Origin of the sequence: Chryseobacterium artocarpi (assembly GCF_001684975.1) — a bacterium.
GTDB lineage: Bacteria > Bacteroidota > Bacteroidia > Flavobacteriales > Weeksellaceae > Chryseobacterium > Chryseobacterium artocarpi.
Genome location: NZ_MAYH01000034.1, coordinates 519,044 through 634,386, shown reverse-complemented (window position 1 = coordinate 634,386; position 115,343 = coordinate 519,044). Strand labels below are relative to the sequence as shown.

At 35.0% G+C, this 115,343-nt stretch carries 97 protein-coding genes, 8 tRNA genes and 1 other RNA gene (2 of these 106 running past the window's edge); 66 read left to right on the top strand and 40 right to left on the bottom strand.

Annotation, left to right across the window (positions count from 1 at the left end):
- From BBI01_RS14425 to pdxA, 12 genes are all read right to left on the bottom strand, one after another.
- A protein-coding gene (locus tag BBI01_RS14425; protein ID WP_065395345.1) for a WaaS/CpsH family glycosyltransferase crosses the window boundary here: on the bottom strand, positions 1-272 show its start. 706 nt of this gene lie to the left of the window's left edge; the window shows 272 of its 978 coding nt (coding positions 1-272); its start codon is at positions 270-272; its stop codon lies off the left edge, out of view.
- Between the two features lie 4 nt (positions 273-276).
- Positions 277-1,314, bottom strand: coding sequence for a glycosyltransferase family 2 protein (locus tag BBI01_RS14420; protein ID WP_065395344.1), 1,038 nt, complete (start codon positions 1,312-1,314; stop codon positions 277-279).
- Between the two features lie 6 nt (positions 1,315-1,320).
- A complete protein-coding gene (locus BBI01_RS14415) occupies positions 1,321-2,508 on the bottom strand; it encodes a glycosyltransferase (RefSeq protein WP_065395343.1) in 1,188 nt (395 codons plus the stop codon).
- Positions 2,509-2,511: 3 nt separating this feature from the next.
- Positions 2,512-3,498, bottom strand: coding sequence for a WaaS/CpsH family glycosyltransferase (locus tag BBI01_RS14410; protein WP_065395342.1), 987 nt, complete (start codon positions 3,496-3,498; stop codon positions 2,512-2,514).
- Positions 3,499-3,502: 4 nt separating this feature from the next.
- Complete coding sequence (locus BBI01_RS14405; protein ID WP_065395428.1) at positions 3,503-4,252, bottom strand: glycosyltransferase family 2 protein; 750 nt, start codon at positions 4,250-4,252, stop codon at positions 3,503-3,505.
- A 314-nt stretch (positions 4,253-4,566) separates the two neighbouring features.
- Positions 4,567-5,814: an ornithine--oxo-acid transaminase gene (gene rocD, locus BBI01_RS14400; protein ID WP_065395341.1), complete on the bottom strand. Its 1,248-nt coding sequence runs from the start codon at positions 5,812-5,814 to the stop codon at positions 4,567-4,569.
- A 239-nt stretch (positions 5,815-6,053) separates the two neighbouring features.
- Positions 6,054-6,485, bottom strand: coding sequence for a hypothetical protein (locus tag BBI01_RS14395; protein WP_065395340.1), 432 nt, complete (start codon positions 6,483-6,485; stop codon positions 6,054-6,056).
- A gap of 85 nt (positions 6,486-6,570) precedes the next feature.
- Complete coding sequence (gene accC / locus BBI01_RS14390) at positions 6,571-7,929, bottom strand: acetyl-CoA carboxylase biotin carboxylase subunit (protein ID WP_065395339.1); 1,359 nt, start codon at positions 7,927-7,929, stop codon at positions 6,571-6,573.
- Between the two features lie 93 nt (positions 7,930-8,022).
- Entirely contained in the window at positions 8,023-8,505 is a 483-nt protein-coding gene (gene accB, locus BBI01_RS14385; protein ID WP_065395338.1) for an acetyl-CoA carboxylase biotin carboxyl carrier protein, read from the bottom strand.
- A 128-nt stretch (positions 8,506-8,633) separates the two neighbouring features.
- A complete protein-coding gene (gene rpmF / locus BBI01_RS14380) occupies positions 8,634-8,837 on the bottom strand; it encodes a 50S ribosomal protein L32 (RefSeq protein ID WP_007843326.1) in 204 nt (67 codons plus the stop codon).
- A 67-nt stretch (positions 8,838-8,904) separates the two neighbouring features.
- Complete coding sequence (locus BBI01_RS14375) at positions 8,905-9,435, bottom strand: YceD family protein (RefSeq protein ID WP_065395337.1); 531 nt, start codon at positions 9,433-9,435, stop codon at positions 8,905-8,907.
- Positions 9,436-9,519: 84 nt separating this feature from the next.
- Positions 9,520-10,611, bottom strand: a complete 1,092-nt coding sequence (gene pdxA / locus BBI01_RS14370) for a 4-hydroxythreonine-4-phosphate dehydrogenase PdxA (protein WP_065395336.1) — start codon at positions 10,609-10,611, stop codon at positions 9,520-9,522.
- Between the two features lie 48 nt (positions 10,612-10,659).
- On the opposite strand from pdxA, the gene BBI01_RS14365 reads away from it, so the two are divergent.
- Genes BBI01_RS14365 through BBI01_RS14355 form a run of 3 tightly spaced genes read left to right on the top strand, consistent with a single transcriptional unit; the run spans position 10,660 to position 13,401 of the window.
- Complete coding sequence (locus BBI01_RS14365) at positions 10,660-11,244, top strand: riboflavin synthase (protein ID WP_065395335.1); 585 nt, start codon at positions 10,660-10,662, stop codon at positions 11,242-11,244.
- Position 11,245: 1 nt separating this feature from the next.
- Complete coding sequence (locus tag BBI01_RS14360) at positions 11,246-12,700, top strand: sensor histidine kinase (protein WP_065395334.1); 1,455 nt, start codon at positions 11,246-11,248, stop codon at positions 12,698-12,700.
- A complete protein-coding gene (locus tag BBI01_RS14355) occupies positions 12,700-13,401 on the top strand; it encodes a tRNA1(Val) (adenine(37)-N6)-methyltransferase (RefSeq protein ID WP_065395333.1) in 702 nt (233 codons plus the stop codon). Before BBI01_RS14360 ends, BBI01_RS14355 begins: the two co-directional genes overlap by 1 nt.
- 20 nt (positions 13,402-13,421) lie before the next feature.
- Here BBI01_RS14355 and BBI01_RS14350 read toward each other — a convergent pair whose 3' ends face one another.
- A complete protein-coding gene (locus tag BBI01_RS14350) occupies positions 13,422-14,132 on the bottom strand; it encodes a cell division ATP-binding protein FtsE (protein ID WP_065395332.1) in 711 nt (236 codons plus the stop codon).
- 154 nt (positions 14,133-14,286) lie between these two features.
- The gene (rpmH, locus tag BBI01_RS14345) at positions 14,287-14,445 is read right to left on the bottom strand and encodes a 50S ribosomal protein L34 (protein WP_039365072.1); all 159 of its coding nucleotides are present in this window, start codon (positions 14,443-14,445) and stop codon (positions 14,287-14,289) included.
- A gap of 234 nt (positions 14,446-14,679) precedes the next feature.
- Here rpmH and BBI01_RS14340 point away from each other — a divergent pair, with 234 nt between their 5' ends.
- Positions 14,680-15,684: a DHH family phosphoesterase gene (locus BBI01_RS14340; protein ID WP_065395331.1), complete on the top strand. Its 1,005-nt coding sequence runs from the start codon at positions 14,680-14,682 to the stop codon at positions 15,682-15,684.
- Between the two features lie 51 nt (positions 15,685-15,735).
- Here the strand turns inward: BBI01_RS14340 and BBI01_RS14335 are convergent, their stop codons facing one another.
- The 5 genes from BBI01_RS14335 to tilS form a co-directional block, all read right to left on the bottom strand.
- A complete protein-coding gene (locus BBI01_RS14335; protein WP_065395330.1) occupies positions 15,736-16,539 on the bottom strand; it encodes a patatin-like phospholipase family protein in 804 nt (267 codons plus the stop codon).
- Between the two features lie 74 nt (positions 16,540-16,613).
- Positions 16,614-17,396 carry an alpha/beta fold hydrolase gene (locus BBI01_RS14330; RefSeq protein WP_065395329.1) on the bottom strand — a complete coding sequence of 261 codons (783 nt, stop codon included), beginning with the start codon at positions 17,394-17,396 and terminating at the stop codon, positions 16,614-16,616.
- A 147-nt stretch (positions 17,397-17,543) separates the two neighbouring features.
- The gene (locus tag BBI01_RS14325) at positions 17,544-18,068 is read right to left on the bottom strand and encodes a biopolymer transporter ExbD (protein WP_065395328.1); all 525 of its coding nucleotides are present in this window, start codon (positions 18,066-18,068) and stop codon (positions 17,544-17,546) included.
- A 216-nt stretch (positions 18,069-18,284) separates the two neighbouring features.
- Positions 18,285-20,354: a protein-disulfide reductase DsbD family protein gene (locus BBI01_RS14320; RefSeq protein WP_065395427.1), complete on the bottom strand. Its 2,070-nt coding sequence runs from the start codon at positions 20,352-20,354 to the stop codon at positions 18,285-18,287.
- Complete coding sequence (gene tilS, locus BBI01_RS14315) at positions 20,344-21,693, bottom strand: tRNA lysidine(34) synthetase TilS (protein ID WP_065395327.1); 1,350 nt, start codon at positions 21,691-21,693, stop codon at positions 20,344-20,346. The genes BBI01_RS14320 and tilS overlap by 11 nt, the downstream gene beginning before the upstream one ends.
- A gap of 87 nt (positions 21,694-21,780) precedes the next feature.
- Here tilS and BBI01_RS14310 point away from each other — a divergent pair, with 87 nt between their 5' ends.
- The 6 genes from BBI01_RS14310 (at position 21,781) to BBI01_RS14285 (ending at position 26,548) form a co-directional block, all read left to right on the top strand.
- Positions 21,781-22,617, top strand: a complete 837-nt coding sequence (locus tag BBI01_RS14310) for an OmpA family protein (protein WP_065395326.1) — start codon at positions 21,781-21,783, stop codon at positions 22,615-22,617.
- A 480-nt stretch (positions 22,618-23,097) separates the two neighbouring features.
- Positions 23,098-23,250, top strand: coding sequence for a CCPGW family putative bacteriocin (locus BBI01_RS22565; RefSeq protein WP_123862153.1), 153 nt, complete (start codon positions 23,098-23,100; stop codon positions 23,248-23,250).
- Between the two features lie 132 nt (positions 23,251-23,382).
- Positions 23,383-24,030, top strand: a complete 648-nt coding sequence (locus BBI01_RS14300) for an O-methyltransferase (protein ID WP_065395324.1) — start codon at positions 23,383-23,385, stop codon at positions 24,028-24,030.
- Positions 24,031-24,109: 79 nt separating this feature from the next.
- A complete protein-coding gene (locus tag BBI01_RS14295) occupies positions 24,110-24,826 on the top strand; it encodes a C40 family peptidase (protein WP_065395323.1) in 717 nt (238 codons plus the stop codon).
- 3 nt (positions 24,827-24,829) lie between these two features.
- Complete coding sequence (locus tag BBI01_RS14290) at positions 24,830-25,297, top strand: DUF1648 domain-containing protein (protein ID WP_065395322.1); 468 nt, start codon at positions 24,830-24,832, stop codon at positions 25,295-25,297.
- A gap of 12 nt (positions 25,298-25,309) precedes the next feature.
- Positions 25,310-26,548, top strand: a complete 1,239-nt coding sequence (locus BBI01_RS14285; RefSeq protein WP_123862152.1) for a 3-deoxy-D-manno-octulosonic acid transferase — start codon at positions 25,310-25,312, stop codon at positions 26,546-26,548.
- Here BBI01_RS14285 and BBI01_RS14280 read toward each other — a convergent pair.
- The 3 genes from BBI01_RS14280 to BBI01_RS14270 are packed head-to-tail and all read right to left on the bottom strand — an operon-like array spanning position 26,540 to position 28,923.
- Positions 26,540-27,166, bottom strand: a complete 627-nt coding sequence (locus BBI01_RS14280; protein ID WP_065395320.1) for a deoxyuridine 5'-triphosphate nucleotidohydrolase — start codon at positions 27,164-27,166, stop codon at positions 26,540-26,542. The genes BBI01_RS14285 and BBI01_RS14280 overlap by 9 nt on opposite strands.
- On the bottom strand, positions 27,166-27,921 hold the full coding sequence (locus BBI01_RS14275) for a glycosyltransferase family 2 protein (RefSeq protein ID WP_065395319.1): 756 nt from the start codon (positions 27,919-27,921) through the stop codon (positions 27,166-27,168). Before BBI01_RS14275 ends, BBI01_RS14280 begins: the two co-directional genes overlap by 1 nt.
- Positions 27,922-27,945: 24 nt before the next feature.
- Positions 27,946-28,923 carry an acyltransferase family protein gene (locus BBI01_RS14270; RefSeq protein WP_065395318.1) on the bottom strand — a complete coding sequence of 326 codons (978 nt, stop codon included), beginning with the start codon at positions 28,921-28,923 and terminating at the stop codon, positions 27,946-27,948.
- 200 nt (positions 28,924-29,123) lie between these two features.
- Here BBI01_RS14270 and BBI01_RS14265 point away from each other — a divergent pair, with 200 nt between their 5' ends.
- The 11 genes from BBI01_RS14265 (at position 29,124) to BBI01_RS14215 (ending at position 39,618) form a co-directional block, all read left to right on the top strand.
- Positions 29,124-29,606 (top strand): lipocalin family protein, encoded by a 483-nt coding sequence (locus BBI01_RS14265; RefSeq protein ID WP_065395317.1) that lies wholly within the window; start codon positions 29,124-29,126, stop codon positions 29,604-29,606.
- A 179-nt stretch (positions 29,607-29,785) separates the two neighbouring features.
- Complete coding sequence (leuS, locus tag BBI01_RS14260; RefSeq protein ID WP_065395316.1) at positions 29,786-32,599, top strand: leucine--tRNA ligase; 2,814 nt, start codon at positions 29,786-29,788, stop codon at positions 32,597-32,599.
- Positions 32,600-32,839: 240 nt separating this feature from the next.
- Complete coding sequence (locus tag BBI01_RS14255; protein ID WP_065395315.1) at positions 32,840-33,703, top strand: MotA/TolQ/ExbB proton channel family protein; 864 nt, start codon at positions 32,840-32,842, stop codon at positions 33,701-33,703.
- A gap of 61 nt (positions 33,704-33,764) precedes the next feature.
- Entirely contained in the window at positions 33,765-34,373 is a 609-nt protein-coding gene (locus BBI01_RS14250; protein ID WP_065395314.1) for an ExbD/TolR family protein, read from the top strand.
- An 11-nt stretch (positions 34,374-34,384) separates the two neighbouring features.
- Complete coding sequence (locus tag BBI01_RS14245; RefSeq protein ID WP_065395313.1) at positions 34,385-34,951, top strand: ExbD/TolR family protein; 567 nt, start codon at positions 34,385-34,387, stop codon at positions 34,949-34,951.
- A 28-nt stretch (positions 34,952-34,979) separates the two neighbouring features.
- Positions 34,980-35,822, top strand: a complete 843-nt coding sequence (locus BBI01_RS14240; RefSeq protein ID WP_065395312.1) for an energy transducer TonB — start codon at positions 34,980-34,982, stop codon at positions 35,820-35,822.
- A gap of 78 nt (positions 35,823-35,900) precedes the next feature.
- On the top strand, positions 35,901-36,098 hold the full coding sequence (locus BBI01_RS14235) for a DUF308 domain-containing protein (protein ID WP_228394012.1): 198 nt from the start codon (positions 35,901-35,903) through the stop codon (positions 36,096-36,098).
- Positions 36,088-36,960, top strand: coding sequence for a PstS family phosphate ABC transporter substrate-binding protein (locus BBI01_RS14230; RefSeq protein ID WP_065395310.1), 873 nt, complete (start codon positions 36,088-36,090; stop codon positions 36,958-36,960). Before BBI01_RS14235 ends, BBI01_RS14230 begins: the two co-directional genes overlap by 11 nt.
- A 92-nt stretch (positions 36,961-37,052) precedes the next feature.
- On the top strand, positions 37,053-38,705 hold the full coding sequence (locus BBI01_RS14225) for a tetratricopeptide repeat protein (protein WP_065395309.1): 1,653 nt from the start codon (positions 37,053-37,055) through the stop codon (positions 38,703-38,705).
- 82 nt (positions 38,706-38,787) lie between these two features.
- Positions 38,788-39,507 carry a bacillithiol biosynthesis deacetylase BshB1 gene (gene bshB1 / locus BBI01_RS14220; RefSeq protein WP_065395308.1) on the top strand — a complete coding sequence of 240 codons (720 nt, stop codon included), beginning with the start codon at positions 38,788-38,790 and terminating at the stop codon, positions 39,505-39,507.
- Positions 39,508-39,542: 35 nt separating this feature from the next.
- A tRNA-His gene (locus BBI01_RS14215) sits at positions 39,543-39,618 on the top strand.
- Between the two features lie 225 nt (positions 39,619-39,843).
- Here the strand turns inward: BBI01_RS14215 and BBI01_RS14210 are convergent.
- Complete coding sequence (locus BBI01_RS14210) at positions 39,844-42,723, bottom strand: Kelch repeat-containing protein (protein ID WP_065395307.1); 2,880 nt, start codon at positions 42,721-42,723, stop codon at positions 39,844-39,846.
- Positions 42,724-42,954: 231 nt separating this feature from the next.
- On the opposite strand from BBI01_RS14210, the gene BBI01_RS14205 reads away from it, so the two are divergent.
- Together BBI01_RS14205 and BBI01_RS14200 are read left to right on the top strand one after the other, a co-directional pair.
- On the top strand, positions 42,955-43,389 hold the full coding sequence (locus BBI01_RS14205; protein WP_065395306.1) for a hypothetical protein: 435 nt from the start codon (positions 42,955-42,957) through the stop codon (positions 43,387-43,389).
- A 26-nt stretch (positions 43,390-43,415) separates the two neighbouring features.
- A complete protein-coding gene (locus BBI01_RS14200) occupies positions 43,416-48,461 on the top strand; it encodes a DUF4132 domain-containing protein (RefSeq protein ID WP_065395305.1) in 5,046 nt (1,681 codons plus the stop codon).
- A gap of 123 nt (positions 48,462-48,584) precedes the next feature.
- Here BBI01_RS14200 and BBI01_RS14195 read toward each other — a convergent pair whose 3' ends face one another.
- Together BBI01_RS14195 and BBI01_RS14190 are read right to left on the bottom strand one after the other, a co-directional pair.
- Positions 48,585-48,920: a DUF3276 family protein gene (locus BBI01_RS14195; protein WP_002976288.1), complete on the bottom strand. Its 336-nt coding sequence runs from the start codon at positions 48,918-48,920 to the stop codon at positions 48,585-48,587.
- A gap of 99 nt (positions 48,921-49,019) precedes the next feature.
- Positions 49,020-50,681, bottom strand: a complete 1,662-nt coding sequence (locus BBI01_RS14190; RefSeq protein ID WP_065395304.1) for an ABC transporter ATP-binding protein — start codon at positions 50,679-50,681, stop codon at positions 49,020-49,022.
- A gap of 91 nt (positions 50,682-50,772) precedes the next feature.
- Here BBI01_RS14190 and BBI01_RS14185 point away from each other — a divergent pair, with 91 nt between their 5' ends.
- The 8 genes from BBI01_RS14185 to BBI01_RS14150 all read left to right on the top strand — a co-directional run bounded on the left by BBI01_RS14185 (position 50,773) and on the right by BBI01_RS14150 (position 58,543).
- Positions 50,773-51,678: a transcription antitermination protein NusB gene (locus BBI01_RS14185; RefSeq protein WP_065395303.1), complete on the top strand. Its 906-nt coding sequence runs from the start codon at positions 50,773-50,775 to the stop codon at positions 51,676-51,678.
- Between the two features lies 1 nt (position 51,679).
- Positions 51,680-52,189 carry a DUF1573 domain-containing protein gene (locus BBI01_RS14180; protein ID WP_065395302.1) on the top strand — a complete coding sequence of 170 codons (510 nt, stop codon included), beginning with the start codon at positions 51,680-51,682 and terminating at the stop codon, positions 52,187-52,189.
- Positions 52,190-52,199: 10 nt separating this feature from the next.
- Positions 52,200-52,562, top strand: coding sequence for a preprotein translocase subunit YajC (gene yajC / locus BBI01_RS14175; protein ID WP_065395301.1), 363 nt, complete (start codon positions 52,200-52,202; stop codon positions 52,560-52,562).
- 151 nt (positions 52,563-52,713) lie between these two features.
- Positions 52,714-53,448 (top strand): SDR family NAD(P)-dependent oxidoreductase, encoded by a 735-nt coding sequence (locus tag BBI01_RS14170; RefSeq protein ID WP_065395300.1) that lies wholly within the window; start codon positions 52,714-52,716, stop codon positions 53,446-53,448.
- Positions 53,449-53,743: 295 nt separating this feature from the next.
- On the top strand, positions 53,744-54,589 hold the full coding sequence (locus tag BBI01_RS14165) for a mechanosensitive ion channel family protein (RefSeq protein WP_065395299.1): 846 nt from the start codon (positions 53,744-53,746) through the stop codon (positions 54,587-54,589).
- A gap of 108 nt (positions 54,590-54,697) precedes the next feature.
- Positions 54,698-56,230: a T9SS type A sorting domain-containing protein gene (locus BBI01_RS14160; RefSeq protein ID WP_165602253.1), complete on the top strand. Its 1,533-nt coding sequence runs from the start codon at positions 54,698-54,700 to the stop codon at positions 56,228-56,230.
- A gap of 229 nt (positions 56,231-56,459) precedes the next feature.
- Complete coding sequence (locus tag BBI01_RS14155) at positions 56,460-57,032, top strand: Crp/Fnr family transcriptional regulator (RefSeq protein ID WP_065395297.1); 573 nt, start codon at positions 56,460-56,462, stop codon at positions 57,030-57,032.
- 242 nt (positions 57,033-57,274) lie between these two features.
- Positions 57,275-58,543, top strand: a complete 1,269-nt coding sequence (locus BBI01_RS14150; RefSeq protein ID WP_065395296.1) for an adenylosuccinate synthase — start codon at positions 57,275-57,277, stop codon at positions 58,541-58,543.
- A gap of 93 nt (positions 58,544-58,636) precedes the next feature.
- On the opposite strand, the gene BBI01_RS14145 is transcribed toward BBI01_RS14150, so the two are convergent.
- The 3 genes from BBI01_RS14145 to BBI01_RS14135 form a co-directional block, all read right to left on the bottom strand.
- Complete coding sequence (locus BBI01_RS14145; protein WP_065395295.1) at positions 58,637-59,179, bottom strand: hypothetical protein; 543 nt, start codon at positions 59,177-59,179, stop codon at positions 58,637-58,639.
- Positions 59,180-59,239: 60 nt separating this feature from the next.
- Positions 59,240-60,994: an aspartate--tRNA ligase gene (gene aspS, locus BBI01_RS14140; RefSeq protein ID WP_065395294.1), complete on the bottom strand. Its 1,755-nt coding sequence runs from the start codon at positions 60,992-60,994 to the stop codon at positions 59,240-59,242.
- Positions 60,995-61,131: 137 nt separating this feature from the next.
- Positions 61,132-61,491, bottom strand: coding sequence for an ankyrin repeat domain-containing protein (locus BBI01_RS14135; protein WP_065395293.1), 360 nt, complete (start codon positions 61,489-61,491; stop codon positions 61,132-61,134).
- A gap of 270 nt (positions 61,492-61,761) precedes the next feature.
- Here BBI01_RS14135 and BBI01_RS14130 point away from each other — a divergent pair, with 270 nt between their 5' ends.
- Entirely contained in the window at positions 61,762-63,156 is a 1,395-nt protein-coding gene (locus BBI01_RS14130) for an MATE family efflux transporter (RefSeq protein ID WP_065395292.1), read from the top strand.
- A 116-nt stretch (positions 63,157-63,272) separates the two neighbouring features.
- On the top strand, positions 63,273-63,392 hold the full coding sequence (locus tag BBI01_RS14125) for a 30S ribosomal protein THX (protein ID WP_065395291.1): 120 nt from the start codon (positions 63,273-63,275) through the stop codon (positions 63,390-63,392).
- Positions 63,393-63,453: 61 nt separating this feature from the next.
- On the opposite strand, the gene BBI01_RS14120 is transcribed toward BBI01_RS14125, so the two are convergent.
- Positions 63,454-64,110: a DUF937 domain-containing protein gene (locus BBI01_RS14120; RefSeq protein ID WP_065395290.1), complete on the bottom strand. Its 657-nt coding sequence runs from the start codon at positions 64,108-64,110 to the stop codon at positions 63,454-63,456.
- 115 nt (positions 64,111-64,225) lie between these two features.
- Positions 64,226-64,735, bottom strand: a complete 510-nt coding sequence (locus BBI01_RS14115) for a DUF2480 family protein (RefSeq protein ID WP_065395289.1) — start codon at positions 64,733-64,735, stop codon at positions 64,226-64,228.
- Positions 64,736-64,874: 139 nt separating this feature from the next.
- On the opposite strand from BBI01_RS14115, the gene lpxB reads away from it, so the two are divergent.
- From lpxB to BBI01_RS14050, 13 genes are all read left to right on the top strand, one after another.
- A complete protein-coding gene (lpxB, locus tag BBI01_RS14110) occupies positions 64,875-65,978 on the top strand; it encodes a lipid-A-disaccharide synthase (RefSeq protein ID WP_065395288.1) in 1,104 nt (367 codons plus the stop codon).
- 35 nt (positions 65,979-66,013) lie between these two features.
- Positions 66,014-67,108, top strand: a complete 1,095-nt coding sequence (locus tag BBI01_RS14105) for a glycoside hydrolase family 99 protein (protein WP_065395287.1) — start codon at positions 66,014-66,016, stop codon at positions 67,106-67,108.
- Positions 67,109-67,253: 145 nt separating this feature from the next.
- Positions 67,254-69,026 (top strand): ComEC/Rec2 family competence protein, encoded by a 1,773-nt coding sequence (locus BBI01_RS14100; protein ID WP_228394011.1) that lies wholly within the window; start codon positions 67,254-67,256, stop codon positions 69,024-69,026.
- A gap of 146 nt (positions 69,027-69,172) precedes the next feature.
- Positions 69,173-69,835: a succinate dehydrogenase cytochrome b subunit gene (locus BBI01_RS14095; protein WP_065395285.1), complete on the top strand. Its 663-nt coding sequence runs from the start codon at positions 69,173-69,175 to the stop codon at positions 69,833-69,835.
- A gap of 15 nt (positions 69,836-69,850) precedes the next feature.
- On the top strand, positions 69,851-71,863 hold the full coding sequence (locus BBI01_RS14090; RefSeq protein ID WP_065395284.1) for a fumarate reductase/succinate dehydrogenase flavoprotein subunit: 2,013 nt from the start codon (positions 69,851-69,853) through the stop codon (positions 71,861-71,863).
- A gap of 24 nt (positions 71,864-71,887) precedes the next feature.
- Entirely contained in the window at positions 71,888-72,655 is a 768-nt protein-coding gene (locus BBI01_RS14085) for a succinate dehydrogenase/fumarate reductase iron-sulfur subunit (RefSeq protein ID WP_065395283.1), read from the top strand.
- A 308-nt stretch (positions 72,656-72,963) separates the two neighbouring features.
- Positions 72,964-74,487, top strand: a complete 1,524-nt coding sequence (locus tag BBI01_RS14080; protein ID WP_065395282.1) for a TlpA family protein disulfide reductase — start codon at positions 72,964-72,966, stop codon at positions 74,485-74,487.
- Between the two features lie 109 nt (positions 74,488-74,596).
- A complete protein-coding gene (gene rlmD / locus BBI01_RS14075; protein ID WP_065395281.1) occupies positions 74,597-76,009 on the top strand; it encodes a 23S rRNA (uracil(1939)-C(5))-methyltransferase RlmD in 1,413 nt (470 codons plus the stop codon).
- A 53-nt stretch (positions 76,010-76,062) separates the two neighbouring features.
- Positions 76,063-76,512 carry a DUF6452 family protein gene (locus tag BBI01_RS14070; RefSeq protein WP_228394010.1) on the top strand — a complete coding sequence of 150 codons (450 nt, stop codon included), beginning with the start codon at positions 76,063-76,065 and terminating at the stop codon, positions 76,510-76,512.
- On the top strand, positions 76,478-77,140 hold the full coding sequence (locus BBI01_RS14065) for a DUF6048 family protein (protein ID WP_065395279.1): 663 nt from the start codon (positions 76,478-76,480) through the stop codon (positions 77,138-77,140). The genes BBI01_RS14070 and BBI01_RS14065 overlap by 35 nt, the downstream gene beginning before the upstream one ends.
- A 668-nt stretch (positions 77,141-77,808) precedes the next feature.
- Positions 77,809-82,878: a fibronectin type III domain-containing protein gene (locus tag BBI01_RS14060; protein WP_165602252.1), complete on the top strand. Its 5,070-nt coding sequence runs from the start codon at positions 77,809-77,811 to the stop codon at positions 82,876-82,878.
- Between the two features lie 239 nt (positions 82,879-83,117).
- The gene (locus BBI01_RS14055; protein ID WP_083190110.1) at positions 83,118-88,151 is read left to right on the top strand and encodes a GEVED domain-containing protein; all 5,034 of its coding nucleotides are present in this window, start codon (positions 83,118-83,120) and stop codon (positions 88,149-88,151) included.
- A gap of 424 nt (positions 88,152-88,575) precedes the next feature.
- A complete protein-coding gene (locus tag BBI01_RS14050; protein WP_065395276.1) occupies positions 88,576-91,011 on the top strand; it encodes a fibronectin type III domain-containing protein in 2,436 nt (811 codons plus the stop codon).
- 65 nt (positions 91,012-91,076) lie between these two features.
- On the opposite strand, the gene coaE is transcribed toward BBI01_RS14050, so the two are convergent.
- The 4 genes from coaE to ruvB are packed head-to-tail and all read right to left on the bottom strand — an operon-like array spanning position 91,077 to position 94,277.
- On the bottom strand, positions 91,077-91,703 hold the full coding sequence (coaE, locus tag BBI01_RS14045; RefSeq protein ID WP_065395275.1) for a dephospho-CoA kinase: 627 nt from the start codon (positions 91,701-91,703) through the stop codon (positions 91,077-91,079).
- A gap of 9 nt (positions 91,704-91,712) precedes the next feature.
- Positions 91,713-92,579, bottom strand: a complete 867-nt coding sequence (locus BBI01_RS14040) for an MBL fold metallo-hydrolase (RefSeq protein ID WP_065395274.1) — start codon at positions 92,577-92,579, stop codon at positions 91,713-91,715.
- 13 nt (positions 92,580-92,592) lie between these two features.
- A complete protein-coding gene (locus BBI01_RS14035; protein WP_065395273.1) occupies positions 92,593-93,204 on the bottom strand; it encodes an FMN-binding negative transcriptional regulator in 612 nt (203 codons plus the stop codon).
- Positions 93,205-93,254: 50 nt separating this feature from the next.
- The gene (ruvB, locus tag BBI01_RS14030; protein WP_065395272.1) at positions 93,255-94,277 is read right to left on the bottom strand and encodes a Holliday junction branch migration DNA helicase RuvB; all 1,023 of its coding nucleotides are present in this window, start codon (positions 94,275-94,277) and stop codon (positions 93,255-93,257) included.
- 275 nt (positions 94,278-94,552) lie between these two features.
- Here ruvB and hutI point away from each other — a divergent pair, with 275 nt between their 5' ends.
- From hutI to BBI01_RS14010, 4 genes are all read left to right on the top strand, one after another.
- Positions 94,553-95,779: an imidazolonepropionase gene (hutI, locus tag BBI01_RS14025; RefSeq protein ID WP_065395271.1), complete on the top strand. Its 1,227-nt coding sequence runs from the start codon at positions 94,553-94,555 to the stop codon at positions 95,777-95,779.
- A 530-nt stretch (positions 95,780-96,309) separates the two neighbouring features.
- Complete coding sequence (locus BBI01_RS14020; protein ID WP_083190109.1) at positions 96,310-98,325, top strand: BCCT family transporter; 2,016 nt, start codon at positions 96,310-96,312, stop codon at positions 98,323-98,325.
- 125 nt (positions 98,326-98,450) lie between these two features.
- Positions 98,451-99,374, top strand: a complete 924-nt coding sequence (gene hutG, locus BBI01_RS14015) for a formimidoylglutamase (RefSeq protein WP_065395270.1) — start codon at positions 98,451-98,453, stop codon at positions 99,372-99,374.
- A gap of 137 nt (positions 99,375-99,511) precedes the next feature.
- A complete protein-coding gene (locus tag BBI01_RS14010) occupies positions 99,512-100,804 on the top strand; it encodes an aldehyde dehydrogenase family protein (RefSeq protein ID WP_065395269.1) in 1,293 nt (430 codons plus the stop codon).
- Positions 100,805-100,885: 81 nt separating this feature from the next.
- On the opposite strand, the gene pyk is transcribed toward BBI01_RS14010, so the two are convergent.
- The 5 genes from pyk to BBI01_RS13985 are packed head-to-tail and all read right to left on the bottom strand — an operon-like array spanning position 100,886 to position 105,067.
- Positions 100,886-102,331, bottom strand: a complete 1,446-nt coding sequence (pyk, locus tag BBI01_RS14005; RefSeq protein ID WP_065395268.1) for a pyruvate kinase — start codon at positions 102,329-102,331, stop codon at positions 100,886-100,888.
- Complete coding sequence (locus tag BBI01_RS14000) at positions 102,324-102,797, bottom strand: IPExxxVDY family protein (RefSeq protein WP_065395267.1); 474 nt, start codon at positions 102,795-102,797, stop codon at positions 102,324-102,326. The genes pyk and BBI01_RS14000 overlap by 8 nt, the downstream gene beginning before the upstream one ends.
- On the bottom strand, positions 102,775-103,539 hold the full coding sequence (gene rnc / locus BBI01_RS13995; RefSeq protein ID WP_065395266.1) for a ribonuclease III: 765 nt from the start codon (positions 103,537-103,539) through the stop codon (positions 102,775-102,777). The genes BBI01_RS14000 and rnc overlap by 23 nt, the downstream gene beginning before the upstream one ends.
- 9 nt (positions 103,540-103,548) lie before the next feature.
- Positions 103,549-104,793, bottom strand: a complete 1,245-nt coding sequence (gene fabF / locus BBI01_RS13990) for a beta-ketoacyl-ACP synthase II (protein ID WP_065395265.1) — start codon at positions 104,791-104,793, stop codon at positions 103,549-103,551.
- A gap of 34 nt (positions 104,794-104,827) precedes the next feature.
- Positions 104,828-105,067: an acyl carrier protein gene (locus tag BBI01_RS13985; protein WP_002976354.1), complete on the bottom strand. Its 240-nt coding sequence runs from the start codon at positions 105,065-105,067 to the stop codon at positions 104,828-104,830.
- A gap of 392 nt (positions 105,068-105,459) precedes the next feature.
- Between BBI01_RS13985 and catB the strand changes: the two genes are divergently transcribed.
- Together catB and fabV are read left to right on the top strand one after the other, a co-directional pair.
- Positions 105,460-106,089: a type B chloramphenicol O-acetyltransferase gene (gene catB, locus BBI01_RS13980; RefSeq protein WP_065395264.1), complete on the top strand. Its 630-nt coding sequence runs from the start codon at positions 105,460-105,462 to the stop codon at positions 106,087-106,089.
- Between the two features lie 267 nt (positions 106,090-106,356).
- Complete coding sequence (fabV, locus tag BBI01_RS13975) at positions 106,357-107,550, top strand: enoyl-ACP reductase FabV (RefSeq protein ID WP_065395263.1); 1,194 nt, start codon at positions 106,357-106,359, stop codon at positions 107,548-107,550.
- Positions 107,551-107,688: 138 nt separating this feature from the next.
- On the opposite strand, the gene ssrA is transcribed toward fabV, so the two are convergent.
- Positions 107,689-108,090: a transfer-messenger RNA gene (gene ssrA, locus BBI01_RS13970) on the bottom strand.
- 268 nt (positions 108,091-108,358) lie between these two features.
- On the opposite strand from ssrA, the gene rpsU reads away from it, so the two are divergent.
- The 14 genes from rpsU to BBI01_RS13900 all read left to right on the top strand — a co-directional run.
- Positions 108,359-108,556: a 30S ribosomal protein S21 gene (gene rpsU, locus BBI01_RS13965; protein ID WP_034687383.1), complete on the top strand. Its 198-nt coding sequence runs from the start codon at positions 108,359-108,361 to the stop codon at positions 108,554-108,556.
- Between the two features lie 79 nt (positions 108,557-108,635).
- Positions 108,636-109,523, top strand: coding sequence for a tyrosine-type recombinase/integrase (locus BBI01_RS13960; RefSeq protein ID WP_065395262.1), 888 nt, complete (start codon positions 108,636-108,638; stop codon positions 109,521-109,523).
- Positions 109,520-109,810, top strand: a complete 291-nt coding sequence (locus BBI01_RS13955) for an HPF/RaiA family ribosome-associated protein (RefSeq protein ID WP_065395261.1) — start codon at positions 109,520-109,522, stop codon at positions 109,808-109,810. The genes BBI01_RS13960 and BBI01_RS13955 overlap by 4 nt, the downstream gene beginning before the upstream one ends.
- A gap of 110 nt (positions 109,811-109,920) precedes the next feature.
- A tRNA-Thr gene (locus BBI01_RS13950) sits at positions 109,921-109,994 on the top strand.
- A gap of 20 nt (positions 109,995-110,014) precedes the next feature.
- Positions 110,015-110,095: transfer RNA gene (locus BBI01_RS13945), tRNA-Tyr, on the top strand.
- 87 nt (positions 110,096-110,182) lie between these two features.
- A tRNA-Gly gene (locus tag BBI01_RS13940) sits at positions 110,183-110,258 on the top strand.
- A gap of 86 nt (positions 110,259-110,344) precedes the next feature.
- Positions 110,345-110,418: transfer RNA gene (locus BBI01_RS13935), tRNA-Thr, on the top strand.
- Between the two features lie 20 nt (positions 110,419-110,438).
- Positions 110,439-110,519 (top strand) — tRNA-Tyr (locus BBI01_RS13930).
- Positions 110,520-110,606: 87 nt separating this feature from the next.
- Positions 110,607-110,682, top strand: a tRNA-Gly gene (locus BBI01_RS13925).
- A 38-nt stretch (positions 110,683-110,720) separates the two neighbouring features.
- Positions 110,721-110,792: transfer RNA gene (locus tag BBI01_RS13920), tRNA-Thr, on the top strand.
- Positions 110,793-110,919: 127 nt separating this feature from the next.
- The gene (locus tag BBI01_RS13915) at positions 110,920-111,600 is read left to right on the top strand and encodes a response regulator transcription factor (protein ID WP_065395260.1); all 681 of its coding nucleotides are present in this window, start codon (positions 110,920-110,922) and stop codon (positions 111,598-111,600) included.
- A 3-nt stretch (positions 111,601-111,603) separates the two neighbouring features.
- A complete protein-coding gene (locus BBI01_RS13910; protein ID WP_065395259.1) occupies positions 111,604-112,968 on the top strand; it encodes an ATP-binding protein in 1,365 nt (454 codons plus the stop codon).
- A 224-nt stretch (positions 112,969-113,192) separates the two neighbouring features.
- Positions 113,193-114,434: a TolC family protein gene (locus BBI01_RS13905; protein WP_083190108.1), complete on the top strand. Its 1,242-nt coding sequence runs from the start codon at positions 113,193-113,195 to the stop codon at positions 114,432-114,434.
- Between the two features lie 3 nt (positions 114,435-114,437).
- Positions 114,438-115,343: the 5' portion of an efflux RND transporter periplasmic adaptor subunit gene (locus BBI01_RS13900; protein WP_065395258.1), read on the top strand. The gene runs 180 nt beyond the window's last position; 906 of the gene's 1,086 nt are visible here — the first part of the coding sequence; the start codon lies at positions 114,438-114,440; its stop codon lies beyond the right edge, outside the window.

Below are 115,343 nucleotides of genomic sequence, written 5' to 3'. Positions count from 1 at the left end.
ATTAATATATAATCCAGCTCTCCTTCAATTTCCGAAAGACTTTTACTAAGATCTTCAAGCGTATGTCTGCTGATTAGATTTTGTTTGTATTGCTTGTTTCTGAGAATGTTTTTAACAAAAAAATTCTGAATGCTTTCCGTTCCTTTATATTTGAATTTTGATACTTTGTCAGTAATCAGATAGGTGTCAAATCCTTCTATTTCCAGATTGCTCAGGAATAGTTTAGGGAAATCCGAGTAATTCGGCATTACTAAAAGAAATCTTTTTTTCACAGTTTTAGTTTGAATTTAAAAGACTGAACATGAGAATTTTATAATGCTTGCGAAGACTGTTGACAGGATAATTGAAATATTCTTTCTTTATTGCCTGAGCGTCTTTTAAGCTAATATTATTAAGGAATCTAAAGTACTTTTTTGCTGTACTATCGAGCTCAATATGATCATTAAACTTAGGATCTACTTCCTTGAAAGTTCTTTCCATCTGTTGAACAGCTTCTGAAGAATAATTACCATGGTGTTTATAATTTCCGATGATGATCTTTTTCAGATAAACGATGTAATAAGCAATAATGCCGCGTTCAGGAAACTTCAGATAATATTTTTCGTAAATAGTTTTGAGTACACTCAGATAACCTAGTAAATTTTTATCACCGTTCTTTTGAGTAATAGATTGGGTATTATCCTTCGTATAATGATAAGTAACTTCAGGGATGAAGGTTACATTTTTAGCAGCAAACATTACTTCGAAGAACCAAAGTTCATCTTCATGATAAATACCACTTAAGAATTTAATATTGTTTTTTCTAAGAAAATCAGTCTTATATAATTTATTCGGAGCAATAGGGCTTAAACCTTCAGTCATGTTTTTAATAAGAACTTCCGAATGATTATTTTCAAAGATTTGTTTGTTCTCAGGATGGGGTAAGTAGGAAAGAATTTTCTTGTCATTCCAGGTTACTAATGCTGTTTTTCCTGCAATAATATCTTCTTTTCCGGTATAAACAGATAATAAAGATTCTATGGCATTTTGTGGAAGGCAGTCATCACTGTCGCAGAAAAAAATAAAATCACCGGTAGCTTTTTCCAATCCTGCATTACGAGTGTCTGATAATCCCTTGTTTTCCTGACTGTAAATAGTAAATCGTGGATCAGAAAATGCTGTAATTATATCTAAAGTATTATCAGTACTACCATCATTGATAACGATACATTCAATATTTTTATATGTCTGATTTTGTATGCTTTCCAATACTTCTTTAACATAATATGAAGCATTGTAGCAAGGAACAATGATGCTTACCAGAAAGTTATCCATGATTGGCTATAGTTTTTTTAATGTGTTACTTACAGCTTCTATTGAAAAAGGTTTTAAGCTATCAACGGAATTTTTGCTCAGTATATTCCAAAGTTCTTCATTGTTATTCAGCTGGATAATGGCTTCTGCAAAACCATTTTCATCATTGGCAATCAGTACGTTTTTCTGATTGATAAGCTGCATTCCTTCGGCTCCTATATCCGTAGTAACAACTGGGAAGAAGTATTCAAAAGCCTGCCCGATTTTTCCTTTCACTCCAGCCCCGAATCTTAATGGTGCTACCATAATTCTGGAATTCATGAAATGTTCTTCAATACTTTCCACAAAGCCTAAAAACTTAAACTTTGGATATTGTTTGATATCAAGTTTATCTGCTACATTTCCAATGACGCTTACTTCCAGTTCTGGATTGGTTTTCCAGACGATAGGCATTATTTTTTCGTATAAAAACTTTACGGCATCAATATTAGGTTCATGAATGGACCCGATGAAAATAATTCCTTTACTTTCATGGAAGTTTTTTCGTTCAGAAATATCAATTTTAGGATAATGAATATTGGAAATGGTAATGATCTTGTTCTTATCAGCATATTGTGCCATGGTTTCTTTTTCCTTATCAGAAATGGCAACAATATAATCCAGCTGAGGAGCAATTACAGTCTCTAAACGGAAGAAATGTTTATAGTTCTTTTTAAGTGAAATACGATTAGGTTCCAGTTCAATTGCTCTTTTGTATCTTAAGAAATGAATATCCACCATGTCATACATAAATTTAGTACGAGGAAGGATGTTCTTCATTTTTTTATAGAACAGATTCAGTGCGAGAGGTCCATTGAACCAAACGTAATCTATATTTTTAAAGGAAGACAGAAACTCATAAATGTTTTTGTATTTGTTGTTTTCCACAAAGACAATCACGCCAAGTTGCTGGTAAAACTGTACATACGTATTATCCTCAAACATATGAGGAGCAAACAAAATGCAATTGTATCCTAATTCCTTATAGATTAAAATAATTTCTTTCAATCTGTTGGATCCTGAATCCTTATCATGAGTAGGGAAATCTCTTGAGGTAAAAAGAATCGTTTTTTTTGATGCATCATACAAATGAATGTTGATGATGTCCTGAGTCTGAAGCTCTTTAAGTCTTTTTTTTCTTCTGAAATGTTTTTTTATGTCCTTTAAGATTCCCATCGGTTAGTTTTTATTATCTAATTCAAAAACCTTGTTTACCCAACTGTCAAGAGTATATCTTTCGTAGATTTCCTCTGGAATCTTTTCATAAGGGCTTTCAAAAAAAGATTGATCAAGATTAGTGATATTTTTATTTAAAATCAAAATATTATTCGGGTTATAAAAATCATAAGTTTTAATAGACTCATTATCTGTTATGATTTTTTTTTCCAGAGACATAGCCTCGAAAACCCTGAAGCTTAATCCATATTGTCCTTCACGCATCAGGTCAAGTAAAACCCTTGAGTTTTTATAGTAGGCAGGAAGATCATTGTGTGGAATCTTCTTAATACTGAAAATAAGAAACAGATTTTTAGGAATCTTAATAAACATATTGGTTAGTTGATGCCTCCATGATTTTTTCCCAATCACCATAATCTGGAATTTTAATCCAAGATCCATTAGTTTTTTTGCCAATAGCTTAACCATTGAAACTCTTCTGCTGTCATAGGAAGTGATATAAAACATATCCATTTGAGGGTTCTGTTTTTCCTGCGAAATATGCGGAAGATAGATATAATTGGTGATTTTTTCAAAACCGTGCTTTCTAACATCTATTCCGTCAAAAGAGAATACTTTATCAAAAAGGTGCAGCTTATCTTCTACGGGAACCCTTTCTAAATTGTCGTAAAGATAAGTGATAAGGCGGTTTGTATATGTTTTGATCTTTTCCAGAGTTGCAAGATCAAAAGTATCAGGATTTAATACCAGAATCTGATCCTGATGTCCCAGTTTTTCAAGGGAATCAAGAACAAATTTCTGTCTTTTTTCTGTCTTAAGATTCTTATTTAAAAAAGTTTTGCTCAAGGCATTTACAGCCCTTTCATTAAAGTTGGAATGGGTGACAGCACTTATTTTTATATGATGGGATTGAATACCTCGTTTGCATAATGCTTCAACAATATACTTATCATAATCCCAGAAGTCATAACTAATGATACAAATCTTCATTCAACTAATTTTGCTCTTTTTTTAATGATTCATAGGTTTCAAACACACTTAAGGATTGCAGATATGAAAGCTGATATCCTTCTTTTCCGTCTAAAATACCAAGTCTCATTATATAGGCTTTAAAGAATTTAAAAGCAGTTTTAAGATATTGAACCCAAACACTGTACTTTTTCCCTTTTGCAGCCAGTTCTTTTCCCTTTAATACCCCGTAATGAATCATTTTCTGTTTATATGATTCATAATCTGAAACGGAATAATGGAGCAATTTATTTTTTAATACCCCGATACTCCCGTTTACATCCAACGTTTCATGTACCTTTTTACCAGCCATATACCTTGCCTTCGACTTTCTGAAAAGTCTGAAATTTTTATCAGATTGCGTTCCAGAAAAATGGATTGGTTTTTTAGCAAAAAAGAATTTTCTGTAAAAGTAGTAAGCATCTTTTTGCTCAGGTTTATTCAGCTCCTCTATAATTTCTGTTCGTAAGGCAGGAGTAATTCTTTCATCTCCATCCAAAAATAATACCCAATCATGAGTAGCGGAATCTAAAGCTAGGTTTCTTTGCTTTGTAAAGTCTTCAAATTTGTTCTGAATCACCTTTACATTGGGGAATTTTTTTGCAATATCTACAGTTTTGTCCGTACTGAATGAATCTATCACGATAATTTCATCACAGAAATCAAAACATTCCAGGACTTCCTGTATATTTTTTTCTTCATTGTATGTTATGATTAAACCACTTATTTGCATCATAACGTATTGTTTAATAAGGAAATAATTGCTATCTCTCTTAATATCATTTTCAACCTGTTTTTTGTCTGTCAAAGATAAGTTTTAATTTGAATTTTATAAACGAATCCTTGCCATTTATAACTATTCTATTTATCCAAATAAACCTACATTATTAAATTGATACTGCAAATTCGATTCCTAAATGTATTTGTCGGTAGAATATCATATCTTAATAACCTTAAGATATATAAATTATGGGTATGATCTTTAGAAAATCATACCCATTTTTTTAAGAAGACAACTGAAATATTGTCAGCTTATATTGTATTTAATTCTTATTTGTATTCAAGAATAGTTTTTTCAATAATTTTCACACAATCTAATAACTGCTCTTCAGTAATTACCAATGGTGGTGCTAATCTGATGATATTTCCGTGTGTAGGTTTTGCCAACAGACCGTTTTCTTTTAATTGTAGACAAAGGTTCCATGCTGTGGAACTTTCCGGTGTATCGTTGATTAGGATTGCATTTAAAAGACCTTTTCCTCTTACCTTATTGATAAGATCAGATTTTTCAATTAATTTTTCAATTTCAGCTCTGAATAACTGTCCAAGCTCTTCTGCTCTTTCAGATAATTTTTCGTCAGCTACCACATCTAATGCTGCCACTGCTACTGCACATGCAATTGGGTTTCCACCGAAAGTAGAACCATGCTGTCCTGGCTTGATAACGTTCATGATCTCATCATTAGCAAGTACTGCCGATACAGGATACATTCCTCCTGAAAGTGCTTTTCCTAGGATTAAGATATCTGGTTGTACATTTTCGTGGTGGCAAGCGATTAATTTTCCGGTTCTTGCAATACCTGTCTGAACTTCATCAGCTATGAATAGAACGTTGTGCTTTTTACACAATTCCGAAGCATTTTTAAGGAAATTCTCATCCGGAACATATACTCCTGCCTCTCCCTGAATAGGTTCTACAAGAAATGCTGCGATGTTTCCTGCATCTCTGCTTAAAACGTCTTCCAGTGCAGCAATATCGTTATAAGGAATCTTAATAAATCCAGGTGTGAATGGACCATAATTTTGGTTAGCATCAGGATCATTAGAGAAGGAAACAATGGTTGTCGTTCTTCCGTGGAAATTATTTTCACAAACGATGATCTTAGCAGCGTTTTCTGAAATTCCTTTTACTTCGTAGCTCCATTTTCTCGCAAGTTTTACTGCGGTTTCTACTGCTTCAGCACCAGAGTTCATTGGTAATACTTTATCAAACCCAAAAAGAGTAGTGATTTTTTGCTCGTATTCTCCCAATTTAGAGTTGTAGAACGCTCTTGAAGTTAAAGCCAGTTTTTGAGCCTGCTCTACTAATGCTCCTACAATTTTAGGGTGAGAGTGTCCCTGATTCACAGCAGAATATGCTGAAAGAAAATCATAATACTTTTTGCCCTCTACATCCCATACGAAAACACCTTCTCCACGATCCAGAACTACTGGAAGGGGGTGATAATTATGTGCTCCATGTTTGTCTTCAAGGTCAATAAAATACTGCGAGTTTTTTGTTTGTTCTGCTGTTGACATATGTTTGGTTTTTCACAAATTTACATAATATTAATGAGATGAATGAACAAAAATGGAGTAGAGTATAATGCTGTAAATGAAGTGTATTTTGAGGGTTAAATGAAGTGTTCTAGAGAATATTTGTTGAACGAATAAACTGTTGCAGGTATTCTATCTTTAGAAATCGAGAAGTTGCTTACGCTTTATTTCCTTCCTAATTTTACTGCTTTCGTCGAAATTATTGGTTAATGATTTATATATTAAGGAATTATATCTTTTCTTAAAAATTCAAAATCAAATCCATTAGGATTGTAAGCTTTACATGAAAATACTAAACGATATTTGTAATATTTAGATTCAAGATGAATATTGTTGATCTCTTTAGCAATTCTTAAAGCATTCTTTTTCAAAGAATCAGGTTCGATATTACAATTGCTTTTGCTGTAAAGATACAGAGTATAGGTTATGGTGTCCTGATTTTTAACCTGTCTTTCAAATTCCGGGCTGCGCTCTATGGTTTCAATATGATATACCTTCTTTATTTTTTCAAATGCTTTTTCTTCGGCGGGAAGGTTTATTCTTTTTGATGAGCTGAAATAAGTAAGCATGAACACCGCAAAAAAACTTGCTGCCAGGTAAAGCAGAATGCCACCTGTACAAATGATCAGTATCCATTTTAAAACTTTGTTCATGGTTGTCTTCAAAGATATCAAGAAAAAAATAATCCGTCACACAAATTTGTATGACGGATCATTGAAGTTTTTATTTTACATCATCTTAGTGATGATTGTCGTATTTTCTATCCATTACAAAATCCTCCATGAATTTTGTAGTGTAGTTTCCTGCAAGATAATCTTCATTATCCATCAGTTGTCTGTGGAAAGGAATAGTAGTTTTTACACCTTCGATATAGAATTCCTCAAGAGCACGTCTCATTTTTGCGATAGCTTCCTCACGGGTTTGAGCCGTTGTGATAAGCTTAGCAATCATAGAGTCATAGTTAGAAGGAATTGTATATCCTGAATAAACGTGAGTGTCTACTCTGATTCCGTGTCCTCCAGGGATGTTTAATCCAGTGATTTTTCCCGGAGATGGTCTGAAGTCTGCGTAAGGGTCTTCAGCGTTGATTCTACATTCGATTGAATGTAATTTAGGGTAATAATTGATTCCTGAAATAGGAGTTCCCGCAGCAAGAAGAATCTGTTCTCTGATAAGGTCATAATCAATTACCTGCTCAGTGATCGGGTGCTCTACCTGGATTCTTGTATTCATTTCCATGAAATAGAAATTTCTGTGCTTGTCTACAAGGAATTCGATAGTTCCTACCCCTTCGTATCCAATAAATTCAGCAGCTTTTACAGCAGCGTCACCCATTTTCTCACGAAGTTCGTCAGTCATGAATGGAGAAGGAGTTTCTTCCGTTAATTTCTGATTTCTTCTCTGTACAGAACAGTCTCTTTCAGAAAGGTGGCAAGCTTTACCGAATTGGTCTCCTGCAACCTGAATTTCAATATGTCTAGGTTCTTCAATCAGTTTTTCCATATACATACCTCCGTTTCCAAAGGCAGCTACAGCTTCCTGAATAGCAGACTCCCAGTGATCTTTAAGATCTTCAGCTTTCCAGACAGCTCTCATCCCTTTACCTCCACCACCGGCAGTAGCTTTGATCATTACAGGATATCCAGTTTCTTCAGCAACTTTTACAGCGTGTTCGTAAGATTCAATTAATCCGTCAGAACCAGGTACACAAGGTACACCAGCAGCTTTCATGGTAGCTTTAGCATTTGCTTTGTCTCCCATTTTTTCAATCTGCTCCGGAGAAGCTCCAATGAACTTGATTCCGTTCTTTTCGCAGATTCTTGAAAAGTTAGCATTTTCAGATAAGAATCCATAACCTGGGTGAATAGCGTCAGCATTTGTAATTTCTGCTGCAGCAATAATGTTAGGGATTTTAAGGTATGAGTCTTTGCTCATCGCAGGACCGATACAAACCGCTTCATCTGCAAATCTTACGTGAAGACTGTCTTTATCTGCAGTAGAGTATACTGCAACGGTTTTGATCCCCATTTCTTTACAAGTACGTAAAATACGCATTGCAATTTCGCCACGATTGGCTATTAATATTTTTTTGAACATCTCTCCGAAATTTTAAATTATAAATTTTGAATTTTAAATTATTTTAAATGAAAAAGTTTCATCTAAAATTTATAATCTTTAATCTAAAATTCCTTAAGATGGATCTACTAAGAATAATGGTTGGTCGTATTCTACCGGAGTAGCATCATCAACTAAGATTTTAACGATTTTTCCGCTAATCTCAGATTCAATCTGGTTGAATAACTTCATTGCTTCAATTACGCAAACTACTTTACCAACAGAAACTTCATCACCTACATTTACGAATACATCTTTATCAGGAGATGGCTTTCTGTAGAAAGTACCGATCATTGGAGACTTGATTGTTACATATTTGCTATCATCAGATGCAGCCTCAGCTTTCTCTGCAGGTGCAGCAGCAGGAGTTGCAACAGGTGCCGGAGCAGCTACAGCCTGAGGAGCAGTGTGGTATACTGCAGGTTGTGCATAAACAGCATCGCTTCCAGCTAATGGAGTTTTAATAGTGATTTCGAAATCCTTAGTTTTATATTTTACTTCTGAAACTTCAGCCTTAGATACAAACTTAATAAGATTCTGTATGTCTTTAATGTCCATAAATTTGATATTTGATTTGGTGTCAAAGATACCAAAAAAACGCAAAAAACAACAAAAAACCGCCAAATTTTATCAAAATTGGGCGGTTTTTGTATTAAAATGAGGCTTTTTCAATGAAAAAGCGACTCTTAGTTTTCTTCAGTAGTAGCTACTTCTTTTTCCAATACTACTTTACCTCTGTAGTAAAGTTTTCCTTCATGCCAGTGAGCTCTGTGGTATAGGTGAAGCTCTCCTGTTGTTGCATCTTTAGCTAATTGAGGAACTACAGCTTTGTAGTGAGTTCTTCTCTTATCTCTTCTTGTAGACGACTGTCTTCTCTTTGGATGTGCCATTTTCTAATAACTTTTTTAATTGATGAGCGATGAGATTCATCATCTCATCATATTTAAATTATTCTATTTAATTATTGTCTCTTAACTTTTTTAAAGCGTCCCATCTCGGATCACTGTCATGTTCTTCCTCTTCGGTTTCCTCAATTTCTTTTGGACTGAACTGATCAAGAATTTGTATATCTTCATCACTTACATTCGGTGAAATCTTTTTCATCGGGATAGAAAGCATTACATTTTCGTAGATCAAATGGGCTACATTGAAAGCATGCTCTCCGGTAGGAATCGTGATGACATCTTCATTGCTGTCGTCATATTCTTCTCCGAAATTCACCAGAATTTTAATTTCATTCTCAATAGGATAGTCGAAATCTTCATTTGTGATATCACAAACCAGCTCAACTAAACCTTTGATCTTAATCTCAAACTCCAGGAAAGTAGTATGTTTATCAAGTAATACATTTACTTCTATCCTTGGGTTTGTAAATTCCTGCTCAGTGTCAAATAATTGAAAGAACGTTTTATCTATCTCAAACTTGAACTCGTGTTTTCCGTTTTTAAGTCCGGAAAAGCTTACGTCATAGTTTCTTAACTTGTCCATAAAATGAGTGTGCAAAAATATGCATTTTTTTTATAATAACAAATAAAATCTAAAACAAATTAATTTAAAATTTGTTTCAATGATTTATGCTTCAGTTTCATCAGGTAGATCTTCATCTATTCCGTTGTCGACAGCCATTTTTCTCGGCTGAAGACGATTATTCATCAGTTCGCCGTATTCACTTCTGTTCTTAAATACCTTAATAGCAGTGAAAATAGCTTCCATAAAACTTTGTTCATCAGCAATATTTTTCCCTGCAATATCATAGGCAACTCCATGATCCGGAGAAGTTCTGATGAAAGGAAGACCTGCAGTATAATTTACGCCTTCTTCGTAAGCCAATGTTTTGAAAGGAGCTAACCCCTGATCATGATACATTGCCAAAACAGCATCAAAGTTTTTGTATTTGTTCGGTTGGAAGAAACTATCTGCAGGGAAAGGTCCGAACGTTAGAATTCCATTGTCCGAAAGTTCCTTTATAGCCGGGCTGATGATTTCGATCTCTTCACTTCCGATTACTCCACCATCACCTGCGTGAGGATTAAGCCCTAAGATGGCGATTTTCGGCTTCTGAATACAGAAATCTTCAATAAGAGTCTGATTTAATACTCTGATCTGCTTTTTAATTTTATCCTTGGAAATATTCTCTGCAACCTGAGCAATAGGAATATGATGAGTAGATACGGCTACTTTAAGATCTTCAGTTACCAGGAACATTAATCCTTTTTTGCTGAATTTTTCCTCAAAATATCCCGTATGTCCTGCATGCTTAAAGCCCATCTTCACCATTTCGTCTTTGTTGATAGGAGCTGTTACCAATACATCAATGTCTCCTTTCATTAAGGCTTCTGTAGCTGCTTCCAGAGAATCAATAGCCATTTTGGTAGATTCTTCTGTAGGTACTCCCAATTCTACATTGACATTTTCCTTGGTAAGATTCACCATATTCAGCTTTCCAGGTTGAGCCTGAGAAGCTTCATTTACATAGTTGAAATTAAGATTCAGCTTGAAAATGTTTTTCTGATAAGTGAATAATTTCCCCGAACCAAAAATTACAGGAGTGAAAAAATCTGTAATAGTTTTGTCTTTCAGAGACTTCATAATGATCTCCGGACCGATGCCGTTGAAATCACCGATTGAAATTCCTACTCGTACTTTATGGTTTTTTGGGCTCATTTTGATTATCTTTGAAGATTATAATTTACAAATTTAGCAAAAAATAATATGTTCACAGGAATTATTGAAGCAGTTGGTGTTATTGAAAAGATTGAAGAAAAAGGAAGCAACATAGATTTCACACTGACATGCCCTTTTACAAACGAACTTAAAATTGATCAGAGTCTGGCTCACAACGGATGTTGTCTTACTGTGGTTGAGATTAAAGATAATCAATATGTAGTAACAGCCATCAACGAAACACTGGAGAAAACTAATCTCGGAAAATGGGAACTGGGAACGGTTGTAAACCTTGAGCGTTGTATGAAAATGGATGGTAGGCTAGATGGTCATATTGTTCAGGGACATGTTGATAAAACCGGGGAGGTTGTTGGAATTGAAAATAAAGACGGAAGTTATTTCATCACTATGAAATATGAATCAGACGGAAGTTTTGTAACAGTTCCTCAAGGATCAATCACTGTAAACGGAATCAGTTTAACCGTAGCAAAAAGTGAGGAAACACAGTTTTCAGTGGCGATTATTCCTTATACTTGGGAATTTACCAATATGCAGCATCTGAAGATTGGTGATAAAGTGAACCTGGAATTTGACATCATTGGTAAGTATATTGCTAGGTTAATTAAAAAGTAGGATGTCAATTAATAAATATAAAGGATATAGCTTAAGGAACCGTGTCTTTTTCGGTTTCTTACTGGTATGCTTTTTAAGTGTTGTAGCTACTTCATTGGTTCCTTACTTTGTTTTGAGAAATAATTCTCTACAGCAAAGTAATATTGATATGCAGGAGAAAACCAATGCTGTAATGAGGTATCTGGACTACGCAGTAAGCCGTACATTGGTAGAAACGAAGGATCTTCCTAAGGTTTTAGGTAATAAAATCTTTGAAATAGCAGATATTAATCAGCATGATATCGTTATTTATGATCTGAAAGGAAACTATCTGCTTTCTAATAAAGATGAGAGTTTGATTGACCAAAAGTCGCTTCCTGTAGAAATCATCAACAAAATCCTTGCTACTGATGCAAGGGTTGATATGACCAGATATGATGCTGCTAAAGATGCCAAGCTTACCTCTTCATATCTTTTATTGAAAAACAATGAACTTGAGCCCATAGGCGTAGTTTATATTCCTTTATATCATAATGAATCTGCTTATCTGGAGGTGCTCCATCAATACGTAAAATATATACTTTTAGTAGATATATTTCTTATTCTGTTCAGTATTTGGATCAGCTGGGTGACTTCAAACAGTCTTGCTAAAACAATTACGAAGTTCTCTGATATGATTACCCGTATTACATTATTTGAAAATGAAATGCGTCCTATCAGATATTATAAAAATGACGAATTGAATGCTTTAGCAAGAGCTTATAACAGAATGATTCTGCAGATTCAGGATCAAAAAGAAAGGCTAAGGTTCAAAGCATCAGAAGAAGCTTGGAGAGAAATGGCGAAACAGGTTGCTCACGAGGTGAAAAACCCGCTTACTCCAATGAAACTTACTATTCAGAACTTTGAAAGAAAATTTGACCCTGAAGATCCGAATATTAAAGAAAGAGTAAAGCAGATGAGTAAAACGATGGTAGATCAGATTGATCTGATTGCTACCGTTGCTTCTGCATTCTCAGAATTTGCCAAACTTCCTGAAAAAAATAACGAGGTGATCAATCTGAACACTGAGGTTGAAGATATTCTTCGTGTATTCAATGATGACAGTATCTTCATGCATGCTAATAAGAGTAATATTATGATCAATATGGATAGAATTTATCTTTCCAGGATTATTACCAATCTTGTTACCAATGCCAAGCAGGCGGAGAGTGATGAGCGAAAGCTGATTATCAATGTAGATGTAGAGCAGCATCAGAGAAGAGTTATTATTTCTGTTCAGGATAACGGTATCGGGATTCCTGAAAATATGTACGAGAGAATTTTTGAACCTAATTTTACCTCTAAAAATAGTGGTATGGGACTTGGTTTATCCATGGTAAGAAAAATGATTGAAGATTACAAAGGTGAGATTTCTGTAAAATCAGAAGTAGGGAAGGGGTCTACATTTATTATTACTTTGCCTACCAATTTATAGTGAAACCTTTTATATTTAAGCAATTTCAAATTCAGCAGTCTAAAAACGTCTTTCGTGTAGGAACAGACGGTGTTTTGCTGGGTGCTCTGGCGAATATTGAAGCGGCTTCTCACGTTCTGGAAGTAGGAACGGGAACAGGGTTAATTTCATTAATGTTAGCACAAAGAAATTCCCATGCATATTTTCTGGGGTTGGATATTAATGAAGAAGCAGTTGCGCTTACAAAACTCAATTTTGAAAACTCGCCTTTTCAGGAAAGACTAAAAAATAATCATCAGGACTTTAAAACATTTGAAACAGAATATCAATTTGATCTCATTGTCTCAAATCCTCCTTACTTTGAAGAATCAGGCTCAGAAAAAGACAAAATTGCCCGCCAGACAGTGGAATTGAACTTTAGGCAGTTGATCGAAAAAACGGCAGCTCTTCTGACTGAAAATGGGTTGTTTTCTGTGATTATTCCTGTGGAAGCAGGAGATGTTTTTGTTCAAATTGCATCAGAAAATAATTTATTTCTGAACCGAAAGGTGGATATTAAAGGAATTGAAAATTCGAATGTAAAAAGACTTGTTTTAGAGTTTTCCCCAATAGAGAAAATCACTGAAGCATCAGAATTTATTATAGAAAAAAGTCCGAGAATATACTCGGACCAATATCTTGAACTCACTAAGGAGTTTCATGTCTTTAAAAAGAATGTTTAAGGTTTAAATAACCTTTGTTTTTACTCAAATAACTCAGCAGTATCCAATACAGAAACTTTTCCTTCCTCACATCTGATTGCTTCGCCAGGGAAGTTCTGGATCATGTGATAATCATGTGTTGCCATTACTACAGCTGCGCCATTTTCAAGGGCAACCTGTTTTAGTAAAGTCATAATTTCGTTGGATGTTTCAGGGTCAAGGTTTCCTGTTGGTTCATCTGCTAGGATAAGATCCGGATGATTTAGAAGAGCTCTTGCAATGGCAATACGCTGTTGTTCACCTCCGGAAAGTTCGTGTGGCATTTTGTGCTTTTTGCTTTTCATGTTCACACTTCCTAGTACTTCATTGATGCGGTCTTCTATTTTTACCTTGTCATTCCATCCTGTAGCTTCCAGAACGAATTTTAAGTTTTTCTCAACAGTTCTGTCAGAAAGTAATTGGAAATCCTGAAATACAATTCCTAGTTTTCTTCTTAAGTTAGGAATATCAGACGGTTTTAGTTTAGCTAAATCAAATCCTACTACAGACCCATGTCCTGAAGCTAATGGAATGTGTCCATAAAGTGTTTTCAGAAGGGAACTCTTTCCGGAACCTGTTTTTCCAATAAGATAGCAGAATCTACCTTTTTTAATGTTAAGATTTACATCAGAAAGAACAGTAAAGTTTTTTTGGGCAATTTTTGCGTGCTGTAAACTTATAATATTGTCTCCGGAGATATTTGTATGTGGCATAATTTAATTTTAAAGGCTATTTCTAACAAAAAATTTTCAATCTTTAAAAATAGAAAAAAGAAGTCTATTTGACTCTAATTTTAATAAATTTTAACAACAAAAAATGCCTGAAAAGAAACTTTTCAAGCATGTTTTGTATATGATAATAAAAAGATTATCTCTTAGCGCGTGCAGCACTTACAGTTAAACTCTTTCTGCCTTTAGCTCTTCTCGCAGCCAAAACTCTTCTTCCATTTGGCGTAGACATTCTTTCTCTGAAACCGTGTTTGTTTCTTCTTTTTCTTTCTGATGGCTGGAATGTTCTTTTACTCATTACTATATGTTTAAATCGTAATTAATCTATTAATTTTCAGGTTGCAAAGATATAGAAATTTTTATAAGATACAAACTTTAATAATCTTTTTTTGAAAATATTTAGAATGTTTTTTAATCAAATACTTACAAAGCCTGATGGAAAACTAAATTCCGGATGCAAAAATAATATTTAAATGATTTATATAAAAGCTCTATCTTTGAAAACTTTAATTTTAACGAAAATAAACACAAGATGTTTACACCAGCAGAACTTTTAGAGATCAATACATTACTAACGCCTGAAAACAAAATAGTTATCCTTACTCACTATAATCCGGATGGTGATGCTATTGGTTCCAGTCTGGGATTAAAACATTATTTAAGAGCAAGAGGAATTCATGCAGAGGTAATCGTTCCAAACGATTTTCCAAAGTTTCTGAAATGGATGCCTGAATCTAAAAAAGTGATTATTGCAGAATATAAAAGAAAACTGGCTTTTGATATGGTTGCAGGCGCAGATGTTATTTTCTGCTTGGATTTTAATTCTCCATCAAGAATAGGATTACTAGGAGATTGGCTGGTAAAAGCTACAGGAAAGAAAATTCTTATTGATCATCACCAACAGCCTGAACAGTTTGATTTTGTATATTCAGATACTGTAATTCCTGCAACTTCACAGATGATTTATCATTTCATTGAAGCAATGGATGATGAAAAACTAGTGAATCTTGATATTGCTGAATGTCTGTATACAGGAATAATGACAGATACCGGAGGTTTCCGTTTTCGTTCCACAAGTGCTACTACGCATAGAATTATTGCAAATCTGATTGAGAAAGGAGCAGATCCGGCAATGATTACTTCCAATACATGGGATACAAATACTGTTTCCAGACTTCACCTGCTTGCTCTGGTATTGGGAAGAATCGAAGTAGTGAATGAAGGTAGAGTAGCTATTCTTAGTCTTACAAGAAATGAACTTAAAGAATTTGGTTTCCAGAAAGGAGATACGGAAGGTTTTGTAAACTATGGTTTAAGTATTGCCGGAGTGAAAATGTCTGCATTCTTTATGGAAGATCTGTATGAAGACTTTGTGAAGATTTCTTTCAGAAGTAAGGATGATGTAGATGTAAATCAATTCTCCAGAAAATATTTCAACGGAGGAGGTCATATCAACGCTGCAGGAGGGAAATCCCTTGATTCTTTATCGGGCACTATTGAAGTATTTAAAACAAGACTGATCGAAGAGAATTTGTAAAAAATGGGAGCGCGCTAAAGAAAAGATTGTAGATTAAATTTTAATATACTCTCAAACCTTTTTGTATCCTTTTTCTTCAAGCTCTGAGCATGTATATTCGTATACCTGTTGAAACATTTCGTCCATATATTTCTTATTGAAAAGACTGTACATAGTCATTTTAGGAGGATCCAAAAATATATTGCAGTGTTTTACCTTGGAGTATACAGATTTTGCAATAGCTAAGTGAAGAATTCTGTCAAATTCTTTCATCAGGCTTAGCTTTTTTAAGTCATCATAGCTTATTGAGTTGACGTGGGAAGCGATCAGAAAATCACATTTATCCATGATAGGTTCAATAGGAAGGTTATCCAGTACACCACCGTCTACATAGATTTTATCACCCATTCTTACGGGCGGTAAAATAAAAGGAACACTTGAAGAGGCAAGGAGAGGAGTAAAAAGTTCTCCTTCGGAAAAGAAATCAACAATGCCGTGAGTCATTTCTGTAGTGGCAACATATACTGGGATTTTTAGAATATTGAAATTATCCTCAGGAAAATGATCTTTAAAAAGTTTTAAGATAAAATTAGAGCTGAAGATTCCGTTTTTTGATAGTTTTAAAGCTGATCTGGAAAAAAAAGAAGTTTGTTTTACAATCTCCATCATTTCGTCAGGTGTTTTCCCAAATGAGTAAAAAGCTCCAATAATAGAACCTGCGCTTGTGCCAGAAATAATATGTGGCTTCAGATTATATTCTTCCAAAGCTTTTAGAACGGCAATGTGAGCAATTCCACGCATTCCTCCGCCTGAAAGTGTAAGACCAATAACCAGTGGTTTCTGTGGTTTCTTTTTTTTGAACGAGAATAAACTCATGGAAAAAATTATTCCTTACTAATATACAGGATTTTTTTATAAACGGTTGTTTAATATCGTTATTATTCAGGAGTTTACAAAACTAGCTTTTTGGGGAGATTATGAAGAAGTTCAGTATTGATAATTTCTGCACAAATGCCTGGTTTTTCCCAATGACCATTATGTCCACAATCTAAGATATAGGATTTTATATTGGTTCTGTCTGGAAGGTTTTTAATCGTGGTATCTGTCTTGACAGCGTTGTCATGTTTTCCTGCCAATACTAAGATCTTAGCTTCCAGATTTTGCATGATGTGCTTTTTGTCGGTTCTTTCTACCATTCCTTTTACACAGGCTAGGGCTCCTAGATTATTAGTTGAAAGGGCTGTTTCTAATGCTGTTTCAATTTTCCCTTCCAGAATATCTCTTTCGTTGGGATTAAACAGGTTCGGAATTCCTGCTCTTACATAATGAGCAAACGCATCTTTGATGATTCTATAGCTTTTAATACGTTGTTGTTTCTTCTCTTCATCATCAGCGAAATAAGTGGAGAAAAATAAGGTCAGACTTTTTAAAGAATCAGGATATTTTTCCGCAAAAGCAAGGGAAGTATATCCCCCCATAGAATGCCCCAATAAATGTATCTTTTCTAAATTCTGATGATCCAAAACTTTTTTTACCTCGTCAGCCATAAGTTCCATAGTATGAACTTCGCTTAGGATTTCAGATTGCCCATGTCCGGGAAGATCTATTTTTAATAATGTGAAGTCTTGAGAAAGATGAGGTTCCATATCACTCCAGATAGATAGATTCTCCATAAAGCCATGAAGAAGAACTAATGTTTCTTTTCCGTTTCCTTTTTTTTCAAAGTTCAGCATGATATCAATAGTATAAAAGGTTAGATGAATGCAATAAGATCGTTCTGTTGAATTCTATTTTCAAATTTAAACAAAAAAATAAGAACTATTCGTGAGGTAAATAAAAGATATAAAAAAGGCTGTCTCAATCTTGAAACAGCCTTCTTTCTATTGAACTAACTCTTTATAAATTTTTGTTTCCCATGGCTTGATGTCAGTGACACCATAGCGCTCTTTTTTGGCAATAGCCAGGTTGTCCAGCATATCTACAAAATTTTTGTAGTTGGCTTCATCTGTAGGTTTTACAATTACGGTGAAGTTTTCGGGTACCGGAGCGTTTTTATAAGCTTCAGAAATGATTTTCGAAATTTTTATTCCGCTGAAATCAGTTTCTTTAAGATTGGTTGTATTTAAATCTTTCTCATTGCTTTGATGGTAAAAAACACGATTGTCTTTTCCCAAAATAAAGGTTACCTGATTCTTGTCTCCAATTACAGTGTTGGTAGGAGGATTAGGATGGTGGTCCTTTGCTGGTAAACCAAGATCCATTACATTGGGTTTGGTAAAGTTTGTAGTAAACATAAAGAAGGTGATAAGGAGGAATCCCAAATCAACCATTGGAGTCATGTCTACTCTGATCAGCTTTTTCTTTTGTTTGCCGCCTTGTTTCTCTTGTGCAATTACTTCAGCCATAATTAATGTTTTTAAAATGTTAAACGGTATTTAAGGAAAATGATAAAAACCCGATCGTGATTTTGATGAATTGATACAAAGTTTGTACCTAAAACCACAAAATGTTAATAAAAATTCATTTTATTTAAATAATAACCCTTAAATGTTGTTAAAATCAGTGCATTAAAAAAGCCTTACCAACGAATTGATAAGGCTTAAATTATTTTGATATAAAATCTATTTATTTTTCTTGAAGTAATTCACTCCGCACTCTAAGAAGTTTTTAAAATCTTCTTTCGGCATGTATCCTGAAACAGGAGTGTTGATTACTTTTCCGTCTGGAGTTATTAAAACATAATGAGGCTGAGAGTTATTATTAAAATTAACCTGTTGGAATAAGCTCCATCTGTCCCCGATTGTTTTAACCTTTTTAATCTGTCCTTCTCCAAGATCAATCTTTGTTTTCTGATCTTCAGGTAGTTCTTCTTTATCATCTACATATAGAGAAGCAAGTACTACATCGTTTTGTAAGATTGGTAAAATATCTGGCTCACTCCATACAAACTCTTCCATTTTTCTACAGTTTTCACAACCGTAACCTGTAAAGTCAATTAAGATAGGTTTGTTTTCCTTTTTAGCAATCTCTATAGCATTGAAGAAATCATGCTCAGGATGCATTCCGAGAATTCCGTCTTTCTCATCGTGGAAATAACTTACGTTTAATGGAGGTAAAATACCACTTAACAACTGAAGTTTTGGACGATCGGATGGGATAAGTCCCTGAACTAAATAAATAACAAAACCGATTCCTAATGCTCCCAGAATTTTTCTTGTAATGGAAATTTTCGGCTTCTTGTCATCGTGTGGGAATTTAATCAACCCGAATAGATATAAAGCTAATCCTAACGCAATGATAATCCATATTGCTATGAAAAGTTCTCTTTTTAAGAAGAATGTTTTAGATACTAAGTCTGCTTTTGATAAGAATTTTAAAGCCAAAGCAAGTTCTACAAATCCTAAAACCACTTTTACAGTATTCATCCATCCTCCTGATTTTGGAAGACTTTGTAATGCCTGCGGGAATAATGCCAATAATCCAAAAACAATAGCCCATGCAAGTCCGAATCCTGCTAAAGCAAACGTTAACAGCATAGGAACGTTAGATGAACCTGTAACGGCACTTCCTAATAAACTTCCTAAAATAGGACCTGTACAAGAGAAAGAAACAATGACCAGTGTTAATGCCATAAAGAAAATTCCGATGATTCCACCAGCTTCTTCAGCTCTTGAGGATTTATTGGCAATAGAGCTTGGTAATGTAATATCATAATACCCGAAGAAACTTCCGGCAAAGAATATAAATATGATGAAGAACACAATGTTCAACCATACGCTCGTAGAGATTTCATTGAAGATATTTCCTGCTATTCCATCAATAATATGAAAAGGAATACTTAATAAAACAAAGATCAAAAGAATAAAGAAACCATAAATAAGAGCATCTCTTTTACCTTTTGCTTTATCCTTGCTTCCCTTAGTAAAGAATGAAACTGTAAGCGGAATCATAGGGAAAACACATGGTGTCAATAAAGCAATTAAACCACCGATGAAACCAAGGAAAAGATAAGTCCAGTAGTTTTCGTCTACCTTCGTAGTCGCTGTTCCGCAATCTGTCAATGGATTTTTAAAGTCCAGTGTTTCGATTTTAAGCTGCTTAGGATCTAATTTTGATGCCTCTGAAATGGTAGCTTCTGTTTTTGCATGATTTTCAGTAACGGTTTCAACTGTTTTTACAGAATCCTTTGCTGGCTCTGTCGTTGCTTCTGTTGCAGCTTCCTCGGTAGCTCCTTTTGGAGTCACTTTTTGATTAAATTCTAGTGTATTTGGAGCAAGACAAACTCTGTCATCACAAGTTTGGTAAGTGATTTCAGAGGTGACATCTGCTGGTTTTGTTGGGTCTTTTAATTTGAATTTTTGCTTGAATCCCGCGGAGTTAGAGTAATAAACAATAGTCCCTCCAAATGCTTCGGAAAACTCTTCGTGTTTTTTTCCAACCTCAGTAAACTTTCCGATCAGTTCAATATTTTTCCCTGTAACTTTATATTCCGTAGGAATTCCTGTATCTTCAGGAAGATCTTTTGAGTAAATATGCCAGCCACTTTCCATAGTAGCATTCAAAACAGCTTCATACTGATTGTTGCCAAGGTCGTTGATGGTGAATTTAAACTTTACAGGGTTTTTGATCTGCGCATTAATCCCTGTCGCTAAAAATAGTAGAATTAATAAAAACCAATTTCTAAATTTCATTTTTCGTTTCATTAAAAATTTTGAGAACACATTCTGTTTTCTCATCCTTTGCGTATCTTCTATCCTGTCTTAAAGGGAGTACTCCAAGTACGGAATTCTCACTGTCAGTCAGTATCCAAATTTTTTGCTTCGCTAAAATAGATAATTTTTCGTCCCTAAAAAATTTAGAAACTTTCTTTTTTCCCGAAAAACCAGTCGGGTAAAACTCATCTCCGTCCTGTTGTTTTCTCAAATACAGGGGGAATTGGAGTTTTTGAGCATCGTAATTCCATTCAAAGTCTTTATCGATTCCTTCAATACCTTCAATCGTACTCTGAATATTGATCTTCGTTAACCTTTCTGAAAAATCGAAATTGTCTATCAATACAAGTTCATTTCTGATTTCCTGATGTTCTTTTTTAAGAGTTAAGATCAATTCATCACGATTAACAATCAACTGATACTCTTTGGAAAAAAAAGTACTGTTGTTTTCTGCCTTAAAAATTTTTGGAATTTCTTCTTCCTGATTAAATCCGAATTTCTTTAAAATTTCAAACTTGACAAAATCGCTTTCTTGCTCTAGTTTTTCCTTTGATAAGATTTTATAGTCTTTGTTAAATACAGTAAGGTTATTTTCTATCTGCTGAATTTGTTCCTGGACAAAATTCTTAGTTTGATTCAGGTATGATGAACTTTTTTTAAAGTTTTCCAGAAAATGATCATTGGTTTCCAATAATTTTGGAACAATTTCATTTCTTATCTTGTTCCTAAGGTAATCACTCTTTTTATTAGAAAGATCTTCTCTGAATTCAATATTATTTTCCTCTGCAAATTGATAGATTTCCTGTTTTGAGAAATGTAAAAGAGGTCGGAGTATATTATTATCATTGGCAGGAATTCCACTTAGCCCATTAATTCCGGCAGCTTTTGAAAGGTTGATGATAAATGTTTCCAGTTGATCGTTAAGGTGGTGAGCGGTAACCAAGAATTCCAGTTGTTCCTTTTCCTGAATTTCTTTGAAAAATTTATACCTAAGCTCTCTTGCCCAAAGCTGTATAGAATGTTCCGGTTTTTTATCTTTTTCCGAGACTTCATATAAATGGAACTTTACATGATTTTTCTCACAAAAGTCCTGAACTACTTTTTGATCAAGATCCGAGTCTTCACCACGAAGTTTATAATTAATATGAGCAACCTGAAATTCAGTTTCTGAATTTTTAATATTATCTCTGAAATCCAGAAATAAAGAGGTTAGAATCATAGAATCGGCTCCTCCGCTTACGGCAAGAAGATAACTTTGATTTTCCGGTTGAGAAACTAGATTTTCTAGTTGATTTTTAAAGCTTGATTTTTCCAACATATCTGTTGAGAATTTCTTTTATGCAAAGATAACCGATATAATTCAATTGAATTTCCCTAACTTTGAGTAGTCTAAAAAAGATTACTTATGAAGATTTTAAAAATTTTAGCGGTTTCTGCAATGGCTTTGGGGATGACATCTTGTGTGAGCAAGAAGCAGTATGATGCCTTGAGCACAAACTATAAGCAGTGTATTGAAAATATTGGAGAAAGACAAAGAGAAATTCAGGATCTGAAATCTCAGAATTCTGCATTGACGGGTGAAAATAATTTATTGAAAAGTCAACATGATGCTTTGAAATCATCACTTGACGCTTGTCTTTCAAATACAGGAAAAAGTTCTGCTAACATTGATAAACTTGTAGGAGAAATCAATGCTTCTAATTCATATATCAAGCAATTGATATCAAGCAATGCTAAAAACGATAGTTTAAACCTTGCTTTATCTAACAAGTTGAAGAGATCTTTGGATAATGTATCAGATGAAGATGTACAGGTAAAAGTATTGAAAGGTGTAGTAATGATCTCCCTTTCTGATAAAATGTTATATAAAACAGGTGATTACAACATCTTGCCTGCAGCTCAGGAAGTGCTAGGTAAAGTGGCTAAAGTAATCAATGATTATGATAAATATTCTGTATTGATTGAAGGTAATACGGATAATGCTCCATTAAACTCAGTAAACTTACCTAGAGACAACTGGGATCTTTCTGCATTGAGAGGTACTTCTGTTGCTAAGGTTCTTCAGACACAATTTGGTGTGGATCCTGCAAGAATTACAGCAGGTGGACGTTCTGAATACAACCCGAAAGCTACCAATATGAGTGTTTCCGGAAGAGCAGAAAACAGAAGAACGGAAATTATCATCATGCCTAAACTGGATGAGTTTATGAAGCTGATGGATATTGCTCCTGTTAAGAAATAGTTTTTAACTACACATAAAAATAAATCCCGAAGTAATTCGGGATTTATTTTTTTTAATCAAATTAATTCTTCTTTTTTCAAAAGGGAAATAATTCGTTGCAAAAATGAATTGGATATTTCAGTCTTGGGCTTTCTTGCAGAAGGCGCCGCTTTATCTTTCGATAATACGACTTTTTGATTCTCATGGTTAATTTGTTTTTCTCCTGCAATCATTTTGTTTCTCTTAGTGTTTTTACCCCTCTGATGTCTTTGCAAATTTATTACTAATCCCCTGCGAATGGTATCCGTATTTTCACGGTATTTTATATGAGGTTTTCCCCATTTTATAAATTATAATTTGGTTTTGATATTAATAATTTATCTGTTTGAAGTAATATGATTGATAAATTATTGCGTATATTTAATTCTCCATAAAAGGAAATAAATATAAAGAGGTCTCCGAAAATCTTATAGAGTAGGAAAACAAATCAAAATTATTACTATGAAAAATTTAACGAAACTTTCAAGAGGACAAATGAAAAATGTACAAGGTGCTTCTCTAGACTGCAACCCGCAGATTATTTGCCAGAGAACAAGTGATTGCTGTCCGGGATGGGTATGTGGAACAAAAGGGCAGTATTGCATCGCTTACTAGTTGCTTTTTCTACATACAAACAGATTATCTTAAGAGAGGGATTCGTTTCTCTCTTTTTTGGTGATATACGGATAAGATGAGAGGATCAAAAGAAGTTTTAAAATGCGTAAATTTGTTTAAATAAAAAAAGATATGAGTTTTTTTGAAGAAAAGAATCCTGAAATGGATAGATATTTGGAGGCACACGCTTCCTCAGAATCTGAAATTCTGAAAAAACTGAGAAGAGAAACTTATCAGAAAACAACACAACCCCATATGATCTCAGGATACCAGCAGGGAAGACTGTTAACGATCATTTCTCAAATGATGCAGCCTAAAAATGTGCTAGAGATAGGAACTTTTACAGGGTATGCTACCTTATGTCTTGCTTCTGGATTGGCAAAAGGCGGAAAAATTACGACTTTAGATGTCAACGAAGACCTTGCTTATTTGCCGAAGAAATACTTTGAATCCAGTGAATATGCTGATCAGATTGATTTCAGGCTTCAGGATGCAAAAGAGTATTTGAAGGAAACAGATGAGGTTTTTGATTTAATTTTTGTAGACGCTGACAAGGAAAACTATGCAGAATATTTCAGGTTAATAAAACCACACACAAAATCTGGGACGGTAGTGATGTTTGATAATGTTCTTTGGTACGGAAAAGTACTGGAGGAAAATCCAAAGCTAAAATCTACCCAATCTATCCAGGAATTGAATGATTTAGCAGCAAAAGACGACGATTTTGAAAATCTTATTCTACCTTTGCGGGATGGAGTAAATTTTCTGAGAAGAAAATAATTAAAGATTAATAGATTTGGGGATCAAATTATCATATGATTTCCAAATCTTTTAGTTTCCTAATTTCTAAATAAATAAAATGAATAAAGGAATTTGTATTGTTACAGTAGCACCGGTTCGTGCAGAAGGATCTGACAGAGCGGAAATTGTTACTGAAATATTGTTTGGAGAAAGTGCTGATATTTTAGAGGTTAATAAAAACTGGACTAAAATTAAAATGCATTATGACGGCTATGAAGGATGGATGGATACTAAACAGATCAAGCCTGTAACGGATGAAGAACTTGCTAGCAGAAAAGTGACTTTCGTAACGGAGGATTTTTCTTCAGTATTGATGAATGATGGCAAGACATTACTTTCCATGGGTTCCGAAGTGGAGTTTCCTGTAGTTGCGTCAAGAAGAAGCCATGATGTAAGAGAAAGTATAGCACTTACAGCAAAAGAATTCCTTAATGTACCTTATTTATGGGGTGGTAAAAGCTTTTTTGCCGTAGACTGCTCCGGATTTACTCAGTTGGTATATAAAATACACAATATTAAATTACCAAGAGATTCTTCACAACAGGCTGAAGTGGGAGAGGCGCTTACTTTTGTGGAAGAAACACAACCTGGTGACCTTGCCTTCTTCGAAAATGATGAAGGAAAAATTATTCACGTAGGAATTATGCTGGATAATCAAAAGATCATTCATGCATCAGGAAAGGTAAGAATTGATACTTTGGACTCTACGGGAATCTTTAATAAGGAAATGAACAAGCATACTCATAAATTAAGAGTCCTTAAAAAAGTTATTTAAGATATGAAAACATCCGGCTTATTACTAATTGTAAACTCTCTATTGCTTATTGTCATATGGGTTTTTACAGGAATTAAGTATGCTGGATTACCGGAAATGATTCCTACTCATTTTGACTTTCAGGGAAATGTAGATGGAGAATCGGGAAAAGCAACAATCTGGCTTTTGCCTTGTATTGCTACTTTTGTTCATTTTCTGTTTATAAGAGCTACCAGAAATCCTAATTCCCCATTGTTGAATATTCCTGATGGTTTTCGTCGCTCGAAATTCCACAAGCTGTATCTTTTTTCTTTACAGCTTCCTGTCATGATCTTGTTTCTGGATATTATTATTGAAAGTATTCGTGTTGTAGAAGGGAAGCAACAGAGACTTAGTGGAGCAGTTTTTTTTATTCTGGGATTAATGTTTGCTGTGATTGGCGTGGGGCTCATAAAATCTATTCGTGAAAGTTCTCAAAAATCTAATGATTAAATCAATCAAAAATTGAATTTACTATATAACATATTCATCAGTCTTCTTGTTTTTGGAATGAAAGTATTTTCATTGTTTAATGATAAAACTAAAAAAGGCGTCGAAGGAAGAAAACAGACTTTGGGTAAAGTCAAATCTGCTTTTTCAAAAACGGATAAAGTTATTTGGATGCATGCTGCTAGTTTAGGAGAATATGAACAAGGTCTTCCTGTTTTAGAAAAGCTTAAAGAGAGATTTTCCGATCATAAAGTTTTGGTGACATTCTTCTCGCCGTCAGGATACGAAAATGTTATTAAGAAGAAACACATTGCTGATGTAATCTGTTATCTTCCATTTGATAAAAAGACTGCTGTAAAAGAATTTGTTTCACAGTTTGATGTTAAACTATTTTTTACGGTTAAATATGATTATTGGTATAATTTACTGGCGGAGCTTAATAGAAGAAATGTGAAAATCTATGTGATTTCAGCATTATTTTACGAAAGTCAATCCTTTTTCACCTCTTACGGAAAATGGTTTGTGAAGCAGCTTCAGAAAAATGTAGATTGGTTTTTTCACCAAACTCAGTTTTCTTTTGCATTGGCAAAAAGTGTAGGATTGGTAAAGTCATCAGTGACAGGAGATACGAGGTTTGACAGAGTGAAGCAGCTTCAGATCCGTGATAACCATGTAGATTATATTACAGATTTTATTAACGGTCATAAAGCTTTGGTTTTTGGAAGTTCATGGCAGGCTGAAGAGAAGATTGCAGAAATGGTTTTCAAAAAGAATAGTGCTGTAAAAATAATTATTGCACCTCATGATCTTAAAAGAGTAGAATATCTGAAGGAAATCTTTCCAGATGCTTTATTATACAGTGAAATTAAAGGGTTACAAACTTCAGTTTTTAATTCTCAAATTCTGATTATAGACAGTATAGGATTACTTTCAAAGCTATATTCTTATGCCGATATTGCTGTAGTTGGCGGTGGTTTTCATAGTGCAGGGCTGCATAATATTCTGGAGGCAGCAACGTTTGGAATTCCGGTGATCTTTGGTAATCATTATAAAAAGAATCCTGAAGCAGATGATCTTATTGCCGGAAATGGAGGTAAGTCCTTTACAGATGAGCATGCTGCTGCAGAATTTGTTTTATTTCTGACCAATAAAGATAATGAAGAAGAGCTTGTCACAATGTCTCAGAATGCTAAGAATTTCATTGATGAAAAGCCTAATTCCACGGCAATGATCTTACAGAAAATTTTATCTTAAAAATCCCTGGCTTTTAATCTCTTTCATGGTCTGTTCAATATTCTCCGGAATATTGTCACATTCAAGCCAATTAATATCCAACCCGTTATTTATGCACAGTTTTTGAAGATAATGGTTCTCTGATATTTTGTTTTGAGTTTCCCTGAATAATTCATCGATTTCCATCCAGTAATCTTCATCTAATTTTTTGATTAAAATCAAAGATTTAAAGAGCTTATTGATGATATAGAGGTAAAGCTTATAAACGTTATCAAACCTCTGTCTGCTAAGATCATCATTGTAATCTAAAATCTTATTGATCATCAGGATGTTTAGAGAAACATCTCCGAATTTATCTGTTGTTATTTTTATATGTTCTGTAATTTCAGCGCTTATTTTTCGGACTATGGTCAGAAAATATTTTGCATTTCCAATATATTTTGATGCTAAAAGAATTTTCTCTTCCACATTTTCTTCCATTGCATTTCTCTTATCATCGGTAGTTTCCGGGTCTATAAGTTCAAAATACAGTTTTTTGGAAAGTAATTTATCCTTTTTCAGAAGTCTGAAGATCAGTTTATCCTTTTCGGTACTTGAAAAGGCACTCAATGCTGCTTTAAACTCTTTTGAATACTCCATTAATTGAATATTTTTGAATATTTCAGGAATCCGTTTAGTGCCCAATTAGCTGTATAGTAAAGTGATTTCAGCGTAGAGAATCCCATGAAGTCTTTATATACAAGGTATTGGTCTTTAATGATATTTTTCTTCTTTCTGGAAACGCTGTTTTCACGCATTCTATATTTTGCCATTGTCTTATTAATAGGCATTCCTTCGGGGATTACTTTTAATAGGTTTAACCACATTACATGGTCTTCACGCTTACTTTTTACAGGGAATAAGAATTTACCAACCCTTTTAGTGTCGTACATAGTAGAAACAGGTGCCAGGCGGCAGGTTTTTAAAAGGTTGGAGAATGTCACCACTTTATCCGCAAGGAAATCCTTAATAATAGGCTGAAGTTGTTCATTACATCTTGAATAATTACAATAGACAAGCTCAACATGATGTTCTTCCATATAGCCTGTCATAGTTTCAATATATTCTGGATACCAATAATCATCAGAGTCTAAGAAGGCAATGTATCTTCCCTGAGCTCTTTCAAGGCTTTTGTTTCTTGCATTTCCTGCGCCTCCGTTGTTTTCCAGAACCTGAAGTTTTATTCTTGGATCATTATATTTTTTGATTATTTCTACCGTGTCGTCCTTTGAAAGATCATCAGTGATCAACCATTCCCAGTTTTCATAGGTTTGGTTCAGGACAGACTGTATCGTTTCTTCGATAAATTCTGCAGAATTGTAACAAGGGGTTATGATGGAGACAAGGTCTTTCATTCGTGCTTTTAAATATATTTAAAATTATAAAAATCTTTTTTCATAAAGATGCCATGAAGCAATTCCTACACCAATTACTACGATCATACACACAAATCCCATTAAGAATGGATTGTAATTGGCAAAAAGTCCCAATGTTGCAAATACCCTAATGATAGGGAAGTGGAAGATGTAAATTCCGTAGGTGAAGTCTCCGTATTTTCCGAAATTATTCAGAAACTTAAAGGAATAGGCAATATACAGGACAATAATGCTGATCATGATGGGAGAGAATAACTTGATATTCAAAACAAGATCCAGCCATACCGTTATAATAGCAATAATAAAAAGAGTGTTCTTATGCTGAATGAATTTGTCAAAATTAAAATACAAAAGCATTCCTCCAATGAAATAGCATAGAGAACCAGGCAGCTGTCTTGAGATGGAAGCTTTTCCTGTCATTTCAAAATAATTAAGATAAATCAGTGAAAGAAAATATAATACGATCAGGCTGATATTTCTGTACTTATTATTTTTTCCAAACAGTAAAAACATTAATGGGACAGCCATGTAGAAACACATTTCTATTTTCAGTGTCCATAAAGCGCCGTTTACAGCCTGATTTCCGAATACTCCGGGAAGCCAAGGTGCTTTAAAATTTAAAAATATTGAATTCCAGAAGAGGTATTTATAAACCTGTGTATTACTAAAGTATTCAGAAAAAGAAAAGGTGCTGACTAAACTGAGCAGAATGGCGCAAAGAAAAACAACGAGAAGATAAGCGGGAACAATTCTGTTGAATCTTTTTTTTGCATAGCTTTTAAGGCTGGAAGATCTCTCGTAGCTTCTGGCAATCAGGAAACCACTTACCACAAAAAACGAAAAAACGGCAACTTCTACAGGGCTGTGTGTCAGGAAGGTTAGTTGTTTAGAGGCACTTAAAGCTCCCAAGTGTCCTACAAAGACAATGAAGGCGAGGAGAACACGGATGAAGTCAAAATTGTTTTTCGCTATGTTTTGCATTTTTTTTTTCTTTCTTACAAAAATAACTTTTTTAATAAAATACAGGGGTTTTCCTATGTTCAATATTTGTTAAATAAAGGGAATATGAGGTGTCGGAGTTTAAATATATATATAAATAAAGGGTGATAAAATAATTTTTCACAAAAAATGGTGATATAAATCAAAAAAATTATAATTTTAGCGCTTGAAAAAATTAATCTATGAAGAAATTAGCACTACTGTTTTCAGGTTTATCATTATTGGTAGCCTCCGGATGTTCTACAAGTAACGATTTTGTCCAGGAATCTACAATTATTGGGCTTTGGCAACCGTTAAAAGAAGTAGTAACTGTGGTAAAAATAGATGAGCAACCTGTTTCAGATGTGATTACTTATACAGATTGTCAGAAGATGTCCAGATGGTGGTTCAGTAATGAAACTACCGGAAAAAGGATAGATGTGAAAGATCCTGCTGTTCCTGGTCCTTGTGATATCCAGCCGGATAGTAATTTCACTTACTCTTATGATAAAGAAAGCAAGGCAGTGGTAATGAAAGTTCAGGGTGTAGTAGAGCCTGTGAGCGCAAAAGTTGTTACATTAGATGAAAAGACCCTCAACCTGGCGGTAAGAGAAGAAACCCAGGATCCGACTGTCTTTAAAACCAGAACTTATACTTTCAGAAGAGTAGATGCTCAACACGAATAAAGTGTACTTCAAGATATAAAAAACAGGTCTCATCTTCGGGTGAGACTTTTTTGTTGAGCAGAGAATTATAATTCATCATAATTTAAATTTTTATTTCTTTTAAAATCATTAATTTTGTGAATCTTGTTAAAAGAAAAACAATCAAATATTTAAAGTCTAACATATAATATATATATCAAGTGTTTTACGATCATCAGCAGATAGAAAAAAAGTGGCAGAAATACTGGGAGGAAAATCAAACCTATAAAACCTCCAATAACACAGATAAACCAAAATTTTATGTACTCGATATGTTTCCTTACCCATCAGGAGCGGGACTTCACGTAGGGCATCCGCTAGGATACATTGCGTCAGACATCTATGCGAGATATAAAAGACACCAAGGGTTTAATGTGCTCCACCCGGTAGGATATGACAGCTTCGGGCTTCCTGCTGAACAGTATGCAATCCAGACAGGGCAGCATCCGGCAATCACTACAGAACAAAATATCAACAGATACGAAGAACAATTAAGAAAAATTGGATTCTCTTTCGACTGGAGCAGAGAGCTGAGAACTTCCGATGCTTCTTATTATAAATGGACACAATGGATCTTCATTGAGTTATATCATTCTTGGTATAATAAAAATACAGATAAGGCAGAATCTATTGAAACCTTAATCAAACATTTTGAAGAAAAAGGAACAGAAGGATTAAATGCGAATCAAAACGAGGAATTAAACTTTACAGCAGAAGAATGGGCAAACGCTTCAGATCTTGATAAAGAAGACATTCTTTTAAATTATCGTTTAGCTTACAGAGCTGAAACTACTGTAAACTGGTGTCCGGCATTAGGAACTGTTTTAGCAAATGATGAGATAAAAGACGGGAAATCTGAAAGAGGAGGGTTCCCTGTATTCCAAAAGAAAATGATGCAGTGGAGTATGAGGATTTCTGCATACTCTGAAAGATTACTACAAGGTCTTTCTACATTAGACTGGCCACAGCCGTTGAAAGATTCTCAGGAATACTGGATCGGTAAGTCGCAAGGAGCACAGGTTCAGTTTCAGGTAGAAGGTCATGACGAAATCGTTGAGGTATTTACGACAAGACCTGATACTATTTTTGGAGCAACCTTTATGGTATTGGCACCGGAAAATCCATTAGTAGAAACAATTACTACAGATGCTCAAAAAGTAGAAGTAGATACTTATATAGAAGAAACTTCCAAAAAATCCGAAAGAGATAGAATGTCTGACGTGAAAAACGTGAGCGGAGCTTTCACAGGAAGTTATGCAATCAATCCGTTCAGTGGAGAAAAAATGCCAATCTATATTTCAGATTATGTATTGATGGGATATGGAACAGGAGCGGTAATGGCTGTTCCTGCACATGATGAGCGTGACCACAGATTTGCAAAGAAATTTAATTTAGAAATTAAAAAAGTTGTAGAAACAGAAGAAGACGTTCAGGAAAAAGCTTTTGACTCTAAAGACTCTGTTTGTGTAAACTCTGATTTCTTAAACGGATTAAATTATAATGATGCAAAATCAAAAATAATTGCAGAGATCGAAACTAAAGGAATCGGTCACGGAACTACAAACTACAGACAGCGTGATGCCATTTTCTCAAGACAGCGTTATTGGGGTGAACCAGTTCCTATATATTATAAGGATGGAATGCCTTACACGTTGCCAACTTCTGCTTTACCGTTGGAACTTCCTGAAGTTGAAAAATATTTGCCGACTGAAGATGGAGATCCACCACTGGGGAATGCAAAAGAATTTGCCTGGGATGAAGCCAATCAGAAAGTGGTGGCTACAGATTTAATTGATGACAAAACAATATTCCCGTTAGAATTATCTACAATGCCAGGTTGGGCTGGAAGCTCATGGTATTTCCTTAGATATATGGATCCTAATGATGAAGAAACTTTTGTTAAAAAAGAATTAGCAGATTATTGGGGACAGGTAGACCTATATATAGGAGGTAGTGAACATGCAACAGGACACTTATTATATTCACGTTTCTGGAATATGTTCTTAAAAGACAGAGGATATATTAACCACGATGAACCTTTCCAGAAATTGATCAACCAAGGAATGATCTTAGGAATGAGTGCATTTGTTTACAGAATTGATGGAACCAATCAATATGTATCTAAAAATCTTGCAAGCGAATATCAGACTCAGCAGATTCACGTAGACGTATCCTTATTAAAAGGAACATCTGACGAATTAGATACTGAAGCATTCAAAGCCTGGAGACCAGACTATGCCGATGCAGAATTTATTTTAGAAGACGGAAAATACATCACAGACCGTGAAGTAGAAAAAATGTCCAAGTCTAAATATAATGTAGTAAACCCGGATGATATCTGTGAAGAGTACGGAGCAGACGGATTAAGATTATACGAAATGTTCTTAGGACCATTAGAACAATCCAAGCCTTGGAATACACAAGGTCTTAGTGGAGTATATGGTTTCCTTAAGAAATTCTGGAATCTATATTTCAATGGAGATGTATTTGAAGTTTCTGAAGAAGAACCTACAAAAGCAGAATATAAAGTATTACATACCTTAATAAAGAAAGTAGTTTACGATATTGAGAACTTCTCTTTCAATACTTCAGTATCATCATTTATGATTGCTGTAAACGAACTTCAAAAATTAAAATGTAACAAGCGCAATATTTTAGAACCGTTAGCCGTTATCATTTCTCCGTATGCGCCTCACATCTGTGAAGAACTGTGGAGTTTATTAGGGCACGATACATCTATTGAATTTGAGAAATTCCCGGTGTTGAATGAAGAATATTTAGTAGAAGACGAAATTGAATATCCGGTAAGCGTAAATGGTAAAATGAAGTTCAAAATTTCTCTTTCAGCTCAATTATCTGCTAAGGAGGTAGAAGATTTGGTGATTTCTAATGAGAAAATGCAACAGATTTTGGAGGGTAAAACCCCTAAAAAAATCATTGTAGTCCCTCACCGTATTGTGAATATCGTAATTTAAAAAAAAATTAACATTGGGAAATTAAAAAAAATGAAGGTCTTATTTTTTTGATTTTTTAACTCAAATGTTAAATTTGAAAAAAATAAATAAAATATTTGCGAATAATTATAATATCAAAATCGTATTAAATTTTCTTTATTAAAAAAAAGCAAAATGTTTAATTCAGACTCTTGCATTTTAATTAATTTTGCCTTTAATTTACACCCTGTAAAATTTTAAAACAATATAATTTAGTTAAATATGGAAATGAATGTTTCAAAAAATGATGAGCAAGTAGTTGCTAGAAAGGCAGGAGGTTTAAATCCAGCTGTTATTATTCCTATTCTATTTGCTATAGGAGTATGTATTTATTTATTCGTTCTTGGTAGCCCAGGAAACTTTAAAGACGCAGACAAACTAGGAAGCGGATCTGTAGCTTTTTCAAGTATTGAAGGTAAAGACATTCACCCAGAGTCGTTTTTAGGTATTATCTACAAAGGAGGGGTTATCGTACCAATCTTGATTACTTTCATGATTACTGTAATCGTTTTCTCTTTTGAAAGATATTTCGTTTTAGGTAAAGCTGCTGGTAAAGGAAACTTAGACAACTTCGTTGTACAAGTAAGAAGCTTACTAAACCAAAACAAAATTGACGAAGCTATCGAAGAGTGTGACAGACAACAAGGTTCTGTAGGTAACGTAGTAAAAGAAGGTCTTACTACTTACAAAGCACTTTCTCACGATACTACTTTAAATAAAGAGCAAAAAATGGTAGCACTTAACAAAGCTATCGAAGAAGCTACAACTCTTGAGATGCCAATGCTTGAGAAAAACATGATGATCCTTTCTACTTTAGGTACAGTTGCAACGTTAGTAGCTCTACTTGGAACGGTAATCGGGATGATCAAGGCGTTCTTCGCATTAGGTTCAGGAGGTGGTACTCCAGATGCTGCTGCTCTATCTACAGGTATCTCTGAAGCCTTGATCAACACGGCATTAGGTATTGGTACTTCAGCTATCGCTATTATCCTTTATAACTTCTTTACTTCTAAAATTGACGGATTAACTTACAAGATCGATGAGATCTCTATGAGTATCCAACAATCTTTCGCTGAATTCAACTAAGAATTAGCAAGAAATTTGCATTAGCAATTAAAAGAAGTTTAATTAAAAATATTTTATAATAATGGCGAGAGTCAAACCAAAAAGACATGGAGTAATTACGGACATGACTGCAATGTGTGACGTTGCGTTCCTACTCCTTACGTTCTTTATCTTGACCACTCAGTTTAAAAAACCTGACGTGGAGCAGATCAAACCGCCATCTTCAATTTCGGAAAAATTGCTTCCTGATGCTAGTTTAATGACTATCAACGCTACTCCGGACGGAAAATTCTATTTCCAACCAGTAGAGAATGCATCAGAAAGAGTTGCTCTTTTGGAAAAAATGGGACAAAAGTATGGTATTACTTTTGACAACAACCAAAAAGCTGCTTTCCAGAAAGTTCAGGCAATTGGAGTTCCAATGAACCAGCTTAAAGGTTACTTGGACATGTCTGGAGATGAGCAGAAAAATTATAAGAGTCCTACAGGTATTCCTATGGACAGTACAAATAAGCAATTAATTGATTGGGTAAAAGAAAGTTTGAGCGTTAACCCTGACTACAAGTTAGCTATTAAAGGTGACGTTACTACTCAGTACCCTAAAGTTAAAAGCCTGTTTGAAGGTTTAAGAGATATTGATTTTCTTAAATTTTGGTTGATTACATCACAAGAAGGTAAACCTAACGAATAATATCGATAGAAATGGCAGAAGTACAAGTACAAGAAAAAGGCGGCAAGGGCGGCAAGGTCCGTTCCAAGAAGCAGAGTACCAGAGTCGATATGACTCCGATGGTGGACTTAGGTTTCCTATTGATTACCTTCTTTATGTTCACAACTACATTCAGTAAACCGAATGTTATGGATTTGGGTCTTCCGGCTAAACCGAAAGATGATAAACAAAAACCACCTCCAACAGAAATTAAACTTTCTAACTCAATTTCTATCTTATTAGGAAAAGACAATAGAGTTTTCTGGCACCAGCAGGATGCAACATCCTTGAATGACCAGACTCTTATGGAAACTACTCTTGATAGAGAAGGAATTAGAAAAGTAATTCAGCAGGCAAAATCTAGAGCTGCAGATCAAAGTAAATTTACGGTGATCATTAAGCCAACTGATGATGCTGTATATAAGAACTTTGTAGATATTCTTGATGAAATGGCAATTACTAAGAGTGAGCAGTACGGTGTTACTGATATCAAGCCTTGGGAAAAAGCTGTTTATGATAAGAAAGTAGGTGGTGCTGCTGCACCGGCTGCCACAAAGTAATTTAACCATAAAATTGTTATACTAATCTATGGCAGATGAAAATGTATACGGTCAGAAGCTTTCTTTAGACGAGATCGTATTTGAAAATAGAAACAAGGAATATGGTGCCTATGATCTTAGACATCAGTATCCGAGACTTTTAACAAAGTCTTTTATCATCGGAACAGCTTTATTCCTTTTAGCAGCTTTGTCTCCGTTCATCTATCTTACGATCAAGAATCTTACAGCTCCGCCTAAGCAAGAAGTAAAGGCAGAACTTGTAGATATCCTTGAAGAAGAACCGATTATCGAGCAGCCTAAAGAAGAAGAACCACCTCCACCACCTCCACCACCAAAAGAAGAGGAGAAAATTGAGGTGATTCAGAACGTAGTTCCTGAGCCTGTAAAAGCTCCGAAAATTGAAACTCCACCACCACCGATCTCTAAGCAGTTGGAAACTACAACTGGTTTACAGAATCAGGAGGGGGTAAAAGCTCCGGCTTATACACCACCACCGCCACCACCATCTACAGGTACTAAAGCTAGTACAGTAGAAGTGAAAGCGAATAACCCTAACGAAATCTATAAAGATGTAGACCAATCTGCAGAATATCCTGGAGGTATGGGTGCATTAAGAAAATTCTTAGGTGATAACTTCGATACTTCCCTAATGGAAGGAGGTGAAGGTACCCTTAAAGCTAAGCTTAAGTTCGTTGTAGAAAAAGACGGTACTGTTTCAAACGTTACTATTGAAGAGAAATCTCCAAATGGCGACTTCAACAGTGAAGCAATGCGTGTAGTTAAGAAACTTAAAAAGTGGACTCCTGCTAAGAGAAATGGAGAAAGCGTAAGATCTTACTATAGCGTACCATTTACTATGAACTTTGAATAAGACTTATTTATTCAAATTATAAATAAAAAGAGAAGCAGTTATGCTTCTCTTTTTTATTTTTTTTGGTATTTTTGTTACATGATGTTCAATTGGTTATCCCTCGTTACGGGATTGTTTTATATCGTTTTAGGAATTGTAGTAATTATTTATAAATTCTTCTTTACCATTTTGGATCCTGGTGTGGCTTATGCTATGGGAGGTCTTTTAATTGTATATGGTATTTTTAGGATCTATAGAGCCGTTGCTAAAATCAAAAAATCGAAAGATGAAGAATAGTTTTAAAATTGCACTTGTCTTTATAATAAGTATTATCGTTACAGGTTGCAAAAAAGAAGAAAAGACACCTTCTTATTACAAAGGAGATCTTACGATTTTTACTGACGAATCCTTTCAAAGTGTTACAGAAGCGCTTGCTGATGGTTATATGATCAACTATCCGGAAACGCGTATTAAAGTAGAAACAAAGAAAGAAGATTTAGGGCTGCTTGATCTTTTAAAAGGAAACGCAAAGGTTATTGTAATGTCAAGAAACCTTAATCCTGAGGAAATCAAAACTTACGAAGAAAGAACCGACTTAAAGTTTCTTCCGGCTAAATTTGCTGCAGATGCTGTGGTTTTTGTAGTCCCGAAAGACTCTCCAAAGGAAAGTATTACCATGGAAGAGATTAATGCCGGACTTTTATCAGATAATAAAGATTTTATTTTTGATGGAACAAACTCCAGTAATCTGAACTTTGTTGCTGAAAAATTGAAAAAACAGCCTAAAGATCTTAAGTTTTCCATTATTCCCGGAAATCAGAAGATCATAGAGGAATTAGGAAAATTTCCAAATAAAATAGGAGTTATAGGGCTTAATACATTCAGTCGTCCCTACGATAAAAATTCTGAAAAACTTAGAGATATGGTAAAGGTTCTTCCTGTAGTAGACAAAGGGAAGTCATACAATGCTGATTTCGAAGGTCTGCGTAGTATGGAATATCCGTTTACCAGAGTGCTTTATTTCCTTGCCAATGAAGGAAATTTCAATATTGCTAATGGATTTATCAGATTCTCATGTACTCATTTAGGACAAAAAATTGTTCAAAAAGAAGGTCTGCAACCCTACAATATCTACAAGAGAGAAGTGCAGATGCGTTAAAAAATTATTAAACTCACAATTTATCTCTACTAAAATTAATATTTTGGTCTGAAAATTGTGTAGAATATAACTCAATTATTAGAAAATATAAAATGAAAGATATAATGAATATGAATGTAAAGAAGATTGCTTTTGGAGCAGCTGTGGTATTTTTTACCGGTTTCGCCTCTGCACAGACATTGCAGGATGGTATTAACAGTATAGATAGTGATAAATTTGCTCAGGCAAAGACTAATTTCACTGACATGATCGCTAAAGAACCTACTGCTGAAAACTACTTCTATTTAGGAAATACTTTCTTAAAACAAGGAGAACCAGACTATGCTAAAGCTACTGAAAACTTTAATAAAGGTTTAGCTGCAGATGGGAAAAGCTATCTTAATAAAATTGGTTTAGCTACTGTAAAACTTGGTAAAGGTGATAAAAACGCCGTAGCTGAAATTCAAAAAGTAGTTACTGATTCAAGAGAAAAAGATGCTGAAGTATTGTTCAGAGCTGCTGAAGCTTTGACTTTATTTGAGAAAAACAGTTCACCTGACTTAGCTATCCAGTTCTTAACTAAAGCAATTGAGAAAGCTGAGAAAAAAGGAGTTCCTGCACATTACTATTATACATTAGGAGATGCTTACAGATTAAAAAGAGCTCCGGGAGAGGCTATGTCTGCTTATGATAAAGCATTACCGGTAGCTAAAAATAAAGCTTCTGTTTATACAAGAATGGCTACATTATGGATGGCTGCTCAGGTATGGCAAAAAGCTAAGGAGAGTGTAGATAAAGCAATTGCTGTAGACCCTACTTATGCTCCTGCATATAAAGCATTAGCTGGTTATGATATCAGATATCAACAAAACGCTAAAGCTACACAAGATCTTATTAACTATACAAAATATGCTGATGAAGATCCTTATACTCAATTAGAAATTGCTAAACTATACTTCACAAACGAAGATTATGCAAATTCTAAAACTGTATTAGATAAGATTTTTGATAAAATTGAAGACCCTATTAAGTTCAAATTGAGAGCTTATCAGGCATATGCAGACAGAAATTATACTGATGCAAAACAAAACATGGATACTTTCGTTTCTCAGGCTGAGAAAACAAGAATACAGCCAGCTGACCAAGGTTTACAAGGACTTATTGCTGCCGGATTAGCTAAAGACGAAAAAGATGCTGCTAAAAAAGCTGCTTTAACGACTGAATCTCAACAAAAGATCGCTATTGCAAAAGCTGCAAAAGATGAAACAATGAAGTGGGATCTAGAATTAGCTAACATCGCAGGAGGTGGTGGTGCTTCTCAGGCAGAAGCTGACAAAGGACCTACTAACCCTGCTATTGAGGCATTGAAAAAACAAGTTGCTGCTAACAGCCAGGATTCAGATGCTTTATTCAAGTTAGCTACGGCTTATCAGGATGCTAAAAACTGGAATGGAGCTATTCTTACATGGCAAAAAATGTCAGCTCTTCTTCCTGACTGGGCTCCTGCTTATTACAGCCAAGGATATTCTTACCAACAGGCAGGAAATAACGAAGCTGCTAAATTAGCTTATGAAAAATTTATCGGTACTGTAAAACCTGCTGACCAGGAAGCTAACAAGCAGACTCTTGCTTATGCTTACTTCGCAGTTGCTTATATGAGCAAAGATTCTGATTTAGCAAAAGCAAAAGATTATGTTGCGAAATCTTTACAGTTAGATCCTACTTATCAGGATGCTGTGAAATTAAATGCAGAGATCAACAAATAATTTAAAATTTAAATTATAGATATTAAAACTTCCCATTCGTAATGTTTGGGAAGTTTTTATTTTAAACCTTATCTTTGATTATATGAAAACTGATATACTTGCTTTTGGAGCACATCCTGACGATGTAGAATTGGGATGTGGTGGAACTATTGCTAAAATGGTTTCGGAAGGAAAAAAATGTGTAGTGGTAGATCTTACCAGAGGAGAGCTTGGAACAAGAGGTACTGATGAAACGAGAAAAGCAGAAGCTGCGGAAGCTGCAAAAATCCTTGGGCTTTCTGCAAGAGAGAATCTGGGAATGAAAGATGGCTTTCTTGTAAATTCCGAAGAGTATCAAATGAGGATTGTAAAAATGATTCGCAAATACCGCCCGGAAATCGTCTTAGCCAATGCAATTGATGATAGACATCCGGATCATGCAAAAGGAGCGAAATTAGTGTCTGATGCGTGCTTTTTATCCGGACTGAGAAAAATTGAAACAGTTTTGGAGGGAGAGACTCAGGAAGTGTGGAGACCTAAGCATATTTTTCATTATATTCAGTGGAAAGATATCAAGCCGGAGTTCGTTATTGACATTTCAGAATTTCTTGACAAGAAGATTGCATCATGTATGGCTTATAAAACTCAATTTTATGATCCGAATTCTAAAGAACCTGAGACTCCGATTACGACAAAAGACTTTTATGAGAGCTTAACGTACCGTGCTCAGGATTTAGGGCGATTATCGGGAGTGACTTACGCTGAGGGCTTTACGTCAGAAAAATTAATTTCTTTAAAAAATTTTGATGGAATTGTTTGGTAGTTGAGAAAATTGTCCTATATTTGCACTCAGAAAACGGTGATTGTAGCTCAGTTGGTTAGAGCGTCGGATTGTGGTTCCGAAGGTCGTGGGTTCGAGACCCATCATTCACCCAAAGAAAGTACACTTTTTAGAAGTGTACTTTTTTATTTTGTACCTGTTTTTGCGATAAAACATAAACACTTTCCGAGTATTTTCCAGGATCTTTTTTATATTTTCTATTTTAATATCTCTTGTTGCCTCTCAAAATGGTTATTTTAAAAACAAAAAATCTCTTCATTATAAAGAGATTTAAAAGAGTTTTATTATTTAAAATAAGAAGTGCCGGATTAGATTAGCTTATTTTTTTATAATTTTTGTTGAGAATAGCAGATTGCTTTTAGCTACATAAACATTCAATATATAAGCTCCCGTTTTTAAATCCGATAAATCAATAACTTTTCTTTTATTTAAATCAAAATTTAACGATTTGATATTTCTTCCGGAAAAATCTGAAATTGTAATACTTTCAAAATCTTCTAAGGATTCTAACGTTATTTTATCTGTGAAATAAGTAGGATGTACTTTGAATTTTGAGTTAGGTTCTAAAACCTCATCTGTACTGAGTGTGATGAGATTATAATTTGTAATATCTATTTTCCAGACATCATTATAGTTTATATGATCATAAGTCTCGGTTTGAGTTCCTCCAAAAAAGTATAAATTTCCAACACTGTCGTTCCAGGTAGCAGAGTAATGTCTGTATGGAGGTAAATTGGTGGTAGAAGGAATATTGATTTGCCCATAATTATAATTGGATGGAGTGGAAGTTTTAGGACCATACATCCAGACCCATTTGTTGGAATTTATATTATATTTCCACAAATTTTGTTGAGATGAGCTATTACCGCCCATAAGCCATAAATCTCCATTTTTGCCGGTCCATGTTAAAGCCTTGCTTCTATCACCAGGGAAATTGCTGGTATTTTCTACTCCCATCGTTCCGTAATTAGGGTCTCCAAAAGGATGAGGGTTGCCTGTATTAGTCCAGGTGTTTGTGGAGGTTTGGTATTTCCACATTCTGCTTGAGGAAAAATACCAGAAATTTTTATCCTGATCAGTCCAGCTTATTCCTGTGTTGTAATCAGCTGGCGGATATCCGGAACTATTGTAATTATTGATAGTTTTATCTCCGCTTAGCCATGTCCATTGATTTAGGGTTACATCAAATTTCCATAAGTCATTCAGATAACCTTCATTGGTAGAGGTTTCATCAAATCCATAGCCACCATATAGGTAAAAATTTCCCTGTGCATCTGTCCATGTTTTCCCTCTTACTCTTGCTCCCGGAATATTAGTAGAAGAGTAGGTGCCCTGAACTCCGTAATTTCCATGTCGGTTAAATCCATAATCAGCATTTTTTACCCCACCTTTCCACACCCAGTTATTGGATGCTTTATTATACATCCATAAATCCTGATAATAGGAATTGATAGAGGTTACCTGCCCTCCGAACATCCAGAGATTGTCGTTGCTGTCTGACCACGACATAGCATCCAGTCTGCTTCCGGGAGCATTTCTTTTATTTTCAATATTTAAGGTTCCATAGTTGATGAGATCTCCTGAATATGACTTAAAGAAGCAGTTTTCATTTCCGTTAATCCATTGCCATTTTTTTTGTGATGAATTGAATTTCCATAAATCTACGGAAGAATAGTCTGAAGTATTTACTTCATTCAAAAATTTTCCATAGATGCCGTAAACCCATAAGTTTCCTTCAGAATCATTCCATTGGGCTCCAAATTTTCCTGTTCCTCCAGGCGTATTTTCATCTTCAACAAGTCCGGCAAGTTTTTCATAAGATACAAAATCGTATGAATTGCCACCGCTTGTGATTCCTGGACCTTTAATATGCACCCAATTATTAGTTGTTGTATTAAATTTCCATAGATCAATCCCATAAGTGATTGTAGATCTAATAGTTCCATTATATAAATAAAAATTACCATCATTTCCTGTCCAACAAGCTGACGAGTTTCTGAATCCCGGAAAGTTTTGCGGGGACTCCACATTTAAAGTTCCATATACAGGTGGTTGGGAAATAGGAGGGGTTCCGTTTATTTTCATTAATGTCCAGGAATTACTTGAAAGTGTGTATTTCCACATATAGTAATTTACCTGAATCCAGAAATCTCCATTTTTATCGGTCCAGTTATTGGGTTTGGGATTGGTTAGGTAGCTGTATAATGTTCCGGGCAGGTTATTACTGTTTTCTACTCCTACAGCAGCTGCAATATTTTCGGTGCTGGTCTGGCTTCCTTTCATCCATGTCCATTGTCCGTTTACAGGATTAAACTTCCATAGATCATTGTAGTAGTAGTTCATAGTAGGAGTCTTATGATATCCCCCGTAAATAAAAATATTTCCCTGCTGATCTTTAAATGAACATGATCCGTATCTGGCACTTGGAGTATTTAGAGGATTTTCTATACCCACTGTATTGTATACTCCATCAATATTGGGTTGATCACTTCCTCCGATCCAGCTCCACATATTGGAGGAGATATTATACTTCCAGATGGTGTTATACTCACTAGCATTATAACTAACCGAAGTTTTGCCACCAAAAAAATAGAGGTTTCCAGCTTGGTCTGTCCAGGTTGTTGTATACACTAAAGCAGGAGGTACATTGGATGCATTTTCTACTCCTTTAATCCCAAAGTTTCCGCTGCCATCAGCTGTTCCATTAGAAATTTTAACCCAATTATTGGTCGTAATATTGAATTTCCATAAATCATTTTTTGCTGAATTAGAGGCATCTGAACCTCCAAATTTATACAGGGTTTTATTGACAGAAGCCCAAAGAGAAGTGCATCTCAGCGCTCCGGGAGTATTGCGGTAGCTTTCTACATTTATTCCTTTGCTGTATCCATTAAAATCATGGAAGAACCACCCTTTTCTGAATGTGAAATTGTTATTCTGAAGGTTGTAGCTTAGTAATAAATTAGATGAGTTGGCTACCCATCCGGTAGTATAGCCGCCAAACATCCAGAATGTACCGTCATTATCCTTTACATAGGACATTTCCATTAAAGTATTGGGCCAATTTTCACTGCTCTCTATGCCATAGAGTCCAAATTCAGCTGGTTGCTCAGTTTGGTTTCCTCCGTTGATCCATGTAAAATTGATGTTTTGGGATAAGCATAAGGAACTTATCAAAAGAAAGAAAAATTGTTTCATAGCGTGTTTTTAGATAGACTAAAAATACAAAAAAAGTATTATTATCGGGTGTTTAAATAGAATAATATCAGATAATTACTATAAAACTATAAACTTACTTAGGTTGAGTAAATATAAAATTGATCTTATTGATTATATTTTCAACTGATGTATTGATATTCATCATAAAATCTCAATTTGATCCATTAGCAGGAGAAAATTTTCCTATATTTAACTGCACTAAGTTCAAATATGGAAATAAAAGTCACTGTAAAGCAGTTGGGGAAAAAGCACCCTGTTCTTTCGGAACAAAAAATTGACATCGCATACGATGATTCAAATATCTCATTAAAAAACTTATTAAAGTTAATCGTTCAGCAGCAGGTTGAGGCATTTAATGCAAAATCATTTGAGCTGGAAGATGAAGATTATACTAAAATTCCAACAGATAATTATCTTAATATTCTTACAGATACCGGTAAAGTTGGGTTTGGAAGTATCTATAACCTTAAAAAAGCAGATGTACAAAAAGCTCAGGAAAATGCTATTCAGGCTTTTGAAGATGGAATGTTTGCAGTATTTTACAATGATGAGCAATTTGAAGATCTTACACAAACAATTAATCTGGATTTACAACATACATTTACGTTTATAAGACTTACTTTTCTGGCAGGAAGTTATTGGTAATCAAACTATACTAACAAACAAAATACATGGAAATCACAAAAAAATTAGAATCGAAAAAACTTGTCAAAAATTTTTATGAAAAACAACGAAAAGATCTTTTAGAGCATTCTGAGCAAGGAGTTCCTTCTTCGCTTTATCCTGACAGACCTATCCTTACAAAGGAAGTTGCCGAATTAGGAAAATTATTAAAAGGAAAACCTAATTATTTTGAAAGGGTTTATTTAGGATCTAAAGAAGCTGAAAAATTTAAAGAATATATAAAGCCTGATATTTGGGAAGATCAGGAGTATTATAATTTGTTGGTCTATTTATTTGGTGAGAATGCTGAGCTTGTAAAATATGCATGGGATAAAATGCCTTACAAAATGTATCAGAGTAATTATTCCAGACGTTCGTTCCGGGCTCCTCATCGTGAAGACTATATATTGCTCAATCAGGTTAATTTTATAAGGGAATTAATGATATTTCCTTGTGTTTATTCTTATAATGGCGATCAAAGTTTTAATTTGTCTTTAGAAGAACAGATTATTTATGATAACGAATTTGTTCATAATTCAAGTCGTTTTTATGTTTGGACTGCTGCAATCGATACCGGAAATAAGGCAATTTATCAATTGATTGAAGATATTATTTTCAATAAACATTCTGAAGGAAAAGTATCTCTGAATATCATTAAAGCTTTACTGAACAGTGATAAAAAAGAATGTTGGGAGCTTGTGGAAAAACTTTTACTTGCTGCACAACGCCAGGAAGGTTTACGTCAGACGATTTTAGAAGCTTTGGATGAAACGAGCGTTGGAGCTTTGGAATATATGATCAATGTGATTATTGACCAAAAACTTACCCGTTTTTCATCTGTTGTAAGAGCTATAGATACCTGGACAGGATTAGGTTGGGAAGCAGAAAAAGAATCTGTTGTTAAAAATATTTTATCATTAGCAAATCATTACTTTCAAAATCCGGAAGAAATTTCGGTTGCGGTGAAAAGTAAAAATAATAATGAAGTGTATATGGCGCTTTGGGTGCAGGGAATATGGGATGTTGAGAAAACGGTTCCGTATCTGCACGAGCTGTTTGATAAAGGAGATGTGGAAAAGAAATGTCTTGCTGTTAAATTTGCAATAGAAACGGCGGATCCATACATTCAGATGCCTTTGTATTATAAAGCCGTTTTGGATGGAAATATCCAGGTATTGGCATTTTCGGGTTATCCAATGTCTAATTTATTAAATACTAATACGGATTCTAAGTTTTTTATCAACAATCCTGATTACCCGGATTTCTTTGAAAAGATTAATGAGTTGACTCTTAAAACAGATGTGAAAGAGAAGAAGTTTGAAGGGAAAGTATTCTCATGGCTGAATGCAACTTTTAAAAAGAGTGATCTCTATGCTTCTATGTTTTATCTTGTAGGAGATGACAGTCATAAACTTGATATTGTTCTTTCTTATTTCGATCAGTTTGATCTGTCCTTACGAGAATTGTTGGCAAGGAATATACTGCGCGAATTTTACTGTTATTCGCTGTCTTATGCAGTGGGGAAAAAGAAACTGAAAGTAACGGCATTTCAAAGAGAATTTGCTTTTAAAATTTTAAAAGACAGGGGAGAGGCATTGGTTGCTTCCGGAATCAATATATTGTTACAAGACCCTTTAAATAAAGAAGAAATCATGGTTTTCTTTGATCTCTTTAAAAGAAAGGGTGGCGTACTGCGTAAAAAGCTTGTAGAGCTGGTTATTGAGCAGGAAGATAATGTCATTACCCAATTGGTGGAGGAATTGATGAGTAAAGGTGATCTGGAGCAACGCGCAGCATCTTTAGATATTATGCTCCAACTTCAAAAAGGGAAAAGAGTATCTGCCCAGATTTCCAATTGGACAAAACAATACGCTGAGAGATCAAAAATAACAGAAAGAGAACAGGGTTTATTAGAACAAATTAATCCATCCGGAGATAATACTGTACTTTCTGAAGACAACGGGTATGGCTTTTATGATCCTAATGTAGTATCGAAATTTGCTTTACCAAAAGTAGAATCAGACTCGGTATATGCCCAGGCTATTAAAAAAGATAAATATGGCTTTACAAAACCGATGGCGGGTGTAAAAGCAGAAATTAAAAAGCTTCATGATTTATTTCTGCAGCATAAGAATCACGAATATGATGCTGAAGAATGGGATGGCTCTGTAACTACTTTGCTGATGGGAAATACTTTCCGTCAGATCAAAAGAAATACAGAGGGTTTTACACCGAAACAATTGGCTGAAAATTATCCATTGCATGAGGTTTGGGAACAATGGTTTTTAGATTCAGGTTTACAACCGAGAGATCTGTACTTACTGACTTTAGCCGAAAACTGTGATAGAAAAGTCTTCAGGGAATTCATGGAGAACTATGTTTTTTATTATAAAGATTTTTTAGTTAATCCGCTAAAAGGAGGATATGCCTGGACTAATCCAATCCTTATGATTTTACAATCTTTAAAAGATCAATTTGTATTCGAGGAGCATATAGATTTTGCACTAGATGCTACAAGTACGATCTTTGCCAATCTTCCTGAAAGTATAATTAATTATAAAGGAAAAGATAGTAACGATTACTATTATCAGGATCAGGGAAATGGCTGGCAAAAACTTGATTTTTTTATGCCTTTCTTATGGACGGTTCCCGGAACAGGTCTCACCAATGAACAACATATCAAACAATGGAATATATACCGTTGGATGCAATATAATGGCTTGAAAGAAAATATCAGAAAATCTGTTCCTAACTTTTATTTCTTTTGCAAAGCTTATGAACTAAAGCTAATCACTAAAGAAGAGCTGTATGAAGGAATTTTAACGGCTGATTCAGCAATCAGAGAATTAACGACTGTAAAAACCAATTATTATAACAAAGAAAAATATCTGGAAGAATTTCCTTTCCTAAAACCTATGATTGCAGAAATACAGGAAAAATTTCTAGATATAGAGCTTATCCGCGGAGATGCAAGTACTGCAGTTTCCCACTTTGTTCAGGATTTCCAGACCATATACGGAGCGAAACGTTTTGCTCAGATCCTTAAAGGGTTGGGTAAATCGGGATTATATGCTAATTATATATACGGCTATAGTAGAGAAAGCATGACCAAGCAAAAGCTCTTCTCTAAACTCATTTCAGAATGTTATCCTTTAGAAAGTGATACACAGAAGGTGTTTGATGGCATTGTAAAGAAAGAAAAAATATCAGAACTCCGATTGATACAGGCAGCAGTATATGCACCGCAATGGCAGTCTCTGATCAGTAATTATTTAGGCTGGAAAGGATTGGATTCTGCTATTTGGTGGATGCATGCTCATACCAAAACAGGAGCTTATGAAGAACAGAATGCCAAGCTGGAAAGTGAAGTAGCCAAATATTCATCTGTAGATATCCAGGAATTTAAAGATGGAGCAGTAGATAAAGATTGGTTTACAAAAGCCTATAAAGAACTTGGTAAAGCCCGTTGGGAAATGTTGTATGAATCTGCAAAATATATTTCAGACGGAAACGGACACAGAAGAGCCCGCTTGTATTCTGATACTTTATCAGGAAGTTTAAAGATCAAAGAAGTTACGGCTAAAGTAAAAGATAAGCGTGATCAGGACTATCTTCGAGTATATGGGCTTGTTCCTTTAAGTAAAGCCAATCCTGAGAAAGATGTCCTGAACCGATATGAATATATTCAGCAATTTAAGAAGGAAAGTAAAGAATTTGGTTCAATGAAGCAGGCAAGTGAAGCTTTGGCAATTCGCGTAGCTTTGGAAAACTTAGCAAGAAATGCAGGATATCCTGATCCTATAAGACTAACCTGGGCTATGGAAACCAAGCAAATTCAATCTCTTTTATCAAAAGATACCCAAGTAACCATTGATGGAGTTACAGTTGGTTTAATCATTGATGATAATGGTAAAGCGGAATTGGTTGTATTCAGAGATGATAAACAGTTAAAATCAATTCCTCCGAAAATTAAGAAAGATAAAGCCATTGTGGAATTAACCAATAACCGCAAAATTATGCGTGAACAATGGACTCGCTCAAGAAAAGGATTGGAAGAAGCTATGATCAGAGGTGATGAATTCTTCTTAAAAGAAATCAAAACCCTTTTTGAGCACCCTGTCATCGTAAAACATCTGGAAAAGCTAGTCTTCATTTCCAATGATCATAAAATAGGGTTCTATCATGATGGAGCGCTTATAAATGCTCATGGTGAAATTCAGGAGTTGAATGAAGAAAATACTTTACGTATTGCTCATTGTGTAGACTTACATCAGCATTCGGTTTGGAGTGATTATCAGCATTACTGCTTTAAAGAAAAACTGATTCAGCCGTTCAAGCAGATTTTCCGCGAGCTGTATGTTCCTACTGCTGACGAATTAAAAGAAAAATCAATATCCCGTCGTTACGCCGGACATCAGATTCAGCCGAAACAGACATTGGCATTACTTAAAACAAGAGGTTGGAAAGTAGACTATGAAGAAGGATTACAGAAAGTATATCATAAAGAAGGATTTCAGGTAAAGCTTTATGCAATGGCAGATTGGTTTTCACCTGCTGATATAGAAAGCCCAACACTTGAAACAATAGAATTCCATTCATTAAAGGATTATAAAAACATTCCTTTTGAAGACATCAATTCAAGGTTATTCTCCGAGGTGATGCGTGATGTAGATCTTGTGGTTTCTGTGGCTCATGTAGGAGGTGTGGATCCTGAAGCTAGCCAATCGTCTATTGAGATGAGAAGTGTATTGATGAAAGAAACGGCACGTTTATTTAAACTGGGGAATATCAGAATTGAAGGTTCTCATGTATTGATAAAAGGACAGCTGGCAGAATATAGTGTGCATTTAGGAAGTGCAGTGGTACATCAGACGCCGGGAATATATTTATCCATACTGCCTGTTCATTCACAGCATAGAGGCAGATTGTTCCTTCCTTTTGCAGATGATGATCCGAAATCTGCAGAAGTAATATCCAAAGTATTATTATTGGCGAAAGAAAATGAAATACAAGACCCGACTATACTATCACAGATAAAGCGTGAGTATGTATAAATAAGAAAATAAAATCAAAAGGTATGCTTTTTTAAAAGTGTACCTTTTATTTTAGCAATGAGCCAATTTTAAGGCATAAAAAAAGCACCTTTTTCAGATGCTTGTGTTTTTAGATATTCTTTTTTAAACTTCGTCGTCAGAATCTATAGTGTAAGATCTGCTTTTGAAATCTTTGTCATGTTTTTCTGAAATTACATCCTCACCCTTTTCATTAATGATGAAATCTGTGGACTCATTAAACATCTCCTGAAAACTCTTAAAATCTTCCTTGTAAAGGTAAATTTTATGCTTCTCGAATGTAGCTTCCCCATTCTCTCCGAAATTCTTCTTACTCTCAGTGATTGTAAGATAATAATCTCCTGCTTTCGTCTCACGCACATCAAAGAAATAAGTTCTTCTCCCTGCTTTTAACACCTTCGTGAAAATTTCATTTTCATGGCGTTCCTTGTATTCACTCATTGTTAGATATTTTTTAATCTTGTTAAGAACAAATATAAAAGAATTCTTTTAATCACAAAATTTTTTTTATGATTTATTTAACAATTGAGAACGAAACAGCTATGCGGTTACAGAATTGGTAATTTCGGTGAGGTTGATGATCTGGTGTGCTTTTTGAGCGCTAGACTCTCTGTGTGTGATAATTATGGATGTCGCATTACTGATTTTTTTATCAATATTTTCAAGAATATTCTGCTCTGTTTCGGTGTCTAAAGCAGACAGAGAATCGTCAAAAATAATGATATTTGGGTCCTTAATTAGGGCTCTGGCAATACAAATTCTTTGCTTTTGTCCTCCCGAAAGCATTACCCCGCGTTCACCAACAAGTGTTTTATATTGCTCCTTAAACTCCACAATATTTTTATGAACATCTGCAATCTTAGCATACTCCACTACTTTTTCATGAGATGGATTATCAATTGCAAAACCAATGTTATTTTCAATGGAATCTGAGAATAAATAACTTTCCTGAGGAATATATCCAATGAAGTTTCTATAGTTGTTCAGGTTGTGCTCTTTCAGGTTTTTACCGTCAATCAGAATTTCTCCTTCTGTAGGATCAATCAATCGGCAAAGAAGAAGGGCAATTGTAGATTTTCCACTTCCGGTTTTACCCATAATTGCTAAAGATTCCCCAGCCTTAATTTTAAAACTAAGATTATCCAAAGCTTTAATTCCCGTATTAGGATAAACGTAAGAAACATTTCGGAATTCAATATCTCCTTTGATAGGATAATCCTCGAAATTAGTATTTACAATTTCCGATTTTTTATCCATGAATTCATTGATTCTCTGCATGGAAGCTTCCGCTCTCTGATTCACAGAAGTTACCCATCCTACCATAGAGAAAGGGAAAATCAGTGTGTTGATATACATGAAGAAATCTGCAATTTTACCGATGCTTAATTCTCCGGCAATATATTTTGTTCCTCCTATCCAGATAATTGCAACATTCAGTAAACCAATTACAAACAAGATGATCGTAAAGAAATATGCCTCTGTTTTAGCTAGATCCAATGCCTTATTCTGGTAATCGGTAACTTTAATTCCGTAGTTTTTTTCAATGTATTTTTCTCTTGCGAAAAATTTTACCACACGGATTCCTGAAAAACTATCCTGTACAAAAGTGGAAATCGCAGATTGGCTTTTCTGCATGACCTTCGACTTTTTATTGATGATGGAACTTACCTTATAGATTGCAAAAGATAATATAGGAAGTGGCAACAAAGTCCATAACGTCATATAAGCATCCGTTTTTACCATATAAATTGCCGTGATTACAACAAGGACGATAAGGTTGGCAACATACATTACCCCGGGACCCAGATACATTCTTACGGCAACAACATCCTCACTTAATCTATTCATTAAGTCTCCGATAGTAGTCTGCTTATAATCCGTTAAAGATAAATCCTGATAATGTCTGTAGATTTTATTTTTCAGTTCATATTCAATCCTTCTGGAAGCAACAATAATGGTCTGCCGCATCATAAAGGTGAAAAATCCTGTCAGAAGAGAACATCCCACAATAATCCCGACATAGATCAGAACCTGATTGTTGAAGCCCAGATTTCCACTTTTTGTAAGCTCATCCACAGACTTTCCTACAAACTGAACTTTATATATATTGAAAAAATTACTGGCAATGATAAATAATACCCCCCAAAACAAAAGTATTTTATGTTTCCAAAAATAAGGGTTTAAGGTTTTTAGCGCTTTCATATAGTTTTACAAAATTACAAAAATGTAGTCACACTACGAATTCAATCAATTTTAAATTTTGTATCTTTGCACTCATTAAAAAGCTCTTTGAATGTTAGGAAGACGACAAATCCGTGAAAAAGTAGTACAGGCAGTGTATTCATACTATCAGAATCCTGTGAAATTTGATGTTTTAGAGAAAAACATGTTCGCTGGAATAGAGAAAATCTATTATCTCTATATCTATCAGCTTAACTTTTTAGTAAGTCTAAAAGAATTGGCTGAACATCAAATTGAAATCGGGAAGAATAAGTTTCTTAAAACCGATGCTGATATTAACCCTAACCAAAAATTCATCAACAACCAGGTATTGCTTAAGCTTGAAGAAAATCCGGAGAGATTATTCTTCACAGGTCAGCATAAGCAGCTGAAATGGGATATGCATGATGATTTATTGGTGAAGACTTTCCAAAGAATTACTGCAGGAAAACGTTATCAGGATTTCATGAAAGAAGAAGGATATTCTTTTGAAGAAGATCAGAAATTTATCGGAAAATTATTTTTAAGATATATTGCTGAAAATGAAGATTTCCATGATTATCTTGGAGATAAGGAACTTTCATGGTACGATGATATCCATATTGCCAATTCAATGGTGCAGAAAACAATCGGATTCCTGAGAGAAGATGAAGAAAGCAGAACTTTGATCAAAATGATTAAAGATGAAGATGACAAAACTTTCGCCAGCAAATTGTTGAAAGATACCCTGAACAATTGGGAAAACAACGAGAAAAAACTGGAAGAAAGATTAGAAAACTGGGATCTGGAAAGAGTTTCCCTAATGGATAAAGTAATCTTATCTACAGCAATTGCAGAGCTTGATAACTTTGCTTTCACGCCTTCAAGAGTCATTATTAATGAATATATCGAGATCGCAAAAGTATTTGCAACAGACCGTTCGAATATCTTCATTAATGGTATTTTAGATAAATATTGTAAAGATCAAAATAGAATATAAAATGAAAAAGACGTTATCAATTATCGCCTTGTCAATTATAGGCTTTGGATTAGTTTCATGTAAAAAAGAAAACAAAGAAACTCAAAGCCCAGAAGCTGTAGCTACTGATTCTTCAGCTTTAGCAGCTCCGGTAACAACAGCAGATTCTACTGCAGCAGTAACAGGAGAAGCTCCTGCAGCGCCAGTATCTAACGAGCCATCTACTTCTATCGCTTTATCTGAAAGCAACTTCGATTTCGGAAAAATCAAAAAAGGAGACAAAGTAGAGCATGTATATGAAATTACAAACACAGGAAAGAATCCTTTAGTGATCTCTGAAGTAAAACCAGGATGCGGATGTACAGCTCCAGACTTTACAAAAGAGCCAATCTTACCAGGTAAAAAAGGGAAAATTACTTTACATTTTGATTCTTCAAGCTTTGACGGAAACGTTCAGAAATATGCTGATGTTTTTGCAAACGTAGAGAAGTCTCCAATCAAATTAACGTTCACTGCGAACATTCAACCGTAATTTTTAAAATATGTTGACAGTATTTTTACAGGCACAGGGTGGATCTTCACCTATGATGCTGATCATGATGGGAGTAATGTTTGTCGGGTTTTATTTCCTGATGATCAGACCTCAGATGAAGAAGCAAAAGCAGGAAAAAAACTTTCAGGAAAACCTTAAAGTTGGAACGAGAGTAGTACTTACTTCTGGTCTTCACGGAAGAATTGCTCAGGTTCAGGATGACGGTTTCGTAATCGAAACTTTGTCAGGAAAACTGAAATTTGAAAAAGCTGCTGTATCAAGAGAAATGACGGAAAGCCGTTTCGGAGATAAAGCTAAAACTGCTGATAAACCAGTAGAGAAAAAAGAAACAGTAACTGAAGAAAATAAATAATTCAGTCTGAAAAATAATAAGTTGCGGCGGGTGAACGAAGTTCACCCGCCGCAATTTTTTTATAGCAAATAATCAGGATGAATCATTCTGATTATGGAGATTTGTGAAAGCATTAGTGATATTAGTGTTTAATAAAAATTATCTTTGTGATATGAATCAAAACACAGGCAAAACCGTTCTCATTCTAGGAGCAAATTCAGATGTCGCAAAACAATGTATTAAGCAATATATTGAAAAAGGCTTTTCTGTAATAGCGGCTTCAAGAAACACACAGTCTTTGAACGATTTTATAAATTCTAATAATCTTGATCGGTCAAAAATTACAGTTTTGTATTTTGATGCCGCAGATTTTGATTCACATCAGAAGTTTTATGAAGGGTTATCCGTAAAACCACATATAGCAGTATATTCTGCAGGTTTTTTGGTAGATAATCAACAAGCTTTAAGAGATTTTAAAGGAACAAAGCAAATGATGGAGGTTAATTATATGGGCGGAGTTTCTATTCTGAATATTATTGCTATGGATGAAAGTAATAAAAACCTGGAAAGAATCATTGGATTGTCTTCATTATCTGGTGTAAGAGGTAGAAAAAGTAACTTTGTTTATGGCAGTACAAAAGCTGCATTTACCCAATATCTTGCAGGATTAAGGCAGGAATTGGCTTCAAGGAAAATAATAGTGAATGCCTTAGTGATAGGTTATATCAGAACAAAAATTAATGCTGGGTTAGAGCTTAATGAATCCTTGATTATGGAGCCTGATTATGTAGCAAAGTTTATCGTTAATGCCGGAAATTCTTTCACTATTGTTCCAAATTTTAAATGGAAAATCATTTATCATATTCTTAGATTATTACCGGAGAGTTTAGCTGCAAAACTTCCATAATCATATACAATTTACACGATTAAAATCAGAAAAATCATTATACAACAGACTTCGGTATTTTTTTTGTTACTGTAGAAGACGAAATTATTTCTTATCAGTAAATCTGGTTTTTAAAATGATCATTGAATAAGCAGGAAATATCTGTTCTGCTGTCAATCTGTTTTCATAAATGATGCTATGACTTTAACTCTATAGGGTTGAAGGCAAATTTCTTTTGAAAAATCAATGTTTTGTACATTTTTTAAACCTTGTCAATAAGGAATATCGGTATGATATATAAATAAGTAATATAAAAATGGACGATTTAGAATTGAACAACATTCAAAAACATTGGGATACCTTAATTTCCTCAGCAATTGCCTGGGCTCCAAAAATCTTCACAGCAATAATTTCTGCATTATTGATTTACCTGATTGGTTCATGGATGATCAGGATGATCAAAAAACTGGTTGAAAAAGCTTTTAAAAAGCGTAATATGGAAGCTTCCTTGCAGCATTTCCTTTTAAATATTATCAATTGGGGACTTAATATTCTTCTCTTTATTGTTGTGGTAACTCAGTTGGGAGTACAGACTTCAGCATTCGTCGCCATGATTGGTGCTGCAGGTTTAGCCGTAGGTTTAGCATTACAGGGATCTCTGACTAATTTTGCGGGAGGGATTCTTATTTTACTATTAAAACCATTTAAAATTGGAGACTTTATTTCTACTAATTCTGGTGTTTCCGGAACAGTACAGGCAATTGACATTTTCCATACAAAATTAATTACACCACAAAATCAACTGATCATTATTCCTAATGGAGTTGTATCTAATAATAGTATTACAAACTTTACACAGCTGGGTACGAGAAGAACATATCTGGATATTGGTGTTGCGTATGATGCAGATCTTAGAAAAACAAAAGAAATATTAATGGAGGTGATTCAAAAGAATCAACATGCCCTTACAGAGCCAGCTCCACAAGTGGTGGTTACAACGCTTGGTGATAGCGCGATCAATTTATCTATCAGAGTAAGTACCTCTACTGAGAATTTCTGGAAAATGAATGAAGAACTTATTATTGATTGTAAAGAAGCGTTGGATCAGGCGGGAATCAGTATTCCTTTTCCGCAGAGAGATGTGCATATTTACAATAAATAATTATAAGATATTTGTCTATAATCATTCCTGTATTAGTTAGTAATGCAGGAATTTTTATTTATTATTCTTAATAGAATTGAACTATATTTGTTGGCAAACATAATAACCATGATTAAGAAACTATTCCTTTGTTTAGGAATTTTCAGTGCAGCTGTTTTCTCAGCACAAAATCAATTTTTAGACCCTACTTTTGGAACGAATGGAGTATTTACATATACTCCGAATAACGCGTATGGATTTGCATACGAAGCAGGAGCTGTAACTTCTCAGAATAAGATCATTGTAAGTGGAAGTCATACGGCAGGTCCTTATGTAGACCAAACAACAAATTTTGTTCAAAGATTAAACGCTGATGGTACTATTGATAATACTTTCAATACTCTAATAATTCCGCCCTCTAATCAAAATGGTGCCTATACTCGTTTGCAAAAAATTTGTATTCAACCTGATCAGAAAATCATTTTGGGAGATATGATGGGAACAAAAATTTTGCGATTAAATGAAAATGGAACTTATGATATGACATTTGGTAATAATGGAGTTGTTAATACATCTATTCTATTTGATCCTTATTTCCCCCCTTATGGAGTGACTGGACCATTCCGTTTGTCTAATATACTGCTAACATTCAATAATAAAATTTTATTATGTATGGAAATAGTTACTGATCAGGAAGCTACTTATATGATTACCCGACTTAATGAAAATGGATGGATTGATACCTCATTCGGAAATAATGGATTAATACTACAGAAAAGTGGTTTTGGACGATTGTTATTACAAAATGATTCAAAAATAGTATTTATAGGGCAAAAGTATGATGGAACCTTTTTAAAGTCTAGGTATACCACAGATGGTATTTTAGATGCTACCTATAATAATAACAATTTACAATATACTCCTTTATCAGGGTATGTTACTTATCTCTTTGGTACGGCTAATAGTGATAATAATATTTATATATATGGGTTTTCCAGTTCAGTAACAGGTGAATATGCTATTACATTAATGAAGTTAGATCAATATGGAGAACTCGATACAACTTTTGGTACTAACGGAATCGTAAATGAACCCTATTATAACAGTAATAATTATTATGTTGATAATAATGGGTTGTTTCCGACTTTATTGTTGGACAATAGTAACAATATATATGTTGTAAACATGGCAAGCCCTACTGGAAATTCTATAGATATGAATCAGTTTATCAAGAAATTCAAACCAAACGGATCTGTTGATACAGGTTTTGGGAATAATGGAGTGGTAGATATCGATTTAGGCTATAGAGATACCTCGAGATCTGCTATTATAACACCTGATCAGAAAATCATGATGTTTGGAAATCATCAAACACCTAGTAAAGGCATTATCACCAGAGTATTGAATAACACAAATACTTTGTCTGTGAAAAATCAAGAGGCTCAAAAAGAAAGCTCAGGTGTTTACCCAAATCCTGTTAAAGACATTCTTTATTTGAAAAATATTAAAAGTAAAGACTTAAATGCAGAAGTGATCGATATAAGCGGAAAAATAATAATGAAGCTTTTAATCAATAACAAAAAAGTAGATGTAAGTAGTCTTGTGAAAGGTGTTTATTTCCTTAGAGTTGGAGAAAATACCCATAAGTTTATTAAAGAATAATAGAAAAGACGAGAAACAATCTCGTCTTTTTTATCATGAGGTGAACAAAGACTTTTACTTTATCAAAATTATGTTTAATCTGTATATTGTCTTATATTTTAAAAATCAATTAATTAGTTTTTTTTGAGCTTCTATATATACCCTCTGATAAGCTTTTTTACCAAATGACAATTGTTTTTAAGTTCTACTTTTATACCTTTACTTATCCACAGTCTGTGGATAAAATATTATGGAAGAACTTTTTAATTACATCAAAAAATTCGGATTGCTGAATAAACAGGATGAGCTTCTTATTGCTGAAGGTATTCGTGAAATTACTGTAAAAAAAGGAGAAACTTTTGTAGAAGCAGGAAAGGTAGGTCAAAAAATTGCTTTTGTAAAAGAAGGAGTCTTCCGGTCTTTGTATTATAATAAACAAGGTGATGATTTTACCCGTTACTTTATATATGAAGGACGTTTTATTGGCGACTTTCAAGGCTTTACTGAACAATTGCCTGCTCATGAAGATATCGAAGCGATCACAGATGCAGTCTTATTGGTAATTGATCTTGATCATTTCAAAATTTTAGAGAAAAAGATAACCATTTGGCCAGTACTATTTGCCAGAATTCACGGCTTTGTAGCTGAAAATAAGCTTAAAGTAGCGAGTATCATGCTTAATCAGGATGCAAAATCCAGATATATTCACTTTTTGAATCATTATCCGGGACTTGCCAATCGAGTTCCTCAATCTATGCTTGCTTCTTATCTTGGTGTAACGCCTTCATCATTGAGCCGCATCAGAAGGAATATCAATGAGTGATGTAATAAAAATAACTTAAACAAAGGAATTGTAAATATTCAATAGGAACGGGCTTTAGCCAGTTCTTTCGTTACAAAAATTTTCCAATTGGCTTTAAACCTAAAATCCATATTCAAGAACCCATTTAAAATTAAATCTAGATTAATAAATATCTACGTTATACATTCATACAGACACGTTTTTGTCAAATGGCAATGGTCTCCTTTTAAAACCAACCTAGCTTTGCATTATAAAATAATTATATGGACATCGTATTAGGACTTCAATGGGGAGATGAGGGAAAAGGAAAGTTTATTGACCTTATCAGCGAGAATTATGACATTGCAGCACGTTTTAATGGCGGAGCTAATGCTGGGCACAGTATTAAGAGAAATGATAGAAGAATTACACTTAAAATGATTCCTTCCGGGATATTTATGGAAGGTGTTCAGAATATCATCGGTACAGGAACTGTTCTTGATCCTGTAAGTTTCAAAAAGGAAATTTTAAATCTTCAGGTATTTGACGAAGCTATTCAGCCTGCAAAAAATCTGATTATTTCTAAAAAGGCTCACTTTGTATTGCCTACTCATAAGCTTTTGGATGTTTACATGGAAAAAAATCCTGCTTATACTACGATAGGAACCACAAAGAATGGAATTGCTCAGGCATATTCAAATAAAATTTTAAGACAAAATGTAAGAATCGGGGATATGTACTTTCCGGATTTTAAAGAAAGAGTAGAACATATTTTGGTGAGAGATTATCAGTTTCTTGCAGATGGTGGAATGAAGTTACCAGACTTCGAAGCTTTATGTGAAGAATTCTTTGATGCTGTAGAGTTTTTAAAACAGTTTAATTGTACAGAAACCGAACTCTTTTTAAATAAAGCTTTGATGGAAGGAAAAACAATATTGGCAGAAGGTTCCCAAGCGGCAATGCTGGATATTGATCATGGAACTTATCCTTATGTAACATCGTCTTCTACCACGGCTTCAGGAGCATGTAGCGGCTTAGGTATTTCACCGAAAAAGATAGGTGAGGTCTTTGGAATTGCAAAAGCCTACTGTACAAGAGTCGGAAATGGAGAATTTCCTACAGAACTTTTTGATGAATTAGGTGATGAGTTGAGAATCAAAGGAAATGAATTTGGATCCAATACAGGACGCCCAAGAAGAATAGGCTGGCTGGATCTTCCGGCTTTACGATATGCTGTAATGATCAATGGAGTTACTCAATTGGTACTGACGAAAGCAGATGTTTTAAGCGGACTGAAATCAGTAGCAGTCTGTACACATTATGAATTGGAAGGCGGAGCTATTGAAACAACAGCAGCAGTGCTTCCTGAAAACGCTAAACCAGTATTAAAATGGCTGGATGGCTGGAATGAAGATTTCTCATCAATTAAAGAATCTTCTGAGCTTCCGAAAGAATTAACAGATTTTCTTTCTTTTCTGGAAACAGAATTAGGCGTTCCGGTGGGGTATCTTTCTATAGGACCGGGAAGAGAGGAGATTTTGAAAATGAAATAATCTTTTTGTTAATATTAAAATTGAGAATAAATTAAAAAAGCGAGGTAAATTCCTCGCTTTTTTAATTTGTATTGTAATTAATAAAAACTGAACTTAAAGCTCTTTTGCCTTTGATTTGTTATTAAGATACGCTATAGTTTTATTATAATTATTATCATCAATGTTTGCCTTATCTAGAATAAAGTGTAACGAAGGCATGGCTGTTATATATATAAACTGATTGTCTAGAATTGAATAAGTAATAGAATCCCAATTAAATTTAAATTCAGATTTATAATTTAAGAATTTAAAGTACTCTGGTGTAAATTCCCATATAACATCTTTAGGATTTAAATTAAATTCTTCAATTTCCTTGTTGAGCGATTCATTGAACTCTTTTTTACGCTTTTGATAAACAACGATATAATTGATATAAGAGAAAATATAAAATAATCCAAAACCTAAGAAAAATAATCCGAAATACTTTTTATAAAATAGCATATAAGCTGCCAATAAAATATAAATGATTCCCCACATGAGGTTCTTTTTATTCTTATTCAGATTCTTTTTCCAAGCTCTTGTAAATTCGTAATAATGGATTTTCCTTAAAATTTTTTCGGAATTAGGGGTGTTGTACGTAAGTACCTCTTCGTTCATGGTTATGTTTTGTTTATTAGTTTAGATATAAAAAAGCGGAGTAAATACCCCGCTTTAAATTTATGCTTTTAAATTTAATTTTAACTCTAATTCATCGAGCTGTGCATCAGCAATGGAAGCCGGAGCATCAATCATCACATCACGTCCGGAATTGTTCTTAGGGAATGCAATATAATCTCTGATCACTTCATTTCCATCAAGAATAGCCACTAAACGGTCAAATCCGAATGCTAAACCACCGTGTGGTGGTGCACCGTACTTGAACGCATTCATTAAGAATCCAAACTGAGCCTCTGCCTCTTCTTTTGTGAAACCTAATAAATCAAACATTTTGGATTGAAGATCTTTGTCAAAAATTCTGATAGATCCACCTCCGATTTCGTTTCCGTTCAATACCATATCATAAGCGTTAGCTCTCGCTTTACCCGGATCGGTTTCCAATAAGTGAATATCTTCAGTTTTTGGAGAGGTGAAAGGGTGGTGCATTGCGTGGTATCTTTGAGTATCTTCATCCCATTCCAATAGAGGGAAATCAACAACCCAAAGTGGTGCAAATTCGTTTCCTTTTCTTAATCCTAAACGGTTTCCAAGCTCCATTCTTAAAGCAGAAAGCTGAGCTCTTACTTTATTTTCGTTTCCGGAAAGAATCAACATTAAGTCTCCTTCTTTTGCTCCGAATTTTTCAATAATCTTCGCTAAATCTTCTTCGTTATAGAATTTGTTAACTGATGAGGTTTTCACTCCGTCATTCTGGAATTTAGCCCAAACCATTCCTGAAGCTCCAATCTGCGGACGTTTCACCCAATCCACAAGCTCGTCGATTTGTTTTCTTGTGTAATCTGCACATCCTTCTACATTAATTCCGACAACTAATTCTGCTTCATCAAATATTTTAAAGTCTTTTCCTTTTACCAATTCGTTAAGCTCTACGAATTCCATTCCGAAACGGATGTCCGGTTTGTCGTTTCCGTATTTTCTCATCGCATCAGCGAAAGTCATTCTTGGGAAAGCTCCGAATTCCTGACCTGTAATATCTTTAATAAGAGTTTTAGTCATTCCTTCGAAAACATTCATTACATCTTCCTGCTCTACAAACGCCATCTCACAGTCGATTTGTGTAAATTCAGGCTGTCTGTCTGCTCTTAAATCCTCATCACGGAAACATTTTACAATCTGGAAATATTTATCCATTCCACCCACCATCAAAAGCTGTTTGAAAGTCTGTGGAGACTGTGGCAATGCATAAAACTGCCCTGGGTTCATTCTGCTTGGAACCACAAAGTCTCTTGCTCCTTCAGGTGTAGATTTAATTAAAACAGGAGTTTCCACTTCAATAAAACCTTCATCAGATAAGTAATTTCTTACCTTCTGAGCCATTTTATGACGGAAAATCAATTTATCTTTTACCGGATTTCTTCTGATATCCAGGTAACGATATTTCATTCTTAATTCCTCACCACCATCCGTTTCATCTTCAATTGTGAAAGGGGGAAGCTGAGAATCATTCAGGATGGTTAGCTTTTCAACTAAAATTTCAATTTCTCCTGTAGGAATATTAGGATTTTTACTTACTCTCTCAATTACTTTTCCGGTAGCCTGAATTACAAATTCACGACCTAGTTTTTTAGCTTCTTCCATCAATTGTGCTGAAGAACGCTCCTGGTCAAATACCAGCTGGGTAATTCCGTAACGATCTCGAAGATCTACCCAAATCATAAATCCTTTATCACGGATAGTCTGTACCCATCCTGATAGTGTAACTTCTTCATTCAGATTCTTTAGAGAAAGCTCTCCGTTTGTGTGTGATCGAAACATAATTATTTGTTTAAAGTTCAATGTTTAAGGTTCTTTTCCGAACCTTGAATTTTTCGTTTGCAAAGATAAGATTTTTGCAGGTTTTATAAATAAAAAAAACTTCCTTTCGGAAGTTTGAATATTGTTTTTAGATCTTTTTAGTCTCTGTTACCACCTCTTGAAAGTAATAAATCTTTCGTCTTTTGATTTTTTCCGCTTTCCGCAATTTCAAAAGGGGTCATGTTTTGACATTTTTTATTAACCTGTGCTTTGTTGTCTAAAAGAAACTTTATAATATTATTTTTCCCCGCAGAAGCACTGAATCCTAGTGGTGAATATGATGCTGATCCTACGGCGAAACATTTGTTATAATCCCCTGGTGCAAAATGTTTTTTAAATATTGCTACATCATCAGTATGGATAGCTTTCATTTTCTCCTGTGTCATAATTTGAGCAGAAAGCATATTGGCAGATGCTAAAATTCCAAACAGAAAAATTGTAGAGGTTATTTTTTTCATAAGAATTATTTTTTTAGAATATACAAATCTAATTAATTTTTATGATCAATTGATAAGTTATCATCAATAATTGGGATTTTAATTTAAGAATTATATAAATAGTTTACAAAATATATCAAAATATGGAAGATTAGAATGAGCATATTGAACGGTTTTAATTCTAAAGTTTACCCATTTCAATTACTTGTCAGATTTCTTTTTAAAACTTTTCATATGCCAATTTTTAATTGGTTTTGAATCAATACTTTTGTTAAACGAAAATTGAAAATCATGACAAAATATATTGACTTCATTAAAAAAGCTTTCAGTGGTGAAGAAACTGACTTTACGAAAGTAAATATCAGAAGTGCTGTTCTGCTTCTTGCGATACCAATGATGCTGGAAATGGCTATGGAGTCCGTATTTGCTCTGGTAGATCTATATTTTGTAGGTCATTTAAAAGAAAGTGGATTTGCAATTCAGACCGTGGGACTTACAGAATCTGTACTTTCCATTATGTATTCCATTGCAATTGGAATGAGCATGGCAGCTACTGCTCTTGTGGCTCGAAGAATTGGTGAGAAAAATCCGGAACAGGCTTCCAGAAGTGCGGCACAGGTTCTATTGGTTTCATTTATCATCACTTTTATTCTGAGTGTCTTTGGAGTTGTTTATGCTGAAGAAATTTTAATTCTTATGGGATCAAAGCCTGAAGCCGCAGCCTATGGAAAAGATTTTACAAGAATTATGATGGGAAGCAGCACTATTATTATGCTGTTGTTTCTTATTAACGGAATTTTCAGAGGTGCCGGAAATGCAATGATAGCGATGAAAAGTTTATGGATTGCCAATATTGCAAACATTATCCTTTGTCCAATTTTGATCAAAGGTTTAGGACCAGTTCCGGCAATGGGGCTTACGGGAGCTGCATTGGCGACAACGATAGGACGAAGTATCGGGGTTGTGTATCAATTGTATCATCTTTTAGTGGCAGATACTCTTATCCGTATCAGGATGACTTATTTTAAACCTCATTTTGAGCTGATAAAATCCATTGTAAAAATTGCAACCCCTGGGATTTTTCAGTTTGTCATTGCTTCATGCAGCTGGATTTTTCTGGCAGAATTAGTAGCGACTACAGGAGGGGAAAATGCTTCTGCAGGTTATCAGACAGCATTACGGTTAATGATGTTCTTTATGCTTCCTGCCTGGGGATTGAGTAATGCGGCTTCTACATTGGTAGGACAGAATATGGGAGCCAATGAAATGGTAAGAGCAGAACAATCTGTAATGAAGACTGTAAAGTATAATGTAATCTTCATGTTGATCGTGAGTTTAATATTTCTGGTCTTAGGTGATTTCCTGGTAAGTTTCTTTACTCAGGAAACGGAGATCAAGGACTTTGCTAAAAATGCACTGCATATTATGAGTGTAGGGTTTATTTTTTATGGAATAGGAATGGTCATGATCAATGCATTCAATGGAGCAGGAGATACATGGACGCCTACCTGGGTGAATCTTTTCGGATTCTGGTTATTTCAGATTCCTTTGGCGTATTTTCTTTCGAAATATCTGGAAATGGGACCAAAAGGTGTTTTTATTTCGATTCCGGCAGCAGAGACTTTGATTACTGTAATTGCTTTTATTCTGTTTAAAAAAGGAAAGTGGAAAACTGTTCAGGTATAATTTCCAGTCTATAGCTTTTTGCTTTCAACGTACATTTATAAAACTTTAACAGCTTAATTCGTTGTGTTTTAATGGTGTATTTCCTAAATTCGTAGTAACAACAAATACTTATTACTATGGGAAAAGGAGACAAAAAATCAAGAAGAGGTAAGATTAATTCCGGAAGCTATGGAAAAAGAAGACCTAAAAAAGCTTCAAAGTCTTTTGTAGCAGCAGAAGAAAAATCTAAAAAGTAAGATCAATAAAAAAGACCAAAGAAATACTCTTCGGTCTTTTTTTTATAAAAAATTAAACTAATTATTTTCCAAAAATATTTCCAAGGATGCTTCCTAATCCGCCTCCTTGCTGTTGTTGGTTTCCGCCACCACCAAGTACACTTCCTAATATGTCATTTAAAGGATTTCCGCCTGATGCCTGAGATTGTCCACCACCTAAAACGCTTCCTAAAATATCATTCAAAGGATTTGACTGCTGAGTCTGAGCCTGATTAGATGCATTTCCAAGAATTCCTCCTAAAAGATCTCCTAAACCACCTGCTCCTACATTACTTTGTTGTTTCTGTTGTCCGATATATCCCATTACCACTGGGGCTAACATTGCCAGAATAGGACCAATTTTATCGATTGAAATTCCTGTATTTTGTGATAATTGGTTCTCAACAGAACTTTTTTGTCCACCAAAAATATGATCAAGAATAGATCCGCCTTCAGCTTGTCTGGCTTCGATTTGTGAAGGATCGTTCAGGATACTTCCGTTGTGATCTTTATCTAATGCACTGTTCAAAGCTTCTGCTTCTTTTGCATCCTGAGATTTATTTCTAAGGTAAGAAATGATAAGAGGAGTAGCTACTGCCAATAAGGCAATGACTTGATTTCTACTGATTCCAAATTTGTTTTCAGCCTGTTCAGCAACTTGGTTGCTTGTGTTCCCTGTAAGTAGGTCGATTAAGCTCATTGTGTTTATTCTAATATTAATTGAATCAAAGTTATCAAAAAATATGCCTGACAAAATATTTCAGGTTCATAATTATTGTTAAAGTTTTCAACCTTACTCCTGAGTATATTTTATCTTAATTCTTTATAATAGGGACGTTAGAACAAGCTTCTCCAAACATCAGAGATTTTACAAGAGGTTTTAATTGTTCTACCAATTCTATATAAGCGTTTTCAGGAATCTCTTTATCCGAACAGCCTTTTACCAAAACTCTTTTTCCCCTCATGTCCTCAAAGTCATAAGTTTGGATTGCATTATGCATCAGGATAACTTCCAGATCTTCACGATTTCCGAATACAATCTTTTTAGCAACATCAGTAAGCTTTGCTGTCAGTACAAAATAAGCCCAAAGTGGAATAATTGTATCTACAGAATTGTAAATATAGATATAGGAATCTTTGTAGTCTTCAACATTGATGGCTTCTACTTTTTCACGGAAATCTTTTTCCTTTAGGATCATTTCCTGGAAAAGAAAATCTTTAAGGTCAATACCTTTTCTCAAGCCTTTTGGAAGCAGAGTCGTAAGGTCAAAATTTATAAGACCGCTTTCCGCAACTTTATTTCTGATTTCAAATTCTTCTGACATTTTTATCATTATCTTTGAACAAATTTACGAATTAAGATCAATATATATTAATTTGTTCTCTATCCTTACCATAGAAACCACCCATGATTCAGTAACGTTTCAGGTGGCTGTTTAAACAATAATAAAGATTTCGGAAGAAATGAAATATTACATTATCGCAGGTGAAGCTTCTGGTGATCTGCACGGAAGCAATTTAATGAAAGCTCTTAAACAAAAGGATCCTCATGTCGAATTTAGATTTTGGGGCGGTGATCTTATGGAAAAGCAAGGCGGAACTTTGGTAAAACATTATCGGGATCTCGCTTTTATGGGATTTCTTGAAGTAGTGATGAATTTACGAACCATTTTAAACAATATTAAATTTTGCAAGCAAGATATTCTGAATAATAAACCGGATGTTTTAATCTTGGTAGATTATCCGGGATTCAATCTAAGGATTGCCAAGTTTGCGAAAGAACTGGGAATTAAAGTCATTTACTATATTTCTCCACAGCTTTGGGCTTGGAAAGAAGGAAGAGTTGAAATTATCAAAAAATATGTGGATGAGATGATGGTGATTCTTCCGTTTGAAGAAGATTTTTATAGAAAACATGGGGTGCATTCTCATTTCGTAGGGCATCCTTTGCTTGATGCTATATCAGATTTACAGGAAATAAATATTGAGACATTCAAGGCGGAAAACGGATTGAATGAAAAAGAAATCATTGCTCTTTTACCAGGATCAAGGAAACAGGAAGTGGAGAAAATGCTGGAAATTATGCTTTCTGTAAGACCACATTTTAAAGACTATCAGTTTGTGATTGCAGGCGCACCAAGTCTTCCCAAAGAATTCTACCAGAAATACGTGGATGACAATGTACATTTTGTTTCCAACAGAACTTATGATTTACTGAGATGTTCAAAAGCTGCTTTGGTGACTTCCGGAACCGCTACTTTGGAAACCGCTTTATTAAATATTCCTGAGGTCGTTTGCTATCGTGGAAGCGCTGTCTCTTATGCCATTGCCAAAAGACTGGTGAAGAATATCAATTATATTTCTTTAGTGAATTTAATTATGGACAGGGAAGTAGTAAAAGAACTGATCCAGGGTGATCTGAATACCAAAAATCTTGTACAAGAGCTTACTCATATTCTTGATGGGGCAAAAAGAGAACAGGTATTGAATGATTACAGCCTTTTAAGAGAAAAACTTGGTGGGAAAGGAGCCAGTGATCATGCAGCTGAGGTTATTTTAAAAGTCTGAAAAATTTTCCCTGAAATTTTAATTCCTGTATTGAAATGAAACATTTAAAGAACTTTCTGTTAATACTGATATGTACACTTTCTTTCTCAAAAACCTTTGCCCAAAAGGAGACAGCTTTAAGGGATAAAGTTCAGATATTTTATTATGGATGGTATGGAAATCTACAAACAGATGGAAGTCTGCAGCATTGGAACCATGAAATCATTCCGCACTGGAACAATCCGAAATGGAATAATCTTGGACATTATAAAGGAGGAGATGATATTGGCGCTAATTTTTATCCGGCATTAGGAAATTATAGTTCTAATGACAAAAGGATCATAGAGAAACACATGCAGATGATGAAGGATTCAGGAGTGGGTGTTGTGGTGATAAGCTGGTTGGGAAAAGATTCTTTTACAGATAAAAGTGTGATGCAGTATCTGGATATTGCACAACGCTTTAATTTGAAAATAGCCTTTCACATAGAGCCTTTCTATAAAACGGTTACTGAACTTAGAGATCAGCTTTCTTATCTTGTTACAACATATTCTCAGCATCCGGCATTTTACAAAAAAGATGGAAAGCCTGTGTATTATGTATATGACAGTTATAAAATAGCTCCGGAAGAATGGTCAAAATTACTTTCCGAAAATGGTGAAAAAACAGTACGTAATACGAAACTTGATGCATTGTATATCGGGCTATGGGTAGAAAAAAATGATTCAGCGTTTTTTGATAAGTCAAGATTCGATGGGTTCTACACTTACTTTGCCAGTGAAGGTTTTGTGTTTGGAAGTACGACTTCCAACTGGAAAGATATGGCTCAATATGCAAAAGATCATCATCTTATTTTTATTCCTTGCGTGGGTCCGGGGTATTCAGATACTAGAATCAGACCATGGAATGAAGCGAATTTTAAAAGCAGGGATAATGGTAAATATTATGAAAAAATGTTTGATGCTGCTATTAAAGTGAATCCTGAATTTATAGGAATTACTTCATTTAATGAATGGCATGAAGGTACACAGATAGAGCCTGCAATTCCCAAAAAAATAGACAATTTTATCTACGAAGATTATGGAAAAGATCAATGGATGTATATCAAAGAAACAAAACGTTTGACGGATAAGTTTCTGAAAGGAAGGTAATACTTTTTCGTGTAAACTCAGTTTTATAGCAAAAAAATAAGCGCCCTGTTGATCTTTTTAAGGTTTACAGGGTGTTTTATTTAGTAGCTACAGTGATAGTAAATGATTGTTCAATTTCCTATTTTGCTGATACAAATGATTGAAATTGAATAGACAACCTCTACTGATCTTAGCTATATGTTTTATTCTTGGAATTTTTTTTCAGGATAATTTTCTATTAGAAAAAGAATACATCTATGGTGTAGCTATTGTTGTTCTCGGTATATTAATTTCCATATTTTTTACTACCTATTTTTTATACAGAACCAAGGTAATTCTGCTTGGAGTAATGTTTTTTGGTTTGGGAGTGATTCTTCATTTTTATAATAAAGTTTATCAAAAGGCTAATATTGCTGTGAATAAAAAAGAAATAGTTGTTTTTAAAATATCCCAGAAGCTCAATTCAACAGAAAAATATAAAAAATATGAAGGAATAGCAGAGGTCGGAAAAAACAGTTTTAATTCAATTTTTTATATTCCGGCAGATCATAAAGAACTCGATTTTAAGCATTATTACAAAGCTGAATCGTATATAACGAAACCTGTATCACCTCAATATACTTACCAATTTAATTATGCTCGATATTTGAAACGTAAAAATATTGATTGTCAGATTTTTATTTCAAATGAAATTTCCGTAGCAAAACAAAGCGTGCTGGATTTTAGAAATAAGCTCAGACAAAATAGATTGAATGTTCTCTGGAAAATTGATAATGCAGAGATGACAGCAAAAACCAGGGAGTTTTTAAAAGGAATTATTCTTGCCGACAGAACTGAGATGGATGCTGATACTTTAAAAGATTTTAACAGGGCGGGCTTGATTCATTTTCTGGCTATTTCAGGAACTCATATTGTTGTTATTTTCGGGATTTTTTACTTTTTGATGATTCGGTTTATTCCTTTGAGGTTTAGAAAATATTCAGTTGTTTTGAGTTTAAGCTTTATTTGGTTATTTGCTTTATTCATTGGATTCGGAAACTCAGTTCTAAGGTCTTGTATAATGCTGACGGTGTATTTCATATTTGTTTTGCTTCAACGGAAGCCTGATTTACTTCATTCTTTAGCACTGTCTGCATTTATTATTCTGATCTTAGATACCCAGCAGCTTTTTGATGTAGGATTTCAGTTAAGTTTTGTTGCTGTATTGGGGATTTTCTGGCTTAACCAACCTCTTCTGAAATATTTTCCAAAACAGGATAATTATTTTAAAAAGCTGATTTTTAATACCGTTACCATATCCTTGTCTGCACAGCTGGCAACACTCCCTTTGGTATTGTATTATTTTCATCAGTTTTCTTTGATTTCAATCATTGCCAATTTTATTATTGTTCCTTTTTCTGAAATGATCATCGTATTTTCATTTCTAATGACTGTTTTAATTGGTTTTGGACTGGATTTTAATTGGATAGATGCAGTTTATGATTTTGTTATTCAGGTTCTTTTAAAAGTTATTCATTGGTTTGCTGAGGTAGATTTTTTATTTATTGAAAATATTCCGATGAATCTCACAGAAGTAATTTCTATATCTGTGGTTGTTTATTTTCTGAGAGGAATGATTTTAAAATTTAACTTCAAAAATTCAATGAATTTGACAATCGCAGTTTTTATGTTTTTTATGATAAGAGTTGGATGTAATGTGATTGAAAATCAGAAAGAAGAAGTGTTGTTTCATACGTTTAATAAACAGAAGGTATTCTCTATTAAAAAAGGAAATGCGGTGTGTTTTTGGATCTCGGATATTGCAGACAGGGAAAAGATTGTACGGTTTATTGTTATGCCGTATTGTTCCTCAAGAAGAGTGGATTATTTTGAAATAAAAATGATTCCCAAGTCTATGCAAAAAATGGTTTTTCAAGGTAAGGCTTATGATCTGAAATAATGATTTTCAAATTTTTGACTTTCCTTTATCTATAACGTGTAAAGCTCTTATTTAGAAAGATTACAAACTGTCTAATTGTGAGATTTCTCACTTTTCGATATTGTTAACATTTCTTAATTTTGTGGGAAATTCAAATTTAAACTTATATGGCAGGTTTAACGAGTTCTACGATAGGTAGAAAATACGCTATGGCATTATCAGCTATGTTTTTGCTGATTTTTCTTATACTGCATTTGACAACCAATTTGTTATCAGTCCTGAACAGGGATGCTTTCAATACAGCATCTGAGTTTATGGGCTATAATCCTTTTGTGCAGTTCTTAATGCAGCCTATTCTTGGTTTTGCAGTAATTTTCCATTTTGCAATGGGATTTGTATTGGAGATCAAGAATAATAAAGCGCGTCCAGTAAAGTATGCATCAAACAATGCTGCTGTAAACTCTTCATGGATGTCCAGAAATATGATTATTTCAGGGGCAGTTGTGTTGGCTTTCCTGGCGCTTCACTTATATGATTTCTGGTTACATGAAATCAACTATAAGTATGTAGAGGGAATAGCTCCTGATTCAGAACGTTTCTGGCCAGAGCTTCATGAGAAGTTTGCTGACCTTTGGAGAGTCGCTTTATATGTGATCTCTTTTGTACTATTGGGCTTACACTTAGCTCACGGATTCCAGTCTTCATTCCAATCTATTGGAGCAAGACATCCAAAGTATACGCCAGTGATTAAAGCTTTCGGAAAATGGTATTCTATCCTTATTCCGGCAGGATTTATCATCGTGGCAGTTTATCATTTTATAACTCAATAATATCAATATACTAGTATGAGTAAATTAGATTCAAGAATTCCAGCGGGTCCTCTTAAAGACAAGTGGAAAAATCATAAAGACCATATGAACCTTGTTGCACCAAACAACAGAGATAAGATTGATATTATTGTTGTAGGTACAGGTTTGGCAGGAGGTTCTGCTGCAGCTACTTTAGCTGAGCAAGGATACAACGTAAAAGCGTTCTGCTACCAGGATTCTCCTAGAAGAGCTCACTCTATTGCAGCTCAGGGAGGTATTAACGCAGCTAAGAATTACCAGGGAGATGGTGACTCTACATACAGATTGTTCTACGATACCATCAAAGGTGGTGACTATAGAGCAAGAGAGGCAAACGTTTACAGATTAGCTGAAGTTTCTGCAAATATTATTGACCAGTGTGTTTCTCAGGGAGTTCCTTTCGGTAGAGATTACGGAGGTCAGCTAGATAACCGTTCATTTGGTGGGGTTCAGGTAAAAAGAACATTCTACGCAAAAGGACAAACAGGACAACAGTTACTATTAGGGGCATATTCTTCAATGAGCCGTCAGATCGGTAAAGGAAGAATCAAGATGTACAACCGTCATGAAATGCTTGACCTTGTAATTGTTGACGGAAAAGCAAGAGGAATTATTGCTAGAAACCTTGTAACAGGTGAAATCGAAAGACACTCTGCACACGCAGTAGTTATCGCTTCAGGAGGATACGGAAACGTATATTTCCTTTCTACCAACGCAATGGGATCTAACGTTTCTGCGGCTTGGAAAATTCACAAAAAAGGTGCTTACTTCGCAAACCCTTGCTACGTACAGATTCACCCTACTTGTATTCCGGTTCACGGAACTCAGCAGTCTAAACTGACTTTGATGTCTGAATCATTAAGAAACTCAGGAAGAATCTGGGTTCCTAAAAAGATTGAAGATTCAGTAGCGATCAGAGAAGGTAAATTAAGACCTGAAAACATTAAAGAAGAAGATAGAGATTACTATTTAGAAAGAAGATATCCTGCATTCGGTAACCTTGTACCGAGAGACGTTGCTTCAAGGGCAGCTAAAGAAAGATGTGATGCTGGATACGGAATCGAAAATAATGATACTCAGGAAGGGGTTTACCTGGATTTCTCTACAGAGATCATGAAAAAGGGTAAAGAAGCCGCTATCGAAAAACATATTCACAATCCTACAGATCAGCAAATCTATGACCTTGGTAAGAGCTGGGTTGAGGAGAAATACGGTAACTTATTCGTAATGTACGAAAAGATTACTGCTGATGATCCTTACAAAACTCCAATGAAGATTTATCCTGCAGTTCACTATACAATGGGTGGTGTATGGGTTGATTATAACCTTCAGTCTACAATTCCGGGATGTTTCGTAATCGGTGAAGCTAACTTCTCTGATCACGGAGCGAACAGACTTGGAGCATCTGCATTGATGCAAGGTCTTGCAGACGGATATTTCGTACTTCCTTACACGATTGCAGATTACCTTTCTGCCGATATCAGAACAGGAGCAATTCCTACGAACTCAGCAGCGTTTGACGAAGCTGAAAAAGGAATTAAAGATAAAGTTGATTTCTTCATCAATAATAAAGGAACTCATTCAGTAGACCACTTCCACAAGAAACTAGGACACATTATGTGGAATAAGGTAGGTATGGGTAGAACTCCAGAAGGATTAAAAGAAGCTATCAAAGAAATCGAAGAAGTAAGAAACGATTTCTGGAAAAATGTAAAAGTTCCTGGAGAGGGAGATGGAATGAACACTGAGCTTGAAAAGGCATTCAGAGTGGCAGACTTCCTTGAATTAGGACAATTAATGGCTATCGATGCACTTAACAGAGAAGAGTCTTGTGGTGGACACTTCCGTTGGGACCACGCAACTCCAGATGGAGAAGCGGAAAGAGACGACGTAAACTTCAAATACGTTGGAGCTTGGGAATATCAGGGACCGGATATCAACGCAGAAGTGTTGCATAAAGAAGAACTGATCTACGAGAACATCGAGGTTAAAACTAGAAGTTATAAATAATCTCCAACCTATAAATATAACATTATGAGTGCAAAAAAAGGCTTACATCTTACGCTGAAAATTTGGAGACAAAAAAATAGTAAAACTAAAGGTCAGTTTGAGACCTACAAAATATCAGATGTATCTACAGATTCTTCATTCTTGGAGATGTTGGATATACTGAACGAAAATTTAATTAACGAAGGAAAAGAACCTATCGCTTTCGATCACGACTGTCGTGAAGGAATCTGTGGTATGTGTTCTCTTTACATCAATGGTAGAGCTCATGGTCCTGATACAGGTATTACTACTTGTCAGCTTCACATGAGAATGTTTAAAGATGGTGAGACGATCGTTATTGAACCTTGGAGAAGTGCTGCTTTCCCTGTTATTAAAGACTTAATGGTAGACAGAAGCGCATTCGACAGAGTAATGGCTGCTGGTGGTTTCATTTCTGTAAACACTTCAGGAAATACATTGGATGCTAACGCAATTCCGGTTCCTAAAGAAGATGCAGACAAAGCAATGGATGCAGCTGCTTGTATCGGATGTGGAGCGTGTGTAGCGACATGTAAAAACGGTTCTGCAATGCTATTCGTAGGAGCTAAGGTTTCTCAGTATGCATTACTTCCACAAGGTAGAGTAGAAGCTAAGAGAAGAGTTCTGAACATGGTGAAAGCTATGGATGAAGAAGGATTCGGTAACTGTTCAAATACAGGTGCTTGTGAAATAGAGTGCCCTAAAGGTATTTCTCTTGAAAATATCGCAAGAATGAACAGAGAATACATGGCTGCTCTTGTAGATCAAGGATAGAATTGATTCCAAATACATAAAAAACGCCTCCATTTTGGAGGCGTTTTTTGTTGAGATAAATGAGAAGTTGTTAAAGTTTGTTAACTTATTATCAGACTTTATGCTTTCTTTATTTAATAAGTATATATTTGAGGGCTCTTGAACTGTATTGGGTGTTTGTATTTCAGTTATCTTTTTAGCATTGAAAAATTGATAAATGATTTGATTGAATGTCCCTTTTCATCGGCGTAATAAAATTTTTAAAAAAAATAATCACTGTGAATTAAGAAACGCTAAAAAGCGTATTTTTGTGTAATATTAAAATTGAAATGAAAAAATATCTTTTATTGTTTATCATCGCGGTTTTCGTGATGTCTTGTTCAAAAAAAGTAGAGGTAAAAGGAAAAATTACTGGAGGCTCACCATTAGAAAGAATTGAATTTGTAGAAGCCTCAGGAGTAGGAACCCTGCCTTTAATTAATATAGGTGTAGATAAAGATGGTAATTTTTCAGGAAGCTTTGATGCTCCTAAAGATGGAATGTATGTGATCAATTATGCTAACAAGCAGAACCTAATTTATCTTGAAAAAGGACAAAAAATTAATATTTCCGGTAACGGAGCTACTTTCCCGAATGAATATTTGATTACTGGTGATGCTAAAAACAACAATGATTTCCTTACAGCAAGTCAGAAGTTTTTAGGTGACTATGGAAATAAAATTAATTTAGGACAGCTAATGGCTGGTGATGAAGCTGCATTTGTAAAAGGGATGCGTAAAGTAGAAGCAGATATCAACAAAAGTGTAGAAGATCTTGCAAAGAAGCATAACCCAAGCAAAAGCCTTTTAGAGTGGAAGAAGAATGACACAAAAGTAACTATTCTTAATCTACTTGCTAACTATGAAATGTCTCATGGACCAATGGCTGGAAATCCAGCTTATAAGGCTTCTAAAGCTTTAACAGATTATCAGGCTCAATTAGATAGCGATAAAGAATCAATGGTGAAGACAATCCCATTATACAGACAGTATCTGCTTGTAAAAATGACTCCTGATTTCCAAAAATATGCTGAAGCGAACAGCAAAGGAAAAACTGATATTACAACTTCAGAAATGTTTGCTAAATATTTAGGAACTAAAAAAGATCTTTCTCAGACAGCAAAAGATTACCTTTTAGCATTTGTAATGGCTCAGGCTGATATTCACCCAAAAACTTCGGCTCAGAATATTGATAAAATCAAAAAATTAATTGATACAGACATCAAGGATGCTACTATTAAAAGTGATCTTTTAAAGATGCAGGTAGCAATTACCGGTCTTAAAATTGGTGAAGCGGCTCCTGAAGCTTCTTTAGTAAAGCAAGATGGTAAAGCTTACAAGCTTTCTGAAAACAAAGGAAAACCTTATATGTTATTTTTCTATGCATCATGGAATCCATACATTGGTGAGGCTACTGTTCCTGTGTTGAAAGAAGTAGTGAACTTCTACAAATCTAAAATGAACTTTGTATTTGTAAATGTAGACGATACTAAAGATCAGTTTACAAAAACAAGCAATTCTTTATTGAAAGGAATTCAGGGGGTAAATGTTTACGGAGAAGGAGGTATGGAATCTGATATTGCTAAAAAATATGGTGTATATGGATTTAAATTACCTTGTTTTGTAATCATTGACAAAGATGGTAAGATTGCTAGTAGATCTTTTGTGAATCTTGGAGAACAGGAATTGGTAACAATTTTAGACAAATTAACAGGTCTTTCTGCACCAAAAGTTGATCCGGCAATGCAACCACAACTGCAAATTGACCCAACAGCTCCACAGCCTGCAGGACCTCAACCAGCTCAAGCGAAATAATAAACTTTAATATAGATCAGAACCTTATCCTCGGATAAGGTTTTTTTTTATTGTATTTTTGCAAAATGAAACTTTTCAAGTTTCGATTAGAAAAATAGAAAATTTTAGAATGAGCAGAAAGAATAAGAAAAATTTAGTTCTTGAAAATATAAAACTTTTGACTGCCGGAGCAAAAGGAGTGGCTATCGGTAAAACTGAAGATGGTAAAACTGTATTGGTTTCCGGGGCAATACCTGGTGATCTGGTAAATGTAAGAGTTAAAAAAGCAAAGTCGAAATATTATGAAGGAGAAGCGGTAGAGGTTTTAGAAAAATCTCCTTTTAGAGCTGAACCTAAATGTGTTCATTTTGGAACTTGCGGAGGATGCAAGTGGCAGAATATGACTTACGAAAAGCAGCTTGATTTTAAACAGGAAGAAGTATATAACAATATCAAAAGAATTGGTGGTATTGAAGATTTCGAAACCCTTCCAATTTTAGGTTCTGAAGAACAGTATTTTTATAGAAACAAAATGGAGTTCTCTTTCTCTAATGCAAGATGGCTTACCCAATATGAAATCAGTTCAGAGGAAAACTTTGGAAGCAAAGATGCATTAGGATTCCATATTCCAGGAATGTGGAGCAAGATTTTAGATCTTAAAGAATGTTTCCTTCAGGAAGATCCATCTAATGCGATCAGACTGGCTGTAAAAGAATATGGTGTTAAAAACGGATTGGATTTCTTTGATGTAAGAAATCAGGAAGGATTCCTTAGAACCTTAATGATGAGACAAAACTCTAAAGGTGAATGGATGGTTCTTTTCCAGCTTTACAGAGAGGAGAAAGAAAACAGAGAAAAACTTTTCCAATTCTTATTAGAGAAATTCCCGCAAATCAAAACGTTAGTGTATGCCATTAATCCAAAACAAAATGATTCTATTTATGATTTGGATATTAATGTCTATCATGGTGAAGGGTATTTAATGGAAGAGATGGACGGATTGCAGTTTAAAATCGGACCAAAATCATTCTTCCAGACAAATTATAAGCAAGCATTAGAGTTATATAGAAAAACATTGGAATTTGCAGATCTGAAAGGTAATGAAGTTGTTTATGATCTGTATACAGGAACAGGAACCATTGCTCAATATGTAGCAAGAAACGCTAAGCAGGTTATTGGGATAGAATCTGTTCAGGAAGCTATTGATGCAGCCATTGCACATGCTGAATTAAATGGTCTTACCAATACAACTTTCTATTGTGGAGATATGAAAAATGTCTTTAACGATGAGTTTTTGGAAAACCATCCAAAAGCTGACGTCCTAATTACCGATCCACCAAGAGATGGTATGCACCAGAAAGTTGTAGAGCAAATTTTAAAGCTTTCTCCTGAGAAAGTCGTTTATGTAAGTTGTAATTCTGCAACGCAGGCAAGAGATCTTGCTTTAATGAAAGATCATTACACATTGGTGAAAATTTTACCTGTCGATATGTTTCCGCAAACTCACCATGTGGAAAACATTGCCTTGCTGATTAAAAAATAATTTAATTAAATTTGAATTCAAATCTTAATATGAAGTACTTTAAATTTCTCATAATGCTCTGTTTTGTCGGGATGTTCTTTTCCTGTGGCGGAGATGATGACATCTGTGAAAGCGGTGAAGGAACTCCCAGAATGAAAGTTGCTTTCAGGTCTACAGACGGTAAAGTGATGACGCTTGATTCATTGCTTGTATCTGTAGATTATGGTTCGGGAAAGGTTGAATTAGGATGGGATAAAAAAATTGAATCCAAGCTTTTTCCTTTACGAGTAGATGAATCACCTTATACGGATGTTTATTTTAAGAGATCAATTAAAGGACCTGAGTCTAAAGTAAGGATTAATTATACGACTAAAGCTACTTATGTGTCTCCGGGGTGCGGTATGAAGAAGTCTTATGAGAATTTAACCTCAGAATTAATAAATACTACTCCTGTTGTTAAATTGGAAGCAGGACAAAATCAAATAGAAAATGAAGACAAGACTAATCTATACCTTGTTTTTTAGTTTATTAGGAATAATAGGCTGGGCACAAGATAAGAAAGGAGCCGAGAAAAAGGAGCAACTGAAATACGAGCCAAACTTTATGGTAGGGCTTGATGTCCTGAATACCGGAGTAGGTTTTTTCTCAGATAGAAAATTATATCAAGGATTTATCTCTTCAAAGATAAAGGGAAATCTTCATGCAATTGCTGAAGCTGGATTTGAGAAAAATGTCTATCAAAAGAATGGTTACGATGCTAAGGCAAGCGGTCCCTTTGTGAAACTGGGGGCATTTTATATGCTTGCAAAAGATCCTGAAAACGAGTTTAATGGGTTTTATGCCGGAGGAAAGGTTGCCGGATCATTTTATAATCAGGAATATATGGCAATTCCGGTTCGTGGGTTTGGTGGAAGTAACTCTTCGGTGGCATTTCCTTCTTCTTCACAATCTTCTTTTTGGTTGGAAGGAACAATTGGAGGTAGAGTACAGCTTTTTGAATCCAATTTCTATATTGATGTAAATCTTCAGCCTCGTTATTGGGTGTATACTTCTAAGCAGGATGATATCTCTCCGATGATTATTCCTGGATTTGGAAAAAGTTCCTCAAAATTTAATATGGGCTTTGCTTGGAATATAGCTTATAAGTTTTAGATCATATAAATTAATATACTATAACCTCAGAATTTTCTGGGGTTATTTTTTTATTTAAAAATTAGTTTTTTTTATCGGAATGGAGTAGAATAAAGATTTCAATCTTATTAGTGAGAATGTAAATTGTGATATATTAAAAGTTAATGAATTATTTCTATATTAATCTTTTTAATAGGTTATTTTGAAGGGTAAATATATAAAATTATTTGGGTTGACAGTAATAATGTAAATACGGGTATGTTGTTAAAATACTACTATATTATTGCTATAAAATATAGTAGTATTTCAGAAAGTTTTAAATTCATTAAAAGATAAGAATACGTTTAAATAGTAAATAATCCTTAGGTTTTCTTTGGATTATTTTATTTTTAATTGTATGATGTGTTGATGTTTAATTTTTTCAAAAAATCATTTTAATAAATGTATTATAATGAAAAAATGATTAGATTTGTGTAATTATTAAAATATTAGCCTATGGAATGAAATTACTTTTTTACTACAGATAAACTGTAAAATAAGATGTTTCTGAATTCTATTTTAACATCTTTAAACTGAAAATACTATAATTCTTTTATTATCGTTATCATTATTAAATTAAGAAAAATATGAGTGGACTTTTACTCTGTAAAATGAGCCGGCCTTTTAAGGTGCTCATTGCATTGCTCTGTATGGTCGTCGGACTGTCCATGCAGGCACAAACAGTTACCATTGGTGCTGGGACCAGTACTCAGATCTATCCTTTAGGAACTTACTATGGGTATGAGCGATCTGCAGGACTTTATACGTCTGCAGAAATCGGTGCTTCCGGAAGTGTTCAGTCTGTTGCGTGGAATGCCACAGCAGCAGTAACTGTAAATATTCCTGTGAAAGTATATCTTAAATCTGTACCAAGTTCAACAACAGCTCTTACAGCCCAAAGCTGGCCAACTTTAACTACAGGAGCCGTTTTGGTATATGATGGAACTGTAAATAATATAACAGTTGGATGGAATACCATAGCATTACAAACTCCTTATTATTATAACGGAGCTGATAACCTTATGGTGATGGTTGAAACCAATTTTGGTGGAACTGGTGCGGGTACAGGAAGTACCGGAGGTTCTTTTACCTATTCAACTAATGCGAATAAACATTTGTATTTACAAAAAGATAGTACTCCGCCAGGAGCTACTAATAACTTAAGTCTTAATGGGCAAAGACCAAATGTTCAATTAACATTTGCCTCAGCTACTGGATGTTTACCATCGGGTGCAATAAGTTTGGGAGCAGTAACAGCGACTAATGCTGTAATTAGTTGGACAGCACCTACTCCTGCCCCTGCAATGGGTTATGAAATTTACTATAGTACAACCAATACTGCCCCAGATGCTGCAACGCCACCAACACAAACGGTTGCAACAGGGACAACAGCTACACTTTCACCTTTAACTCCTTTAAGTACATATTATGTATGGGTAAGAGCAAAATGTAGTGGAACAGAGCAAAGTATTTGGTCTGGACCAATCTCTTTCAGTACACCGGCTACATGTCCGGCAATGCCAACGGGAGGAACGTTAACAATGGGAACTTTAACGGCGACAACAGCTATATTAAACTGGACTGCCTATACTCATACACCAGCTGGTGGATTTGATATTTATTACAGTACAAGTAATACTGCTCCTACAGGTACATCTATACCTCAACAAAATGTACCCGGGGGAACAACTGCAACTCTTTCACCCCTAATTCCTAATACAACATATTATGCTTGGGTGAGAGCAAGATGTAGTGCAACAGATCAAAGTACATGGTCGGGACCAAGAAGTTTTACAACTCCTCCTACATGTATTCCTTTGACAGCTTCTACGTTAACAGTAGGAACAGTAACACAGACGAGCGCGGTTCTTAACTGGAATGCACCTACTCCTGCTCCTGCAATGGGATATGAGATTTTTTATAGTACAACAAATACACCTCCTGTGGCAGGAACACCTCCTTCTCAGGTGGTTCCAACAGGAACAACAGCAACAATCTCTCCTTTAACTACAGGAGCTACATATTACTGGTGGGTAAGAGGGGTATGTACGGCAACAGATAAAAGTGCTTGGGTAGCAGGACCTAGATTTGTTCCGGGGCAGATAGGAACTGGCGTAGGAACCTCAACTATGCTTCCTGTTAATTCTTATTATGAATATAACTACTCACAGCAACTTTATACCGCAGCTGAATTAACAGCAGCATTAGGTGGTAATACTCCTATGCAAATTACTCAGATTAAGTTTTATAATGAAACCGTTGCTTCTCCTCAATCTGCATATAATGATTGGGTAGTTTATTTAGGAAACACTACCAAAACTAGTTTTGCATCTATTACTGATTGGATCCCTGTATCTAACCTTACTCAGTCATTTGCAGGAACAATTCCTACAATGACAGCTGGAAGTTGGGTGACAATTCAGTTAGCAACACCTTTTGTATGGGACGGAGTAAGTAATCTTGTTATTGCTGTAGACGAAAACTCACCTGACTATGGAGGTAGTACTGCTTCATGGGGAGCTTATAATGCGGGGGCAAATAGAGGTATTATGTACCGTGCTGATTCAACGAATCCTGATCCTGCTAATCCTCCAAGTGCTTATAGTAGAGAATCCAATATTCCTAGGTTGTTACTTTCCGGAGTACAATTGCAAAATTGTACAACAGCACCTCCTTTAAATATTGCAGTTTCTAATGTTACAGCAAGTACTGCACTAGTTACTTGGACACCATCTTTGGGAGCTACTTATGTTCTGCAATATAGAGTTGTAGGAGCAGGTGCTTGGTCTGCACCAATTACTTTAAATACACCTGTGACTAGTAGTTATACTATTCCTAACTTGACTGATGGCACTAACTACGAAGTTCAGATTGCTACTAAATGTCAAGGTACTCAAGGTGCATTTTCTCCAAGTGTAAACTTTACAACACCAGCGTTAACATATTGTACTAATGTTCCTACAGCAACTACAGCAGATGGATATATTTCCAAAGTAGTAGTTACTCCTACAAATGGACCATTAATGGTAAGTAATTCAGGATATGACGGGTATAAAGATTATACAGCTGATCCTACAAGACAAGTAACTTTTATCAGAGGTACTGATAACAATAAAATAACTGTTACTAAGTTCTGGCCTGGTTCTTCAACCAGCTATGGTGTAGCAGTATGGATTGACCTGAACAGAAACGGAGTCTTTGAAGCTAGTGAGCAAATGATTACTTCCTCAAGTAGCACAACAACTCCTGTTTCAAACGCAACAAATACTTTCTCAATAGCACTTCCTCCGAATGCTGCAACATATACAGGAACACTTCTTACCCGTATGCGTGTGGCTATGATGAAAAGTGGAATTCCTTCATCATGCGGACCAATTGCAACTGGTGAAGTAGAAGATTATGCTGTGAAATTGATTGATCAGCCCACATGTTCTACGACACCTCCGGCTATTACTGTTTCAAACATTACAGATAAGAGTGCTACTTTCTCTTGGATAGCTGCTACAGGTGCTACATATCAGATACAATACAGAGAATTACCAGGTGGAGCTTGGCAAACGGTAAATCCGGTACCTGCTCCAGGTAACGTTTATACTGTACCAGCTACACCTCCTTTAAAAGAGCAGACTCAATATGAAGTGAGAATCTCTGTAAAATGTACAGGTAGCTTTGGATCATGGTCTACACCTACACCATTTACAACTTTACCATTACAGTATTGCCCGGTAACAGGTAGTGGTGATAATGACCATATTTCTAATGTAACAATTACTTCTGCTAACCTTGGAACACCTCCAATGAGTAATAATACAGGACAGAATAACTACACAAGTTATACAACTCCTGCGACACTTATTACTTTGGATGCGGGATCTCAGAACAATAAGATTTCTGTAGCAAAAGGATGGAACGGATCCACAGGTAATGATGCTGTTGCAGCATGGATAGATTTTAACAGAGATGGAGTATTTGATAATGCAACAGAAAGAATTCTTGGTATTGCAGGAAGTACAGTTACACCGGTTTCGGCGCAATTTAACGTTCCTACAAATGCATATACAGGTCCTTATACTACTACGATGAGAGTTGTACTAAAACGTTCATCATCTATTCCTACGGCATGTGCAAATGCTATTGATGGAGAAGTAGAAGACTATGCAGTAAGAATCAGAACATGTGGTACAACGATTCCAAATGCACCTACATTCCCTCTTGCAACGCTTACTCACAATTCTGTAGATGTTGTTCTTAGTGGTGCTACTACTTATCGTGTACAATACAGAAAATTAGGAGATCTTACATGGATAGATTTATATACAGCTACATCTCCGCTTACAATCAGTGGATTGGAATCTGCTACCACTTATGAAGTTCAGGTTTCAGCAGTTTGTGGAGGAGCACTTGGTACTCCTACAGCAATTAAGACATTCACAACGAGATGTGATCCTACGCCTCCAAATGTGACTGTAAGTAGTATAACTCCAACGACAGCCTTAATTACTTGGTCACCACTTGCAGCAAGTTCTACTTACACATTGAGATGGAGAAAGGTAGGAGTGACTGGATGGCCAAATGCAGATATCGCTTTACCAGCATCTCCAGCCAATACTTATGTATTAGGAAGTGTGGTTCCTTTAGAGCCATATACCACCTATGAGGTAATGATTGCCAATCAGTGTAATGGAGATCCTGATTTAAATCCATTCTCTAATCCTAAAGTATTTACAACGGAAAGAATCTGCCAGATTGCACCTCCGGGCTTGACAATTACTCAATTGTTGCCAACAATGGCAGAGATCAAATGGGATCCTTTCCCGGGAGCAACCTATGTTCTTAGATACAGAAAAGTAGGTATTCCAAGCTGGACAGAAGTACAAACCCCTGTAAATACTGTTATATTGAACGGTCTTACAGAAATGACTAAATACGAAATGCAGGTAGTTAATATCTGTAGCGGAACACCAGGGAATTATACCCCACCTTACTACTTTACAACGCCAACAGTAATTTACTGTAAAGTGGCATCAGGAAGTTCTACCGGGGAACATATTTCTAAAGTAACCGTTATTCCGAATGGCAAGCCAAAAATGGAAAATGCTTCAGGAGCATCAACGTATACAGACTATACAGGAGTTCCTGCCACATTTATCGAATTGATTCAGGGATCAACAGATAACGAAATCATCATTGATAAAAAATGGACAGGAAATACATACAATGAAGGAGTCTCAGTTTGGATCGACTTCAACAGAAATGGAGAGTTTGATATCAACGAGAAGATCTTTACTTCATCACCAAATAGAGACAGTCCGGTATCAGGTAAGTTCAATGTACCTTCGGATGCATTTGTAAGTATGACAGATTACAAATATGTAGTAATGAGAGTTGCAATGGAAAGAGATGGCGTTCCTGTAAGTTGTACAAACTTCAATAACGGAGAAGTGGAAGACTATACAGTAAGAATTTCCAAAAAAGGAGTTCCTAACCCACTTGATCAGACGGATATCATGATCTATCCAAACCCTGTAAGCTCAATATTGTATGTTAAGAATATCAGCAAGAAAGCGAAGTATAAAATTTACAATGCCGCAGGACAGGTTATCGGAGAGGGTATCTTACTTAATAACCAGATCAATGTAAGCAGATTGATAAATGGTGTTTATGTAATCGATATTGATGATAACGGTAATACCGTTCAGAAGAAGTTTATCAAAGAATAATAGATAGACTTTCATATAGAATAAGCCTCCAGAAATGGAGGCTTATTTTTTTGTTGTAATAATTTTAAAGATAAATCTACATATGTTGAAATTTTTACTAAAATCACTTTTTATTATTTACTTTTTCAATTTATATGATGGTTTGTTAGTGATTTTTCATGCAATCGACTGTTTTGTGTTGTATTTCGGTAATATGTGGGTTATTTTTGTGAGATTAATACAAATTTTTGACAGAAATTATGAAGAAAATCTTTACATCCTTCTTTTTTCTTTGTTTGTTCACAATGTTTCATGCACAATGGGCTCAAACAGTTTTTAATGAAAAAGGACTTCGAAACGATATTAATCCTAAAGGGTACTATACTTTGGATATTTCATTGTTGAAATCACAACTTGCAAAAGCTGAGGAATCCGGAACGAATGCAAAACCTGTTACTATTTCAATACCTACTCTCAGCGGGAAAATAGAAAGGTTTGCTGTTTATAGTTTTCCGGTTATAGTGAAAGAGCTGGCTGATCAATATCAATTGGGTTCTTATGCTGGAGTAGGAATTGATGATCCTTCCAAATACATAAGATTCAGTCTTGCTCCAAATGATTTTCAATCGATGATTATTTCAAATGAAGGATCAGAATTTATAGAACCAGCTAATGCTAATAAAACGATTTATGAAGTTCATCTAAAAACACAGGGAGGTAAATCGGGGTTTATCTGTTCTACTGAGGAAAGCTTTCATGATAAAAGAGAAATAGAAGGGCTCCGTCAAAATGGACAGGTTTTCAATCATCAACCTAATAGTTTTGCCAGATCTTCTGACAGAAAATACAGAACATTGAGATTAGCCATATCTGTAACAGGTGAATATACCCAATTTTTTGGTGGAACAGTGGCTGGTGCTTTAACGGGGATAAATGCAACCCTTACCAGAGTGAATGGTATTTATGAAAAAGACTTTGCCCTTCATTTAGTTCTGCAGAACTTTCCAAATGTTATTTATACGAATCCGAGTACAGATCCTTACTCTACGGTAACGGGAGGACAAGCTCCTGATGCTTGGAATACAGAGTTACAGCAAACGCTTACAGCTAATGTTGGAGATACTAATTATGATATAGGTCATTTGTTTGGAGCAAGTGGAGGTGGAGGTAATGCCGGATGTATTGGATGTATTTGCCTGGAACCAGGTAATCCAGATCCAGGTACCGGAAAAGGGAAAGGCTCAGGATTTACTTCTCCTGCCAATTCAGGACCTCAGGGTGATGTTTTTGATATAGATTTTGTTGCCCACGAAATGGGACATCAATTAGGAGGAAATCATACTTTTTCATATCAATTTCAAATCCCTAATACTCAATTTGAGCCTGGTTCAGGTTCTACTATAATGGGATATGCAGGGATTGCTAATGGAAATGCAGGTAATTTTGGGATCTTTCCTTCGCCTGGAGGTACTTTCGATATACAGCCAAATACGGACCCTTATTTTATTAATAATACTATAAAACAGGTTCAGAGTACTTTAATAACCAGAACTTGTGATATAGAAACTACTGTTGCTAATAATCCTCCGGTAATTGCTGCATTACCTATTTATAATATTCCAAAAGGAACTGCCTTTGCTTTAACTGCCTCAGTTACCGATGCAGAAAATGATCCAATGACATATGCTTGGGAACAGGCTGATGCAATGATTTCCAATGGACCCTCAATAGATAATATTAATTTAGGGAATACAACTACAGGGGCATCATTCAGATCTTTGACTCCGTCTGCAAGCCCTACTCGTTATTTTCCCAAGCTGTCTTCAGTATTAGCCGGAGTATTACATGATAACAATGGATGGGAAGCTGTGTCTACAGTAGCGAGAACAACAAAATTCTCAATAACTGTAAGAGACAACAATCCTGTTGCTAGTCAGCAGCAGACACAATCTGCATTTCAAACAATTATTGTAGGAAATAACGGTCCTTTCAAAGTAAATCCAACAACAGTTTATAATAATGGACCAACAACGGTGACATGGGATGTTGCAGCTACTAATGCATCTCCTTATAATACGACTAATGTAAAAATTGATTTTACTTCAGATAATGGATTAACCTGGTATGTGTTAGCAGCCTCTACAGCTAATGATGGTACTGAATCATTGGATTTCAGTGCATTTCCTCTTCCTACAGGAGGCACTGCTAAGATAAGAGTAAGTGCTATTAATAATGTATTTTATGCCATAGGAAATGCTTCGATAGATACTCTTCCGGTTTGTGTACTAACTCCTCCGGGAGGAATTTTAGTTACAGCTCTTACACAATCAACGGCTACTGTTACCTGGAATGCTTCTTATAATGCTTCATATCTGGTACAATATCGTGTAGCGGGGGCAGCTTCATGGATTAACGTTAATCCTAATCCAACTTCAAATTCCGTAACGATTAATGGTCTATCAGCTGGGACAACTTATGAAGTTCAGATTGCAAATATTTGTTCAGGCGTAACGGGAAGTTTTTCACCAATTAAGACTTTTACAACCCCATATTGTAGTGCTGTTTCAAGTAATACAGATGGTGGTTATATATCAAATGTGACAGTAGCTGCTGCTAGTTCTTATACAATGAGTAATAATTCGGGAGCTAATAATTATACTGATTATTCATCAGATGTAACAAAATTAATTACTTTGGTTCGTGGAACAACAGGTAATACAATTTCTGTATCTAAATCATGGTCAGGTGCTATGGCTAATAAAGCTATAAGTGTGTGGATAGATTTTAATAAAAATGGTGCTTTTGAGACTAATGAAAGAATTTTAAATGTAGGAAATAATCAGACTACTCCTGTATCAGGCAATTTCGTTGTACCTGCAACGGCTTATGCCGGACCTCTTGGGACAAAAATGCGTGTTGTAATGAGAGATTTAAATAATCCGGGTGCTTGTGGAACATTTACCAATGGAGAAGTAGAAGATTATGCTGTTAAAATAATTGATTTACAAGCATGTAATAGTTCCGCTCCAAGTAATATTACTATTACTAACATTACACCTAATACCGCTACTGTATCATGGGTAGCAAGTACAGGAGCAACCTATATATTAAGATACAGAAAGGTAGGAACTACTGCATGGACTACAATAGATCCTGTAGGAGGGGCTGGTAATAATTACACAATTCCAAACTTAGAGGAACAAACTCAGTATGAAGTTCAGGTAGCAACAAATTGTAATAATACTTTAGGAGTGTTTTCTCCTTTACAACAATTTACAACACCAGCTGTATCGTACTGTTCAATGATAGGAACGGGAACTAACGATCATATTTCGAATGTAATGGTGACTCCTATAAATCCAGCGTTACCAATAATGACTAATAATTCTGTCCAAAATAATTATACAAATTATACAACTTCAGCTACATTAATTACACTTGAAATAGGCTCAACAAATAATAAAATTTCTGTTGCAAAAGGATGGACTGGTTCTTCTCAGAATGATGCGATTACGGCATGGATAGATTTTAACAGAGACGGACAATTTATCAATTCTGAAAGAATTCTTATTTCTGCTGCAGGAACCAATACTCCTGTTACAGGTACATTTAATGTTCCTGCTAATGCATATTCCGGTCCTTTAACTACTGTAATGAGGGTAGCTTTGAGAAGAGGAAATGCTCCTACTATGTGCCAAAATAGTGTAGATGGAGAAGTAGAAGATTATGTGGTAAAATTGAAGCCATGTAGTATTGATACACCAACAGGGCTTGTAGTAAATACGATTACCCATAATTCTGCAACTCTTAACTGGACAGCAGCAACAAATAACCTTACCTCTCTTGTTCAATATAGGATAGTAGGAACAAATGTCTGGACAGATGTTTATGTCTCAGATGTATCATACATACTGAATAACTTGTTGCCTAATACAACTTATGAGGTTCAGATTACAGCAAATTGTGGAATTACACTTGGTACTCCTACAGCAATTAAGACATTCACAACGAGATGCGATCCTACACCTCCAAATGTGACTGTAAGTAGTATAACTCCAACGACAGCCTTAATTACTTGGTCACCACTTGCCGCAAGTTCTACTTACACATTGAGATGGAGAAAGGTAGGAGTGACTGGATGGCCAAATGCAGATATCGCTTTACCAGCATCTCCTGCCAATACTTATGTATTAGGAAGTGTTGTTCCTTTAGAGCCATATACCACCTATGAGGTAATGATTGCCAATCAGTGTAATGGAGATCCTAATTTAAATCCATTCTCTAATCCTAAAGTATTTACAACGGAAAGAATCTGCCAGATTGCACCTCCGGGCTTGACAATTACTCAATTGTTGCCAACAATGGCAGAGATCAAATGGGATCCTTTCCCGGGAGCAACCTATGTTCTTAGATACAGAAAAGTAGGTATTCCAAGCTGGACAGAAGTACAAACCCCTGTAAATACTGTTATATTGAACGGTCTTACAGAAATGACTAAATACGAAATGCAGGTAGTTAATATCTGTAGCGGAACACCAGGGAATTATACCCCACCTTACTACTTTACAACGCCAACAGTAATTTACTGTAAAGTGGCATCAGGAAGTTCTACCGGGGAACATATTTCTAAAGTAACCGTTATTCCGAATGGCAAGCCAAAAATGGAAAATGCTTCAGGAGCATCAACGTATACAGACTATACAGGAGTTCCTGCCACATTTATCGAATTGATTCAGGGATCAACAGATAACGAAATCATCATTGATAAAAAATGGACAGGAAATACATACAATGAAGGAGTCTCAGTTTGGATCGACTTCAACAGAAATGGAGAGTTTGATATCAACGAGAAGATCTTTACTTCATCACCAAATAGAGACAGTCCGGTATCAGGTAAGTTCAATGTACCTTCGGATGCATTTGTAAGTATGACAGATTACAAATATGTAGTAATGAGAGTTGCAATGGAAAGAGATGGCGTTCCTGTAAGTTGTACAAACTTCAATAACGGAGAAGTGGAAGACTATACCGTAAGAATTTCTAAAAAAGGAGTTCCTAATCCACTTGATCAGACGGATATTATGATCTATCCCAACCCTGTAAGCTCAATATTGTATGTTAAGAATATCAGCAAGAAAGCGAAGTATAAAATTTACAATGCAGTAGGACAGGTTATCGGAGAGGGTATCTTACTTAATAACCAGATCAATGTAAGCAGATTGATCAATGGTGTTTATGTAATCGATATCGATGATAATGGTAATACAGCTCAGAAGAAATTTATTAAAGAATAATAGATAGACTTTCATATAGAATAAGCCTCCAGAAATGGAGGCTTATTTTTTTAATTTTAAATAAAATAAATCAATATGTATTGAAATTAATATTTAAATTTCCTTTATATATCATGGTTTTAGTGTTGTAAAATATTTATTAATCATTTTTTGTTGAATTATTTATTTTTTATTGTTTGTATTTAACAAATTTGTTTAAGTTTGTGAGAATATTACAAGATATCAATGGTAATTATGAGAAAAATTTTTACATCATCAGAATCCCTTAGTATATTGGCAATTGTTTTTGGGAATTATTCAATAATTGTTGCCAAGCATTGCGATGTTCAGACTTGGCTGAATTTTAATCTTTTTAAAAGAACTTCAACAACTTCGGAATGATTTTTTACTAAAAGTTTATATAAAAACTAAAAAACTAATAATTATGAAACAACACTACTTTTTGCTGAAAGCCTTCTGTATTATTATTTTGGGCTTTTTGCTTAGTTCTTGCTTCCCATCTACTTCAGCTGCTTTTCCATATAGAGAGAATTTCAGCACAGGGAATGGAGATCTTACTTTTGTCAATGGTTCACAAACCAATAAATGGGTCCACGGAAGCGCTGTTGGTAACCCTCCAAATGCAATTTATATTTCTAATACGAACGGAAATACAAACGCTTATAATATGAGCGGTGCAAGTATTGTTCATACTTATAGAGATATTGCAATTCCAGCGGGGACTGGAAACACAATTTTTTCATTCGATTGGAGAGCAGGTGGGGAAAGTACTAAAGATTATCTGAGAGTATGGCTTGCTCCCTCTTCCTTTACACCTGCTGCCGGTACCAGTATTACTGCCGGAGCTGGAAGAATCAGAGTAGGTAATGATTTTAATATGCAGACGGCATGGCAGACCTATATTAATGCTAATTTGGATCTTAATACTTTTGCTGGTGCAGATATGCGTCTGATATTTGAATGGGTAAATAATAACAATGGGGGGACCCAACCTCCTGCTTCAATTGACAATATTTCGCTAGGGAAATGCTTCTTTCCTACATCTTTACAAATGTCGGCAATTACTCCGACTACAGCAATACTGAGTTGGGCAGCTCCGGCTTCACCCCCGGCAGACGGATATGAATACTATATCAGCACAGCCAACACTCCGCCAGATTCGGGAACTACACCTACAGGAACTACCAGTATTTTGACTGCAAACTTATCCCAACTGTCAACCAATACGACTTATTATTGGTGGGTACGTTCAGCTTGTAGTACAACAGATAAAAGTATTTGGGTTTCCGGTGGAAGTTTTAGTACACCTACTTGCGATATCACAACTCCAGTGATTACGGTGAGTAATGTAACCCATAATTCTGCTACTTTACGATGGGCAAGAACTAATAAAGTAGATAATTATCAGGTAAGATACAGACCTGTTGGCGCATTAAACTGGACGATAACAAATGTACCTGTAGCTTTACCACCGCTTACAGTAAATACATTTGATTTAACGAATTTATTATCTGCTACATTATACGAAGTAGAAGTTGCTGCGGTATGTAACGGTACAACCGGAACTTTTTCTCATGATGAATTTGTAACGAAGTGTGATCCTACACCTCCCGTTGTAACAATCAGTAGTATTACATCTACCTCCGCTTTGATTACCTGGTCACCACTTGCAGCAAGTGCTACCTATGTGATGAGATGGAGGGAAGTGGGGACAATCCCGTGGAATCAGGAGAATTTACCTGCTCCGCCGGCAAATACCTTTACTCTAACAAACTTGGGAGTCAATAAAACTTATGAAGTTCAAATTGCCAATCAATGTATAGGAGGTACATTGAATCCTTATTCACATCCTAAAGTATTTACTACGGAGAGAGAATGCCAAACTCCTCCTTCAGGATTAACAATAACTCAACTGTTGCCTACATGGGCAGAGATCAAATGGGATCCTTTCCCTGGAGCAACTTATATTCTCAGGTATAGAAAAGTGGGGATTCCAAGTTGGACAGAAATTCCTACACCTGTTAATAATTTAATATTGAATAACCTTACGGAATTAACAAAATACGAAATGCAGGTAGCCAATATCTGTAATGGAACACCTGGAAATTATACACCGATGTATTATTTTACAACGCCTACGGTTGGTTATTGTCAAATGATTTCGGAAAGTTCTGTGGGAGAGCATATTTCTAAAATAACAGTGAAACCCAATGGAAAACCTGCAATGGAAAACTCTTCAGGAGCATCCAATTATACCAATTATACAGGATCTCCTAATACATTTATCGAATTGATTCAAGGATCTGTAGATAACGAAATCATTATTGATAAAAAATGGACTGGAAATACCCAAAACGAAGGAGTTGCTGTCTGGATTGATTTCAACAGAAACGGAGACTTTGATATTGATGAAAGAATTTTAGTTTCTTCTCCCAATTCTACAAGCCCTATATCTGGTAGATTTAATGTACCTGCCAATGCATCTGTAAGTATGACCAGTGATAAGTATATCGTAATGAGAGTAGCTATGGAAAGAGATGGTGTACCTGTAAGCTGTACCAAATTCAAGAACGGAGAAGTAGAAGATTATAAAGTAATCATCTCTAAAAAAGGAGCTCCAAATTTATTAGATCAGAATAATGACATAACGATTTATCCTAATCCGGTACATACTGTGTTACATATAAAGAATATTAGTCAGAAAGCCAATTATAAGCTTTATAGTCTCTCTGGTCAATTGCTTGAAAGCGGCATTATACTGCATAATAAAATTGATGTAAGTAAATTAGTCAACAGTGTATATGTAATATATATTGATGATAATGGAGAAACGATAGAAAAAAAGTTTATCAAAGAATAATACAAAAAAGCCCTCTGAAAAGAGGGCTTTTTATATGTAAAGCTTAGAAGATATTTAAGAATATATTATTCAATAGCAAAGATGACTTTTTCTGTCTGCTCTTTTAAATCTTCCAGATTCGTATTATTATAAATGATACAGTCTGCCATTTTGATTTTATCCTTTTCAGGCATTTGTTTTTCCATGACAGCTTCTACCTCACGATAGGTTTTGTTATCCCTGTCCATCACTCTTTTGGTTCTGATATTATCCTCAGCTGTTACCAAAAGAGATTTATAGCATTGCCTGTTCAGCTTTAGTTCAAATAATAATGCTGTTTCTTTAAATACTAAATACTTAGTCTGTTGTTTTACCCAGTTTTCAAAATCAATGCGAACTGCCGGATGGATGATCTCATTTAATTGCTGAAGAAGGTCTTTGTTATTAAAAACCTTACCGGCAACAAACTTCCTGTCATATACCCCGTTTTCATCATAAGACTCTTCCCCAAGAAGTTCTTTGATCTTAATTTTCAGCTTCTCATTATCATTCACGATATCTTTTGCTCTATCGTCCGAATAATAAACCGGAAAACCAAATTCTTCAATAAATTTAGCGACTGTAGTTTTTCCCGAACCTATTCCTCCTGTTAATCCAATAATCTTGGGTGCGGGCGGCTCTGCCTGTTGTGCTTCTGAATGTAATTCTTCCATAATTAAAAATTAATAACCGAAAACATCATTAAAACTGAACGTTTCATCAAGTCTTACCCCTTTTTCGGTCATTTTAAGACTTGCCAGCTCGTGATGAGCATCATGTTCAAAGAATAATAAATATTCGTTATCTATACACTGTTTTAGGAATTTTCCTTTTTCTTCCAGTGTTAAAAGAGGTCTTGTGTCATATCCCATCACATATACCTGATTGATATGTCCTGCGGTAGGAATAAGGTCTGCTGCAAAAACAACTGTTTTTTCCTGATACTGGATCACAGGAAGCATTTGCTTTTCCGTATGTCCGTCTACAAAGATCACATCCATTTTCAGATCTGGTGCGAAACCGTAGTTTCCAGTAGTAGGAAGCGGCAAAAAGTTAAGCTGTCCACTTTCCTGCATAGGCATAATATTTTCCTTCAGAAAGCTTGCTTTTTCTCTTGCGTTAGGTTCAGTTGCCCATTGCCAGTGATTTTCATTGGTCCAGAACTGTGCATTTTTGAACGCAGGTCTGTAACCGGTTTTGTCGTCATTCCATTCAATAGCGCCACCGCAGTGATCAAAATGAAGGTGAGTAAGGAATACATCAGTAATATCTTCCTTTACAAAACCATATTTTTTTAAATTTTTATCAAGAGTATCATCTCCCCAAAGAGAGTAGTGTCCAAAGAATTTGTCATCCTGCTTATTTCCAAGACCACAGTCTACAAGGATCAGTTTTTTTCCGTCCTCAATAAGAAGAGAGCGGGTTCCTAATTCGATCAGGTTTTTTTCGTCTGCCGGGTTGGTTTTTTCCCACAGACTTTTTGGGACGACTCCAAACATGGCACCGCCGTCTAATTTAAATTTTCCACATTGTATTGGATATAGCTTCATATGTATATTTTGATTATTTCTTTATTAGTTTCATTTTTTCAGCAATTCTCCTGGCATCATCATCAGATTGTTCAAGTTGTGAAATGATATTGTTAAAATCATTCTCCTTCCTGTTTTGAGAAAGCTTTTGCTTGATAAATATTTCTGTAGGAATCACTTTAATTCCAAAGGCTCCTTTCATTTCCTTTTCCACAAATTCCTTTCCCATATCTTTTACCATCATGGGACATTGCTGAAACTGTTCATATTTCGAGGTTAATTTTTCCAAATGACTGTAAAGTTCATCGTGATCCATTAATTCTACTTTTCCATAGACCTGTACTGCTTCATAATTCCAGGTAGAAACATTAATATGATCATACCAGCTGCTTGAAATATAAGTATGAGCACCTAAAAAATCACAAAGAACTTCATCTCCGTTTTTCAGTATTTTCGCCTGAGGATTTGCCCGGGAAATATGAGTTTCAATATAAGCATTTTCTGGATCACTTTCATTCAGCATCATCATGGAATGGGTTGCCCGAATCTTATCAACAGAAGAAATCAGTAAAGCAAAAGAATTTTCCCTGATAATTTCCCTCATCAGATTCAAATCTTCACTTCTAAATAATTTAGGAACAAACATCAATTCATAACTTATATATTAAAGCTTTAAATCCAAATTTGAACTTTATATTAAAAAAGTTCTCCAGGATTTCTAGGTCTTGAGATATTTAAATGCTGATAAGCTTTATCGGTAACCTCTCTCCCTCTCGGAGTTCTGATAATAAAGCCTTCCTGGATCAAAAACGGCTCATAGACTTCCTCGAGAGTCTCCGGATTTTCTCCGATAGAGGTTGCCAAAGCAGAAATTCCTACTGGTTTTCCCTTGAAATTTTCAATCATGACACGCATGATCTTATTATCCATTTCATCTAATCCGAACTCATCTACATTCAGAGAGTCCAAAGCATATTTAGTAATATTGATCTCTATTTCACCATTCCCTTTGATTTCAGCAAAATCACGTACTCTCCTAAGCAAAGCATTGGCGATCCTTGGGGTTCCACGGCTTCTTCTTGCAATTTCAATTGCTGCATCTTCATAAATTGCCACTCCCAGAACCCTTGCACTTCTTTGAATAATTGTGGATAAAAGCTCAATAGAATAATACTCCAGTCGACTTTGGATACCAAATCTGGCAAGCATCGGTTTTGTAAGCATTCCGCTTCTGGTTGTGGCTCCTACCAGCGTAAAAGGATTCAGTCCTATTTGTACACTCCTTGCATTAGGACCAGTTTCCAACATGATATCAATTTTATAATCCTCCATCGCAGAATACAAATATTCTTCAACAATCGGAGAAAGACGGTGAATCTCATCAATGAAAAGAACATCATTTTCTTCCAGATTGGTCAATAACCCTGCTAAACTTCCCGGTTTATCCAATACAGGACCAGAAGTAATCTTACAATTTACTCCAAGTTCATTGGCTATAATATTGGATAAAGTAGTTTTTCCTAAACCTGGAGGACCATGTAAAAGAACATGATCAAGTGCACCGCCACGCCTTTTGGCAGCAGTTACAAAAACCTCAAGATTTTCCAGCGTCTTTCTTTGTCCCGCAAAATCCTTAAAGCTTTGGGGACGAATTTGTTCTTCCTGCATCAACTCCTCCCGTGAGTAGTTTTCCTTATCTGGATGTAAAAAATCTGGCATTAATTCATTTCATTTACTTCAAAGATAGCAAATTTAGACTAAGATTGAAATGAAGATTAAGAAAAGGTTAAATTGAAGCAATGATTCATCGTAAGGCTGAGGTTTACACGAACACAGAGTCTGATATTGATTGAGATTAAGAGATGAATTGATATATTTTAAGTATTTTTGAGAGGAAAATTAATACTTGAATTATTTTATTTTGAATTTATAATTGCCTTACCAGGTTTCCATAAATGATAATATAATTCATTTTATAACATTAACCTTAGATAATGAAATTAATAGGACCATTTAAGCAAGTTGTAACCCTTGCCAATTTACCATTAAGAGGAAAACTTTCCGATGAACAATTGGAAATCATTGTTGATGGAGCACTTATCGTAGAAAATGATACCATTCAGAGAATTGGTAATTTTGAAACTTTAAAAAGTGAAAACCCAAACATACAAATCGAGCACATTGAAGGAGAACAGGTAGTTTTGCCTGCTTTTGTAGATTCACATACTCATATTTGTTTTGGTGGAAACCGTGCCAATGATTTTGCAATGCGTAATGCAGGGAAGACCTATCTTGAGATTGCTGAAAGTGGTGGTGGAATTTGGAGTTCCGTGCAGCATACAAGAAATGCTTCTGAAGAAGAATTGCTGAAAACATTATTGGAAAGAATTAAATTCCTTGTTGATCTTGGAATTACAACCATTGAAGTAAAAAGTGGCTACGGACTTGATGTGGAAAACGAGTTAAAAATGCTTCGAATTATTAAAAAAGCACAGGAATCAACGAAAGCAACTTTAGTTCCTACCTGTCTTTCTGCTCATTTAAAGCCAAGAGATTTTGAAGGAAGCAATCCTGAATATCTGGATTATATTCTTACAGAAATCCTTCCTAAAGTAAAAGAAGAGAATCTAGCTAAACGTGTAGATATCTTTATTGAAAAATCGGCATTCCAACCTGAAGAAAGCAAAGAGTTTTTACTTAAAACTAAAGATTTAGGTTTTGAAATAACTGTTCATGCTGACCAGTTTACGCCGGGAAGTTCAAGAATTGCGGTAGAGGTAGGAGCAAAATCAGCAGACCATTTGGAAGCTACTATTGATGAAGATATAGATTTTCTTGCACAATCGGATACGGTAGCAACCGCACTTCCGGGAGCAAGTTTAGGACTGGGAGAAAAATTTACACCAGCTAGAAAACTATTAGATGCCGGAGCTATTGTTGCCATTGCGAGTGACTGGAATCCTGGGTCAGCACCGATGGGGAACTTAATTACTCAAGCTTCAATTCTTGCAACATTCCAGAAACTGACGACGGCTGAGGTTTTAGCAGGAATGACTTTCCGTGCAGCATATGCACTTAATCTGGAAGATAGGGGAGTATTGCAAACGGGAAAAAAGGCAGACTTTGTAACTTTTAAAACCAATAATTTCCAGAATGTATTGTATAATCAGGGAAGTCTTAAAGCTGAACATGTTTATATTGATGGAAATCTTGTTGATTAAATAAAAAACAATTTTAATTAATAAACTTTCGAAGAATTAAAATGCCTTAATTTTATGTACAGTAAATTCTAGAATAAAAGTAAAGTTCTAAAATATATGAATGTGGAAGAGTTTCTTTTCCACATTTTTTGTGGATAAAATTTTCCATCTTGTTCACTAAAATCATAGATCCGAAAACTTAAAAACTTTACGTTTTAAACCCTTCATATTTAATATTTTAACTCGTCCGTATAATCCGCAAAATCTGCGAGAAATTTCACTATTTTTTAAAGTAAAATATTTCCAATAAATAAACTTGAATAGGAGAGCTGTAAAATCATAAAGTTCCTCATATTTTTCATTTTCTCTATAAGTTTTCTTATCTTGCGCTGCAATTAGCGTTGATTTTTAGATAAATAACGTATTTTTCATAGTTCTTAAGTGCGCCGGAGATTCCGGAAAACCTGGATATTTTCTTATTTCTCAGTACTTTTTTTACAGCTATATCCCATACCAGGAAGACTTGTCAATACTATAAACGAAAATAAAAAATGATGAATTTTCAAAATGTTAGATCTACTTTTAACAAAGGGGTCACGATTCCGAGTTTAATATTTATTATAGGTACCTGTTTTCTCTCAGCAGTTTATCCAAAACCGACTGAAAACATCTTGAACGAAATAAAACAATTCATATTTGTCAATTTGAATTGGGTGTATGTATGGTCTGTAACTTTGTTTGTTATTTTCCTTGTCTATCTGCTTTTCAGTAAATACGCAAACATTAAGCTTGGTGCCAATGACAGTAAACCTGAATACTCTTTCTTTTCCTGGATTTCCATGCTTTTTGCGGCAGGAATGGGAATTGGATTGATCTATTTCAGTGTTGCAGAACCCATGCAGCATTATTCCTCTGAAGTTTTTGCAGATAATCATTATGTAAGCAGGGCAAAACAGGCTCAGCTTTATACCTTTTTTCACTGGGGAATCCATGCCTGGGCAATTTATGGAGTCGTAGGGCTTTCTTTATCTTACTTCGCTTATCGTTATAGATTACCACTTTCATTAAGAAGCTGCTTTTATCCTTTACTTAAAAATAAAATCAATGGAAAATGGGGAAATGCAATTGATGTTTTTGCATTGTGTTGTACATTTTTTGGGATTACAACCACTTTAGGATTTGGAGTAGTACAGATCAGTTCCGGATTGAATATACTTCATATTACTCCGGAGAATAGTTTCATGTATCAGATCATAATTGTGGTAGCGCTTGTCTCACTTTCCGTTATATCCGCAATTTCAGGAGTAGGAAAGGGAGTAAAGATTTTAAGTAATATTAATGTGATCAGTGTGATCGGACTTTTACTTTTTGTATTAATATTAGGACCTACGGTTTATCTGATCGGAAGCTTTACAGATGGTTTAGGAAATTATATTAATAACTTTTTCAATCTTACTTTCAATACTCATGTCTACGAAAAAAATGCTTTACCATGGTTTTATGACTGGACGATTTTATATTGGGCATGGTGGATTTCATGGTCTCCTTACGTAGGTTTGTTTATCGCAAGAATCTCTAAAGGAAGAACAATCAGAGAATTTATCCTTGCGGTTTTGATATTACCAACATTATTCAATTTTATCTGGATGTCGGTATTTGGAAACAGTGCGATCTGGTTTGATTTAAATATTGCGAACGGACAATTGAGTCAGTTTGCCTCAGATCCCGATGCGTTAATGTTTCGTTTTCTGGATTACCTTCCTTTATCCCAATTTACGGGATTCTTTGTTATCCTTATTATCCTTATCTTTTTTGTCACTTCAGCAGATTCGGGGATATTTGTCATGAATAGTATTGCAACTAAAAATGCTAATAAATCACCTAAATGGCAAATTGTATTCTGGGGAGTTCTATTGGCTGTTCTTTCTCTTTTACTGCTCAATGTAGGAGGTTTGAAAGCACTTCAAAGTATGACTTTGATTACAGCTTTACCGTTTTCTATTGTTGTTATCTTGTTTATTGTCAGTCTTATGAAAGGGCTTGCCATTGATCAAAAGTATTATGACAGAAACTTCTCAGTATCTACTGTTCCATGGTCGGGTGAATTCTGGAAAGAACGTTTAAAAAATATCGTTTCCTTTAAAGATAATGCCTCTGTAGATCGCTTTATTAAAGTGAAAGCAAAAGAAGCCTTTACGGATTTGCAACAGGAATTTGCATCCAACGGAATAGACGCCAAAATAAACCATCATGAAAACCCTACTCGGGTAGAAATTGAAATTCATCAGGGAGTGGTTAATAATTTTGTGTATGGAGTAGAGAATAAAATAAAAACAGTTTCAGAATATATCATCAATGAAGAGAACCTTCCGGATCTTGAAGATAATAAAACTCATTACCCAAGATCATATTTCGGAGATGGGAGAGAAGGGTATGATGTACAGTATTTTACTAAAAACGAATTGATTTCCGATGTATTGAAACATTACGAACGGTTTTTAGAAATTATTTCAGAAGAACGAAATGAAATGTTTGTAAGCAGTAATGCCAACGAGAATAAAGATTAAAAAATACGTTATTATTCTTACAATGAATTCTTTGTATAATATGCAAAAGGAGTTTTTATATCTAAACAATATTAATTAGCTTTACTGAATAGAATGATGTGACTAAAATTGAATTTTAAAGGAATATGTTTCACAATATTTGGCAGGGTAGATTGGATGGAGAAGAACTTCTCTTCCACAGACTATTTCAGAGAGTAAAAGAAGAACAGAATTACGATAATATTTCCACGAATGATTTCGCGTTGCATGGCTTTGCCGTGGATGAAGGAGTAAGAAGGAATAAAGGACGGCAGGGAGCAAAAGACGCTCCGGATGTGATCAGGAGAAATATGTCTAATTTTCCTGTGAATCTTCCTGACTTTTCAATGCTGGATTTTGGAAACATTACCTGTGAAGACGGTAATCTCGAAAATACTCAGAATAATCTTGCTAAGAATGTTTCAAAAGTGCTTCTAAAAGGCGGGAAGTCTCTCGTTTTAGGTGGTGGACATGAAGTGACCTATGCTCACTATTTAGGAATTAAAACAGCATTTCCAGAGCAAAAAATAGGGATTATCAATATTGATGCTCACTTTGACAATAGACAGCCGGAAAAAGGAGTAGGACCAAGCTCAGGAACTGGATTCTGGCAGATTGCACAGGAAGGACCAATCAATTCTCTCCATATCGGTATTCAGAGAAATTCCAATACCCTCAAGCTCTTTGATACAGCACATCAATATGGAATGAAATATGTTCTTTCCGACGAATTATTCTTTGAAAACCTTCCTTCCGTTTATCAGCGTATTGATGACCTGTTAGAAAATGTAGATTTTGCTTATCTTACTATTTGTATGGATGTTTTTAACGCATCTATCGCTCCGGGGGTTTCAGCTTCGGCATATAATGGTATCTTTGCAGACGCAACCTTTATGCATTTTTACAGACATATCCTGAAAAACAAAAAACTGGTTGCACTGGACGTAGCAGAAGTGAATCCATCGTTCGATATCCAGGACAGGACGGCTAGACTTGCCGCTTGTCTGGTGAATGAATGGCTAATGATTTAAGATAAAGCTATATTCTTCCGATAGAGAAAATCATTCTTTTATTTACCCTTAAGGAATAGAATTTGCTGCCCTTATCGTGCTTTTAGATTAAAAGCGCTCATAAATTCATTAGCTGAATTTAAAACAGAAATTATATTATGGAACAATTAATTGAAAACAAGCTTATTAAAGCAGATAAAGCGTTTTCGGTGTGGAGAAAAGTGCCGTTTGAGGAAAGGCAGAAGTTAATTGCAAAAGCAGCAGGAATACTTAAAAATAATTCAGAGAAATTTGGCAGGATCATTACCACTGAAATGAATAAACCCATTTCTGAATCTATTGCTGAGGTAGAAAAGTGTGCTTTAATGATGAATTATTATGCCGATGCTGAGAATATCTTAAAACCGGAGAAAGTAGAATCTGAATTTGCTTATTCTGAAGTTCATTATGTTCCGAAGGGTGTAATTTTAGGAGTAATGCCATGGAATTTTCCTTTTTGGCAGGTACTAAGATTCGCTATTCCTGCAATTTTAGCTGGAAATACAGTTGTTTTAAAACATGCTTCAATTTGTTTCGGAAGTGGAAATGCCATCGAAGAAGTTCTTTTGGAATCAGGTTTCCCTGAAGGAATTTTCCAGAACCTTGAAGTAGGACATAAAGCTGTAAAAGAAATCCTTGAGCATGATACTGTAAAAGGAGTAAGTCTTACAGGAAGTGGAAAAGCAGGTGGTGAAGTAGCTTCAATTGCTGGTTTAAATATCAAAAAATCTTTACTTGAGCTGGGAGGAAGTGATGCATTTATCATTTTTGAGGATGGAGATCTTGAAGCAGCAGCAAAAGCCGGAGCAAAATCAAGGCTTCAGAACTGTGGACAAACATGCACGGCGGCTAAAAGATTTATTTTGGATGAAAAAATTGAAGACAAGTTTTTACCAGTTTTCATCGAAGAATATAAAAAATACGAAATAGGAGATCCTTTCAATAAAGAAACGAAATTAGCTGGAATGGCAAGACCTGACCTGGCTGATGAGTTGGAAGCTCAATTCAACAGAGCATTAGAAAATGGTGCAGAAATCATTCTTCCTTTAGAAAGAGTTTCAGAAAATGAATTTAAACCAGGCTTAATCAGAGTTAAAGAAGGAAATCCAATTCTGAAAGAAGAACTTTTCGGACCTCTTGGAATGGTGATGATTGCTAAAAATGCCGAAGAAGCATTACAGATTGCTAATGATATACCTTTCGGACTTTCAAACTCAGTTTGGACACAAAATAAAGAGCGTCAGTTATTCTTTATCGAAAACCTTGAATCTGGAACGGTAAATATCAACAGAATGACAAGTTCTGACCCTCGTTTTCCATTTGGAGGCTCCAAGGCTTCAGGATATGGAACAGAGTTGTCTTTACTGGCTTTAAAAGAGTTTGTAACAGCAAAAACAATTGTAGGTAACTAAAAGCCACAATTACATTATAAATAAAAACTCCCGAAAATCAATTTTCGGGAGTTTTTTATATTTTAACAAAAGCAGCTTTGTTTATACTGTTGTCAATCTCAATGTGTTTGTTTTACCACCTTCATAAGACGGTGTTGCATTAATGTTGATAACGAAGTCACCTGTTTCAATATAACCATAGTTATGTGTTAACATATTTACCTGGATAATTGTCTCATCAGTAGACTTCTTCATATCGTAATAGTAAGCGTGAACACCCCAAAGAAGGTTCAGCATTGTGATTACTCTTCTGTTTCCACTGTAAACGATGATATGAGAATTCGGTCTGTGTGCTGCAAGCTGGAAAGCCGTATACCCTGAATGGGTTAATGTAACAATCGCAGAAACGTTTGTAGTTTTTGCAATTCTTACGGCTGCAAGACATACTCTGTTCGTAATGAATCTCTCATCGATACAGTTGTAGTCTTTTTCAATCGGTTCATTCTTGTGTTGGTAGAAGTGTGTGGTTTCAATGTTTTTTACGATTTTCGCCATGTTTTCTACTACCTGTACCGGATATCTACCTACAGAAGTTTCTCCTGAAAGCATTACCGCGTCAGCACCATCCAATACAGAGTTTGCAACGTCATTTACTTCAGCTCTTGTTGGAGTTAAGCTGTTGATCATCGTTTCCATCATCTGAGTAGCGATAATTACAGGCTTTGAGTAGAATCTTGCTTTTTCTACCAGGTTTTTCTGAATAGCAGGAACTTCTTCCATTGGAACTTCCACACCAAGGTCACCACGTGCAACCATCAGCCCGTCACATTCCAATAAGATCTCTTCAATATTTTTAACCCCTTCAGGTTTTTCAATCTTCGCGATAATCGGAGTTTTGAATTTTCCGTTTGGATGTTTTGCTATTAATTCTTTAAGGTCGATAATATCTTGAGCATGACGAACGAAAGAAAGAGCGATCCAATCTACCTCCATGTCAAGCATGAAATTAGCATCCTGAATATCCTTTTCCGTCAATGCAGGAAGAGATACTAATGTATTAGGAAGGTTTACCCCTTTCTTAGAGCTTAGAGGTCCCCCTTGGATGGTTTTAGCCTTTACAGTATCGATTTCGTTGGTTTCAGTAACTTCCAATACCAGTTTACCATCATCGATAAGAATTCTCTCACCTACCTTTACATCCTGTGGAAACTGTTGGTAAGTCATGTATACCTTAGTAGAATCTCCCTCCATCTTTTCATTCGTGAAGGTAAGAATATCTCCTGGATTCAGATAAGATCCTTCTTTTACGACACCTACTCTTAGCTTAGGTCCCTGAAGGTCCCCTAAAATACCCACTGAATAACCATACTCGCTGTTTAGCTCTCTAATTATTTCAATATTTTTTCGAACTAAGTCGTAATCTGCATGTGAAAAATTTATTCTGAAAATATCAACACCCGCTTTCATTAAATCTAACATCACCTCCTTCGATGAAGAAGCAGGACCTAGTGTTGCGATAATTTTTGTCTTCTTTAAATACTTATTCATAATACTGGATAATTTGATAAAGTTCCTCATCAGAACTCAGTGTGTAATCTTGAATTGGAAACACAAGATTTTCAGGGAGCAAAATTACGGAAAAATCAGGAAACTGTTCCGAACTATGCAGAATATATTCTACATCTACCTGATTATTTAATAAAAATTTAATGTTTTCTTCTTCTGTAAAGAGCTCGGTTTGAACTTTTTTTTGTTTACTTTCAGAAGATTTATTTGAAATAAAGGTGAAACAGGTCTTAGAATACTTGTGATAGGCTTCAAATCTTGGAAAAAAATAATCATAATAATCTCCATGAAAGACAAGATCTTTTTTTCTTGAAAAATTGAGATTATTAGTCTGATTTATTTTGTAGAAAAACTCATGAGCAGGTATATTTTTTGCTAATCTTACCAATCCTATGGCAATATCTTCAAATTCTATATCATCAAGATCATAAAGTTTTTGAATTTCCAAGTATATTTTCTTTTTTATTTAAAATATAGAAAGCCCTTTGTGCTGCCTTTTCTTCAGCTTTTTTCTTGGAAGTCTCCGTTGCATTGGCAATTTTCTCATCTCCCAGCCATACATGGCATCTGAAGACCACAGCTTTATTAGCTTGTATTTCTTCGCAGGTTTCGTACTTTATATTTACCTTCTTTTTCTGGCTCCATTCAAGCAGAAGCCCTTTGTAGCTTACAATTTTGTTCTCAAGCTTGTTAATCTCGGAAGGGGTCAAAAGTTTTTCCAGAATGATTCTTTTACAAGCATCATAATGAAAGTCCAGATATACGGCACCGATTAAGGCCTCAAATAAGTTTCCGGAGATATTTTCCCCTAAAGCGGAAGAATTGTTCTGCTTTTGCAGAAGATTCGTTAGCTTAAGGTCTTCCCCTAATTTATTAAGATTTTTCCTATTAACAATCTTAGATTTCATCTGAGTCAGATATCCTTCATTGGCTTGAGGATAAGTCTGGAACAAATGACAAGAAATAATTGTACCCAAAACAGAATCTCCCAAAAATTCAAGCCTTTCATAATTGCTGTCTTGATTTTTAGAAGAATTTTTTAAAGAAAAAGCCTCGCGGTAAAGAGCAATATTTTGTACCTCAGTACCTAAAACTTTTCTAAGTTCAGTACTGAGAAAATAATCTCTCTCCGTTAATTGTCTTTTTCTTTTTTTGAGAAGGAATTTAGAAAAGTATTTCTGTAACTCCATTCATTGAATTTAGATTTTCTTAAATAGAACGCAAGCGTTATGCCCACCAAACCCAAAAGTATTGCTCATGGCTACTTTTACATCTTTCTTAGCAGCAGTATTAAACGTAAAGTTTAGTCTGCTGTCAATATTCTCATCATCAGTAAAATGGTTGATGGTTGGAGGAACAATACCATGAATAATAGTTCCCAAGGCAGCGATAGCTTCAATAACACCTGCCGCACCTAAAAGGTGACCAGTCATTGATTTTGTAGAATTGATCTGAATGTCATAAGCGTGCTCGCCTAATAACTTAGAAATTGCGTTAGATTCTGCGATATCTCCTAATGGAGTAGAGGTACCATGCATATTGATATGATCTACTTCATCAGCAGTTAAACCTGCATCTTCTAAACAACTTTTCATTACCAGATAAGCGCCAAGACCTTCAGGGTGAGGAGCTGTCATGTGATAAGCATCAGCACTTAAACCACCTCCTTTTAATTCTGCATAAATTGTTGCACCACGTTTTACAGCGTGTTCGTATTCTTCAAGAATAATACATCCTGCACCTTCACCTAAAACAAATCCATCTCTGTCTTTGTCAAATGGTCTTGAAGCTGTTTTCGGATCATCATTTCTTGTAGATAGTGCCATCATTGCATTAAATCCACCGACACCACTTGCTGTAACGGCTGCTTCAGAGCCTCCGCACACAATTACATCTGCTTTTCCAAGTTGGATCAGCATTTTGGAATCGATTATAGCATTTGCAGAAGATGCACATGCAGATACAGTAGTATAATTCGGTCCGTGGAATCCGTACTCAATAGAAATGTGTCCCGGAGTAATATCCGCAATCATTTTTGGAATAAAGAACGGGTTGAATCTAGGAATTTCAGTATTTGCCCATCCTAAAACTTCTGTTTCGAATGTTTCTAAACCTCCGATTCCTGATCCCCAAACTACACCGACTCTGTTTTTATCTACATTGTCTTCTATAATTTTGGAATGTGCTACTGCTTCTTTAGCAGCAACAAGTCCCAATTGGGTATTTCGGTCCATTTTTTTAGCTTCTTTCTTATCGAAATGCTGCAACGGATCGAAATTTTTCACTTCACAAGCGAACTTTGTTTTAAAGTTTGTGGCATCAAAAAGAGTAATCGGAGCGGCTCCGCTCTCACCTTTCACAAGATTTTCCCAGTATTCTTTTGCATTATTTCCTATTGGTGTTATTGCTCCAAATCCGGTTACAACTACTCTTTTTAATTCCATAAACTTTTAAAATTTTCTTTTTTGTTGAAGAATATTATTTATTTACTACTTCTTCGATGTAAGCGATAGCGTGTCCTACAGTAGTAATTTTTTCAGCTTGATCATCAGGGATTTGAATGTTAAATTCTTTTTCAAATTCCATGATTAGTTCAACTGTATCTAGTGAATCAGCTCCTAAATCGTTAGTGAAGCTAGCTTCAGGAGTTACTTCTGTTTCTTCAACGTCAAGCTTATCAGCGATGATAGCTTTTACTCTTGATGCAATGTCTGACATAGTAAATTATTTTTTTAATTGTTAGATGGTGCAAATATATAAAATTCTTTACGATAAAACATTTTTTTAGTCTTTTTTGTGGTGCAGTGACTATCATTTTGGATTAATAAGCTTTAGTGTTTTAGTTTTCAGTTGTTTATATTTTGTTGTATTATAGATGATTAAAAAATATTTACGGAATAGTGGACTTATTTTGTAGATAAAATCATTAAATAAGGCTGGTTTTTGTCATGTAGAGCCTTAAATTGACAGAAAGATTCAGAGTTTTTGTCTATATTTGGTTGTCATGAAATTAACACGTTAGCTTTTTTGAATTAACAAATCCGAATGTATTACCGGAATAGTTCTCTGCTATTCCAATATTTCTATATGTTATATTTAAAAGCTAAAAAATGCAAAATTTCTTCGAAAGTCCTTTTAAAGGCAAGATTATACAAGACCATATTCAAAATCCTAATATTATTGCAGGTAAGTATTCCTATTATTCCGGATATTATCACGGACATTCTTTTGACGATTGTGCCCGTTATTTACTTCCGGACAGGAATGATGTTGATCAACTGATTATTGGTTCCTATTGTTCCATTGGAACAGGTGCCAACTTTATCATGTGTGGAAATCAGGGACATCGCTATGACTGGATTTCAAGTTTTCCTTTCTTTTATATGTCAGAAATTGAATGTTTTAAAGATAGCAAGAATGCTTTTATCCCTGCGGGAGATACTATTATTGGTAATGATGTCTGGATAGGGGCTGAAGCTATGATTATGCCTGGAATTAAAATAGGTGACGGAGCGGTAATAGGAAGCCGTGCCCTGGTTGCAAAAGATGTAGAGCCTTATACTATTGTTGCTGGGAATCCTGCGAAACCTATTAAGAAAAGATTTAATGAAAATCATATTCAATTACTTCTTGAAATGAAGTGGTGGGAATGGGATGAAGACATTCTGAAAGATGCAATACCAATTCTTTGTTCCGCAGATATTGAAAAGCTGTATGAATTTTATAAGAGAATGAAATAGTATATAAAGGCTCTGTTGCAGAGTCTTTTTGTTTTATAATAATTTTAAATACCTGATCTTTTACTCTTGAATATTATTATTAAAGTATTTAACGAATGATTCTTTTAAGAATACAATCTAAAATTTTTCTTATCTTGTCGGTTTAATATATAATGAAGTATTTTCGGAGTTTCTGATGAAATTGTAATGCGCATAAACTTGTATTTAAGCTCGTGTCTTCACAGTATCATCTTTCTGAAATTATAGATAGGTAATAAATTAAATTTTATGATTATTAAACCAAGAGTAAGGGGTTTTATTTGCCTTACAGCTCATCCTGAGGGATGTGAAAAAAATGTTACTGATCAGATTGATTTTACAAGATTAAAAGGGAAAATTGCTGATGGTCCTAAAAATGTTCTTGTCATAGGAGCGTCTACGGGTTTTGGATTAGCGTCCAGAATTGTGAGTGCTTTCGGATCAGATTCTTCTACGATAGGTGTGTTCTTTGAGAAACCTCCAATGGAAGGGAAGCCTGCTACACCAGGTTGGTACAATACTGTAGCTTTTGAAAAAGAAGCTCATGAGAAAGGGTTGTATGCTAAAAGTATTAATGGAGATGCGTTTTCAAATGAAATAAAGCAAAAAACGATAGATCTTATTAAATCTGATCTGAAGAAAATCGATTTGGTAATATATAGTCTTGCTTCTCCAAGAAAAGTGCATCCTGATACGCAGCAAGTTTATAATTCCGTTATTAAACCAATAGGAAAAACTTTTGAAAATAAAACTGTAGATTTTCATTCAGGAACGGTTTCTAATGTTGTAATAGAGCCGTGTACTGAAGAAGAGGTAAATAATACAGTAGAAGTAATGGGGGGCGATGATTGGGAAAGATGGATTGATATCCTTAAAAAGGAAGATGTTCTGTCTTCTGAATGTTTAACTATAGCTTATTCATATGTAGGTCCTGAAGTGACGACTCCAATATACAGAAACGGAAGTATAGGGAGAGCAAAAGATCATTTGGAGCAATCGGCATTTAAAATTTCTGAAAAGCTTAAAGATATTGATGGAAAAGCTTATGTTTCTGTTAATAAGGCTTTGGTTACTCAGGCGAGTTCTGCAATTCCGGTAATTCCTCTTTATATTTCCCTTTTATATAAGGCGATGAAAGAAGAAGGGGTTCATGAAGGTTGTATCGAACAAATCTATAGATTGTTTGAAACTAAGCTGTTTTCTGGAGAGATTCCAACGGATGAAAAAGGAAGAATCAGAATTGATGACTGGGAAATGAGACCTGATATACAGGCAAAAGTATCGCAGTTGTGGGATAAAGTAACTACTGAAAATATTGGGGAAATTGCAGACCTGGAAGGATATAGAAATGATTTCTTTAAACTATTTGGTTTTGGATATGATGCTGTAGATTATGATGTAGACGTCAATGAACTACAAGAAATCCCAGGATTGGTAGAGTAGAATATTTTATATAATAAATTAAATTCCAGTTATTATCATAGGTTTTTATGAAATAGCTGGAATTGTTATTTTCTATCGCCACTTATATGGCTTAAAATAAAAAAAAAGAGAAAATGTATAATACAAATTCTCTTTTTTAAGTGGAGTTGGAGGGATTCGAACCCTCGTCCAAACAAGCAATACATAAGCTTTCTACATGCTTATTCTACCATTGGTTTTCGACTGGAAGCAGAGGATAGACACCCAACTACCAGCTTATCTTCTGAAGTTTTCGAGCTTTAGTCAAAGCTTCTAAAGCCTTATTTCTGCATTCCTATATCCCAGAATCAAACGCCGCAGAACAGAGCATTTGTGGAATATCTTGCTTCCCTACTAAAATCTTCGGGAAAACGCTTGATCTACTATACTTCGATATTAAGCTGCAAGAGCGAACTCTTCGTTGCCAGTTAAAATTTTGTAGCAAGGGATTATAGAGATCGCGCTACGGTTCTCTGCATGCTTACTTACCCATTGGTCTTGCTGTCGAAACCAGTCAACCCCATGTGTAAAGTGAACGCAAAGATAATGCTTTTTGTTTATATATCATTAATGTTGTCTGTTTTGATGAAAAATAAGATCAAAATAAAGATAATGCAGTCCCTGTAATTCAAATGTTTGGTAATTGTGGATAAAAAAATAAAAGGTGTTAACTACCTTTGTTACTAGGTTTTTGCAAAGGTGTAAAGAGTATTATAGATTGTTTCTGGTAATATATTTTGTACTTTAAGAAATAATGCCTAGTTTTGCAATCCAAAATGAGATGTAAAATATGTTAATAATTCCAGTAAAAGATGGTGAATCCATCGACAGAGCATTAAAAAAATATAAAAGAAAATTTGACAAAACTGGTACAGTTCGTCAATTAAGAGCTAGACAACAGTTCATTAAGCCTTCAGTAACGTTAAGACAAGCTAGATTAAAAGCGGCTTACAAACAAAGAGCACTTAGCAAGGAAGAGCAGGCTTAAGATTTTTCTTAACCACATATTAATTCACTTCTTAAATTCTTATATTTGAGAAGTGAATTTTTGTTTTTATACGATAACGATGCTGGATAAATTTTTAGAATATTTGCAGTTCGAAAAGAGGTATTCTCCTCATACTATTACAAGCTATAAAAAAGACCTTGACGACTTTTTGCATTTCTATATGCGAACTGAATCTTCAGAAGATATAACCAAGGCAACTAAGAAAATAATCAGAAACTTTATTGTTGAATTAAGTGAGAATAATATTTCCAAAAGAAGTATTAACAGGAAACTTTCATCTCTTAGAAGTTTTTATCTATTTCTTTTAAAAATTGGTGAGATCAAAGTTTCTCCTACCGAAGGGATTTCTTCCTTGAAGTTTTATGCTGAAAAACAGATTCCTATGTCTAAAGAAGAAATGACGGATCTTAGTGAGCACGTGTTTGATCATATCGATGATATATTGGAAAAATCTATAATAGAGGTACTTTATCAAACAGGAATGCGTAAGGCAGAACTTTGTGGTCTGGTATTTGAACATGTAGATTTAAATGAAAATGAATTAAGGATCATAGGAAAAGGGAATAAACAAAGGGTAGTTCCTATTTCCAATGATTTGTCTGAACTTCTTAAAAGTTATTTGGAAATAAGAAATCCACAGACAGAATTTAAATCATATTTCTTTGTCAACAAGAAAGGGAAAAAACTCAACGAAAAATTTGTTTATGTGGTAGTTAATAAGTACCTTAGTCTTGTTACAACAAAAGAAAAAAAAAGTCCTCACATCCTTCGGCATAGCTTTGCTACTCACGTATTGGATAATGGGGCGGAGATCTCCAAAGTAAAAAAAATATTAGGGCATTCCAGTCTTGCCAGTACTCAAGTCTATACGAATGCTAATATTGAACAATTGAAAAAAGTGTTTAATCAGGCTCACCCTCGAGCATCAAAAAAAGAAGAATTATGAAGATCACAGTTCAATCAATTGGTTTAACTCCACACGAACCACTAGAATCACACATCGACAAAAAAGTAGGTAAGCTAGATACATTCTATGACAAAATTCAAGAGTGTAAAGTATTTCTAAAAGTAGAAAATAATGCTGATAAAGCTAATAAGACAGCCGAGATTATTTTGGCGGTTCCGGGTGATGATATCGTAGTAAAGAAGACTTCGGCAAGTTTTGAAGAAAGTTTGGACCTTTGTGTTGATACAGCTAAAAAGCTATTAATCAAGAAAAAAGAAATGGCATAGAAAAAAAGTTAAAAAAAAGTTTATAAAATATTTGAGAATTCAAAAAATCTGTTCTATATTTGCACTCGCAAAAAAGGAACAGCGATCTTTTGAATTCTTTTTTATTAAATGCCTCCATAGCTCAGTTGGCCAGAGCACGTGATTTGTAATCTCGGGGTCGTGGGTTCGAATCCCTCTGGAGGCTCAATTTAATATAAAATATCTGGGGAGATTCCAGAGTGGCTAAATGGGACTGACTGTAACTCAGTTGCTTCGGCTTCGTAGGTTCGAATCCTGCTCTCCCCACATTTTATATTAGAAAAAAATCTTGCAAGATTAAAAAATAATTCTTAGTTTTGCACAGCGTTTACCAATAGTTTTGGAAACAAAATTGCGGAAGTAGCTCAGTTGGTAGAGCGTCAGCCTTCCAAGCTGAATGTCGCGGGTTCGACCCCCGTCTTCCGCTCCATAAAAATCACTTTAAACGGTGATGTTTTTTAACACTGAAATGTGTAGAGTAGAGTTTCTCAATCAGTTTCAGTCAAATTATTAAATGCCTCCATAGCTCAGTTGGCCAGAGCACGTGATTTGTAATCTCGGGGTCGTGGGTTCGAATCCCTCTGGAGGCTCAATTTAATATAAAATATCTGGGGAGATTCCAGAGTGGCTAAATGGGACTGACTGTAACTCAGTTGCTTCGGCTTCGTAGGTTCGAATCCTGCTCTCCCCACATTTTATATTAGAAAAAAATCTTGCAAGATTAAAAAATAATTCTTAGTTTTGCACAGCGTTTACCAATAGTTTTGGAAACAAAATTGCGGAAGTAGCTCAGTTGGTAGAGCGTCAGCCTTCCAAGCTGAATGTCGCGGGTTCGACCCCCGTCTTCCGCTCCATAAAAATCACGCTTTTTAGTGTGATTTTTTTAATTAGTGCCGACTTAGCTCAGCGGTAGAGTGCTTCCTTGGTAAGGAAGAGGTCACGGGTTCAAGTCCCGTAGTTGGCTCTCGAAGTTCCCGAATTTCCTTCGGGAATTTTTTTTTGCTCAAATTTTAACGATAAAGAATAAAGCAGATCACAAGAAAAAGAGTAATCATGAAAATTTTCGCTAAATTCGTGTAAAATAATTTTTGATGAATATTCTTTTATTAGAAGACGATCTTATTCTTTCTGCAGAGCTTTGCCGATTTTTAGAATCAAACAATTTTACCTGTGATAAAATCTATGACGGAGAAACTTTTCTTCGCCAGATTAAGAACAGTACTTATGATCTGTATTTACTGGACATTAATGTTCCTAAGATAAATGGGCTGGATGTTTGTCAGACTATTCGTTCTTTTGATAAGAATACGCCTATCATTATTATTTCAGCTTATGGAGACATCTCGGATAAAAAAGATGCCTTTACAAGACTTGCTGATGATTATCTGGTAAAGCCATTTCAATTTGAAGAATTACTTCTAAGAATTAATTCTTTATTAAGAAGAAAAATGCCTTCAGATAATGCTGATCAGGACATTATCAGAGTTGACGACCTGATCATTAATAAAACTGAACAGAAAGTGTATCGTGGAGGGAATGAAATTACTCTTACCTTAAAGGAGTTTCAATTATTGGTTTATTTGGCAGAAGCACAAGGAAGAACTGTATCCAAGCAACAGATTACAGAACACGTTTGGGAACATAATTTTAATACCAATACGAACACGGTAGAAGTATATATCAACTTTCTAAGAAAAAAAATCGATAAAGATTTTAAAATAAAATTAATCCACACACGTTCAGGCTTCGGATATTACCTAAGCCCATTATAGATAATGTCTTTAAAAAGAAAGATAGCGTTAACGATCAGTATTGCCTTTTCATTGCTTTTTGGAATGGTGATGGCTGTTATTTATTTATCTTTTAATGATTTCAGGAGAGATGAATTTAAAGAAAGGTTCAGACAGCGATTGGAGTTCACCACACATTTTATTTCGAAGTCTAAGGATTTTGAGGAAGAAGCTCCCATTTTTTTCAATGAAAATTCTGATAATATTCTTTTGAATGAAAAGATTTTAATTTTCAATGATCAGAAAGAGCTTATCTATAGTACGATTAAAGACCGTAATGTTACATGGGATAATGCCATGTTGAATGAACTGGATAAAAAGAAAATTATTTATACAGAAAAAACGGTTCCTGAAATCTATGCTGCTCTTAGAAATATTAATGGAGAAAATTATTATATCCTTACGAGTGCCTTTGATACCAATGGTAAATCAAAACTTGATTACCTTAAGTATCTTTTGATTGCTTCATATGCAATGAGTACACTTCTTATCGGGTTTTTTAGTTATTATTTTGTTGAAAAATTTCTTCGTCCGCTAGAAGATCTAAATAAGGAGATTTCAGAAGTTACAGCGCATAAGCTGACAACGCAGATTCCGGTTCAGAATTCCAGTGATGAAATCAGTGTTCTTGCAACTTCATTTAATACAATGATCACAAGGCTTGATGATGTATTTCAATCACAAAAGGATTTTACAGCAAGTGCTTCACATGAAATCAGAACTCCGATTACGAGAATGGCTTTTCAACTTGAAAACCTAATCAAATTTGAAGAGCATTCTCCAAAAACCATGTCTTCTTTACAGCAAATTCAGAGGGATGTTTATCAGTTATCGGATCTTACCAATTCATTATTACTTCTTACAAAGTTCGATAAAGAAAATATTCAGAGTATTTATGAAGAGGTGAGAATTGATGAAGTTATTTTTGAAGCTTTTGAAGCAGTAGAGAAAAGTTACCCAGATCTTAAGCTGGATTTTTTGATTGCTGAAGATACTTCTGAAAATGCTTTTCTTACCATTCGTGGGATTCAATCATTATTAGTCATTGTTTTTATTAATTTGTTTAAAAATGCAGCCGTTTACTCAGACAATAGCCAGGTGAAAGTTTTAATTATAGAAACAAGTGATCGCCTTTCAGTAGAAGTGATTTCTAATGGTGATACTATTTCTGAAGACGAACAGCCAAAATTGTTTGAAGCTTTTACAAGAGGCAATAATGCTCAGAATATTTCAGGTTCTGGTTTAGGGCTCAGAATTGTAAAACGAATTCTTGAATATCATGATGCGGAAATTGTGTATTCCTCTCCATTAGAATTTATGAACAAATTTACAGTCATTTTCAAAAAATAAATGCTATCCAGTTTTCATTCGGGAGAAATAGTGCATTATTTTGTTAAACCAATGATTAATTTTTGGAAGTAAAATTCAATACTCAGAGAAAAAAAACATTTTTATATCATGTTGAATATTCTGTAAATAATTTATTACAGGGCATTTTTAATATTTTTTTAAGGATCCTTTAAGTTTCTTTTAATTACATCAGATCAATTTTGTAAATAAAAAGAAAAAAAATAATGAACAGAATTGCAGTGCTGTGTCTTGCCGTTTCCTCATTCATGGCAGCACAACAGCAAATGTCTCTTTTGGATTGCGAAGAAGCTTTTCAGAAGAACAATCTTCAGCTGCTCGCCGAACAATATAATATTAATATGGCAGACGCAGATGTAATGCAGGCTAAAATCTGGGAGCTTCCTCAACTGAGTGGGCAGTTCAATGCTTACAATCCTCAGGATAAGAAATTCTTTGATGTAGGACATTCAAAAGGAGCTGGAATTACCCAATTGATTTACATGGGAGGTAAAAAGAAAAATGAAATAGCCTTTGCTAAATCTAATAAAGAATTGGCGCAACTTCAGTTTTCACAGCTTCTGGTTGATCTGAGAGCACAGCTTCGTACTACATACTTCAATCTTTATTACGAAAAACTAAAACTGGAGAACACAGATAAGCAATTAGGGTATATGAATGACCTTTTAAGTGCTTATCGGGTGCAGTCGGCAAAAGGAAATGTATCTCTTAAAGATGCTGTGAGACTTCAGAGTCTGGTGATTCAATTGAACCATGATAAGCTTGAGATCAATAAAAACATTCTGGAATTTGAACAGACCTTAAAGGTTTTGACAGGGCTATCAGAAGATATTGAGCCTGTAATGTCGGAGTCTGAAGCTAAGGAAGCACTTGCTGCACAACCTTTCGGAGATGAAGAAGAACTTAAAGCCAAAGCATTGGAAAATAACGCAGATTATCGGTTTAATTTAAAGCTTGTTGATAACAGTAAGTTATATGCGCAATGGCAAAAATCTCTTAATGTACCGGATTTAAATGTAGGAGCTGCATGGGATCAGGCTGGAGGAACTTTTAATAATGAAGCCAATTTAACACTGGGAATTCCTTTGCCGTTGTGGAGAGCTAATCAAGGGAATGTAGAGAAAGCGAATTTTGCAATTCAGCAGAACCAAAAAAAAGTAGAATTTCAAAAAATAACCCTTGAAACAAAAGTTCAGTCTGCTTATAAAACCTGGAAAGCACAATACGAGCAGCTTCTTGATATAAAAACAACAGACCTTCAGAACATGGATCTGGTGTATAACGGAATGATGACCAATTTCAGAAAGGGAAATGTAAACCTTATTGAATTTACAGATTTCATGGACAGCTACCGTGAAACTGCCCTTCAGATCTACGATATGAAAAACGAAATCATGCAGTCGGCAGAACAACTCAATCAACTAGTACAAACGAAAATCTTCTATTAAACAATGAAAAATTATATTATTCCTGTCTTGATGGCATTATCTCTAATTGCCTGTTCAAAAAAAGAGGAAGAAAAAAACAACCAAGCTAAAAAAGGGTTTGAATTGAGTAATACCATGCTAAGTTCTATTTCTCTGGCAAAAGTTGAAAGAAAGAATATAGAAGACGAGTATAGCTTTTACGGAAAAATTTCTGCAGACAAAAATAGTTATATCGATGTTTATCCATTGGTAGGAGGAAATGTAATGAGTGTGAATGTGGAGCTTGGTGATTATGTGAAAAAAGGGCAGGTACTGGCGACAATAAGAAGTACGGAGCTCGCAGAAATTCAAAAAGATGTAAGCGATGCAAAAACAGATATGGTGGTCGCTAAGAACAACCTTCGTGTTGCTAAAGAACTGTATGAGGGAAAACTGAATACCGAAAGAGATGTTCTGGAAGCCAAAAGTCAACTACAGAAAGCGGAAGATCAATTGCAGCGTGCTACAGCAGTAAGTACGGTTTATAATGTAAATAGAGGAAATATTTATAGTGTTGTAGCTCCAATCAGTGGATATATTGTTCAGAAAAGTATCAATAAAGATATGCAGCTTAGAAGTGATCGAAGTGAAAATATCTTTGATGTGGCAAATACCACGAATGTATGGGCTATCATGAACGTTAATGAATCAGATATAGATAAGATCAGCCTTGGTATGAAGGCGCAGGTTTCCACACTTTCTTATCCAGACAAAGTTTTCGATGGTAAAATTGACAAAATTTTTAAGATTATCGATCCGCAAACCAATGCAATGCAGGCTAGAGTAGTGCTGGATAATGCCAATGGCTTACTGATTCCTGATAGTAAAGCAACTATAAAAGTCTCAAGCCTGGAAAGTAATACAATGCTTACTGTTCCGTCTAAAGCTGTC

Bases quoted from the DNA above. Each gene is read 5' to 3' on its own strand.
- hutG (WP_065395270.1), top strand. From the start codon at position 98,451: ATGTTTCACAATATTTGGCAGGGTAGATTGGATGGAGAAGAACTTCTC.
- BBI01_RS22565 (WP_123862153.1), top strand. From the start codon at position 23,098: ATGAAAAATTTAACGAAACTTTCAAGAGGACAAATGAAAAATGTACAA.
- BBI01_RS14255 (WP_065395315.1), top strand. From the start codon at position 32,840: ATGGAAATGAATGTTTCAAAAAATGATGAGCAAGTAGTTGCTAGAAAG.
- rpsU (WP_034687383.1), top strand. From the start codon at position 108,359: ATGTTAATAATTCCAGTAAAAGATGGTGAATCCATCGACAGAGCATTA.
- BBI01_RS14105 (WP_065395287.1), top strand. From the start codon at position 66,014: ATGAAACATTTAAAGAACTTTCTGTTAATACTGATATGTACACTTTCT.
- BBI01_RS14360 (WP_065395334.1), top strand. From the start codon at position 11,246: ATGTCAATTAATAAATATAAAGGATATAGCTTAAGGAACCGTGTCTTT.
- BBI01_RS14235 (WP_228394012.1), top strand. From the start codon at position 35,901: ATGATGTTCAATTGGTTATCCCTCGTTACGGGATTGTTTTATATCGTT.
- BBI01_RS14035 (WP_065395273.1), bottom strand. From the start codon at position 93,204: ATGTTTGTTCCTAAATTATTTAGAAGTGAAGATTTGAATCTGATGAGG.
- BBI01_RS14065 (WP_065395279.1), top strand. From the start codon at position 76,478: ATGAAGACAAGACTAATCTATACCTTGTTTTTTAGTTTATTAGGAATA.
- BBI01_RS14405 (WP_065395428.1), bottom strand. From the start codon at position 4,252: ATGATGCAAATAAGTGGTTTAATCATAACATACAATGAAGAAAAAAAT.
- BBI01_RS14240 (WP_065395312.1), top strand. From the start codon at position 34,980: ATGGCAGATGAAAATGTATACGGTCAGAAGCTTTCTTTAGACGAGATC.
- BBI01_RS14130 (WP_065395292.1), top strand. From the start codon at position 61,762: ATGACAAAATATATTGACTTCATTAAAAAAGCTTTCAGTGGTGAAGAA.
- BBI01_RS14420 (WP_065395344.1), bottom strand. From the start codon at position 1,314: ATGGATAACTTTCTGGTAAGCATCATTGTTCCTTGCTACAATGCTTCA.
- BBI01_RS14020 (WP_083190109.1), top strand. From the start codon at position 96,310: ATGATGAATTTTCAAAATGTTAGATCTACTTTTAACAAAGGGGTCACG.
- BBI01_RS14190 (WP_065395304.1), bottom strand. From the start codon at position 50,681: ATGAAAGCGCTAAAAACCTTAAACCCTTATTTTTGGAAACATAAAATA.
- BBI01_RS14145 (WP_065395295.1), bottom strand. From the start codon at position 59,179: ATGAACGAAGAGGTACTTACGTACAACACCCCTAATTCCGAAAAAATT.
- BBI01_RS14165 (WP_065395299.1), top strand. From the start codon at position 53,744: ATGGACGATTTAGAATTGAACAACATTCAAAAACATTGGGATACCTTA.
- BBI01_RS14150 (WP_065395296.1), top strand. From the start codon at position 57,275: ATGGACATCGTATTAGGACTTCAATGGGGAGATGAGGGAAAAGGAAAG.
- BBI01_RS14185 (WP_065395303.1), top strand. From the start codon at position 50,773: ATGTTAGGAAGACGACAAATCCGTGAAAAAGTAGTACAGGCAGTGTAT.
- BBI01_RS14060 (WP_165602252.1), top strand. From the start codon at position 77,809: ATGGTCGTCGGACTGTCCATGCAGGCACAAACAGTTACCATTGGTGCT.
- BBI01_RS13955 (WP_065395261.1), top strand. From the start codon at position 109,520: ATGAAGATCACAGTTCAATCAATTGGTTTAACTCCACACGAACCACTA.
- BBI01_RS14275 (WP_065395319.1), bottom strand. From the start codon at position 27,921: ATGAAAGACCTTGTCTCCATCATAACCCCTTGTTACAATTCTGCAGAA.
- BBI01_RS14230 (WP_065395310.1), top strand. From the start codon at position 36,088: ATGAAGAATAGTTTTAAAATTGCACTTGTCTTTATAATAAGTATTATC.
- BBI01_RS14055 (WP_083190110.1), top strand. From the start codon at position 83,118: ATGAAGAAAATCTTTACATCCTTCTTTTTTCTTTGTTTGTTCACAATG.
- BBI01_RS14295 (WP_065395323.1), top strand. From the start codon at position 24,110: ATGAATAAAGGAATTTGTATTGTTACAGTAGCACCGGTTCGTGCAGAA.
- BBI01_RS14280 (WP_065395320.1), bottom strand. From the start codon at position 27,166: ATGGAGTATTCAAAAGAGTTTAAAGCAGCATTGAGTGCCTTTTCAAGT.
- BBI01_RS14365 (WP_065395335.1), top strand. From the start codon at position 10,660: ATGTTCACAGGAATTATTGAAGCAGTTGGTGTTATTGAAAAGATTGAA.
- pdxA (WP_065395336.1), bottom strand. From the start codon at position 10,611: ATGAGCCCAAAAAACCATAAAGTACGAGTAGGAATTTCAATCGGTGAT.
- BBI01_RS13905 (WP_083190108.1), top strand. From the start codon at position 113,193: ATGAACAGAATTGCAGTGCTGTGTCTTGCCGTTTCCTCATTCATGGCA.
- BBI01_RS14300 (WP_065395324.1), top strand. From the start codon at position 23,383: ATGAGTTTTTTTGAAGAAAAGAATCCTGAAATGGATAGATATTTGGAG.
- BBI01_RS14090 (WP_065395284.1), top strand. From the start codon at position 69,851: ATGAGTAAATTAGATTCAAGAATTCCAGCGGGTCCTCTTAAAGACAAG.
- BBI01_RS14340 (WP_065395331.1), top strand. From the start codon at position 14,680: ATGTTTACACCAGCAGAACTTTTAGAGATCAATACATTACTAACGCCT.
- BBI01_RS14415 (WP_065395343.1), bottom strand. From the start codon at position 2,508: ATGGGAATCTTAAAGGACATAAAAAAACATTTCAGAAGAAAAAAAAGA.
- BBI01_RS14205 (WP_065395306.1), top strand. From the start codon at position 42,955: ATGGAAATAAAAGTCACTGTAAAGCAGTTGGGGAAAAAGCACCCTGTT.
- BBI01_RS14375 (WP_065395337.1), bottom strand. From the start codon at position 9,435: ATGGACAAGTTAAGAAACTATGACGTAAGCTTTTCCGGACTTAAAAAC.
- rpmF (WP_007843326.1), bottom strand. From the start codon at position 8,837: ATGGCACATCCAAAGAGAAGACAGTCGTCTACAAGAAGAGATAAGAGA.
- rocD (WP_065395341.1), bottom strand. From the start codon at position 5,814: ATGTCAACAGCAGAACAAACAAAAAACTCGCAGTATTTTATTGACCTT.
- ruvB (WP_065395272.1), bottom strand. From the start codon at position 94,277: ATGCCAGATTTTTTACATCCAGATAAGGAAAACTACTCACGGGAGGAG.
- BBI01_RS14325 (WP_065395328.1), bottom strand. From the start codon at position 18,068: ATGGCTGAAGTAATTGCACAAGAGAAACAAGGCGGCAAACAAAAGAAA.
- rlmD (WP_065395281.1), top strand. From the start codon at position 74,597: ATGAGCAGAAAGAATAAGAAAAATTTAGTTCTTGAAAATATAAAACTT.
- fabF (WP_065395265.1), bottom strand. From the start codon at position 104,793: ATGGAATTAAAAAGAGTAGTTGTAACCGGATTTGGAGCAATAACACCA.
- bshB1 (WP_065395308.1), top strand. From the start codon at position 38,788: ATGAAAACTGATATACTTGCTTTTGGAGCACATCCTGACGATGTAGAA.
- BBI01_RS14120 (WP_065395290.1), bottom strand. From the start codon at position 64,110: ATGAGCTTAATCGACCTACTTACAGGGAACACAAGCAACCAAGTTGCT.
- BBI01_RS14310 (WP_065395326.1), top strand. From the start codon at position 21,781: ATGAAGATTTTAAAAATTTTAGCGGTTTCTGCAATGGCTTTGGGGATG.
- BBI01_RS14135 (WP_065395293.1), bottom strand. From the start codon at position 61,491: ATGAAAAAAATAACCTCTACAATTTTTCTGTTTGGAATTTTAGCATCT.
- BBI01_RS14180 (WP_065395302.1), top strand. From the start codon at position 51,680: ATGAAAAAGACGTTATCAATTATCGCCTTGTCAATTATAGGCTTTGGA.
- BBI01_RS13985 (WP_002976354.1), bottom strand. From the start codon at position 105,067: ATGTCAGACATTGCATCAAGAGTAAAAGCTATCATCGCTGATAAGCTT.
- BBI01_RS14245 (WP_065395313.1), top strand. From the start codon at position 34,385: ATGGCAGAAGTACAAGTACAAGAAAAAGGCGGCAAGGGCGGCAAGGTC.
- BBI01_RS13910 (WP_065395259.1), top strand. From the start codon at position 111,604: ATGTCTTTAAAAAGAAAGATAGCGTTAACGATCAGTATTGCCTTTTCA.
- BBI01_RS14270 (WP_065395318.1), bottom strand. From the start codon at position 28,923: ATGCAAAACATAGCGAAAAACAATTTTGACTTCATCCGTGTTCTCCTC.
- BBI01_RS14160 (WP_165602253.1), top strand. From the start codon at position 54,698: ATGATTAAGAAACTATTCCTTTGTTTAGGAATTTTCAGTGCAGCTGTT.
- BBI01_RS14040 (WP_065395274.1), bottom strand. From the start codon at position 92,579: ATGAAGCTATATCCAATACAATGTGGAAAATTTAAATTAGACGGCGGT.
- BBI01_RS14225 (WP_065395309.1), top strand. From the start codon at position 37,053: ATGAAAGATATAATGAATATGAATGTAAAGAAGATTGCTTTTGGAGCA.
- BBI01_RS14050 (WP_065395276.1), top strand. From the start codon at position 88,576: ATGAAACAACACTACTTTTTGCTGAAAGCCTTCTGTATTATTATTTTG.
- rnc (WP_065395266.1), bottom strand. From the start codon at position 103,539: ATGGAGTTACAGAAATACTTTTCTAAATTCCTTCTCAAAAAAAGAAAA.
- BBI01_RS14210 (WP_065395307.1), bottom strand. From the start codon at position 42,723: ATGAAACAATTTTTCTTTCTTTTGATAAGTTCCTTATGCTTATCCCAA.
- BBI01_RS14265 (WP_065395317.1), top strand. From the start codon at position 29,124: ATGAAGAAATTAGCACTACTGTTTTCAGGTTTATCATTATTGGTAGCC.
- BBI01_RS14350 (WP_065395332.1), bottom strand. From the start codon at position 14,132: ATGCCACATACAAATATCTCCGGAGACAATATTATAAGTTTACAGCAC.
- catB (WP_065395264.1), top strand. From the start codon at position 105,460: ATGCAAAATTTCTTCGAAAGTCCTTTTAAAGGCAAGATTATACAAGAC.
- BBI01_RS14290 (WP_065395322.1), top strand. From the start codon at position 24,830: ATGAAAACATCCGGCTTATTACTAATTGTAAACTCTCTATTGCTTATT.
- BBI01_RS14410 (WP_065395342.1), bottom strand. From the start codon at position 3,498: ATGAAGATTTGTATCATTAGTTATGACTTCTGGGATTATGATAAGTAT.
- BBI01_RS14010 (WP_065395269.1), top strand. From the start codon at position 99,512: ATGGAACAATTAATTGAAAACAAGCTTATTAAAGCAGATAAAGCGTTT.
- BBI01_RS14170 (WP_065395300.1), top strand. From the start codon at position 52,714: ATGAATCAAAACACAGGCAAAACCGTTCTCATTCTAGGAGCAAATTCA.
- BBI01_RS14250 (WP_065395314.1), top strand. From the start codon at position 33,765: ATGGCGAGAGTCAAACCAAAAAGACATGGAGTAATTACGGACATGACT.
- BBI01_RS14080 (WP_065395282.1), top strand. From the start codon at position 72,964: ATGAAAAAATATCTTTTATTGTTTATCATCGCGGTTTTCGTGATGTCT.
- BBI01_RS14115 (WP_065395289.1), bottom strand. From the start codon at position 64,735: ATGTCAGAAGAATTTGAAATCAGAAATAAAGTTGCGGAAAGCGGTCTT.
- hutI (WP_065395271.1), top strand. From the start codon at position 94,553: ATGAAATTAATAGGACCATTTAAGCAAGTTGTAACCCTTGCCAATTTA.
- BBI01_RS13915 (WP_065395260.1), top strand. From the start codon at position 110,920: ATGAATATTCTTTTATTAGAAGACGATCTTATTCTTTCTGCAGAGCTT.
- aspS (WP_065395294.1), bottom strand. From the start codon at position 60,994: ATGTTTCGATCACACACAAACGGAGAGCTTTCTCTAAAGAATCTGAAT.
- pyk (WP_065395268.1), bottom strand. From the start codon at position 102,331: ATGAATAAGTATTTAAAGAAGACAAAAATTATCGCAACACTAGGTCCT.
- fabV (WP_065395263.1), top strand. From the start codon at position 106,357: ATGATTATTAAACCAAGAGTAAGGGGTTTTATTTGCCTTACAGCTCAT.
- BBI01_RS14330 (WP_065395329.1), bottom strand. From the start codon at position 17,396: ATGCTGAACTTTGAAAAAAAAGGAAACGGAAAAGAAACATTAGTTCTT.
- yajC (WP_065395301.1), top strand. From the start codon at position 52,200: ATGTTGACAGTATTTTTACAGGCACAGGGTGGATCTTCACCTATGATG.
- BBI01_RS14195 (WP_002976288.1), bottom strand. From the start codon at position 48,920: ATGAGTGAATACAAGGAACGCCATGAAAATGAAATTTTCACGAAGGTG.
- BBI01_RS14070 (WP_228394010.1), top strand. From the start codon at position 76,063: ATGCTCTGTTTTGTCGGGATGTTCTTTTCCTGTGGCGGAGATGATGAC.
- BBI01_RS14200 (WP_065395305.1), top strand. From the start codon at position 43,416: ATGGAAATCACAAAAAAATTAGAATCGAAAAAACTTGTCAAAAATTTT.
- BBI01_RS14335 (WP_065395330.1), bottom strand. From the start codon at position 16,539: ATGAGTTTATTCTCGTTCAAAAAAAAGAAACCACAGAAACCACTGGTT.
- tilS (WP_065395327.1), bottom strand. From the start codon at position 21,693: ATGTTGGAAAAATCAAGCTTTAAAAATCAACTAGAAAATCTAGTTTCT.
- accB (WP_065395338.1), bottom strand. From the start codon at position 8,505: ATGGACATTAAAGACATACAGAATCTTATTAAGTTTGTATCTAAGGCT.
- BBI01_RS14125 (WP_065395291.1), top strand. From the start codon at position 63,273: ATGGGAAAAGGAGACAAAAAATCAAGAAGAGGTAAGATTAATTCCGGA.
- BBI01_RS13960 (WP_065395262.1), top strand. From the start codon at position 108,636: ATGCTGGATAAATTTTTAGAATATTTGCAGTTCGAAAAGAGGTATTCT.
- coaE (WP_065395275.1), bottom strand. From the start codon at position 91,703: ATGGAAGAATTACATTCAGAAGCACAACAGGCAGAGCCGCCCGCACCC.
- BBI01_RS14095 (WP_065395285.1), top strand. From the start codon at position 69,173: ATGGCAGGTTTAACGAGTTCTACGATAGGTAGAAAATACGCTATGGCA.
- BBI01_RS14320 (WP_065395427.1), bottom strand. From the start codon at position 20,354: ATGAAATTTAGAAATTGGTTTTTATTAATTCTACTATTTTTAGCGACA.
- lpxB (WP_065395288.1), top strand. From the start codon at position 64,875: ATGAAATATTACATTATCGCAGGTGAAGCTTCTGGTGATCTGCACGGA.
- BBI01_RS14395 (WP_065395340.1), bottom strand. From the start codon at position 6,485: ATGAACAAAGTTTTAAAATGGATACTGATCATTTGTACAGGTGGCATT.
- accC (WP_065395339.1), bottom strand. From the start codon at position 7,929: ATGTTCAAAAAAATATTAATAGCCAATCGTGGCGAAATTGCAATGCGT.
- rpmH (WP_039365072.1), bottom strand. From the start codon at position 14,445: ATGAGTAAAAGAACATTCCAGCCATCAGAAAGAAAAAGAAGAAACAAA.
- BBI01_RS14155 (WP_065395297.1), top strand. From the start codon at position 56,460: ATGGAAGAACTTTTTAATTACATCAAAAAATTCGGATTGCTGAATAAA.
- BBI01_RS14085 (WP_065395283.1), top strand. From the start codon at position 71,888: ATGAGTGCAAAAAAAGGCTTACATCTTACGCTGAAAATTTGGAGACAA.